This window comes from Streptomyces sp. TS71-3 (assembly GCF_018327685.1).
Lineage (GTDB): Bacteria > Actinomycetota > Actinomycetes > Streptomycetales > Streptomycetaceae > Streptomyces.
Genome location: NZ_BNEL01000003.1, coordinates 1 through 115,343, shown reverse-complemented (window position 1 = coordinate 115,343; position 115,343 = coordinate 1). Strand labels below are relative to the sequence as shown.

The 115,343-nt window shown below is 72.0% G+C and carries 84 protein-coding genes, 3 rRNA genes and 3 pseudogenes; 52 read left to right on the top strand and 38 right to left on the bottom strand.

Translation table 11 applies throughout. The annotated features are described in order from the left end of the window. Positions 1-277: 277 nt before the first annotated feature. Positions 278-2,254, bottom strand: a complete 1,977-nt coding sequence (locus Sm713_RS25150) for an IclR family transcriptional regulator C-terminal domain-containing protein (RefSeq protein WP_308293191.1) — start codon at positions 2,252-2,254, stop codon at positions 278-280. 241 nt (positions 2,255-2,495) lie between these two features. On the opposite strand from Sm713_RS25150, the gene Sm713_RS25145 reads away from it, so the two are divergent. Continuing rightward, positions 2,496-3,698 (top strand): 4-hydroxybenzoate 3-monooxygenase, encoded by a 1,203-nt coding sequence (locus Sm713_RS25145; protein WP_212912369.1) that lies wholly within the window; start codon positions 2,496-2,498, stop codon positions 3,696-3,698. A 298-nt stretch (positions 3,699-3,996) separates the two neighbouring features. Next, a complete protein-coding gene (locus Sm713_RS25140) occupies positions 3,997-4,902 on the top strand; it encodes a Bax inhibitor-1/YccA family protein (protein ID WP_212912368.1) in 906 nt (301 codons plus the stop codon). Between the two features lie 205 nt (positions 4,903-5,107). On the opposite strand, the gene Sm713_RS25135 is transcribed toward Sm713_RS25140, so the two are convergent. Continuing rightward, positions 5,108-5,338 carry a DUF4287 domain-containing protein gene (locus tag Sm713_RS25135; RefSeq protein WP_212912367.1) on the bottom strand — a complete coding sequence of 77 codons (231 nt, stop codon included), beginning with the start codon at positions 5,336-5,338 and terminating at the stop codon, positions 5,108-5,110. Positions 5,339-5,439: 101 nt separating this feature from the next. On the opposite strand from Sm713_RS25135, the gene Sm713_RS25130 reads away from it, so the two are divergent. Beyond that, the gene (locus Sm713_RS25130) at positions 5,440-5,751 is read left to right on the top strand and encodes a hypothetical protein (RefSeq protein ID WP_212912366.1); all 312 of its coding nucleotides are present in this window, start codon (positions 5,440-5,442) and stop codon (positions 5,749-5,751) included. Positions 5,752-5,900: 149 nt separating this feature from the next. Here the strand turns inward: Sm713_RS25130 and Sm713_RS25125 are convergent, their stop codons facing one another. The 3 genes from Sm713_RS25125 to Sm713_RS25115 form a co-directional block, all read right to left on the bottom strand. Beyond that, complete coding sequence (locus Sm713_RS25125) at positions 5,901-6,713, bottom strand: hypothetical protein (protein ID WP_212912365.1); 813 nt, start codon at positions 6,711-6,713, stop codon at positions 5,901-5,903. Positions 6,714-7,464: 751 nt separating this feature from the next. Then, complete coding sequence (locus Sm713_RS25120) at positions 7,465-8,685, bottom strand: acetyl-CoA C-acetyltransferase (RefSeq protein ID WP_212912364.1); 1,221 nt, start codon at positions 8,683-8,685, stop codon at positions 7,465-7,467. Positions 8,686-9,068: 383 nt separating this feature from the next. Beyond that, a complete protein-coding gene (locus tag Sm713_RS25115) occupies positions 9,069-10,118 on the bottom strand; it encodes an SGNH/GDSL hydrolase family protein (RefSeq protein ID WP_212912363.1) in 1,050 nt (349 codons plus the stop codon). A gap of 186 nt (positions 10,119-10,304) precedes the next feature. Here Sm713_RS25115 and Sm713_RS25110 point away from each other — a divergent pair, with 186 nt between their 5' ends. Then, the gene (locus Sm713_RS25110; protein WP_212912362.1) at positions 10,305-11,723 is read left to right on the top strand and encodes a cystathionine beta-synthase; all 1,419 of its coding nucleotides are present in this window, start codon (positions 10,305-10,307) and stop codon (positions 11,721-11,723) included. A gap of 772 nt (positions 11,724-12,495) precedes the next feature. Here Sm713_RS25110 and Sm713_RS25105 read toward each other — a convergent pair. Next, a complete protein-coding gene (locus Sm713_RS25105; RefSeq protein WP_212912361.1) occupies positions 12,496-12,915 on the bottom strand; it encodes a hypothetical protein in 420 nt (139 codons plus the stop codon). 192 nt (positions 12,916-13,107) lie between these two features. Here Sm713_RS25105 and Sm713_RS25100 point away from each other — a divergent pair, with 192 nt between their 5' ends. Together Sm713_RS25100 and Sm713_RS25095 are read left to right on the top strand one after the other, a co-directional pair. Beyond that, on the top strand, positions 13,108-13,941 hold the full coding sequence (locus tag Sm713_RS25100; RefSeq protein ID WP_212912360.1) for a MurR/RpiR family transcriptional regulator: 834 nt from the start codon (positions 13,108-13,110) through the stop codon (positions 13,939-13,941). 313 nt (positions 13,942-14,254) lie between these two features. Next, positions 14,255-14,824: a hypothetical protein gene (locus Sm713_RS25095; protein ID WP_212912359.1), complete on the top strand. Its 570-nt coding sequence runs from the start codon at positions 14,255-14,257 to the stop codon at positions 14,822-14,824. A gap of 52 nt (positions 14,825-14,876) precedes the next feature. On the opposite strand, the gene Sm713_RS25090 is transcribed toward Sm713_RS25095, so the two are convergent. Both Sm713_RS25090 and Sm713_RS25085 read right to left on the bottom strand, forming a co-directional pair. After that, positions 14,877-16,232 (bottom strand): APC family permease, encoded by a 1,356-nt coding sequence (locus Sm713_RS25090; RefSeq protein WP_212912358.1) that lies wholly within the window; start codon positions 16,230-16,232, stop codon positions 14,877-14,879. 287 nt (positions 16,233-16,519) lie between these two features. Next, positions 16,520-18,181: a diaminopimelate decarboxylase gene (locus tag Sm713_RS25085; protein WP_212914814.1), complete on the bottom strand. Its 1,662-nt coding sequence runs from the start codon at positions 18,179-18,181 to the stop codon at positions 16,520-16,522. Positions 18,182-18,637: 456 nt separating this feature from the next. On the opposite strand from Sm713_RS25085, the gene hutU reads away from it, so the two are divergent. The 4 genes from hutU (at position 18,638) to hutI (ending at position 24,380) form a co-directional block, all read left to right on the top strand. Next, positions 18,638-20,305 (top strand): urocanate hydratase, encoded by a 1,668-nt coding sequence (gene hutU, locus Sm713_RS25080; RefSeq protein ID WP_212912357.1) that lies wholly within the window; start codon positions 18,638-18,640, stop codon positions 20,303-20,305. Beyond that, on the top strand, positions 20,302-21,645 hold the full coding sequence (locus tag Sm713_RS25075) for an allantoate amidohydrolase (RefSeq protein WP_212912356.1): 1,344 nt from the start codon (positions 20,302-20,304) through the stop codon (positions 21,643-21,645). The genes hutU and Sm713_RS25075 overlap by 4 nt, the downstream gene beginning before the upstream one ends. Beyond that, on the top strand, positions 21,642-23,033 hold the full coding sequence (locus Sm713_RS25070) for a formimidoylglutamate deiminase (RefSeq protein WP_212912355.1): 1,392 nt from the start codon (positions 21,642-21,644) through the stop codon (positions 23,031-23,033). The genes Sm713_RS25075 and Sm713_RS25070 overlap by 4 nt, the downstream gene beginning before the upstream one ends. Positions 23,034-23,123: 90 nt before the next feature. Next, entirely contained in the window at positions 23,124-24,380 is a 1,257-nt protein-coding gene (gene hutI, locus Sm713_RS25065; RefSeq protein WP_212912354.1) for an imidazolonepropionase, read from the top strand. A gap of 662 nt (positions 24,381-25,042) precedes the next feature. Here hutI and Sm713_RS25060 read toward each other — a convergent pair. Next, complete coding sequence (locus Sm713_RS25060) at positions 25,043-25,969, bottom strand: RNA polymerase sigma factor SigF (RefSeq protein ID WP_212912353.1); 927 nt, start codon at positions 25,967-25,969, stop codon at positions 25,043-25,045. A gap of 237 nt (positions 25,970-26,206) precedes the next feature. Between Sm713_RS25060 and Sm713_RS25055 the strand changes: the two genes are divergently transcribed. Both Sm713_RS25055 and Sm713_RS25050 read left to right on the top strand, forming a co-directional pair. Then, positions 26,207-26,575, top strand: a complete 369-nt coding sequence (locus tag Sm713_RS25055) for an STAS domain-containing protein (protein WP_212912352.1) — start codon at positions 26,207-26,209, stop codon at positions 26,573-26,575. 244 nt (positions 26,576-26,819) lie between these two features. Beyond that, the gene (locus tag Sm713_RS25050) at positions 26,820-27,419 is read left to right on the top strand and encodes an ATP-binding protein (protein WP_212912351.1); all 600 of its coding nucleotides are present in this window, start codon (positions 26,820-26,822) and stop codon (positions 27,417-27,419) included. A 167-nt stretch (positions 27,420-27,586) separates the two neighbouring features. Here Sm713_RS25050 and Sm713_RS25045 read toward each other — a convergent pair whose 3' ends face one another. Beyond that, positions 27,587-29,104 carry a peptide MFS transporter gene (locus Sm713_RS25045; protein ID WP_212912350.1) on the bottom strand — a complete coding sequence of 506 codons (1,518 nt, stop codon included), beginning with the start codon at positions 29,102-29,104 and terminating at the stop codon, positions 27,587-27,589. A gap of 620 nt (positions 29,105-29,724) precedes the next feature. On the opposite strand from Sm713_RS25045, the gene Sm713_RS25040 reads away from it, so the two are divergent. Together Sm713_RS25040 and Sm713_RS25035 are read left to right on the top strand one after the other, a co-directional pair. Then, positions 29,725-30,402 carry a response regulator transcription factor gene (locus Sm713_RS25040; RefSeq protein WP_212912349.1) on the top strand — a complete coding sequence of 226 codons (678 nt, stop codon included), beginning with the start codon at positions 29,725-29,727 and terminating at the stop codon, positions 30,400-30,402. Between the two features lie 226 nt (positions 30,403-30,628). After that, complete coding sequence (locus Sm713_RS25035; protein WP_212912348.1) at positions 30,629-31,903, top strand: ATP-binding protein; 1,275 nt, start codon at positions 30,629-30,631, stop codon at positions 31,901-31,903. A 182-nt stretch (positions 31,904-32,085) separates the two neighbouring features. Here the strand turns inward: Sm713_RS25035 and Sm713_RS25030 are convergent, their stop codons facing one another. After that, entirely contained in the window at positions 32,086-32,613 is a 528-nt protein-coding gene (locus tag Sm713_RS25030) for a GtrA family protein (protein WP_374196122.1), read from the bottom strand. 96 nt (positions 32,614-32,709) lie between these two features. Between Sm713_RS25030 and Sm713_RS41495 the strand changes: the two are divergent. The 8 genes and pseudogenes from Sm713_RS41495 to Sm713_RS24990 all read left to right on the top strand — a co-directional run bounded on the left by Sm713_RS41495 (position 32,710) and on the right by Sm713_RS24990 (position 40,368). Further along, positions 32,710-33,892: pseudogene (locus Sm713_RS41495) on the top strand (5-(carboxyamino)imidazole ribonucleotide synthase). A 131-nt stretch (positions 33,893-34,023) separates the two neighbouring features. After that, a complete protein-coding gene (gene purE / locus Sm713_RS25020; protein ID WP_212914813.1) occupies positions 34,024-34,530 on the top strand; it encodes a 5-(carboxyamino)imidazole ribonucleotide mutase in 507 nt (168 codons plus the stop codon). Positions 34,531-34,539: 9 nt separating this feature from the next. Beyond that, positions 34,540-35,829 carry a dipeptidase gene (locus Sm713_RS25015; RefSeq protein ID WP_212912347.1) on the top strand — a complete coding sequence of 430 codons (1,290 nt, stop codon included), beginning with the start codon at positions 34,540-34,542 and terminating at the stop codon, positions 35,827-35,829. A gap of 474 nt (positions 35,830-36,303) precedes the next feature. After that, positions 36,304-36,852: an RNA polymerase sigma factor gene (locus Sm713_RS25010; protein WP_212912346.1), complete on the top strand. Its 549-nt coding sequence runs from the start codon at positions 36,304-36,306 to the stop codon at positions 36,850-36,852. After that, entirely contained in the window at positions 36,849-37,649 is an 801-nt protein-coding gene (locus Sm713_RS25005; protein WP_212912345.1) for a zf-HC2 domain-containing protein, read from the top strand. The genes Sm713_RS25010 and Sm713_RS25005 overlap by 4 nt, the downstream gene beginning before the upstream one ends. A gap of 24 nt (positions 37,650-37,673) precedes the next feature. After that, complete coding sequence (locus Sm713_RS25000) at positions 37,674-38,468, top strand: ABC transporter ATP-binding protein (protein ID WP_212912344.1); 795 nt, start codon at positions 37,674-37,676, stop codon at positions 38,466-38,468. Beyond that, a complete protein-coding gene (locus Sm713_RS24995; protein WP_212912343.1) occupies positions 38,465-39,775 on the top strand; it encodes a hypothetical protein in 1,311 nt (436 codons plus the stop codon). Before Sm713_RS25000 ends, Sm713_RS24995 begins: the two co-directional genes overlap by 4 nt. Continuing rightward, positions 39,772-40,368, top strand: coding sequence for a hypothetical protein (locus Sm713_RS24990; RefSeq protein ID WP_212912342.1), 597 nt, complete (start codon positions 39,772-39,774; stop codon positions 40,366-40,368). The genes Sm713_RS24995 and Sm713_RS24990 overlap by 4 nt, the downstream gene beginning before the upstream one ends. A 175-nt stretch (positions 40,369-40,543) precedes the next feature. On the opposite strand, the gene Sm713_RS24985 is transcribed toward Sm713_RS24990, so the two are convergent. Beyond that, a complete protein-coding gene (locus tag Sm713_RS24985) occupies positions 40,544-41,884 on the bottom strand; it encodes a UDP-glucose/GDP-mannose dehydrogenase family protein (protein WP_212912341.1) in 1,341 nt (446 codons plus the stop codon). Positions 41,885-42,210: 326 nt separating this feature from the next. Here Sm713_RS24985 and Sm713_RS24980 point away from each other — a divergent pair, with 326 nt between their 5' ends. The 3 genes and pseudogenes from Sm713_RS24980 to Sm713_RS40655 form a co-directional block, all read left to right on the top strand. Continuing rightward, complete coding sequence (locus tag Sm713_RS24980) at positions 42,211-43,401, top strand: acyl-CoA dehydrogenase (protein WP_212912340.1); 1,191 nt, start codon at positions 42,211-42,213, stop codon at positions 43,399-43,401. 392 nt (positions 43,402-43,793) lie between these two features. After that, positions 43,794-44,177: a VOC family protein gene (locus Sm713_RS24975; RefSeq protein WP_212912339.1), complete on the top strand. Its 384-nt coding sequence runs from the start codon at positions 43,794-43,796 to the stop codon at positions 44,175-44,177. A gap of 254 nt (positions 44,178-44,431) precedes the next feature. Next, a pseudogene (locus Sm713_RS40655) lies at positions 44,432-44,623 on the top strand (DUF6879 family protein); the annotation flags it as partial. A gap of 7 nt (positions 44,624-44,630) precedes the next feature. On the opposite strand, the gene Sm713_RS24970 reads toward Sm713_RS40655, so the two are convergent. Then, positions 44,631-45,551 carry an amidohydrolase family protein gene (locus Sm713_RS24970; protein WP_212914812.1) on the bottom strand — a complete coding sequence of 307 codons (921 nt, stop codon included), beginning with the start codon at positions 45,549-45,551 and terminating at the stop codon, positions 44,631-44,633. Positions 45,552-46,082: 531 nt separating this feature from the next. Here Sm713_RS24970 and lanKC point away from each other — a divergent pair. The 3 genes from lanKC (at position 46,083) to Sm713_RS24955 (ending at position 50,265) form a co-directional block, all read left to right on the top strand. After that, positions 46,083-48,764 carry a class III lanthionine synthetase LanKC gene (gene lanKC, locus Sm713_RS24965; protein ID WP_212912338.1) on the top strand — a complete coding sequence of 894 codons (2,682 nt, stop codon included), beginning with the start codon at positions 46,083-46,085 and terminating at the stop codon, positions 48,762-48,764. A 147-nt stretch (positions 48,765-48,911) separates the two neighbouring features. After that, on the top strand, positions 48,912-49,052 hold the full coding sequence (locus tag Sm713_RS24960) for a class III lanthipeptide (RefSeq protein WP_212912337.1): 141 nt from the start codon (positions 48,912-48,914) through the stop codon (positions 49,050-49,052). A gap of 91 nt (positions 49,053-49,143) precedes the next feature. Further along, positions 49,144-50,265, top strand: a complete 1,122-nt coding sequence (locus Sm713_RS24955; protein WP_212912336.1) for an LLM class flavin-dependent oxidoreductase — start codon at positions 49,144-49,146, stop codon at positions 50,263-50,265. A gap of 171 nt (positions 50,266-50,436) precedes the next feature. Here the strand turns inward: Sm713_RS24955 and Sm713_RS24950 are convergent, their stop codons facing one another. Next, a complete protein-coding gene (locus Sm713_RS24950; protein ID WP_212912335.1) occupies positions 50,437-51,780 on the bottom strand; it encodes an LCP family protein in 1,344 nt (447 codons plus the stop codon). Between the two features lie 685 nt (positions 51,781-52,465). Further along, a complete protein-coding gene (locus tag Sm713_RS24945) occupies positions 52,466-53,857 on the bottom strand; it encodes an LCP family protein (protein WP_374196066.1) in 1,392 nt (463 codons plus the stop codon). Positions 53,858-54,299: 442 nt separating this feature from the next. On the opposite strand from Sm713_RS24945, the gene Sm713_RS24940 reads away from it, so the two are divergent. Further along, entirely contained in the window at positions 54,300-55,319 is a 1,020-nt protein-coding gene (locus tag Sm713_RS24940) for a glycosyltransferase family 2 protein (protein ID WP_212912333.1), read from the top strand. A gap of 219 nt (positions 55,320-55,538) precedes the next feature. On the opposite strand, the gene Sm713_RS24935 is transcribed toward Sm713_RS24940, so the two are convergent. From Sm713_RS24935 to Sm713_RS24920, 4 genes are all read right to left on the bottom strand, one after another. Then, positions 55,539-57,296: an LCP family protein gene (locus tag Sm713_RS24935; protein WP_212912332.1), complete on the bottom strand. Its 1,758-nt coding sequence runs from the start codon at positions 57,294-57,296 to the stop codon at positions 55,539-55,541. Positions 57,297-57,367: 71 nt separating this feature from the next. Beyond that, complete coding sequence (locus Sm713_RS24930) at positions 57,368-59,206, bottom strand: LCP family protein (protein ID WP_212912331.1); 1,839 nt, start codon at positions 59,204-59,206, stop codon at positions 57,368-57,370. Between the two features lie 273 nt (positions 59,207-59,479). After that, on the bottom strand, positions 59,480-60,673 hold the full coding sequence (locus Sm713_RS24925) for an LCP family protein (RefSeq protein ID WP_212912330.1): 1,194 nt from the start codon (positions 60,671-60,673) through the stop codon (positions 59,480-59,482). A 631-nt stretch (positions 60,674-61,304) separates the two neighbouring features. Then, entirely contained in the window at positions 61,305-62,060 is a 756-nt protein-coding gene (locus Sm713_RS24920) for a TIGR03089 family protein (RefSeq protein WP_212912329.1), read from the bottom strand. Between the two features lie 150 nt (positions 62,061-62,210). On the opposite strand from Sm713_RS24920, the gene Sm713_RS24915 reads away from it, so the two are divergent. The 6 genes from Sm713_RS24915 (at position 62,211) to Sm713_RS24890 (ending at position 69,894) form a co-directional block, all read left to right on the top strand. After that, positions 62,211-63,734 carry a peptidoglycan recognition protein gene (locus tag Sm713_RS24915; RefSeq protein ID WP_212912328.1) on the top strand — a complete coding sequence of 508 codons (1,524 nt, stop codon included), beginning with the start codon at positions 62,211-62,213 and terminating at the stop codon, positions 63,732-63,734. 191 nt (positions 63,735-63,925) lie between these two features. Continuing rightward, positions 63,926-65,008: a sugar phosphate nucleotidyltransferase gene (locus tag Sm713_RS24910; protein ID WP_212912327.1), complete on the top strand. Its 1,083-nt coding sequence runs from the start codon at positions 63,926-63,928 to the stop codon at positions 65,006-65,008. Between the two features lie 203 nt (positions 65,009-65,211). After that, on the top strand, positions 65,212-65,628 hold the full coding sequence (locus Sm713_RS24905; protein ID WP_212912326.1) for a YciI family protein: 417 nt from the start codon (positions 65,212-65,214) through the stop codon (positions 65,626-65,628). Positions 65,629-65,655: 27 nt separating this feature from the next. After that, entirely contained in the window at positions 65,656-66,801 is a 1,146-nt protein-coding gene (locus tag Sm713_RS24900; protein ID WP_212912325.1) for an RNA polymerase sigma factor, read from the top strand. Positions 66,802-67,198: 397 nt separating this feature from the next. Next, complete coding sequence (locus tag Sm713_RS24895) at positions 67,199-67,990, top strand: IPT/TIG domain-containing protein (RefSeq protein ID WP_212912324.1); 792 nt, start codon at positions 67,199-67,201, stop codon at positions 67,988-67,990. Positions 67,991-68,136: 146 nt separating this feature from the next. Next, positions 68,137-69,894, top strand: coding sequence for an S-layer family protein (locus tag Sm713_RS24890; protein WP_212912323.1), 1,758 nt, complete (start codon positions 68,137-68,139; stop codon positions 69,892-69,894). A 92-nt stretch (positions 69,895-69,986) separates the two neighbouring features. On the opposite strand, the gene Sm713_RS24885 is transcribed toward Sm713_RS24890, so the two are convergent. The 8 genes from Sm713_RS24885 to Sm713_RS24850 form a co-directional block, all read right to left on the bottom strand. Continuing rightward, positions 69,987-70,238 (bottom strand): hypothetical protein, encoded by a 252-nt coding sequence (locus Sm713_RS24885; RefSeq protein ID WP_212912322.1) that lies wholly within the window; start codon positions 70,236-70,238, stop codon positions 69,987-69,989. 204 nt (positions 70,239-70,442) lie between these two features. Continuing rightward, positions 70,443-70,655: a hypothetical protein gene (locus Sm713_RS24880; protein WP_212912321.1), complete on the bottom strand. Its 213-nt coding sequence runs from the start codon at positions 70,653-70,655 to the stop codon at positions 70,443-70,445. 537 nt (positions 70,656-71,192) lie between these two features. Then, on the bottom strand, positions 71,193-71,423 hold the full coding sequence (locus Sm713_RS24875; RefSeq protein WP_212912320.1) for a hypothetical protein: 231 nt from the start codon (positions 71,421-71,423) through the stop codon (positions 71,193-71,195). A gap of 95 nt (positions 71,424-71,518) precedes the next feature. Further along, the gene (locus Sm713_RS24870) at positions 71,519-71,656 is read right to left on the bottom strand and encodes a hypothetical protein (protein WP_212912319.1); all 138 of its coding nucleotides are present in this window, start codon (positions 71,654-71,656) and stop codon (positions 71,519-71,521) included. Positions 71,657-72,139: 483 nt separating this feature from the next. Beyond that, positions 72,140-73,228, bottom strand: coding sequence for a DNA-3-methyladenine glycosylase (locus Sm713_RS24865; protein WP_212912318.1), 1,089 nt, complete (start codon positions 73,226-73,228; stop codon positions 72,140-72,142). A 146-nt stretch (positions 73,229-73,374) separates the two neighbouring features. Further along, complete coding sequence (locus Sm713_RS24860; RefSeq protein ID WP_374196065.1) at positions 73,375-74,799, bottom strand: coenzyme F420-0:L-glutamate ligase; 1,425 nt, start codon at positions 74,797-74,799, stop codon at positions 73,375-73,377. Beyond that, the gene (cofD, locus tag Sm713_RS24855) at positions 74,796-75,803 is read right to left on the bottom strand and encodes a 2-phospho-L-lactate transferase (RefSeq protein ID WP_212912317.1); all 1,008 of its coding nucleotides are present in this window, start codon (positions 75,801-75,803) and stop codon (positions 74,796-74,798) included. Before cofD ends, Sm713_RS24860 begins: the two co-directional genes overlap by 4 nt. 212 nt (positions 75,804-76,015) lie before the next feature. Further along, positions 76,016-76,537 (bottom strand): cysteine dioxygenase family protein, encoded by a 522-nt coding sequence (locus Sm713_RS24850; RefSeq protein WP_212912316.1) that lies wholly within the window; start codon positions 76,535-76,537, stop codon positions 76,016-76,018. Between the two features lie 730 nt (positions 76,538-77,267). On the opposite strand from Sm713_RS24850, the gene Sm713_RS24845 reads away from it, so the two are divergent. The 3 genes from Sm713_RS24845 (at position 77,268) to Sm713_RS24835 (ending at position 83,987) form a co-directional block, all read left to right on the top strand. Further along, on the top strand, positions 77,268-77,528 hold the full coding sequence (locus Sm713_RS24845; RefSeq protein WP_212912315.1) for a WhiB family transcriptional regulator: 261 nt from the start codon (positions 77,268-77,270) through the stop codon (positions 77,526-77,528). Between the two features lie 802 nt (positions 77,529-78,330). Further along, positions 78,331-82,398, top strand: a complete 4,068-nt coding sequence (locus Sm713_RS24840) for a glycosyltransferase (RefSeq protein ID WP_212912314.1) — start codon at positions 78,331-78,333, stop codon at positions 82,396-82,398. Continuing rightward, a complete protein-coding gene (locus Sm713_RS24835; RefSeq protein WP_212912313.1) occupies positions 82,395-83,987 on the top strand; it encodes a DUF5719 family protein in 1,593 nt (530 codons plus the stop codon). Before Sm713_RS24840 ends, Sm713_RS24835 begins: the two co-directional genes overlap by 4 nt. Before the next feature lie 134 nt (positions 83,988-84,121). Here Sm713_RS24835 and Sm713_RS24830 read toward each other — a convergent pair whose 3' ends face one another. Further along, entirely contained in the window at positions 84,122-84,577 is a 456-nt protein-coding gene (locus tag Sm713_RS24830; RefSeq protein ID WP_212914810.1) for a metallopeptidase family protein, read from the bottom strand. Positions 84,578-85,044: 467 nt separating this feature from the next. Here Sm713_RS24830 and Sm713_RS24825 point away from each other — a divergent pair, with 467 nt between their 5' ends. From Sm713_RS24825 to Sm713_RS24795, 7 genes are all read left to right on the top strand, one after another. Beyond that, on the top strand, positions 85,045-85,419 hold the full coding sequence (locus tag Sm713_RS24825; protein ID WP_212912312.1) for a DUF3499 domain-containing protein: 375 nt from the start codon (positions 85,045-85,047) through the stop codon (positions 85,417-85,419). Positions 85,420-85,718: 299 nt separating this feature from the next. Next, the gene (locus tag Sm713_RS24820) at positions 85,719-87,335 is read left to right on the top strand and encodes an L-lactate permease (RefSeq protein ID WP_212912311.1); all 1,617 of its coding nucleotides are present in this window, start codon (positions 85,719-85,721) and stop codon (positions 87,333-87,335) included. Positions 87,336-87,922: 587 nt separating this feature from the next. After that, the gene (locus Sm713_RS24815) at positions 87,923-89,287 is read left to right on the top strand and encodes a phosphomannomutase/phosphoglucomutase (protein ID WP_212912310.1); all 1,365 of its coding nucleotides are present in this window, start codon (positions 87,923-87,925) and stop codon (positions 89,285-89,287) included. 531 nt (positions 89,288-89,818) lie between these two features. After that, the gene (locus tag Sm713_RS24810) at positions 89,819-90,007 is read left to right on the top strand and encodes a Trm112 family protein (protein ID WP_212912309.1); all 189 of its coding nucleotides are present in this window, start codon (positions 89,819-89,821) and stop codon (positions 90,005-90,007) included. A 145-nt stretch (positions 90,008-90,152) separates the two neighbouring features. Next, entirely contained in the window at positions 90,153-91,283 is a 1,131-nt protein-coding gene (locus Sm713_RS24805; protein ID WP_212912308.1) for an SIS domain-containing protein, read from the top strand. Positions 91,284-91,559: 276 nt separating this feature from the next. Beyond that, the gene (gene manA, locus Sm713_RS24800; RefSeq protein WP_212912307.1) at positions 91,560-92,753 is read left to right on the top strand and encodes a mannose-6-phosphate isomerase, class I; all 1,194 of its coding nucleotides are present in this window, start codon (positions 91,560-91,562) and stop codon (positions 92,751-92,753) included. Between the two features lie 299 nt (positions 92,754-93,052). Continuing rightward, entirely contained in the window at positions 93,053-94,051 is a 999-nt protein-coding gene (locus Sm713_RS24795; RefSeq protein ID WP_212912306.1) for a cation diffusion facilitator family transporter, read from the top strand. Between the two features lie 97 nt (positions 94,052-94,148). Here the strand turns inward: Sm713_RS24795 and Sm713_RS24790 are convergent, their stop codons facing one another. The 4 genes from Sm713_RS24790 to Sm713_RS24775 form a co-directional block, all read right to left on the bottom strand. Then, entirely contained in the window at positions 94,149-94,811 is a 663-nt protein-coding gene (locus Sm713_RS24790) for a response regulator transcription factor (protein WP_212912305.1), read from the bottom strand. A 6-nt stretch (positions 94,812-94,817) separates the two neighbouring features. Next, entirely contained in the window at positions 94,818-96,149 is a 1,332-nt protein-coding gene (locus Sm713_RS41245) for a sensor histidine kinase (RefSeq protein WP_212912304.1), read from the bottom strand. A 103-nt stretch (positions 96,150-96,252) separates the two neighbouring features. Beyond that, positions 96,253-97,086, bottom strand: coding sequence for an ABC transporter permease subunit (locus tag Sm713_RS24780; protein WP_212912303.1), 834 nt, complete (start codon positions 97,084-97,086; stop codon positions 96,253-96,255). Further along, complete coding sequence (locus tag Sm713_RS24775; RefSeq protein ID WP_212912302.1) at positions 97,083-98,153, bottom strand: ATP-binding cassette domain-containing protein; 1,071 nt, start codon at positions 98,151-98,153, stop codon at positions 97,083-97,085. Before Sm713_RS24775 ends, Sm713_RS24780 begins: the two co-directional genes overlap by 4 nt. A gap of 405 nt (positions 98,154-98,558) precedes the next feature. On the opposite strand from Sm713_RS24775, the gene ahcY reads away from it, so the two are divergent. From ahcY to Sm713_RS24760, 3 genes are all read left to right on the top strand, one after another. Next, the gene (ahcY, locus tag Sm713_RS24770; protein ID WP_212912301.1) at positions 98,559-100,022 is read left to right on the top strand and encodes an adenosylhomocysteinase; all 1,464 of its coding nucleotides are present in this window, start codon (positions 98,559-98,561) and stop codon (positions 100,020-100,022) included. Positions 100,023-100,048: 26 nt separating this feature from the next. Then, on the top strand, positions 100,049-100,213 hold the full coding sequence (locus tag Sm713_RS24765) for a hypothetical protein (RefSeq protein WP_212912300.1): 165 nt from the start codon (positions 100,049-100,051) through the stop codon (positions 100,211-100,213). Positions 100,214-100,490: 277 nt separating this feature from the next. Next, complete coding sequence (locus tag Sm713_RS24760) at positions 100,491-101,105, top strand: hypothetical protein (RefSeq protein WP_212912299.1); 615 nt, start codon at positions 100,491-100,493, stop codon at positions 101,103-101,105. A 126-nt stretch (positions 101,106-101,231) separates the two neighbouring features. Here Sm713_RS24760 and Sm713_RS24755 read toward each other — a convergent pair whose 3' ends face one another. Next, positions 101,232-102,191 (bottom strand): RDD family protein, encoded by a 960-nt coding sequence (locus Sm713_RS24755; protein WP_212912298.1) that lies wholly within the window; start codon positions 102,189-102,191, stop codon positions 101,232-101,234. A gap of 278 nt (positions 102,192-102,469) precedes the next feature. Between Sm713_RS24755 and Sm713_RS24750 the strand changes: the two genes are divergently transcribed. From Sm713_RS24750 to rrf, 4 genes are all read left to right on the top strand, one after another. Then, positions 102,470-103,477: a stage II sporulation protein M gene (locus tag Sm713_RS24750; RefSeq protein ID WP_212912297.1), complete on the top strand. Its 1,008-nt coding sequence runs from the start codon at positions 102,470-102,472 to the stop codon at positions 103,475-103,477. Between the two features lie 648 nt (positions 103,478-104,125). Beyond that, positions 104,126-105,654: ribosomal RNA gene (locus Sm713_RS24745) — 16S ribosomal RNA — on the top strand. Positions 105,655-105,983: 329 nt separating this feature from the next. Further along, positions 105,984-109,106 (top strand): 23S ribosomal RNA (locus tag Sm713_RS24740). A 99-nt stretch (positions 109,107-109,205) separates the two neighbouring features. Next, a 5S ribosomal RNA gene (gene rrf, locus Sm713_RS24735) occupies positions 109,206-109,322 on the top strand. Together the 16S, 23S and 5S rRNA genes form the textbook arrangement of a ribosomal RNA operon. Before the next feature lie 161 nt (positions 109,323-109,483). On the opposite strand, the gene Sm713_RS24730 is transcribed toward rrf, so the two are convergent. The 5 genes and pseudogenes from Sm713_RS24730 to Sm713_RS24710 all read right to left on the bottom strand — a co-directional run. Beyond that, positions 109,484-110,794, bottom strand: a complete 1,311-nt coding sequence (locus Sm713_RS24730; protein ID WP_212909232.1) for a DUF58 domain-containing protein — start codon at positions 110,792-110,794, stop codon at positions 109,484-109,486. Positions 110,795-110,867: 73 nt separating this feature from the next. Beyond that, positions 110,868-111,857 carry a MoxR family ATPase gene (locus Sm713_RS24725; protein ID WP_212911898.1) on the bottom strand — a complete coding sequence of 330 codons (990 nt, stop codon included), beginning with the start codon at positions 111,855-111,857 and terminating at the stop codon, positions 110,868-110,870. Then, positions 111,857-113,317, bottom strand: coding sequence for a DUF4350 domain-containing protein (locus Sm713_RS24720; RefSeq protein WP_249416194.1), 1,461 nt, complete (start codon positions 113,315-113,317; stop codon positions 111,857-111,859). Before Sm713_RS24720 ends, Sm713_RS24725 begins: the two co-directional genes overlap by 1 nt. Continuing rightward, the gene (locus Sm713_RS24715; protein WP_212912296.1) at positions 113,314-114,120 is read right to left on the bottom strand and encodes a DUF4129 domain-containing protein; all 807 of its coding nucleotides are present in this window, start codon (positions 114,118-114,120) and stop codon (positions 113,314-113,316) included. The genes Sm713_RS24720 and Sm713_RS24715 overlap by 4 nt, the downstream gene beginning before the upstream one ends. 565 nt (positions 114,121-114,685) lie before the next feature. After that, a pseudogene (locus Sm713_RS24710) lies at positions 114,686-115,343 on the bottom strand (hypothetical protein); the annotation flags it as partial.

Sequence of the window (115,343 nt, the reverse complement as noted above, 5' to 3'; positions counted from 1 at the left end):
CACCAGCCCCTTTTCCTCCCGTCGTATTCCGGACCCGGCGAGGGGGCATCTCGCCTGCGTGGGGCGGGCGTTGCCGCTTGGTGCGGTTGCGCGGGGCGCCTTTGCACGGGTGTCCGTGAGGTGGCCGAGCTGGGCTTCTTCCGCACCGGTGGGTGGTGGGGCGGGCGATGAGTGGTTGCTCACACGGTCTCTCAGGTGGCCCGGGGCGCGTGTGCGAACCCCCTGGGAGGGTGCCACCAGCGGTGTTGCTGGTGGTGCTGCCGGGGAACGGGTGCCGCTAGGGAACGGGTACCGGGCCGAACCGGGACGCCGTGTGCAGGTCGGCCTCGATCGCCGTGGCCGCTGCGCGGAGCGCCGGGAGCAGGGCGGCACGGGCCGACGCCAGGGGGGTGTCGCCGGTGTGCTGGGCGACGTCCACTGCTGCCACCACCCGGCCCGCCGCGTCCCTGACCGGTACGGCGACGGCGCGCAGCCCCTCCTCCAGCTCCTCGTCGACGCTCGCGTACCCGTCCAGGGCCGCGCGTGCGACGAACCGGGCAAGCCGCTCAGGGGCGGTGACGGTGTGCCGGGTGAGGGCGGCGGGCGGGGCGGCGGCCAGCAGCCGGTCCCGGTCGGCCTCCGGCAGCCCGGCGAGCAGTACGCGGCCGGTGGCGGTCGGGTAGGCCGGGAAGCGGGCGCCCGGTGCGATGCGCGGGCTCATGATGCGGGCGCCGGGAGCGCGCGCCACATGGACGACGTCCGGGCCGTCGAGCACGGCCACCGAGGCGGACTCGTGCACCCGCTCCGCGAGGTCGTGCAGGTGGGGCTCGGCCAGCTCCGCGAAGGACAGCCGGGACAGCCGGGCGTGGCCGAGTTCCAGGATCCGCGGCAGCGGCCGGTACAGGCGGCCGTCGTACACCGCGTACCCCTCGCGTACCAGCGTGTGCAGGCAGCGGCGCGCGGTCGCCCTGGGCAGCCCGGTCGCGGCGGCGAGCGCGGCCAGCGGGAGCCCGGGGTCCCGGGCGGCGCCCAGCGCCTCAAGGACCGCGAGACCGCGGGCCAGCGACTGGAGGAACCCGGGGCCGAGCTCGGCCTTGGCGGCCCGCGCCAGGGCGGCGGGGGAGGACGGGGGTACGGGGGGCGCGGCGGCCGTCTCCGAGGGTGGCTCGGAGGGTGGCGCGGCGACTGCCTCGGAGGGCGGCTCGGGGACTGTCTCGGGGGGCGGCTCGGGGGCTGCGTCGGGGGGCGGCTCGGGGGTGGTCTTGGGGTCGGCCTTCGGGTCAGCCGCCGGGAAGGCTTCGGGGGTGGCCCTGGGGCCGGCCGTGAGGGATGCCTCGGAGCCGGCCGGGGGCCCGGCGGTGGCGGTTGCGGGGGGCCCGGCGGCGAGGAACGCCTCCGCGAGGCGTTCGGCCTCCGCCCGCAGCCGCGGCAGGACGAGTTCCGCGAGGCTCGTCGCGGTGTGCCTGCTGGTGTGGCTGACGGCGCTCAGGGCGCAGCGGGCCCGCCCGTGCGCGTCCGGCACGGGCACGGAGACGGCGATCAGGCCGGGCTCGATGAGCTGGTCGTCCAGCGCCCACCGGGCGGTGGCAGCCTGTGCCGCGCGTGCCGCGAGTTCCGCCTCGGGGACGGCACGGGGCCGCACCACGGGGAAGGCGGCGCCCTCCGGGTCCAGTGCCCGGCCGGTGCGCCAGGCGGCCCACTGTGCGGCCGTCCACTCGGCGGCGAACAGCGCACCGGGCGCGCACCGCTCGGCCGGCAGGAGGTCGCCGACGCGGAACGCCACGGACATGGTGCGGCGCCGGATGGCCTGGGCGACGAAGCGCACCCCGTCGCCGTCGGGCACCGCCAGGGAGACGGATTCGTCGAACTCGTCCGCGAGGCGGCCGGCCCGTGCCGCCATCCCGGCGGTGAGCCCGCTCGCGGCGAGGTAGGCGTTGCCGAGCGCCATCACGCGCGGGGTGGGGGAGAGGTCCTGGCCGCGCTGCCGGAGCAGTTCGAGGCGGAGCAGGGTGGCCACCACGCGGTCCACGGTCGAGCGGGCCAGTCCGGTGGCGCGCACCAGGTCGCCCGCCCGTACGGGCCCGGGGGCCGCGGACAGCTCCCTGAGCACCGCCAGGCCGCGTTCCAGCGGCCGTACCGCCTCGGGGGTGTCCACCTGTCCCGCCCCGTCGCGCGCGGGGCTCTCGGCGGCATCCAGAGGCCCGGACGAGGCCGCCGCGGGGCGGGGGCGGGCCCCGGTGGCCTTTCCGCCCGCCGCATGGGCGCCTGCTGCCACCGCACCTCACCTCTCCTCACGGTTCCGCGGTCGGGCGCCGCACGGTCGCGGGCGCTCCGTTCGCCGGGCGGAATCCGTGCCCGGGGCGTTGACACCGGCAGGACCCGGACAGAGACTCCCTCCGGCGGTTGTGAACGAAAGTTCACCACGCGAACGCGTTCCTTCGCAAGCAGTCCCACCGCGACCGCGAGCAGCTCCCACGAGACCGCAAGCAGTCCCACCGCGACCCGACAGGACACCCATGCACACCACCGTCGGCATCATCGGAGCCGGTCCCGCAGGGCTCCTCCTCGCCCGCCTGCTGCACAACGCGGGGGTCGACAGCGTCGTCCTGGAGAGCCGCGACCGCCCCTACGTGGAGCAGCGGCAGCGGGCCGGGATCCTGGAGCAGGGCACCGCCGACGTCCTGCGCGCCGCCGGCGCCGGGGCCCGGCTGGACCGCGAGGGGCTGCGGCACGACGGCATCGAGCTGCGCTTCGACCGGCACCGCCACCGGATCGACTTCCCCGGGCTCACCGGCGGCAGGACCGTGACCGTCTACGCCCAGACCGAGGTCGTCAAGGACCTGGTGGAACTCCAGCTCACCGAGGGCGGGCCGCTGCTCTTCGAGACGGAGGCGCTCGCGGTGGAGGACGCCACCACGGACCGCCCCAAGGTGCGTTTCGTGCAACGCGGCGCCCAGGGCGGTGCGTCGGGCCGCGAGTCGGTCCTCACCTGCGACTACGTGGTGGGCTGCGACGGCTTCTGGGGCGTGTCCCGCAAGGCGGTGCCCACGCGCGTGTCCCGCGTCTTCGAGCGCACGTATCCGTTCGGCTGGCTCGGCATCCTGGCGGACGTGCCGCCGTCGCACGACGAGCTGGTCTACGCCCGCCACGAGCGCGGCTTCGCGCTGCTCAGCATGCGCTCCCCGGTGGTCTCCCGGCTCTACCTCCAGGTGCCCGCGGACACCGACGCCGACGCCTGGAGCGACGAGGCCGTCTGGGACGAGCTGGAGCGCCGCTTCGAGACCGCCCCGGACGACGACTGGGTGCTTCACCGGGGCCCGGTCACCGCCAAGTCCGTCACCCCGATGCGCTCCTACGTCCACGAACCCATGCGGCACGGCCGCCTCTTCCTCGCCGGGGACGCCGCGCACATCGTGCCGCCGACCGGGGCCAAGGGGCTCAACCTCGCCGTCGGGGACGTCGTCACGTTCGCGCGCGCGTTCACGCACTTCCAGAGCACCGGCGACCCGGCGCTCCTGGACGCCTATTCGGAGACCTGCCTGCGGCGGGTGTGGCAGGCCGAGCGGTTCTCCTACGCGATGACGACGATGCTGCACAGGCCGCCCGGCGCGACGCCCTTCGACGACCGCATCCAGCTCGCCCTCCTGCGCCGCATAGCCACCTCGCGGGCGGCCGAGCAGGACCTGGCCGAGTGCTACACGGGCTTCCCTTTCGAGTGACCCCGCCGGGCCCGCCGGCCGCCGCGCGGCGCGGCGGCCTCACTCGTCCGGCTCGTCCGGTACGCCCGTGCGTGTACCACGGCCGAGGGCATCCGGAGCCGGTTGTCCACAGGCCAACTGCTCCCTTGTCACGCGTTGTCCACAGGCCTCGGCGCGGCACGTCAGGGAATGGTCATCCGGCGTACCGTGTTCGACGTCAGGGTGGGGGGGAGGATCATCCGCGAGCAGGAGGGGCAATTCTTTGCCCACCTATTACTCTTGAGCCCAAGACCACGCACGGTGGTTATGGAGGAGTGACATGAGGAGCAGTAACCCGGTCTTCTCGCGACGGGGGTTCAGCCGCGACAACGGCTACGCGGGCTTCAACGCGGCGCCGCAGGCCGGGGGACCCGCTGTCGGCACCCAGGGCGGCCCGTACGCGGGCCCCTACGCCGGTGCGCCCACCAACCCCTACGCCCAGAACCCGTACGCCCAGCAGGGCGTCCAGTACGGTGCGCCGCCGCAGGCCCCGGCCACCTCCGACCGCATGACGATGGACGACGTCGTCGTCCGCACCGCCGGCACGCTCGGCGTGCTCGTGGTGGCCGCCGCCGTCGCCTGGGCGCTGCTGCCGGTGGACGACGCGTCCATCAACCGCTCCTACGGCATCGCGGTCGCCTCCGGCCTGGTGGCGATGGTGCTGGGCCTGATCCAGTCCTTCAAGCGGTCGCCCACGCCCGCGCTGATCATCACCTACGCCGCCCTGGAGGGCGTGTTCCTCGGCGTGCTGTCCAGCATCGTGGACAACCGCATCGCGAGCGGCGCCGCCATGCAGGCGGTGCTCGGCACGATGGCGGTCTTCGCCGCCGTGCTGGTCGCCTACAAGGCGGGCTGGATCCGGGTGAACCGCAGGTTCTACGGCTTCGTGATGGCCGCCGCCCTCGGCTTCGTCGGGCTGATGATGATCAATCTGCTCTTCTCGGTCTTCGGTGGCGGTGACGGGCTCGGCTTCCGCAGCGGCGCCCTAGGCGTCGTCTTCGGCATCCTGGGCGTGCTGCTCGGCGCCTGCTTCCTCGCCCTGGACTTCAAGCAGATCGAGACGGGCGTGGCCTACGGGGCGCCGCGCCGGGAGGCATGGCTGGCCGCCTTCGGCCTGACGCTCACCCTCGTCTGGATCTACCTGGAGTTCCTGCGGCTGATCGCCATCCTGCAAAGCGACAACTGATCGCTGGGGCGACAGCCGACGACTGACCGCTGAGGCGAGAGCTGATCGCTGGGGCCGCGGGCGACAGGCGAGAGCTGATCGCTGGGGCGACAGCCGACGACTGACCGTCGAGGCGACGTGACGAAGGGCCCGCGAACGACTGTTCGCGGGCCCTTTCACGCGGGCTCACAAGGGCATGGCGGTCCCCCAGGGTCGCCCGGGCGGCTCAGATCAGCTTGCGCGCGGCGCGTCGCAGATCGTATTCGTGGACGATCGCCTTCGCGTGGCCGTAGGCGAGGTTGTGCTCGCCCCGCAGCCAGCTCACCTTCTCCTCGAAGCGGATGAGTGAAGGGCCTTCGTCGACGGTGCGCAGCCAATCCGAGATGTCACGACCGGTGCACTGGGGGATGTGGGCGAGCAGGTTCTGGTGGGTCTCCTCAGAGAAGACTTGAGACATCGGCGCCTCCGGCGGCTTTCGATGTGGTCCGTCCTTCACGCCACCGTGCCTGAGCGTTTGCGCGTTGGCAACAGTCCCGGTCGGGCGCATAAGGTCGCCGCGTGCTCGATACAACCCCGCTGACCACCGCCGTGGACCACTTCGCCGACCGGCTCCGGGCCGCGCCGCAGAGCCGCCTGCAGCGCGGTGCCGCAGCCGAGGCACTTGCCCTGGCCAGGGAATTCGCGCGCTGGGCGCAACGCCTTGAGAACCCAGCGAGCCCGCCGCGCGAGATGCCGGACGCGGGCATGTTCGCCGCCGCGGACCAGATCACCGTCGCGGGCAGGGATCTTGCTCTCGTCTTGACAGATCCGGCCGACCTGACCCGCGCGCTTGCGCTGGTGGAGGACGCGCGCAAGCGCGCATCGGTCTGACGGCGCACACGTGGCCGGGCGCTCTGACGGCGCTGATGGGGCTGGGGGCGCTCTGACGGTGCTCATGTCGCCCGGGGCGCTCTGACGCGGTCACATGGCGGGGCGCGCTCTGGGCGGCGCTCGGACCGGCCGCGGGCGCTCCGGACGCGTCAGTGGGAGACGATCACACGGTCCGCGAGGATGTACACGGTGTCGTCGCCGCAGGTGAAGGTGAGGGCGTAGGCGCCGAAGACGCCGGAGCCGCCCAGCAGGACCGGCACGTCACCGCGGATCAGCGCGTCCGCGAGCCGTTCGGCTGTCTCGCGGTGGCCGGGTGTCATGCAGAGCGTCGTGCCGTCCTCGAAGACGTAGACGTCGAGCGTGCCCAGGGGCCCCGGGCGGACGTCCGCGAGGGCCGTACGGGCCTCGGCGAGCCCCGCCAGGCAGGCCACCACGTGCTCGTGGTCGCCGCTGCTCGCCGGGACCGGCGACTGGGCGGACAGGTGGCTCCTGCCGGGGACGAAATCGGGGTGCGAGGGGTGCCGTCGGCGGGCCGCGGCCAGCTCCGGGGAGTCCCCGGGGTGGTCGTCGGGGTCGGCAGGCGCGTCGTGCGGCGGTTCGAAGCCGAGCAGGCCCGCGAGGTCGGAGCGGCGCACGGGGCCCGGCTCCTCGGGGGGCATGCCGAGCGGGGAGGAGACGTCCGAGGAGGCGTCGCGCGCCTCCTGCGCCGCCCAGAACGCGCGGGCCTCGGCCATCTCGCGCTCCCGCTCGTCGGCGAGCGCCTCGGCGACCGCGGTGCGTATCTCCTCGCCGGCCAGCGGCGAGCGTGCCTCCGGCACCTGGGGGCGCGCGCCCCTGGCCCGGGACTCCGCCAGCTCCGTCTGGAGCGCGGCGATCTGCTTGCGCAGCCCGTGCACGGCGTGCACGGCGGCGGCGCCCACGGTGGTGGCGGCGGCCGTGGAGAGCAGCAGAACAACAGGCATGGCGCTCACTCGCATACTCCCGGCTTCGGTCCGATCCCCGACTTGTTCATCGATCCCCGACTTCTACCTCAGCCACGGGGGCGGGGCCGAGGGGCTGTTCGTGCAATACCTTACGAAAGGGGTGGTGGCCGGGGGTCCTGGTGGGCTGACCGTACGGGCCTGACCTGCGTCAATGCGGTACCGCCGGGAGAAAGGTCACATCCTGGCGGAGATTGGATCACGGCGCGGGGGGCCGCTTGCGCCCCCGCCCCCTCCCGCCGGCGCACGCCCGGCCGCCGCGGGCTTTCGGCGCCGCCGCGGCCCGGGGCCACCCGCCCGCCGGTGGGCCCGCGGGGGCCCCGGTTTTTGCGCAGTTCCCCGCGCCCCTTCGGGGTGGGCTTGTGTTGTGTCGTCTGGTGCGGGGGCGTCGTGGTTTTCGCGTAGTTCCCCGCGCCCCTTCGGGGTGGGCTTGTGTTGTGTCGTCTGGTGCGGGGGCGTCGTGGTCTTTGCGTAGTTCCCCGTGCCCCTGGTCCTGGCTTGTGTCCCTTGCTTGCTGCGGGGGCGCTGGGGCCGGTGCCTCAACCTCACGATCCCTGAGGGCGCGGGGCCCCCGGCCCACCCAAGGGGCGCGGGGAACTGCGCGACCAGGCCCCACCGGGCCGCGGCCGAGAACGAGACAGCGAGGGGCTGGGCCGGAAAGGGGCGCGGGGAACTGCGCAAAAAGCCACGGCGCACCCGCGCCCTCCGGAGCCGGCACCACGGGACCCGGCCGCTAGCTGAGCCGTTCCACCACCATCGCCATCCCCTGCCCGCCGCCCACGCACATCGTCTCCAGACCGATCTGCTTGTCGTGGAACTGGAGGCTGTTGATCAGCGTCCCCGTGATCCGCGCGCCGGTCATCCCGAAGGGGTGGCCCACGGCAATGGCGCCGCCGTTGACGTTCAGCCGGTCGAGGTCGATGCCGAGCGCCCGGTAGGACGGGATGACCTGGGCGGCGAAGGCCTCGTTGATCTCGACGAGGTCGACGTCCCCGATGCTCATCCCCGCACGCTTCAGCGCCTGGTTCGACGCGTCCACGGGCCCGAAGCCCATGATCTCGGGCGAGAGCGCGGAGACACCCGTGGAGACGATCCTCGCCAGCGGCGTGAGGCCGAGCTCGCGGGCCTTGGTGTCGCTCATGATGACGAGGGCGGCGACGCCGTCGTTGAGCGGGCAGCAGTTGCCGGCGGTGACCAGGCCGTCCGGGCGGAAGACCGGCTTCAGACCCGCCACGCCCTCCATGGTGACGCCCGGCCGCGGACCGTCGTCCTTGCCGACGACCGTGCCGTCCGGCAGCGTCACCGGCGTGATCTCGCGCTCCCAGAAGCCCTTGGCGACGGCCTGCTCGGCGAGGTTCTGGGAGCGGACACCGAACTCGTCCATCTCCTCGCGGGTGATCCCCTTCAGCCGCGCCAGGTTCTCCGCGGTCTGGCCCATCGCGATGTACGGGTCGGGCACCACGCCGTCCTCGCGCGGGTCGTGCCAGCCGGCGCCCTGGGACTCGGCGACGGCGGCCGTGCGGGCCTCGGCCTCGGCGAAGATCGGGTTGTGCGTGTCGGGCAGGCTGTCCGAGTTGCCCTTGGTGAACCGCGAGACCATCTCGACGCCCGCGGAGAGGAAGACGTCGCCCTCGCCCGCCTTGATGGCGTGCAGGGCCATCCGGGACGTCTGGAGGGACGACGAGCAGTACCGGGTGACCGTGCACCCCGGCAGGTGGTCCATGCCCATCTGGACGGCGACGATCCGGGCGAGGTTGTTGCCCTGCTCGCCACCCGGCAGGCCGCAGCCGAGCATCAGGTCGTCGATCTCCGCCGGGTCCAGCTCGGGGACCTTGGCGAGGGCGGCCTGGATGATCGTGGCGGTCAGGTCGTCGGGGCGCAGCTCTTTCAGAGAGCCCTTGAAGGCGCGTCCGATGGGGGAACGGGCGGCGGAAACGATCACTGCTTCGGGCATCACGGCTCCTGGGGCGGCGGGTGCGGGCACGACCTGCCAGGAAGTTACCCGCGCGTAGGCTCCGGGTCACGCGTCAGTGCGTGTGACTCCCACCGCACCATTCTAAGCGGTCGCTCAGCCACGGCGGGACCCCCTGCCCGCGTCCCTGGGCCGGGGCTCAGCCCCGGCTAACCCAAGGGGCGCGGGGAACTGCGCGAGCAACCACCATCTGCCGGTGGTTCGGAGACGTCAGCAACAGCCCATCCCGGCCGGTGGCGACCTGCAAGGTCGCGCTGTGGCTGGTCGCTCCCCGGCTGCTTTGAGGGCGTGGGAGGGGTACCCCCAATCCGCGCCCCGGGGGCCGGCCGGGGCCCGGCCCCCGGGGCGCTGGGGCCGGGGTGCCCCTACGGGGCCGACGGCGCGTCCGCCGTCCGGGGCGTGTCCGGGGCCTCCCCGGGTTGGATCCGCCGGCGCCGGCGCCGCTTGAGCAGCGCCCACGGCCCCCGGCCGCCCGTGGTGCCCGCGGCCGTGACCTCCGTGCCGCCCTCCGCCGCGGCCTCCGCGGCCGCGCGGGCGACCGGCAGGTAGCCCTCGTCGCGGGCCGCGTCCGGCCGCTCCTCCTCCGGCCAGAGGCCGAGTGACGCGCAGAGCGTCGGGAGTACCGCCATGGACGCGGTGGCGTAGCCCTCGGCGGACGGATGGTAGTTGTCGGGGCCGAACAGCTCCCTGGGGTTCGCGGCGAACTCGGGGCCCAGCAGGTCGCCCAGCGACACCGCCCGCCCGCCCTGCTCCACCACGCCGATCGTCTGCGCCGCCGCGAGCTGCCGCGAGGCCCGCCGCGCCAGCCAGCTCAGCGGCTGGTACACGGGCTCGATGGTGCCCAGGTCGGGGCAGGTGCCGACGACCACCTCCGCGCCCGCCGTGCGCAGCCTGCGCACCGCCGCCGACAGGCAGCGCACCGAGTGGGTCGGCGGCATGCGGTGGGTGACGTCGTTGGCGCCGATCATCACCACGCACACGTCGGGCACCCAGGCCGGGTCGGACAGGATCTGGGTGACCTGCCGCTCCAGGTCGTCGGAGCGCGCGCCGGGCAGCGCGGCGTTGCGCAGGTCGACGGGGCGCTCGGCGACCGCCGCGAGCCCCGAGGCGAGCAGCGCGCCGGGCGTCTGCCGCGCGCGGTGCACGCCCTGGCCCGCGGCCGTGGAGTCGCCCAGCATGGCGAACCTGAGCGGTTCCATCGCCGCCCCCGGACCCGCGAAGCCCTTGCCGTACGTGCCGTCGGCGCGCGGTGGCGGCATGCTGCCGCCGCTGCCCGGGATGGTCCCCACCCGCCGCTTCGCGATCTGCACCTCGGCGAGCAGGACCCCGACGGCCGCCACTCCGACCAGCCCGATCCCGCCCCCGCCGTATGCCGCCCCCGCGGCGATCCGCCGTGCCACTCGCGCTCTGGACATACGCCCGGTCACCTCCTCCGAACCGTTCTTCAACTCATTGCCCCGTACGGACGGTGAGCCAATCGTGCGGAAAAGTGAACCCTCTGTGTGCTCGGCCGTAGGCTGACCGCACGGTGGCCGCTCAGGCTGCCCGCGTTTCCCTTCTTTCCTGTCCTTTCCTGTCCTTCATGGAGCCCGGAGACCTCGGTGCACTTCCACGATTCGATGATCAGCCTCGTCGGCAACACCCCGCTGGTGAGGCTCAACAATGTGACCACCGGCATTCAGGCCACGGTGCTGGCCAAGGTGGAGTACTTCAACCCAGGCGGCAGCGTCAAGGACCGCATCGCGCTGCGGATGATCGAGGCCGCGGAGGAGAGCGGCGAGCTGCGGCCGGGCGGCACCATCGTCGAGCCGACCAGCGGCAACACCGGCGTCGGCCTGGCGATCGTGGCCCAGCAGAAGGGCTACAAGTGCGTCTTCGTCTGCCCGGACAAGGTCTCCACGGACAAGATCAACGTGCTGCGCGCGTACGGCGCCGAGGTCGTCGTCTGCCCCACCGCCGTCGACCCCGAGCACCCGGACTCGTACTACAACGTCTCCGACCGCCTGGTGCGCGAGACGCCGGACGCGTGGAAGCCCGACCAGTACAGCAACCCGCACAACCCGCTCTCCCACTACCACTCGACCGGCCCTGAGCTGTGGGAGCAGACCGAGGGCAGGATCACCCACTTCGTGACCGGCGTGGGCACCGGGGGCACCATCTCCGGCACCGGGCGCTACCTCAAGGAGGCCAGCGAGGGCCGGGTGCGGGTGATCGGCGCGGACCCCGAGGGGTCGGTGTACTCGGGCGGCTCCGGGCGGCCGTACCTGGTGGAGGGCGTCGGCGAGGACTTCTGGCCGGAGGCCTACGACCGCTCCATCGCCGACGAGATCGTCGCCGTCTCCGACAAGGACTCCTTCCAGATGACGCGCCGCCTCGCCAAGGAGGAGGGGCTGCTGGTCGGCGGCTCCTGCGGGATGGCGGTGGTCGCCGCGCTGGAGGTCGCGCGCAAGCTCGGCCCGGACGACGTCGTGGTGGTGCTGCTGCCGGACAGCGGCCGGGGCTATCTGAGCAAGATCTTCAACGACGAGTGGATGAACGACTACGGCTTCCTGGAGGAGGAAGGCGACCAGCCCCGCGTCGGCGACGTGCTCTCCCACAAGGAGGGCGGCCACCTTCCGTCGCTGGTCCACATGCACCCGGGCGAGACGGTCGGGCAGGCGATCGAGGTACTGCGCGAGTACGGCGTCTCGCAGATGCCGATCGTCAAGCCGGGCGCCGGCCACCCGGACGTGATGGCCGCCGAGGTGGTCGGCTCGGTCGTGGAACGGGAACTGCTCGACGCGCTGTTCGCCAAGCGTGCCGTCCTCGACGACCCGCTGGACAAGCACATGTCGCCGCCGCTTCCGCAGGTCGGCTCCGGCGAGCCCGTCGCCGACCTGATGGCGGTGCTCGGCGCCGCGGACGCGGCCATCGTGCTCGTCGAGGGCCGTCCGACCGGGGTGGTGAGCCGTCAGGACCTGCTGACGTTCCTGGCGGTGTCTGCCGGGGGCACGTCGGTGGCCAAGCGGAGCGCCCCGTAGGGGCGCGGAGCGGCGGCAACGTGCCCATGCCCTTCGGGCGGTGGGGCCGGCTGGGAGGGGTGGTTTCGGTTGGTTCCGGATCATCGGTGGGTGGAGGGTTGCTTGCGCAGTTCCCCGCGCCCCTTTGGGCGGGGCTGCGCTCCGATTGGGGCGTGGGTGGGCGGGCAGCTCCTGTGCCCTTCGGGCGGTGGGGCCGGCTGGGAGGGGTGGTTTCGGTTGGTTCCGGATCATCGGTGGGTGGAGGGTTGCTTGCGCAGTTCCCCGCGCCCCTTTGGGCGGGGCTGCGCTCCGATAGGTGCCCCCGCCCCGCTCCCCTGGTGGGGCGCACCTGGCCGCGCGTGCGTCCCGGCATGGGCGTAAGGAGTCCAACGGTCGATCGTGGTTGCTCGCCCGGCCCTTCGCGCCCCGAACGGGGCGGCCGCTTCTTCCAAGTGGTACGAGCGTGTCACGTCTGCGCAGCACACGCGTAACACGGCTCGGGCAGATTGGTCGGCGTCGGCAGGGCGCGGCGGATCCCTTGGTGAGCAGGGAGGTCCGGTGCCCGGGTCGGCGAGCACGGCGCCATGGACCTCCGGAGCGGCTCCCGGACCTCCCTGGACGCCTGGGATACGCAGGCCCGGCCCTGACCCGGCCCGTGTCCCCCGCGGGGACCGCCGTCGTCCCGCCCCCCGTCACACGGGGGTGCGGCGGTCCCCGCGCCGTATCTCCCCGGTGCCGTTCGCCCCTGGGGCCGGTCCGCGCCCGAGGTGCCGTCGCCCCCTGGCGTGCCCGTCTACTCGTCCCAGTCCGAGGGCTTCTTCGCGCGCTTGCCGAAGCCGGGCAGGCCGCGCAGCGCGTGGACGGCGTTGACCCCGACGATGCCCGCCCAGGCCACGAAGAGGCCCGGCAGGTCGGCGTTGACCACGGCTATCGCGGAGAGCGGGATGGCCAGGACCAGGGAGATCACGGCGAACCCGAAGCGCTCGCCCCAGGTGTCGCTGCCTCCCCGGGGTGCCGCGGCGCCCCGGGCCACCACCATCTGCTGCTCGGCCAACTGGCGCCGCACCCGGCGGTCGACCACGGTGTCCACGCGCTGCTCGACCTTCGCCAGGAACGAGTCGACCAGCGCTGACTCGTACTCCTCGCCCAGGTCCCCGCGGGCCCGCAGGGTGGCGTCGAGTTCCTTCTTGAGATCGGCGTCGTGCGCTTCCATGTGCATCACAGTACGGAGTTCGAGCCCCCGGGGCAGTGGGGCTAACCCCCCTTCCGAAGCTGCGGTCCACCGCATCCCCGCCCGTCCACCGTCCACGCGCCGGAAACCTGCCCCTTTCCCGCAACCGCCTTGCCGTTATGCATAACTCCATGCAGAGTTACCCCTTACTGAATATCGGCGGGAGAGGACGTGATGGGCGACAGTGTGGGGCGATTGCAGGCGCTCTTCGAGGGGCACCGGCTCACGCCCACCCAGCGGCGCATCGCGCACTGCATGGTGCGGCACGCCGCGGAGGTGCCGTTCCTGTCCTCCGTGGAGCTGGCCGAGCTCGCCGGGGTCAGCCAGCCGTCGGTGACCCGCTTCGCCGTGGCGCTCGGGTTCGACGGCTACCCGGCCCTGCGCAGGCACCTGCGCGAGGTCGCGCCCGCCCGGCCCCCCTCCGACGAGGCGGCGCGCAACACCTACCAGCAGGCCGTTGAGGCGGAGATCGCCAACCTCCGCCAGCTCGCGCAGGTGCTCGCCGACCCGGAGCCCACGGTGCGTGCCGGGCGGCTGCTGGCGGACTCCCGCCCGCTGCCGGTGCTGGGCCTGCGGGCGGCGGCCGCGCAGGCGCACGGCTTCGCGTACTTCGCCGCCAAGGTGCACCCGGACGTACGGCTGCTGACCGAGGGCGGCACGATGCTGGCCGACCGCCTGGAGGGTGCCGCGCGCGCCGGGGCGAGCGCTCTGCTCTGCTTCGCGCTGCCGCGCCACCCCCGCGAGACCCTGGACGCGCTCGCGCGCGCACGCGCCGCCGGGCTCACCGTGGTCACCGTCGCGGACAGCGCCTTCTCCCCGGTGGCGAAGGCCTCCGACGTGCTGCTGCCGGCCGCCGTCGGCACGGGTCTCGTCTTCGACACCGACTCCGCGCCGATGCTGCTCGGCCGCGTGCTGCTCGAAGCCATGTGCGACGCGCTGCCGGACGCCCAGGCGCGCCTGGAGGACTTCGACGCGAGCGCCGCGGCACGGGGGCTGTTCGTGGAGTAGGGCCAAGGCCCGTGCGGTGCGGCCATGGCTCTCATGGCCTCCTCAGCGGCTCTCATGGCCTCCTCAGAATCACTCGCTAGCCTCCCCGGCCACACGCACCCTCCCGCCGGCAAGCGGCAAGCGGCAAGCGGCAAGCGGCAAGCGCCAAGCGGCGAGCGGTAAGCGCCAAGCGGCGAGCAGCCGCCGGCAGCGGTCAGCCGCCGTCGGTAAGCAGGCACCCGTGACCGGCGAACCGGGAGGCGCGTGGCGGTGTGCGGGGCGCCCGGGGACGGGTCGGCACCGCACGGACGACGGTTGCCGAGGAGGCGGGAACGTGGCTCGCGGAGGTCAGGGACTGGCCCGGGTGGCGGTGGTGGTGCGTGCCGGCGCCGCGCCCCTGTGGTGGCTCGGTGTCGTGGCGGGCGGCGTCGGCCTGCTGATACCGGGTCTGACGGGGCGCCGGATCGGGGTGCTCGCCGGGACCGCGCTCTTCGTGGTGGCGGCGGTCGTGGTCGCGTACGCGCGCAGGAAGCGGTACGCGGCGCTGGCGAGCGCTGCCGTCCGCGCGAGCAGGCACGACGTGCTCCAGGACCGCCGGGTGACGGTGCGCAACTGGCGGCGCGGGCACCGGTGGTGGCTGGCCGGCGGTTGCGCCGCCGCCGTCGCCGCGTCCTTCGCGGCGCCCGCGGCCGGGGGGATGATGATGGCCGGGTGCGGGGCCGGGCTGTGGCTGAAGGCGGTCTGGCTGGGCCGCCGGGAGCGGCGCGAGGAGTCGCTGCTGTGGGCGCGCGTGGACTGGCTCACCGGCCACATGGGGCGCCCGGCCGGCGAACGCGTCAAGGTCTACCGCGGAACGGGACTCGCGGCGGGTGACGCGGCCCCCGGAGGCGCACGGCGCCGGTGAACTTCCCGGCCACCCCGGCCCGCTCGGCCCCGCGAACCGCTGAACGGCCCGGCTACCCCCGCGCTCTCAGCACCGCCCTGTTCACCACCCACAACACGATGCCGACGGCGACCAGGACGCCCGCCCGGACGTACACCTCGGCGGGGCGCTCGGCGAGCGGGCTGGCGAGGACGAGGGCGGTGGTCGCGCCGATCACGGGGAGCGCCGTGGGGACGCGGAAGTGCCGGTGCGGGACGCGGTCGCGGCGCAGCACCAGGACGCAGACGTTGACCACCGCGAAGACGCACAGCAGCAGGAACGACGTCGTGTCGCCGAGCCCCTCGATCTCGCCCGTGCAGACCAGGACGACGGCGAGCAGGGAGACGAAGGCGATGCCGGCGACGGGGGTGCGGCGGCGGGGCAGGACGCGGCCCATGGCGGCCGGCAGGATCCGCTCGTTCGCCATGCCGTAGCAGAGCCGTGAGGCCATCATGATGTTGATCAGCGCGCTGTTGCTCACCGCGAAGAGCGCGATCACGGCGAAGAGTTCGTGCGGGAACGCCACCCCGCCCGCCTTCACCACCTCCAGGAGCGGGCCGCTGGAGTTCTCCAGCGTGGCGGAGTCGACCAGCAGCGAGGAGACCAGCGCCACCAGCACGTAGATCGTCCCGGTGAACGTCACCCCGATGAAGATGGCGCGCGGGAAGGTGCGCACCGGATCCTGCGTCTCCTCGGCCATGTTGACGGAGTCCTCGAAGCCGATGAACGCGAAGAAGCCCAGGGCGGTCGCCCCGAGCACCCCGCCGAGCAGCGCGTACCCGGTGGAGCCCGCCTCCAGGTCGCCCATCCGCGCGGGCTCCCCACCGCCGGTGAGCACGGCGTACGCCCCGATCGCCAGGACGATCAGCAGGCCGGTCAGCTCGACGAGGGTGAGCACGACGTTTGCCTTCACGGACTCCGAGACGCCCCGCAGGTTGAGCGCGGCGAGCAGCAGGACGAACAGGACGGCCGTCAGGGTGGGCGGCACGGCGCCGCCGGTGAGCTCGGCCATGTAGTCGCCGCCGAAGGCGCGGGCCGCCGCGCTCGCGGACGACAGGCCCGAGCACATCACCATGAAGGCGACGATGAAGGTGACGAAGGGGAGTTTGAACGCCTTCTGCGTGTAGAGGGCGGCGCCCGCCGCCTTCGGGTACTTGCCGACCAGTTCGACGTACGAGGCAGCCGTCAGGAGGGCCACCACGAAACCGATCGCGAACGGCAGCCACAGGGCGCCGCCCACCTTCCCCGCGACCTTGCCCGTGGTGGCGTAGATGCCGGTGCCCAGGATGTCGCCGATCACGAAGAGGATCAGCAGCTTGGGCCCGATGACGCGTCTGAGCGCGCCGTCCTCCGCGCTCGCCGTGCCGGTGGACGTCTCCGCGGTGGACATAGGCGGCCTCCCAGACCTGCCGACCGGGTCTCCCCGAGGGCTCCGGCGGCCGCGCGAGCGCGTGGCAGCAGGACCGCCGGGGGTGACCGGAGTGTGGAGGTCTGGATGCCCACCAGGGCGCCCGGAATGCCTGATTCGGCCGGCGTCCCGCCTTCGTGTGGTGCCGGTTACCGCCTTCGCGTGGGGTTCCGGGACCGAGGCTGACGGCCGCGTCCCTTCCCGTCACCGTCCCCGCGGCGGCCCCGTCACCATCCCGCTCCGAGAGCCCGAAGGCCGATCACCCGTCCTCAGAGGTCCCTGACCAGCGAGTCCGCGTGGCCGCCGCCCGACTCGGCGACGATCTCCTCGGTGGTCTGCGCCGGGCGCACCACCGCGAACCGCACCTTCCCGCCCGCGCCGGCCGCCACCGCCGATGGGGCGCCCTCGACCGCCCCGGCCCCCTCGACCGCCCCCACCCCCTCCGCCGTGAAGCCGAAGACCGCAGGACGCGGCAGGGAGTTGTACGCGTAGTGGTGGGCGAAGTAGTACGCGCCGGTGTCCAGGACGGCCGCGTAGTCACCCGGACGGAGCAGCGGCAGGGCGCGGTCCCGGGCGAGCAGGTCGCCCGCGAAGCAGGCGGGGCCCGCGATGTCCTGGGCGACCTCGTCCCCGGTCCTGGGCCGGCCCTCGGCGTCGTAGCCCGCGACCCTCAGCGGCCAGGACTCGGGGGCGTAGACGGTGCGCGCGGCGACCTGCACGCCTGCGTGCGTGACGGCGATCGGGCGGCCGCCGGACGTCTTGGTGTACTCGACCCGGGCCAGCACGACCCCGTGCTTCGCGAGCAGGGACCGCCCGAACTCGGTGACCAGGCCGTACCGCCCGTCGAAGAGCCCCGGCACCCTCTCGGCGAGCAGCCGTGCGTACTCGGCGTAGGTCGGGGTCTGCTCGTCGGAGGAGAAGTTGACCGGCAGTCCGCCGCCGATGTCGATGGTGTCGATCTGCCGCCGGCCGGCCTTGGCGTTGATCTCCTCCGCCAGCTCGTAGGTGGCCGCCAGCCCCTCGGCGATCAGCTCCAGGGCGACGCCCTGGGAGCCCGAGTGGGTGTGCAGCCGGGTCAGCCAGGGCCGGTCCAGGTAGGCGCGCACCACCCATTCGCGGGCGCCCTCGTCACGCAGCGCGACCCCGAACTTGGAGGTGGCGGTGGCCGTGGAGAGCGCCTCGATTGCGCCGCTGCCGGTCTGCGGGTTCACACGGATGCCGAGCGGCGAGGGAGCGCCGTGCCCCGCGGTGGCATCGGCTCCGGCGGCGTGCTCCCCGGTTCCGGGAGCGTGTCCGCCGGTCGTGCGCGCCGGCACCAGCGCGTCGATGCGCGCCAGCTCCTGCGCGTTGTCCGCGTTGAGGGCGACGCCCAGCTCCAGCGCCTCGCGCAGTTCCCCGTGCGTCTTGGCGGGGGAGTCGAGCACCATGGCCGCGGCGGGGATGCCGGCGGCCCTGGCGAGCGCCAGCTCCCCGGGGCTCGCCACCTCCGCGCCGAGGCCCGCCTCCCGCAGCAGTCGCAGCACGGGGACCAGCGGGGCGGCCTTCACCGCGAAGGCGTGCAGCACGGGCGTGCCGGGCGGGGTCACCGCGGCGAACGCGTCCCGGAGCTTGGCGGCGGAACGGCGGATACCGGTGACGTCGAGCAGCGCCACGATCGGGATCTCCGGGCCGAGGAGCCCCTGGGCCACGGCCGCCCGCACCGCGGCGTCGCGGCGCACGGCCGACGCGTGCCGCCGCCCCGCTCCATGGGCGCCCCCGTGCGCGCCGGCGGGCTCCCCGCCGTCCACGCCGGCTCCCGCACGGGCGCCCACGGCCCCGTGCGCCCCGGCGGCTGCACCCTGGTGCGGACCGCCGCCCACGCCCTCACCACGCGCGCCGTGCTCACGGTCCGCGCCGCTCTCGTCCACGACACCGTCCACGACGCCGTCCATGGTGCCGCCCACGCTGCCGTCCACGACGTCCATGCCGCCGTCCACGGCACCGTCCGCAACGCCGTCCACGCTGCCGTGCCTGCCGTCCCTGCCGTGCCTGCCGTGCCTGCCGTCGTCCATAGGGCCCCGGTCCATCCGTTCCGCGGCGTGGCCGCCGCACCTCCACTGATCCACGGGCGCCGCTGTGGCCGTGCCGCGGCGCGGGCGCCCGTGGCCGGTCCACGCAGTGCGCTGCGATGGAACCAGCGTGTATGGAACCAGCGCATATGGAACCAACGCACTGGGTCCCCGCTTACCTTCCAGCCAATCACCCCGGATTCGCCGCGCAGCCCACGGGGCCCGCGTCCCGTGCGGCCGGGGTCCGTGCCGCGTCTGGCGCGCACCGCCTTGTTGACTAGTTCTATTCAGCGGATCAGGATGTGAATAACCAACGTAACGCCCGCGAGGAGGCGCCCTATGTCAGGACCCAGCCCGAGGCCCGTACGATCCCCGCGCGGCACTGAGCTGAGCGCGCTGGGCTGGCCGCAGGAGGCCGCGCTGCGGATGCTCCAGAACAACCTGGACCCCGAGGTCGCCGAGCACCCCGAGCGGCTCGTCGTCTACGGCGGCACCGGCAAGGCCGCCCGGGACTGGCGCTCCTTCGACGCGATGGTGCGCACGCTCAGGACGCTCAAGGCCGACGAGACCATGCTCGTGCAGTCCGGCCGCCCCGTCGGCGTCCTCACTACCCACGAGTGGGCGCCGCGCGTGCTCATCGCCAACTCCAACCTGGTCGGCGACTGGGCCACCTGGGAGGAGTTCCGCCGCCTGGAGGCGCTCGGCCTCACGATGTACGGCCAGATGACGGCGGGATCCTGGATCTACATCGGCACGCAGGGCATCCTCCAGGGCACCTACGAGACGTTCGCCGCGGTCGCCGCCAAGCGGTTCGGCGGCACGCTCGCCGGGACGGTCACGCTCACCGCGGGACTCGGCGGCATGGGTGGCGCGCAGCCGCTCGCCGTCACCATGAACGGCGGCGTGGTCATCTGCGTCGACTGCGACCCGCGCGCCATCGAGCGCCGCATCGAGCACCGCTACCTCGACGTGCGTGCCGAGTCCGCGGCCGACGCGCTGCGGCTGGCCGTCGAGGCGCGCGATGCCCGCCGGCCGCTCTCCATCGGCCTGCTGGGCAACGCCGCGGAGGTGCTGCCCCAGCTGCTCGCCGAGGGCGCCCCGATCGACATCGTCACCGACCAGACCAGCGCCCACGACCCGCTGGCGTACCTGCCGATCGGCGTCCCCTTCGAGGAGATGGCCGGCTACGCCGCCGAGAAGCCCGCCGACTTCACCCAGCGCGCCCGGGAGTCGATGGCCCGGCACGTGGAGGCCATGGTCGGCTTCAGGGACGCGGGCGCGGAGGTCTTCGACTACGGCAACTCCATCCGCGGCGAGGCCAAGCTCGCCGGGTACGAGCGCGCCTTCGACTTCCCCGGCTTCGTGCCCGCGTACATCCGCCCGCTGTTCTGCGAGGGCAAGGGCCCGTTCCGGTGGGCGGCGCTGTCCGGCGACCCCAAGGACATCGCCGCAACCGACCGCGCCATCCTCGACCTCTTCCCGGAGAACGAGTCGCTGGCCCGCTGGATCAAGCTGGCCGGCGAGCGCGTCCACTTCCAGGGACTGCCGGCCCGGATCTGCTGGCTCGGCCTCGGGGAGCGGGACCGCGCGGGCGAGCGGTTCAACGACATGGTGGCCAGCGGCGAGCTCGCGGCCCCGCTCGCCATCGGCCGCGACCACCTGGACACCGGCTCGGTGGCGTCCCCGTACCGCGAGACCGAGGGCATGCGCGACGGCTCCGACGCGATCGCCGACTGGCCCCTGCTCAACGCCATGGTGAACGTCGCCTCCGGCGCCTCCTGGGTCTCCATCCACCACGGCGGCGGGGTCGGCATGGGCCGCTCCCTGCACGCCGGCCAGGTGACCGTCGCCGACGGCACGCCGCTGGCCGGCGAGAAGATCCGCCGCGTCCTCACCAACGACCCCGCGACCGGCGTCATCCGCCATGTCGACGCGGGCTACGAGACCGCGGAGGCGGTGGCCGAGACGCGGGGCGTGCGGGTGCCGATGCGGGAGGACGGGAAATGACGGGTGTGAGCGGGGGCTCGCCGTCCGGCGTGGCGCGCGAGCCCGCCAGGACCGGCGGCGACGCGCCCTCCTTCCGCGAGATGTGGCGGGACCTCGCGCCGATCGGGCGGAACGCCACGAGCGGCGGGTACCGCAGGTACGCGTGGACCGGCGCGGACGGCGAGTGCCGTGACTGGTTCCGGGCGCAGGCGGAGGGCCGCGGGCTCGCCTACGAGGTGGACGGGAACGGCAACCAGTGGGCCTGGCTCGGCGACCCCGCCCGGGGCGGCGCCGTGGTGACCGGCTCCCACCTGGACTCCGTCCCGGACGGCGGCGCCTACGACGGCCCCCTCGGCGTCGTCTCCGCGTTCGCCGCGCTGGACGAGCTGCGCGCCTCCGGCCGGATACCGGACCGCCCGCTGGGCGTCGTCAACTTCGGCGACGAGGAGGGCGCACGGTTCGGCCTCGCCTGCGTCGGATCCCGCCTCACCGCGGGACGGCTGACCCGCGCGGAGGCGCACGAGCTGAGGGACGCCGACGGCGTGAGCCTGCCGCGGGCGATGGAGGCGGCCGGGCTGGACCCGGACGCCCTCGGCCCCGACCCGGAGCGGCTCGCCCGGATCGCCGCGTTCGTCGAGCTGCACGTCGAGCAGGGCCGCGCGCTGGACCACACCGGCGACCCGGTCGGCATCGCCTCGGCCATCTGGCCGCACGGCCGCTGGCGCTTCGACTTCCGCGGCGAGGCCAACCACGCCGGCACCACCCTCCTCGCCGACCGCCGCGACCCGATGCTCGGGTACGCCGAGACCGTGCTCGCCGCCCGCCGCGAGGCGGAACTCGCCGGGGCGCTCGCCACCTTCGGCAAGGTGGCCGTGGAACCGAACGGCGTCAACGCCATCCCCTCCCTGGTCCGCGGCTGGCTGGACTCCCGCGCCCCCGACCAGGCCACCCTGGACACCGTCGTCGGGGCCGTCGAGCGCGCCGCGCGCGAGCACGGCGCACGGCACGGCCTGGACGTGGACGTGGTCCGCGAGTCGGCCACCCCCGTCGTGGAGTTCGGGCACGCCCTGCGCGACGAGATCGGCCGCATCCTCTCGGCGGGCGCCGGCCTCTTCGGCGAGGCCCCCGGACCGGCCCGGACGGCCCCGGGCGCGCGGAGCGTTCCCGTGCTCCCCACCGGCGCGGGACACGACGCCGGGATCCTCTCCGGAACCGTCCCGACCGCCATGCTGTTCGTCCGCAACCCCACCGGCGTCTCGCACTCCCCGGCCGAGCACGCCGCCGAGGCGGACTGCCTCACCGGCGCCCGGGCCCTGACCGAGGTGCTGTGGGGGCTCACCCGAGGGCAGGACCTCACATGACGGCGGAGACGGCCTCCGGGGTCCCGGCGGGCCCGGACACCCCCTCGGGCCCCGGCCCCGGCAGGTACTGGCTGGAGTACGCCTGGCTCGGCACGCACGTCGAGCCGGGCGTGGCGGTCGACGTCCGCGACGGGCGGATCGCCGCCGTGCGCACCGGCGTGGCGGCCCCGACCCAGGGCGCCGAGCCGCTGCGCGGCCTCACGCTGCCCGGCCTCGCCAACGCCCACAGCCACGCCTTCCACCGCGCCCTGCGCGGCCTGGTACAGGTCGGCACGGGCACCTTCTGGACCTGGCGCGAGCTGATGTACTCGGTCGCGGACCGGCTCACCCCGGAGGGCTACCACCGCCTCGCCCGCGCCGTGTACGCGGAGATGGCGCTCGCCGGGATCACCACCGTCGGCGAGTTCCACTACCTGCACCACGCGCCGGGCGGACGGCCCTACGCCGAGCCCAACGCGATGGGCGAGGCCCTGATCGCCGCGGCCGAGGAGGCCGGCATCCGGATCACGCTGCTGGACACCGCCTACCTCTCCTCCGGGTTCGGCGCCCCGCCCGACGGGCACCAGCGGCGCTTCTCCGACGGCACCGCCGAGGCGTGGGCCGAGCGCGCGGCGGCGCTCCGTGGGGCCCCGCACGCCCGGATCGGGGCGGCCGTGCACTCGGTGCGCGCGGTCCCCGCGGACCAGCTGGCCACCGTCGTCGCGTGGGCCGCCGACCGCGACGCACCGCTGCACGTGCACGTCTCCGAGCAGACCCGGGAGAACGACGAGTGCCGCGCCGCGCACGGCTGCACCCCGGTGCGGCTGCTCGCCGACCACGGCGTGCTCGGGCCCCGCACGACCGGCGTGCACCTCACCCACCTCGCCCACGAGGACATCCGGCTGATCGGCCGCTCCGGCACGGGCACCTGCATGTGCCCCACCACGGAACGGGACCTCGCGGACGGCATCGGACCCGCGACCGCGTTGCAGCGCGCGGGCAGCCCCCTCTCGCTGGGCAGCGACAGCCACGCCGTCATCGACCTGCTGGAGGAGGCGCGCGCGATGGAGCTCGACGAGCGGCTGCGCACCCGGCGCCGCGGCCACTGGACCGCCGCCGCGCTGCTGCGCGCCGCCACCGCGGACGGCCACGCGGCGCTCGGCTGGCCGGACTCGGGCACCATCGAGCCGGGTCGCTGCGCGGACTTCGCGACGGTGGCCCTCGACTCGGTGCGCACCGCGGGCGCGCCGACCCGGCTGGGCGCCGAGACGGCGGTCTTCGCGGCCACCGGCGCGGACGTCCGGCACACCGTGGTGGCGGGCCGGCACGTCGTGCGCGACGGTGTGCACACGCTGGTGCCCGACGTGCCCGCGGAGCTGGCCGCCGCCATCGGCGCACTGAACGGCTGACCCGCGGGGAGGACGCGAGGCCCCCAGGACCCGCCGCACGAGCTCCAGGGCCTCTCACGCCAGGACCCTCCAGGACCCCGAAAGGACCGGATGACCACCCCGGAGAACATCCACGCCAGCCCCGCGGCCCCGGCCCACGAGCCGCACCCGGGCGCCACCGGCACCACCGCGATCACCGGCACCACCGCCATCACCGGCATCGGCGCCCTCGTCACCAACGACCCGTCCCTCGGCGACGGCTCCGCGCTCGGCCTGGTCCGGGACGCGGCCGTCGTCCTCGACGGCGACCGCGTCGCCTGGGTGGGCCCGACGGGCCGTGCACCCGCCGCCGACCGGCACCTCGGCGCGGAGGGCCGCGCCGTGCTGCCCGGCTTCGTGGACTCCCACTCCCACCTGGTCTTCGCAGGGGACCGCACCGAGGAGTTCAACGCCCGGATGTCCGGCCGCCCGTACACCGCGGGCGGCATCCGCACCACCGTGGCCGCCACCCGCGCCGCGGGCGACGGAGAACTTGAGGCCACCCTCACCCGCCACCTGCGCGAGGCCCTGCACCAGGGCACGACGACCTTCGAGACCAAGTCGGGCTACGGCCTGAACGTCGAGGACGAGGAGCGTGCCCTGCGCGTCGCCGCCCGGCACACGGAGGAGGTGACGTTCCTGGGTGCGCACATCGTGCCGCCCGAGTTCGACGACGATCCGGACGGCTACGTGTCGCTGGTCACCGGCCCGATGCTGGACGCCTGCGCGCCGCACGCCCGCTGGATCGACGTCTTCTGCGAGCGCGGCGCCTTCGACGCGGACCAGGCCCGCGCGGTGCTGACCGCGGGCGTGGAGAAGGGGCTGGTGCCCCGGGTGCACGCCAACCAGCTCACCACGGGCCCCGGCGTCCGGCTCGCCGTGGAGCTCGGCGCGGCCAGCGCGGACCACTGCACCCACCTGACCGACGAGGACGTGGCCGCCCTCGCGTCCGGCGGCACGGTGGCCACGCTGCTGCCCGGCGCGGAGTTCTCCACGCGGGGCGCCTGGCCCGACGCGCGGCGGCTGCTGGACGCGGGTGCGACGGTCGCGCTGTCCACGGACTGCAACCCCGGCTCCTCGTTCACGTCCTCGCTGCCGTTCTGCATCGCCCTCGCGGTGCGGGACATGGGGATGACACCGGACGAAGCGGTCTGGTCGGCCACGGCTGGGGGCGCGGCGGCGCTCCGGCGCACGGACGTGGGCCGCCTCACGCCCGGCGCCCGAGCCGACCTCACCCTCCTCGACGCCCCGAGCCACGTCCACCTGGCCTACCGGCCCGGGGTGCCGCTGGTCACGGCGGTATGGCGGGCGGGGGCGAGGGTGCGGTAGGGCCGGCCCCGGTGCCGCTGCGGGGGCTTCGGCGGGGTCCGTTTCCGGCCACGGGCCGGTGAGGCTGTGCCCCGACAGGGGCGCGGGGAACTGCGCGAGCAATGGGGGCGCGCTCGCAGCCGGCAGCGGGCCTCAGCGGTCGCGGTGCTGCCCCGCAGGGGCGCGGGGCGGTATGCGGCTCCGCCGCGTGGGCGCGCCCAGCGACGACACGCCTGCCGCGGGCTCGGGGCCGAGTTCCGGCGGGGTCCGTTTCCGGCCACGGGCCGGTGAGGCTGTGCCCCGACAGGGGCGCGGGGAACTGCGCGAGCAATGGGGGCGCGCTCGCAGTCGGCAGCGGGCCTCAGCGGTCGCGGTGCTGCCCCGCAGGGGCGCGGGGCGGTATGCGGCTCCGCCGCGTGGGCGCGCCCAGCGACGACACGCCTGCCGCGGGCTCGGGGCCGAGTTCCGGCGGGGTCCGTTTCCGGCCACGGGCCGGTGAGGCTGTGCCCCGACAGGGGCGCGGGGAACTGCGCGAGCAATGGGGGCGCGCTCGCAGTCGGCAGCGGGCCTCAGCGGTCGCGGTGCTGCCCCGACAGGGGCACGGGAAAGCCCCGAAACGCCTCATTCCCGGCCACCGGCCGGCACGCGTTCCGGGGCTCAGCAAGCCGTCAGGCTCACCCCGCTTACTCCTCCAGGGTCAAACCCTTACGGAGCCGCCCCAGGGTCCGGGAAAGCAACCGCGAGACGTGCATCTGGGAGATCCCCAGCTCCTCACCGATCTCGGACTGCGTCATGTTCGCCACGAACCGCAGCGAGAGGATCTTCCGATCGCGCGGCCCGAGCTGCGCGATCAGCGGCTTCAGGGACTCCACGTACTCGATGCCCTCAAGGCCGTGGTCCTCGTACCCGATGCGGTCCGCGAGCGCGCCCTCGGAGTCGTCCTCCTCGGGCTGGGCGTCGAGCGAGCTGGCCGTGTAGGCGTTGCTGGCCGCCATGCCCTCCACGACCTCGTCCCGGGACAGGCCGAGGCGGTCGGCGAGCTCGGCCACCGTCGGCGCGCGGTCGAGCTGCTGGGCCAGCTCGTCCCCTGCCTTGGCCAGGTCGAGCCGGAGCTCCTGGAGGCGGCGCGGCACCCGCACCGACCACGAGGTGTCGCGGAAGAACCGCTTGACCTCGCCGACGATGGTGGGCATCGCGAAGGTGGGGAACTCGACGCCGCGGCTGAGCTCGAAGCGGTCGATGGCCTTGATCAGGCCGATCGTGCCCACCTGGATGATGTCCTCCATCGGCTCGCTGCGGGAGCGGAACCGCGATGCGGCGAACTTCACCAGGGCGAGGTTGAGCTCCACGAGGGTGTTGCGCACGTAGGCGTGTTCGTGGGTGCCCTCCTCCAGCGTCTCCAGACGCTGGAACAGGGTCTTGGACAGGGCTCGGGCGTCGACCGGTCCCACCGTGTCGTACGGCGGTATCACCGGAAGGTCGGTCACGCCCTGAGAGAGGTCGGCTCCAGCGGCGTGGTCCGCGAGCCCGTCCGCGAGGTCAGGGGAGGGAGCCGACGTCGCCTGGTCAGTGTGCGAAGCGTCGAGCCGGGGTGACATGATGTCCTCCATCGTTCTCGGCATACGGCTGCCGAAGCCACTTCCTGGACTGTGGTGTCCGGCGCCTCCAAGGCCGACGGTGTCCGAATGTTGTCCCTCTAGGCCTACCCGGTTTCGAGTACTCGCCGCAACCCTTAATTAGTCCCAAATGTCCGTTTCTGGGGGGTTGTTCGGGTACCCGAGGGCTGGCCACAGGGCGTAATCTGCGACAGAGTCAAGCAATCCCCACGACGCTCGGGAGAGAGACGCATGGACCGCGGGACGGTCGGCAGTACGCGCAAGGGCCGGCTGCACGTCGAGGTACGCGAACAGGGCTCCACCGCAGTGGTGACCCCGGTGGGAGAGCTGGATCACGCCACCGCGGACGTGCTGCGCGAGCCGCTGGAGGCGTGCCTCGACAACGGTTGCACACGGGTGGTGGTCGACTGCTCCGGCCTGGAGTTCTGCGACTCCACCGGCCTCAACGTGCTGCTCGGGGCCCGCCTGAAGGCGGAGGCCGAGGGCGGCGCGGTCCACCTGGCCGGAATGCAGCCGGTGGTGGCCCGGGTCTTCGAGATCACCGGTGCCGAGGCCGTCTTCACCGTGCACCCCACGCTCGATGCGGCTCTCGCGGAGTGAACGGATCGAACCGAGCGCTGCACCTCGGTTCCCCCTGTGTGATCGGTGCGTAACCGGCGTCACAGCCCCCGCGTCGAATTAGTGGGTGTTCTCACGGTTCGGCCGGGCAGAAGACACGTGGATCCGTCGTCATCCGATGGGGCCGGGCGGGCGCGCTCCGGCCATCGGAACGGCTACGGGCGAGGCAACGGCTGTGCCTGACAATCTGAATGTTGAACTGGTGAATCGGTGAGGTGAAGCGCTGATGAGCACCACCCGCCCGGGCTCGGGCGACAGCGGCCCGGAGCCGGGCGCCGAGGGCGCCACCGCGTCCCGGCACACCTACTCCGCGCCCGGTGCCGCCGTTCCCACCGACCCCGGCCCGGCCGCCTCCGCGCCGAGCAGCGCCGCGGGCATCGTCGACACGCCCGACGCCGGGGACCGGCTGGACGCCCGAGGGCGCCGCACCCGCCGCCTCAGCTTCCGTGATGCCACCGGCATCGTCCCGCTGGCCAGGGACTTCACCCGGCAGGCCCTGCGCGCCTGGGGGTGGCTTCCGGCATCCGGTGCCGACCAGCGCGCCGCCGCCGAGGACGTGCTGCTGGTCGTCTCCGAACTGGTCACCAACGCCTGCCTGCACGCCGAGGGCCCCGAGGAACTGTGGCTCGGCTGCGACCGCAAAGTACTGCGCATCGAGGTGTCCGACCGCGGCGCCGGCCAGCCCGCCCCGCGCACCCCGCACCGCGCGGGGCGCCCCGGCGGCCACGGCATGTTCATCGTGCAGCGCCTCTGCCTGGACTGGGGGGTCATCCGCACGCCCGGACTGCCGGGCAAGACCGTCTGGGCGGAACTCGGCTCCCCTTAGCGCCGGCCGCCGGGGCCCAGCAGACGCCCCGGCGGCCGTGATGATGCGTCAGCGCACCGCAACCAGTTCTGTTCTGCCCTGGATGTGACCCTTTCGCCCTGAATGGCGGCCTTTTTGCGTGGGCGGCCCTTGCGGCGCCCGGCCCGGCGCACCAGCCCGTTCGAGCCTCAGTGCACGCTGCCCATCAGCGCCCGGACCCTGCCCCGGGAGGTGTAGACGCCGACGCCGACGACGGCCGCGACCGTGGCCTCCAGCGCCACGATGCCGGTGGTGTTGAGGTTGACGCCCGCCAGCGAGAGCAGGCCCGTGACGCAGTCGCCCGCGGTGACGGCGAGGAACCACACCCCCAGCATCTGCGACGCGTACTTGGCCGGCGCCATCTTCGTGGTCACCGACAGGCCGACCGGCGACAGGCACAGCTCGCCGACCGTCTGGAGCAGGTAGATCCCCACCAGCCAGAGCGGGCCGACCTTGCCGCCGTCCGCCGCCGACAGCGGCAGCATGAACAGGAAGAACGACAGCCCCACCAGCGCCAGGCCGGCGGCGAACTTCGTCACCGTGCTGGGCTCCTTCGCCCGGCGCGCCAGGTACAGCCAGACCCAGGCGAGCACCGGCGCCAGCGCCATGATCATGACCGGGTTCACCGACTGGAACCAGGACGCCGGGAAGGACCAGCCGAAGACGGACGTGTCCGTCTTGTCGGCGGCGAAGATGGCCAGCGTGGAGCCGCCCTGGTCGTAGATCATCCAGAACAGCGCCGCCGCCGCGAAGAACCAGATGTACCCGGTCATCCGCGACTGCTCGCCGGCCGTCAGCTCCTTGTCCCGCTTGATGCGGACGAGCACCGCGATCGGGATCAGCAGGCCCGCCAGCGTGATCGGCACCAGCGCCCAGTTCATGGTGAAGGCCCCGGCGAGGACCACGGCGCCGTAGAAGACCACGGCCGCGGCCGCCCACAGCCCCGCCTTGCGCAGCACCGCGTCGCGCTCCTCGCGCGAGAGCGGCTTGGGGACCAGGGCGGAGCGCGCGTCCAGGTGGCGGGTGCCGAACAGGAACTGCGTCAGGCCGAGGCCCATGCCCACTGCCGCCAGCGCGAAGCCCAGATGCCAGCTCACCTGCTGGCCGACCGTGCCGATCACCAGCGGCGCGGCGAAGGCGCCCAGGTTGATGCCCATGTAGAAGACGGTGAAGCCGCCGTCGCGGCGCGGGTCGTCCGGGCCGTCGTAGAGGTGGCCGACCATCGTGGAGATGTTGGCCTTCAGCAGCCCCGAACCGATGGCGACGAGCGCGAGCCCGGCGAAGAACGTCGCCTGGCCCGGCAGGGCCAGGGTGAGGTGGCCGAGCATGATGATCGAGGCCGAGATGGCGACGGTCTTGCGCGGGCCCCAGACCCGGTCGCCGAACCAGCCGCCGGGCATCGCCAGCAGGTAGACCATCGCCAGGTATATGGAGTAGATCGCCGTCGCCGTGGCGGCGGTCATCGCGAGACCGCCGCCCTGCGAGCCGTGGGCGGCGGCCGCGCCGCCCGAGACGAGGTACAGCGGGAGCAGGGCCCGCATGCCGTAGAAGCTGAAACGCTCCCACATCTCGGTCATGAACAGGGTGGCCAGGCCGCGGGGGTGGCCGAAGAAGGTCTTCTCCGGGCCCGGGATCCCCGACGAGTCCTTCGTCAGGCTGGACGCCATGGGTCGGTCCTTGTGGGTCGGGACGCGCCGCTCGGGAAGGTACCCGCTCCTTGCGGATGGTGCGGTGCGCCGGTGGGGGGCGCGGCCGGAACCGGTGGCGCACGTCGTCCCCGCCCGCGATCCGACGGGCATCCGCCCCGGTCACGGGTGGGATACCGCGTCCCGGCCGGGGTACCCGACCGGACCGCGAGCGAGTGACGTACGACACCGGGATCCACACTCCGGGCGCTTCCTCGCGCACGGAGCCCGGCCACGGGTGACTGCCGGGGGACGGACCGGCGGGACCGCCCCCTCTCACCGGCACATAAAGAAGTGACCTTTGGGAACAAGCCGCTCATGGCTCCCAAAGGCCCTGAAGTAGTACGTGTACCGATGAGTACCGCCGAATACTGCTTACAGGCGTTCTTCCACCATACGGCACATGAGTGTCGCATATGGAAAGACCTGAGACAGGAATCACAGGCGCCGTATCGCCTGGAAGCGCGTTTCAAAGGTGTTCACCACCATTGCATCCGCAAGCCGCAGGCGCACCACGCGCGCCCCGTCCGGCGAGGTCGGGCGCCCCGTGGCCACCGTCGATCGCGCCACGGGCGCTCAGCCGCGCGGTCTACCATCACCCCATGACCCGTGTACTGCTCGCCGAGGACGACGCGTCCATTTCGGAGCCCCTGGCCCGTGCCCTGCGCCGGGAGGGGTACGAGGTCGAGGTACGGGAGGACGGGCCCACCGCGCTGGACGCCGGCATGCAGGGGCAGGTCGACCTGGTCGTCCTGGATCTGGGCCTGCCCGGCATGGACGGCCTGGAGGTGGCCCGCAGGCTGCGCGCCGAAGGGCACGCGGTGCCCATCCTGATCCTCACCGCCCGTGCGGACGAGGTCGACACCGTGGTCGGGCTCGACGCGGGCGCCGACGACTACGTCACCAAGCCGTTCCGGCTGGCCGAGCTCCTCGCACGGGTCCGGGCCCTGCTGCGCCGCGGCGCCGCCGAGCCCCAGCAGCCGCCCGCGACCCACGGCGTGCGGATCGACGTCGAGTCGCACCGCGCCTGGATGGGCGAGGAGGAACTGCAACTCACCGCGAAGGAGTTCGACCTGCTCCGCGTGCTCGTGCGCGACGCCGGCCGGGTCGTCACCCGCGACCAGCTCATGCGCGAAGTCTGGGACACCACCTGGTGGTCGTCCACCAAGACCCTCGATATGCACATCTCCTGGCTCCGCAAGAAGCTCGGCGACGACGCCGCCAACCCCCGCTACATCGCCACCGTCCGCGGGGTCGGCTTCCGCTTCGAGAAGAGTTAGGGTCTTTCGCTTGGATCAGGCTGGGTCAGGGAGCGGGGTCCGGTGCGTGCAGCTGCAAGGCGGAGGAGGGAGTCGACGCGATGGGGGTCCCTCCCGGGCGAGCGAAGCCGAGCGTGGGGGAGTCGGCGACCGACGACAACGCCGCAGATGTGCGTGCCGGACCCCGCGAGCCCAGCCTGATCCAAACGAAAGACCCTAGGCAGACCCGCCCGGAGGTGCCTGCGCCGTGCGCCGCCGTCTGATCAACTCCACGCTCGCCGTGGTGCTCGTCGTGATCGCCGTCTTCGGCGTCTCACTGGTGATCGTCGAAACCCGGACGATCAGCAACAGCGCCCATGAGCGCGTCGACTCCGAGGCGGTGCGCCTGGTCAGCATCGTCAACAGCCGGCTGCTCACCGACCGCCAGATCACCGGCGACATCCTCAAGGACCAGGTCGCCGAGCGCTATGCCGTGATCGAGATCCCCGGCCGGGACCCCATAGAGATCGGCAGCCGCCCCGTCGGCGACGTGATCAGGTCGGACGCCCAGGGCGACCGTGGCGAGACCGTCACCGTCGAGGAGCCGGAGTCCACGGTCACCGAGGAGGTCGGCAGGACGCTGCTGATCATCGGCGCGGTGGCCGCGCTGGCGGTCGCCGCGGCCGTGCTGCTGGCGGTCCGCCAGGCCAACCGCCTCACCTCCCCCCTCACCGACCTCGCCGAGACCGCCGAGCGCCTCGGCTCCGGCGACCCGAGGCCCCGGCACAAGCGGTACGCGGTGCCCGAGCTGGACCGCGTCGCCGACGTCCTGGACGGCTCCGCCGAGCGCATCGCCCGGATGCTCACCGCCGAGCGCCGGCTCGCCGCGGACGCCTCCCACCAGCTCCGCACCCCGCTCACCGCGCTCTCCATGCGCCTGGAGGAGATCACGCTCACCGACGACCTCGACACGGTCAAGGAGGAGGCGACGGTCGCGCTCACCCAGGTGGAGCGGCTCACGGACGTGGTGGAGCGGCTGCTCACCAACTCCCGGGACCCGCGTGCCGGGAACGCCGTCGAGTTCGACCTCGACGAGGTGATCAAGCAGCAGATAGAGGAGTGGCGCCCGGCCTACCGCAGCGCGGGGCGCGCCATCATCAACTCCGGCAAGCAGCACCTGCGGGCCGTGGGCACGCCCGGCGCGGTCGCCCAGGTGCTGGCCGCGCTGATCGAGAACTCGCTGATGCACGGCGGCGGCACGGTCGCGCTGCGCACCCGCGTCACCGGCAACCAGGCTGTGATCGAAGTCACGGACCAGGGTCCCGGGGTGCCCACGGACCTCGGCGCCCGGATCTTCGAGCGGACGATCAGCGGCCGCAACTCCACCGGCATCGGCCTCGCCGTCGCCCGCGATCTCGCCGAGGCGGACGGTGGGCGGCTGGAGATGCTCCAGGTCAGGCCGCCGGTTTTCGGACTGTTCCTGTCCCGGACACCACCGCTGCCGAGGCCTGCCGGGGGCGCGCCGGAACAGACGGTTCGGTAACGGGGTCGTAAGGGTTGCCCCTTCAGGGGCGCGGGGAACTGCGCGCTCAGCCACGACGTTGACCGTCGGGTCGTCACCGTCCCGAGGGGGCTGGATCTGTCGTTTCCGGACCACCGGTGGGTGGGTGGTTGCTCGCGCAGTTCCCCGCGCCCCTATCGGGGCACCGTTGCTGACGGCAGCCGTCAAGCGTGGCCGTCCTGTTCCACGCCGACCCCCACCGGCGTCGGCGCCGGACCCGTCTCGTTGCGGACCGTCCGGAAGACCCACGTCCGGTACGACCAGAAGCGGAACAGCGTCGCGAGGCCGATGCCGAGGAACTTGAAGACGTTGCTCTGGAGCGGGCTGTCCCAGCCGAACCAGTACGTGGCCGCGTACAGCAACCCGTTCTCGATCACCAGGCCCACCGCGCTGAACAGCAGGAAGAGCGTCAGCTCCTTCGTGCGGCCGCTCTTGTCGCGGTCCCGGTAGGCGAAGTAGCGGAAGCCCACGTAGTTGAACGCGATGGCGACCACCGTCGCGATGACGCTGGCGCGCACCACCTGGAGGTCCGTCGCGCTGCGTACGAGGTTGAACACGAGGAGGTTGACGAGCAGGCCTGCGCCGCCCACGGCCCCGAACCTGGCGAGCTCCCGCACCAGCCCCTCCACGCGCCCCCACAGCGTGCCGGCCACCGATGCCCGCGGATGCTCCGTGCCGTCGTCCTGGTCCATGGTGTCGTCCAGCCCCCCAGCTCTGTTGTCGTCCTCCAGCCGCACCATGCTAACCAGCCCCCTGGGGCCTCTTCCGGTGGCGGATACCCTGGCACTGTGACATTTCCGGTAGTCGGCATGGTCGGCGGTGGCCAGCTCGCTCGTATGACGCACGAGGCGGGCATCCCCCTGGGCATCAGGTTCAAGCTCCTCAGTGACACCCCGCAGGACTCCGCGGCGCAGGTGGTCGGTGACGTCGTCGTCGGCGACTACCGCGACCTGGCGACGCTGCGCGCCTTCGCGCAGGGCTGCGACGTGATCACGTTCGACCACGAGCACGTGCCCACGGAGCACCTGCGCGCCCTGGAGGCCGACGGCGTCCAGGTGCGCCCCGGGCCCGACGCGCTGGTGCACGCGCAGGACAAGGGCCTGATGCGGGCCCGGCTCGACGCGCTCGGGGTGCCCAGCCCGTGGCACCGGATCGTGCGGGACCCGGCGGACGTGGCGGTGTTTCGCGGCCGAGCTGGACGCGGCCCAGGACGGCCCGGACGACGGCGGGGCGGGCGGCTTCCCGGTCGTGCTGAAGACCGTGCGCGGCGGGTACGACGGCAAGGGCGTCTGGGTGATCCGGTCCGCGGACGACCCCGCGGTGGGCGAGCCGTTCAAGGCCGGGGTGTCCGTCCTGGCCGAGGAGAAGGTCGACTTCGCGCGGGAACTGGCGGCCAACGTGGTGCGCTCGCCGCACGGCCAGGCCGTCGCCTACCCGGTCGTCGAGTCCCAGCAGGTGAACGGCGTCTGCGACACGGTCATCGCGCCGGCCCCCGGCATCTCCGAGGACCTCGCGCTGCGCGCCGAGCAACTGGCGCTCACCATCGCGAAGGAGCTGGGCGTGGTCGGCCACCTCGCCGTGGAGCTCTTCGAGACCCGCGACGGCCGCGTCCTCGTCAACGAGCTGGCGATGCGCCCGCACAACTCCGGCCACTGGACCCAGGACGGCGCGATCACCTCGCAGTTCGCCAACCACGTCCGGGCCGTCCTCGACCTGCCGCTCGGCGACCCCCGGCCGCGTGCGACCTGGACCGTGATGTGCAACGTCCTCGGCGGCGACTACCCCGACATGTACGGGGCGTACCTGCACTGCATGGCCCGGGACCCCAAGCTCAAGATCCACATGTATGGCAAGGACGTCAAGCCCGGCCGCAAGGTGGGGCACGTCAACACCTACGGCGACGACCTGGACGACGTGCTGGAACGCGCCCGTCACGCTGCCGGCTACCTCAGAGGAACGATCACGGAATGACCCACTCCCCTGATCAGGAGGCCCAGGCGGCCCAGGAGTCCGAGGACGCGCCGGGCGCCGCCCGATCCGTGGGCGCCGCGGGTTCCGCCGGTTCCGCGGGTTCTTCTGACGGCCCCGCCGTCGGCATCGTCATGGGCTCGGACTCCGACTGGCCCGTCATGGAGGCGGCGGCGCAGGCACTCGACGAGTTCGAGATCCCCTACGAGGTCGACGTGGTCTCGGCGCACCGCATGCCCCAGGAGATGATCGCGTACGGGGAGCGGGCCGCCGGGCGCGGGCTCAGGACCATCATCGCGGGAGCGGGCGGTGCGGCACATCTGCCGGGCATGCTCGCGGCGGTCACCCCGCTGCCCGTGATCGGCGTCCCGGTGCCGTTGAAGCACCTGGACGGGCTCGACTCCCTGCTGTCCATCGTGCAGATGCCGGCCGGGGTGCCGGTCGCGACGGTCTCCGTCGGCGGCGCCCGCAACGCCGGCCTGCTGGCCGCCCGGATCCTCGCGGCGCACGACGAGGACCTGCTCGCCCGGATGCAGGATTTCCAGCGCGAGCTGAACGAGCAGGCCACCGAGAAGGGCAGGCGGCTGCGCGCCAAGACGGCGAGCGGCGGCGCGGGCTTCGGCTTCAGCTCAGGGAAGTGAGGAACGGGGATGACGACCGCATCCACCACGTCCGGTGCGTCCGGCACGTCCGAGGCGTCCGGCGTATCCGAAGCGTCCGGCGCGTCCGGATCGCGCGAGGCGTCCACCGAGTCCGCGGAGGCGCTGGCCGAGGCGCGTGAGCTGCTGGGGGAGTACCCCGTCGTCGACGGGCACAACGACCTCCCGCACGCGCTGCGCGAGCAGGTCCGCTACGACCTCGACCGGCGTGACATCGCCGCCGACCAGAGCGCGTACCTGCACACGGACCTGGCCCGGCTGCGGGCCGGCGGGGTCGGCGCGCAGTACTGGTCGGTGTACGTCCGCGGCGACCTGGCCGGGGACGCGGCCGTCAGCGCCACTCTGGAGCAGATCGACGTCGTCGAGCAGCTCATCGCCCGCTACCCGGAGGCCCTGGCCCCGGCGCGCACCGCCGCCGACATGGAGCGGGCGCGCGCCGAGGGGCGCATCGCGTCCCTGATGGGCGCGGAGGGCGGCCACTCCATCAACAGCTCGCTGGGCACGCTGCGCGCCCTGCACCGGCTCGGGGTGCGCTACATGACGCTCACCCACAACTTCAACGTCCCCTGGGCGGACTCCGCGACGGACGAGCCGGGCGTCGGGGGCCTGTCGGCGTTCGGCCGCGAGGTGGTGCGGGAGATGAACCGCATCGGCATGCTGGTCGACCTCTCGCACGTCGCCGCCGGCACCATGCGCGACGCGCTGGACGCCGCCGAGGCGCCGGTCATCTTCTCGCACTCCTCGTCGCGCGCCGTCTGCGACCACCCGCGCAACATCCCGGACGACGTCCTGGAGCGGCTGCCCGCGAACGGAGGCGTGGCCATGGCCACGTTCGTCCCCAAGTTCGTGCTGCCGGCGGCGGTCGCCTGGACCCGTGCGGCGGACGAGAACATGATCGCCCACGGCCTGCACCACCTCGACACCACGCCCGAGGCGATGAAGGTGCACCGGGCATTCGAGGAGCGCCACCCGCGCCCGGTCGCGACGGTGGCCACGGTGGCGGACCACCTGGACCACATGCGCGAGGTGGCCGGCGTCGACCACATCGGCATCGGCGGCGACTACGACGGCACGGCCTTCACGCCGAGCGGCCTCGACGATGTCTCCGGCTACCCCCGCCTCATCGCGGAACTCCGTCTCCGCGGCTGGTCCCGCACGGACCTCTCCAAGCTGACCTGGCGGAACGCGGTACGGGTACTGGGCGCGGCGGAGTCCGTGGCACGCGACGTGGGGGCACGCCGGGGGCCGTCCAACGCGACGATCGCGGAGCTCGACGGCTAGGTCGTGTCCGGCGGATCTTCGTGGCAGCCTGCGGCGTCTGGTGCCGTGCATCGCAAGGCGGAGGATCGTCCTCGTACTGGGCGTACCCGGATGACTCCGACAACGGGGCGAGGTGCGGTGCTGGGGGCACTCCCCCACTGCCCTGAACGGGCGTGGGAGGTACCCCCACCCACGCCCGTTCAGGCAGTGGGGGAGTCGCGGGCCCACGAAGATCCGCCGGACACGACCTAGCGCCCCCGCGGGCAGGGGCGTGGCAACCGCGCGCTCAGCCGCGACGCCCGACGGGCCGGGGCCCGACGCGATCCCCCCGTCGACGGCTCGCACGTGTGAGCCGTCAACGGCTCGGTCGGCCGTCTCCGGCATGCCCGCACCGCGCGTCTCGGCCGGCTTCCCATGCTGGAACGACATGCATCGCCGCTCCCGGTAAGTGCCGCTCGCAGAACCTGATTCGAAGATCGTTTCGTCTCCCTGGGCATGAGAGGAATTGCGGACCTCGACGAGGCAGGGCTCGTGCGCCGCGTCGCCGGCGGTGACCGGGTGGCGTTCGACGAGTTGTACCGGCGTACCTCGCCCTGGCTGGCGGTGCGGCTCCGCCGCCGCTGCGGTGACGACGACGTCGTCGCCGACGTGCTCCAGGACACCTACCTGGCGGTCTGGCGGGCAGCCGGCAGCTACGCCGGCTCCGTGACCGAGGGCAGTGCGGTCGGCTGGCTCTGGACGATCGCCGCGAACCGTCTCGTCGACGCGTTCCGCCGGCGCGCCCGGCAGGAGCGGGTGCCGAGCGTCGCCCTGGTCGAGACGACCGCGCCGGCCGCCGAGGACGAGGTGATGGCGAGCCGCGTCGACCAGGGCCTCGAACAGGCGCTGCTGCGGCTGCCACCGGAGTTGCGGCAGGTGTTGCAGGCGATGGTGCTCGACGACCTGTCGGTCCGGCAGACGGCGGTGCTGCTCAGCATGCCGGAGGGCACGGTGAAGACCCGCGCGCGGCGGGCCCGGATCGCGCTGCGGGAGGCGCTCTCATGACCCATCCCACCACCATGATCCTGGCCCGCTACGCGGACGGCGGGCGCGGGCTCGACGACGCCGCGCTCTGGTCGATCGAGGCGCATCTCGACGCGTGCGCGCAATGCCGCGGGCAACTCGCCGAAAACCTCACCCCCGCCACGACGGAGCTGCTCGACCGTGTCGCCGTCTCGCTCGACCAGGCGATGCACACGAGCCCGCCTCCGGCCCGGCGACGTGCACGAGCAGCGGCCGTGCACCGGCGCTGGCTTGCCTGGACGCTGCTGCCCTGGCTCGCGGTGACCGTCGCGGTGCTGGGCTGCGGCGTGCTTCTCAACGCCGCCGAGCCGAGCCTGCCGTCACTCGTGCTGCTGCTGGCGCCGGTGGCTCCGCTGCCCGGCGTCGCGGTGGCCTGGAGCCGGCGGATCGACCCGGCCTGGGAACTGATCGCCGCCACGCCCGCGGCCGGCCTGGCCATGGTGTTGCGGCGGGCGCTCGCGGTGCTCGTCGTCGTGCTTCCGGCACTGCTGGTGGCGGGTGTGGGCACCGGAACCTCGCTGGCCCTGATTCTGCTGCCGTGCCTGGCGTTCACCGCGGCCACCCTCGCGCTCGGTGCCTTCGTCGGGGTACGGCGCGCGGCGATCGGACTCGGAGCGGCCTGGTCCACGGCCGTCCTGCTGCCGAGCGTGGCGGCCGAATCCCTCTCCCCGCTCCTCCAGCCGGGCAGCAATGCCGCCTGGGCGGTGACGACCGTGGCCCTCGCCGCGGCCACCCCGCTCGCCGCCACTCGCTTCCGCCGCCTGACCAGCGGCAACTGACCCCCCGTACACAGGAGACACCACTTGCGACCGACGAGTGCCGCCGAAACGGCCCCCACCCTTCACCCCTGGCCCATCCACGCGAGAGAACTGCGCGTCCGAGCCGGCCGGCACCTGGCCGTCGACGGCCTCGACCTGGCTCTGAAGGCCGGCGTGCACGGTCTGCTCGGCCCGAACGGTGCCGGCAAGACCACGCTGATGCGCGCGCTGGCCACCGTCGTCAAGCCCGCCGGCGGCTCCTTGACGCTGCTCGGCGTGCGGGTCGACGGCCGCGCCGACCTGCGCGGGGTGCGACGCGGACTGGGGTATCTGCCGCAGCAGTTCGGCTTCTACCCGCGGTTCACCGTCCGCGAGTTCGTCGAGTACATGGCCTGGCTCAAGGAAATGCCGAAAGCCGCGATACCCGACGCCGTACAACGTGCGATCGATCGGGTGGGCCTCACCGGCAAGGCCGATACCAGGATGAAGGCGCTGTCCGGCGGCATGGTGCGCCGGGCCGGCATCGCCCAGGCCATCGTGAACGACCCCGAGCTGCTGCTGCTCGACGAGCCCACCGTCGGACTGGACCCCGAACAGCGTCTCGACTTCCGCGACCTGCTGCGCGGCCTCGGCGCCGACAGCTGTGTGCTGGTCTCCACCCACCTCGTCGAGGACGTCGCCGCCGCCTGTACCGACGTCATCCTCATGAACGAGGGCCGACTCCTCTTCCAGAGCACCCTCGACGACCTGATGGCCCGCGGCGGCCAGGGCGACGCGGGCGACAGCCCGGCGGAGCGCGGTTACTCCGCGCTCCTGCGCCGGCACAGGAGCAACGCATGACCCGCATCCTCGGCATCGAGTTCCGGCGGTCGGCCGCTCCCGGTGCCGCACTCCTGATCGCCGTCGCCGGCACGATCGTGCTCCAGGCCACCGCGGGGCGATGGTCCACCGGGTGGATGGCGCTGGTCATGACGGAGCGCGAATACCTCGCGGTCCTCTCGCCGCTTGCGATGGCCGCCGGTGCCTGGCAGTCCTATCGCGAGCACCGGGCGAACGTCGCCGAGCTGTTCGCCAGCGTGCCCCGCCCGCGACCCCGGCGCATCGTGCCGATCCTGGTCACGACCGGGCTGGCGGTTCTCGTGGCCTACCTGGTCACGCTCCTCGCGGCGGCACCGCGGATCGCCGACACGGCGCGCTACCTGCCGCCGGCCGCCTTCGCCGTCGTGTCCGTCGGACTGGTCGCGATGGTCGCCTCCAGCTGGCTCGGGCTGGCCGTCGGACGCCTGGTGCCGGCGCTCGCCACGGCACCCGCGCTTGCCGTGATCGGCTTCGTGCTGCTGATGCTCGCGCCGCACGCCCTACCGGACGGAGGACTCGTGGCGGCGTTCTCCCCGAGCATGGGGATGAGCATGTTCAGCGACTACGACACCGTCGGCGGCGGAGTCAGCGCCGCCCAGGCACTCTGGATGGCCGCGGTCGCGGTGGCCGGCGTCGTGCTTTTCGCTGCGCGGAACCGTAAGTTCGCGTACACCGCGCTGGTGCCGCTGGCCATCGGGGCGACAGCCACGGCCCTGGTCGTGCCGACCGGCGACGCCTACGACCGAGGGTCGCTCGACCCGGTCGCCCAGGAGCTGGTGTGCACCGCGAGTGCCCCGCGCGTCTGCGTCAGCAGGGCGCACGAGGGTGTGCTGCCCGAGGTGACCTCCAAGGCCCGGCACGCGGTGGAACTCCTGTCGGAGGAATCGGTCGTCGAGGCACACGAGGACACCACGACGCTCTTTCCTCCCACCTCTCCGAGGCCGAGGGCCGACACCGCGCTGATGAACATCACGATCGACAGGGACGGCCACCTCGCCCACCCGGGCCGGCTCGAAGCGACGATGCTCACCGGAGTGTTCACCGGACCTCCCGGCTGCGGAGACACCCGGAACGTCCAGGTCGCCACCGCCGCGGCCTACTGGCTCCTCGACCGGGAGCCGACCGCCGGTCCCGACGGCCTCGAATTCGACGACCCGGCGGCCGTCAAGCTCTGGAAGGGGCTGAAGGCACTGCCGCCGGCCGAGGCCCGCGCCCGGGTGGCCGCCGTCCACCAGGGCGCCCGGACGTGCCAGGACACCACCGGCCTCCTGACCCGGAGCGCCCGATGAGAGGGCTGGCGCTCTACGCTCGCTCGCGCCGGGCGCCGACCGCGCTCGGCGCGGCGGTCGCGGCAACAGCCATCGCGTGGCTGCTGGCGATGGTCTTCAGCGACACGGGTGAGGTGAGCAGCACCGTGCTCGCCCTGACGGTGCTGCTCCTTGTCGTCGTCGTCACCGCCACGCTCGGCGGCCCCGACGACGCTCTGGATCGCACGGCGGCGAGGCCGTGGGGGTGGCTGCGGGCTGCCCACCTGGCCTCGGCACTGGGGTGCATGCTCGCGCTCCTGCCGGCCACGCTGCTCACCGGTACGCGTTTCGGGCCGTTCGGATGTGTCGTCCGAGACACGGCCGGCCTGCTGGGTCTGACCGCCCTGGGGGCGGTCACGATCGGGACGGCTCGGGCGTGGTTCCTGCCTCTCGGGTGGACGCTCGGCGCGGCGGCGTTCCCGGGCGCGGGCACCGCGGGTGAGGCGCTGACCTGGCAGACACAGGCGCCCGACAGCCGGCCCGCGGTCGCGGTCGCGGCAGTGCTCGCCGTCGCCGGAACCGCTGCCTACGTGGGTCGAGGCCCACGCCCCCGAACGTCGTCGGAGAACGTCTGACCGGGCGGACCCCCGAACATCGTCGGAGAACGTCTGACCGGGCGGACCCTGACGACCTCGGCTGGTCCCGGGGGCGGCCGGTGGCGTTACCGGAGCCCCCTGTGTCGCGTGTGCGGTCCCCCCCCACGGGGCTCACCGCGCCCCGGCACACCGGGGCACCCCGGGTCAGGGGCCGTCAGGCCGTAGGCCGCCCCATCGCCCGGTACGTCCACCCCGCCGCCCGCCACAGCTCCGCGTCCAACGCGTTGCGGCCGTCCAGGACGAGCCGCCGGGCCACCACCGGAGCCAGCGCGGCCGGATCCAGCTCGCGGAACTCGCGCCACTCCGTCAGGTGCAGCACCACATCCGCACCCCGCATCGCATCCAGCGCCGTGTCGGCGTAGCCGAGCGTCGGGAAGACCCGCTTGGCGTTGGGCATGCCCTTCGGGTCGTAGACGGTGACCTGGCCGCCCTGGAGGTGGATCTGGCCGGCGACGTTCAGCGCCGGCGAGTCCCGCACGTCGTCGGAGTCCGGCTTGAACGCGGCGCCGAGCACCGCGACCCGCCTGCCCAGGAAGGAGCCGCCGACCCCCTCGCGTGCCATCGCGACCATCTGGCCGCGGGCCCGCATGTTGATGGAGTCGATCTCGCGGAGGAACGTCAGCGCCTGGTCGGCGCCGAGCTCCCCGGCGCGGGCCATGAACGCGCGGATGTCCTTGGGCAGGCACCCGCCGCCGAAGCCGATCCCGGCCCGCAGGTACTTCTTGCCGATCCGGTCGTCGTGTCCTATCGCCTCGGCGAGCTTGGCGACGTCGCCGCCGGCCGCCTCGCAGACCTCCGCCATGGCGTTGATGAAGGAGATCTTCGTGGCCAGGAAGGAGTTCGCCGAGGTCTTCACGAGCTCGGCGGTGGGGAAGTCCGTGACGACGAACGGGGAGCCCTCGGCCACGGGGGCCGCGTAGACCTCCCGCAGGATCCGCTCGGCGTGCTCGCTGGCCACGCCGACCACGATGCGGTCCGGGTGCAGGGTGTCCTCGACGGCGAACCCCTCGCGCAGGAACTCCGGGTTCCAGGCCAGCTCGACGGCCTCGCCCGCCGGCGCCAGTTCGGCGATCCGGGCCGCGAGACGGGCCGCGCTGCCGACCGGCACCGTGGACTTCCCGACGACCAGCGCGGGCTTGTGCAGATGCTTGCTGAGCGAGTCCACCGCCGCGTTCACATAGCTCATGTCGCAGGCGTACTCGCCGTGCTTCTGCGGGGTGTTCACGCACAGGAAGTGCACGTCGCCGAAGTCCGCGACCTCGGCGAAGTCCGTGGTGAAGCGCAGCCGCCCGCTGGAGCCCTCGATCCCGGCGACGTGCGCCCGCAGCAGCTCTTCGAGGCCCGGCTCGTACATCGGGACCTCGCCGCGCGACAGCATCTCGATCTTCTCGGGCACGACGTCGAGCCCCAGCACCTCGAAGCCCAACTCGGCCATGGCCGCCGCGTGGGTGGCCCCGAGGTAACCCGTACCGATGACGGTGATCTTGAGAGGCATGCGTGCTCCAGGACTTCTGCGAGGTCGGCCGGTGTACGTCTGCGGTCTGGCGGGTCCGCTTCCGCGGTCGGCGCACGCCGCCCGGGCCGGGGGGTCGTGCGCTGGCCTGAGCATAGTGGGGCTCTCCCGGGGGCAGTCCCTCACCGACCGCCTCCGCGTTCGTCGGGGTTCTGTCGGGAAGCTCACGCGCGTGTGCCTGGGCCTGCCGGGGGCGGGACCGTAGGATGCGGGTTACTTAACAGTAATGAACCACCTTTCCACCGTGATGCCGGTGGCTCGGGCATCCCGGCGGGTGACAGTACAGGCGTCTTTCGTCAGAGGAGTGAATGGCAGTGGCGGGATCGGCCGGAAACGCGGCGTTTGACCTGTACCAGCCGTCGGAGGAGCACACGATGCTCCGGGAGACGGTGAGGTCGCTCGCCGAGGCGAAGATCGCACCCTTCGCCGCCGCGGTGGACGAGGAGTCCCGCTTCCCGCAGGAGGCGCTGGACGCGCTGCGCTCCGCCGACCTGCACGCGGTGCACGTTCCCGAGAGCTACGGCGGCGCGGGCGCCGACGCGCTCGCCACGGTCATCGTGATCGAGGAGGTGGCGAGGGTCTGCGCCTCCTCGTCGCTGATCCCCGCGGTCAACAAGCTCGGCTCCCTCCCGCTGGTCCTCTCCGCCTCGGAGGACCTGAAGAAGCGCTACCTGACGCCGCTCGCCAAGGGCGACGCGATGTTCTCGTACTGCCTGAGCGAGCCGGACGCGGGTTCGGACGCGGCGGGCATGAAGACCCGGGCGGTGCGCGACGGCGACCACTACGTGCTGAACGGCGTCAAGCGCTGGATCACCAACGCCGGCATCTCCGAGTACTACACCGTGATGGCGGTGACCGACCCGGAGAAGCGCTCGCGCGGCATCTCCGCGTTCGTGGTCGAGAAGTCCGACCCGGGCGTCTCCTTCGGGGCGCCCGAGAAGAAGCTCGGCATCAAGGGCTCCCCGACCCGCGAGGTCTACTTCGACGACGTCCGCATCCCCGCCGACCGCATGATCGGCGAGGAGGGCACGGGCTTCGCCACCGCGATGAAGACGCTGGACCACACCCGCATCACCATCGCCGCCCAGGCTCTCGGCATCGCCCAGGGCGCGCTCGACTACGCCAAGGGCTACGTGCAGGAGCGCAAGCAGTTCGGCAAGCCGATCGGCGACTTCCAGGGCGTGCAGTTCATGCTGGCCGACATGGCGATGAAGCTGGAGGCGGCCCGCCAGCTCACCTACTCGGCCGCGGCCACGTCGGAGCGCGTCGCCGCCGGCGGCAAGGACGAGGGCCTGACCTTCCAGGGCGCCGCCGCCAAGTGCTTCGCCTCGGACGCCGCCATGGAGATCACCACGGACGCGGTCCAGCTCCTCGGCGGGTACGGCTACACGCGGGACTACCCGCTGGAGCGGATGATGCGCGACGCGAAGATCACGCAGATCTACGAGGGCACCAACCAGGTCCAGCGCATCGTGATGGCCCGGAACCTTCCCGAGTAACAGGTGACCAGCAGGTGACCAGTACGCCGGACCCACGGCATGGGCCCCTCTTCGGAGCGTCGGGGAGGGGCCCGGTCATGTCCGGTGCATCGCCCGTGCGGGTGGTGGGAGACATCCGGGAAATCAACTTCCGCCGGAAGCCTCGGGCTTGTCTCGGGCTTGCCGTGGACTTGGGAGCCGGGCCGAACTCCCGGCGGCCCACCACCGGGCCACCGGCCGGAGCGACTCCTCCAGAGTGCCTCCGCGCCCGCCGCCCCGGGGCCTGATCCTCGATCCCTGCGCCTTGATCGCTGCCGAGACCGCCGGCGCCGGCTCGACGGGCCTCGCGGCAAAGCCGGTGTTCACCGAGGCGGAGGGGTTCCGGGCCTGGGGCCCTTTTATAGGTTCACCCCATGTTGAGACTTGGCACACCCGTCATCGGAGTCACCGATCTCGACCGCGCGACAGCGTTCTGGACGCAGGCTCTGAACCTTGTCGCCACGCAGGAGTGGAGGAGTGACACCTGGCAGACCCTCGATTACCCCGACGGCTCCGGACGGGCCCTCGGACTGCTCCGCAGCGAATCCCGCCCCGAACCGCGCCCCCGTCTCCACCTGGACCTCTACGTCGACACCGCCCGGGAACAGCAGGCCGAGGTCGAGCGGCTGATCAGCCTCGGAGCACAGGCGGTCGACTGGGACCTCTACCCCTCCGAGCCCGACTTCGTCGTCCTCGCCGACCCGGACGGCAACATCTTCTGCGTCGTCGATCTCAGCCACGCCCCCAGCCGCCCCTGACGCGGTCCGCTCGCCATTCGGACAAGCCCGGATCGTCTTGCGGTCCCGACCGAGATGCCGGGCGATCGCTGTGTGGCCGGGCTGTGGTGCCGTGGCCGCAGGCGATGGTGCCCACCGTGAGCGCGCCGCCCAGCGCGAGTACGCCGTCTACCGGGAGCGCCCCACCGTCAGACGCAGCCGCCGGCGCCTACTCCCACAGAAGGCAGCGCGGGCCCTGAACCGACGCCCAGCCCTTCGGCGGTTCCGCCGTCGGGGGCGTGGCCGTCCGCCGCGCTCGGGTCGTCTCGGAGCCCGTGTCGGAGTACATCCGCTGGGAGCACTACGTCACCCGTGCCAACGTCACGGCGGGTGAGGAAGTGCGGTGGCTGCCTCGGCGGCGGGCGACGAGCATCCCATTGCCGGGGAATGACTTCTGGCTGTTCGATGGTGCGCTGCTCCGGGTGCACCCCGCCCTCACAACCCGAAAACCCGCACCCCGTTGTCACGGCACACCGCACGCAGCCACTCGCGCCCCAGGCCGGTGGCTTCCAGGGACGTGAGGGCGTCCGCGTAGGCGTACGGGATGTTGGGGAAGTCCGTGCCGAGGAGTATGCGGTCGCCCAACGCGGCGAGGCGGGGGAGTGCCGTGCGGGGGAAGGGGGCCTCCGACTCGACGAAGGGGGTGAACGCCATCGTGGTGTCCAGCATCACGCCGGCGTGGCGTTCCGCGAGGGTCAGGAACTCCTCGTACTCCGGCATGCCCAGGTGCGCGACGACCAGCCGCAGGCGGGGGTGGCGGGCGAGGAGCGCCGCGATCGGGGCGGGGCCGGTGAAGGCGCCGGGGGCGGGGCCCGAGCCGCAGTGGGTGACCACGGGGACGCCGGAGTCGGCCAGCAGGCCCCAGACCGGGTCGAGCCATGGGTCGTTGGGGTCGAAGCCGCCGACCTGCACATGGCACTTGAAGACCCGCGCGCCCTGCGCCAGCGCTCGGCGCACGTCCTCGGCGGCCTCCGGCTCCGCGAAGAACGTCGCCGAGTGCAGGCAGTCGGGGGTGCGGGCGGCGAAGTCCGCCGCCCAGTCGTTCAGCCAGCGGGCCATGCCCGGACGGTGCGGGTAGAGCAGCGACGTGAAGGCGCTCACGCCGTAGCCGCGGAGGATGTCGAGGCGACGCTGCTCCTCCTCCCGGTAGGCGATCGGCCAGGGGCGGCCGACGAGCGGGCCGGCCGCGTCGAAGTACGCCCACACCTTCGTCAGGACGCGCTCGGGCATGAAGTGGGTGTGCACGTCCACCAGGGCGTCCACGCCGAGGGCCTGGCGGAAGGCCGCCACCCGGGGGAGGTCGTCGGGCGGGGCGGTGGGCCCGGTGGCGAGGGCGGGCGTCCTGGTCGCGGACATGTTGGTCGTCGCTGCGTCCTCCGGCACGTCCTGCCTCACCCCTTCTCACCCGGGGCCGCAACGGTCACCGCCCTGCCGGGCACGGTACGCCGACGGCCCGCGGAACGGATCGGTGGGCCGCGGTTCGAAGGGGCCGGGCCCCGACATCCACACGGGCCCGGACGCGCTGCCCGCCCTGGAACCCCCGGCGGCCACCACTGTCGCCATGCCTGCAATTCCCGGTGAAATGCCGAGGTCAGGTTTTTGTGGCTGTTACGACGATCCCCGTATACAAACAGCGGGACAGGAAGGCCGTCGCAGCCGTCCACACCCCGGCTGATTCGTCACTGCCGTATGAATGGTTCCCTCCGTATACACAAGCCGTCAATCCGGCCGACATGAGCCGAATTGAGGAGAGGTGGTCGCACACGGCGTGCGGTCTGGCCAAGGATCAGGCCAACGCTGTACGGTGCCTCTCGTCCCTGACTGCTCCGGATCGGCACTGCACTCAATCCACCTGGTCCACGTTGGTCCACTGCGTTCACGAGCGCGGTGACGGGGTGCCGGTGGTCTGCGCGCGCTGACAATGCTTCCCGTGCTCGTCATGTGTGTGAAGGCGGTTTGATGGACCACAACTACATTTCCTACCTGCAGGCTCACCCGGATTTCTACCGTCCCCTGTACGAGAGCAGAGACCTGGGGCAGATATATACCGCGGGCGGTGTCCCGTCCACCTGGGATCGCAAGGAAATGTCGTTCTGGTCCATCTACAAGCCGCCTGAGGCCGAAATCGCCACGCACGGCTGGAAGGTGCACGTCTCCGCTGCTCTGCCGCGGGTCCAGGAAGTGCTCGACATCGTGGCGGCCGTCTGCGTACGGCAGAACATCGCTTTCAAGCACGTCGGCGCGCGTGCCTACTTCGTGATGCTGCATCACAAGCACGCCCCCCGAGCGCAGAACGGCAAGTTCATGGCCGCCTACCCTCTCGACGAGAAGGCGTCCAGGGCGCTCATGGAAGAACTCCATGCCGCTCTTCCCGACGAAGAGGGCCCGTACATTCTCGGTGACCGGCGCTGGCGCGACTCACACGTGGTCTCCTACCGGTACGGTGCGTTCGAGACCATTCCGGTGAGGCAGCCCGACGGTTCCGAGGAACTCATGGTGCCGGACGGGTCCGGAAAACTCGTGCCCGACGTCCGGGGGCTGTCGTTCACCCTGCCTGACGGGATCACGGATCCCTTTCTCGCCGACACCAGGCCGCTCACCCACTACACCGCCTCTTCCGGACCCGCACCCCGGACCATCTCGTTCGAGGGGCTGACCTTCAACAAGCTTCTCCGGCATTCCAACGGCGGCGGAGCCTATATTGCCACCTTGGCCGAGAACGGCGAAAAGGTCTTCGTCAAGGAAGCCAGAGCGCACTCCGGGCTGTATCCGGACGGCACGTCCTCACCCGATCACCTCGCACACGAACACCGGATCCTCCAGGAACTGGACGGCAGCGTGCCGGGAGTGGCCCCCGCGCCTGTGAAGTTCTTCAGACGCTGGGAACACACCTACCTCGTCAGCGAGTTGATACCCGGAGTGTCCCTGCTCGAATGGGTGACGAACCACCACCCGGGATTCACCGTTTCCCCGGACGGCGACTACTACCGGACGTACTGGGAGCGCTGCACCCGCATCGTCGAGCAGTTGAGCCGTGCCCTGGACCGGTTGCACGAAGCAGGCTACGTCTTCCTCGACGTCAGTCCCCGGAACATTCTCGTGGATGACGACGATGCCGTGCGGCTCATCGACTTCGAGACGGCCGAGAAGGTCGGCAACCCGCTCTCCCTGTTCGGCACCCCGGGCTACTTCCCGGACCTCCCCGACGACCAGCTCAGGGAGATGATGGGGAAGGATCCCACATACTGCGACCGATACGGCCTCGCAGCTCTCACCCAACTGCTGACCTTCGGTATGAAGGTCCACGTCACCGAGCGGGAACCCGCGGCACTGCATCACCTGAGGGACCTGATGCGCCGCACCTCGGGAAATGCCGTCCCGGACCACCTCTGGCGGCAGGCCACCGCCTTCGCGGCCGTCGATGTCCCGACGACGCTTCCCGCACCAAGCCAGGTGAGCGACGACACCATGGGCAGCCTGCGGAAGCTTCAGAGCGCTGTGGCCGATTCGATCCTCAGTGCGGCGGACCCGGAGGGACGGGTCATATTCCCCACCGTTCCCCGGGCGTACTACGCGCACAAGCACGCCGTCATCTACGGAACCGCGGGAGTCCTGCACGCGTTGCGCCTGGCCGGGCGAGAAGCCCCGCGTGACGTACTGGAACGGTTCCGCCGGGAGAGCCTGGACGAAAGCACGCAGCCGGCACCGGGGCTGCACTCCGGCAGCGCGGGCATCGCCTGGGTGCTGGCCGACCATGGAATGGTCGAAGAGGCGAACACGCTGCTGGCATCGGCGGAAAGCCATCCCATCCTGGCCAGGATCGCCACCCTGGGCGAGGGAGCGGCAGGGATCGCTCTGGCGCATCTGGCGCTGTACGGGCACGACAAGAACGAAAAGCACCTGGAAGCGGCCCAGCGAATCCGAGCGTCCGTTCCGGCCGGAGACGATCTCCTCAACGCGCTGGAGACCGACGGCGCGACCGGGCTCCTGCACGGGCAGGTCGGCGTCGCACTCCTCGACTACTACCTGTACCGGATTCTCGACGACGAGAACGCCAAGCGGAACGGCCTTGCTCTCCTGCGCGACGAAGCCGCCAAAGCAGATCCGTTTCCCGGCGGCGGTATCGGATTCCGCGTCTCCACGGAAGACCAACGCCTTTACCCCTATCTCTACCGCGGGTCGGCTGGTTACGCCACGGTGGCATCGCGGTACCTCCCATTCGCCGATGAGGACCTGGCAGCCTCGGTCACCGACGCCGTCCGTGCGAGTACGGCCGCGACGACCTACTACGCGGGTCTCTACGAAGGCCAGTCAGGCCTCGTCTTCGCGCTCGCCGAACACGCATCCCTCACCGGCTCCGCCGCCAGTCACGAGGCAGCGGTCAAGGCCGCCCAGGCCCTGTTCTGCCACGCGGTCTCCGACGGCGACGGTGCCCGCTTCCACGGGGAATACCTCATGCGTTTCAGTACGGAGCTGTGGAGCGGATCCGCCGGGGTCCTCCTCGCTCTGACCCGCCTCCTGGACGACACGCGGGATGCCTTCTTCACTCTGGACCATCTCACCAGGTAGGCAGACCGGAGAGGCTGCCCCACCGCACTCCCGTTCCTCGTACGGGAACCTTCCTCGTGCAGGCACAGGAACCTTCCTCGTGCAGGAAAGGGATGGCGGCTCCCGACTCCGGGGGCCGTTCCGCAGGAATCACCGAAGGAGCGACTGATGCCCATGGAATCCAGCGAGGCGATGGAAGAGGTGCTGGCGCTTCAGCTGCTGGAGAGTGAGACCCCGTCCCACGACCGGCTTGCCGAGTCCGGCCTGTGCACCAGCACGACCGCGAGCACCGGCTGCACGAAGTTCTGATCAGCGCCCGTGCTGACTCGGGGGTCCGGGCGGCATGCCGGGCCCCCGAGGACCACCACCGAACCGGTGACGCGAGATTCAGGAGAATCACGTGCAGTTTTCCCTCTTCGTCGTAGGACAGGTGCCATCAGCCACGCCAGAACTGGAACGGCAGATGTTGAGGGATTCTGTCGAACAGGCCGTACTCGCCGACCAGGTCGGGTTCGACCGTGTCTGGGCCGTGGAGCACCACGGGCTGAAGTGGTACTCGCATATGAGCGCGTCCGAGGTCTTCCTTACCTGGGTGGCTGCCCGGACCTCCCGTATCCGGATCGGACACGGCGTCGTGACCATGCCGTTCGGATACCAGCATCCCGTGCGCCTCGCCGAGCGCACGGCAATGCTCGATGTGCTGTCCGGCGGACGGCTTGACATCGGTGCCGGGCACGGTGGCAGCAAACAAGAGATGTCCCTGTACGGAATCGATCCGGATACCGCGCGTGCGCAGGTGCACGAGGCACTGGAGATCCTCACCGGAATCTGGCGGACCGACCGGTTCGAATGGCATGGATCCATGGATATCGGTCCTGGATCGATCCTCCCCAGACCCCTACAGGATCCCCACCCGCCGCTCTTCATGGCCTGTAGCAAGGAAGAAACGCTGCGGACGGCCGCCAAGCTCGGTGTCGGAGCCCTGGTCCTGGGATTCGGAGGGCCCGAGATGACGCGCGAACGGCGCGCGGTCTACGACGAGGCACGGGCAGAACGCGCCGCCCGGGATCTTCTCTCCTCTGTCACCAACGATCACTTCGCGGTCGTCTGTCCCACCGTCATCCTCGACGACGCCGAGCGGGCACGCACCATAGGCCTGCGAGGACAGCAGTTCTTCGTCGAATCGTCGCGGCACTGGTACGGGGACGGACCCGTCCCGCAGCAGGACCCGGAACTGGACGGGCAGCAGGCTCTCGACAGGAACAAGCAGAAGGTCCTCGACGAACTCGACATGTTCGAGGTCCCGTTCAGGCCCGAATACGTGGCCGCATACAACACCGACCATCCTTACGGTACGGCGGAAACGGCGATGGAGCGGGTTGAGGAGCTGGCTGACGCGGGAGCGGACGAAGTGATCTGCCTGGTGCAGATGGGCACCGTACCCCAGAGCGTGTGCCTGGAGACGATCCGGCAGTGGGGGGAGAAGGTCATTCCGCACTTCCGCTCCTCCGCGGCACGGTAGGAACTGGTATCGGCGCGGCGGTCCCCGCGGCTGGAGCCGGGGCGAGGAGGCGTGGCCACGGTACGCCGACGGCCCGCCGAACGGATCGGCGGGCCGTGGCCGAAGGGGTGGGCTCCGGTTCTCCCCGGCTCCGGGTGTTCGGGAGCGCCGGGGTGTCCCGGGGCCCCGGTCTCACTCGTCGCTGGTGACCGTCACCTTCTGGTCGTTCTTCAGCTCGTCCACCAGCGTCTTGACCTTCGCCTTGTCCCAGACGAGGTTGCCGCCGGTGGAGCCGGAGATCGGCATGTTCATGGACTTGCCCTCACCGCCGGAGACGCCCTTCATCGCCCAGAACATGGACGCCAGGTTCCACAGGCTCATGTCCTTGTCGACGATCAGCGAGTCCAGGCCGGCGCCCAACACCGGGTACAGCTTGAACGGGTTGAGCACCGTCCCCGGCGTGGCCACCTGGTGGGCGAGGGCCGCCAGGAACTTCTGCTGGTTCTTGGTGCGCTGGAGGTCGCTCGTCGCGAACGCGTGCCGGGTGCGGACGAACGCCAGCGCCTGCTGGCCGTTGAGCGTCTGCTTGCCCGCCTTGAAGTCGGCGCCCGAGTACTTGTCCTTGAAGCCCTGGTCCAGGGTCATGTCCACACCGCCGACGGCGTCCACGATGTTCGCGAAGCCGGCGAAGCCGATCTCCGCGTAGTGGTCGATGTGCAGGCCGGTGTTGTACTCGATCGTGCGCACCAGCAGCTGGGGGCCGTCGGTGGAGTAGGCGGCGTTCAGCTTGGTGTGCCTGCCGGTGGCCGGGAACGTCTTCCCCGACTCCGAGCCCTTGAACGAGGGGATCTCGACGTCGGAGTCGCGGGGCAGCGAGATCATCGTGTCGCCGTTCTCGCCGACGTGCAGAATGATCATGGAGTCCGTGCGCTTGCCCTCGGCGGAACCGGTGTGCAGCTGCTTCTTCTCCGCGTCGGACATGCCCTCGCGGCTGTCGGAGCCGACGATCAGGTAGTTGGTGCCCTGGCCCTCGGCGGGCCGGTCGATCACCTGTGAGAGGTCGACGTCCCTGCGGAGCTTGGAGTCGGCCCAGAAGTAGGTGCCGATGGACGTCACGACCAGCACGACGACCAGCGTGAGGATGGTCCACTTGATCCGGCGGCCCCAGCTCGGCCGGCGGCGGCCCGGGTCGTACCCGTCGTAGCCGTCGTACCCGCCCCCGCCGCCGTGCTGCCGGGAGCCGTAGACGTGGCCGTCGCTGTAGCCGCTGTCGTAGGGGCCGTCCCCGCCGTAGCCGTCGGAGTACGAGCCCGGCTGCCGCCCCTGCTGCGGCGGGATGACCGGTGGTCTGGCGGGGGCGCCCGGCGGGGCCGACGGGCGTCGGGGAACCTGCCCGCGGTCGACGCGGCGCATCGTGCGCGCGCTCTCCGGCTGTGCGCTGCCGCTGCCGCTGCCGTATCGGCCCTGCCCGTTCTCGTCGGACCAGCCTCCGCCGGCACCGCCCGGACCGGAGGGGCCCCCTCGCCATTCACTCATACGGGCCAGTGTGCAGGCTCCCGACAGGGCGCTTACAGGGGCCGTGGGGTTTCGGGCCGGGGCTGTTGCAGAGCTGATGCAAAGCCCTGTGGGGGGCCGGGCCGCATAGGGGTTGCTGCCCGCTGGAATGTGGACGTCTGCCTTACACCCGGCATACGTGGCGTATGTCACGTCATTGCTTGGCGGTGGCTTGAATGCGACCGCGGGTGCCACTTGGGGTCCCTGGCGATCTGACGGCTTCATCCGGGTTTGATGTTCCCCCACTGCCTTACGGGCATGGGAGGTACCCCCATCCCCGCGGCCCTTGTTTCGGCGCTGCGCGCATCCTCCCGAGGGGGTGGTGTCGGCTCGTACCCGGACCTCACGCAAGTGGGGGGTTGCTCGCGCAGTTCCCCGCGCCCCTTCCGGGGCGCACCTGTGCGCAAGGGCGCGCACAGCGCCTCTATAGGGGCGCGGGGAACTGCGCGAGAAGCCCCACCCGCCTGGGGTCCGGGTACGACCGGAGATCGCGCGGTCGGGAGGATGCGCGCAGCGCCGAAGAAGGGGCGCGGGGAACTGCGCGAGCACCCGCCACCGGCCTGAGGTCCCGGCGTGACCGAAACCACCCCTCGCGAGGGGGAATGCGCATCCGAGCGCAACTGACCGGAAACAGCCACCCCGGCCCCGGCCCGGCGCCGAAGGGCAATTACGTGCAGGCCACCTCGTCCCCCGTCACCGCACCCCCGCGCCGGTCGCCCGGGTCCCCGGCCCGTACTCGGGTGACCTCCTTGAAGTCCGTGCCCGCGATCACCTTGAAGACGGCGCCCCGGCCCGCCGCGGGCCGCAGCTCGCTGCCGGGCAGGGCGGCGGCCAGGGTCTTCGCGGAACGGTTCCAGTGGGGGTCGTAGACGATGACCGTGCGCTGTGCGTCGTGCCCCGGCGCGGTGCCCGGGGCGCCCGTCGTGCGGAAGCCGGTCGACCTGAGCGCGGCGTCGACGCGGTGGGCCAGGCCGGGGATGCCGGTGCCGTTCTCGACCTGCACCCGGATGCCCTGGGGCGCCACCTCCACCACCCGGGCGCGCCCCGGCGCCGCCGCCGGCGCGAGGGGCCGGTCCTCGCGGATGGCGTCGAAGAGCTCGCGGGCCCTCGGCCCGTCCCACCGCACGGTCTCGCCGAGGCCCCGCACGGGGCGCCCCGCCTCCCGCACCGGGACGGTCGCGAACTCGGACGACGACGGCGAGAACCCGCGCATCGCCTGGCCCAGGTCCAGCATCTCGTGCGGCCCGAAACCGCCGTCCGCGCGGACCGAGCCGAGCACGGTGCTGGTCAGCTGGGCGAACTTCACCGGGTTCAGCAGCACGCCCGACGAGGTGGCCTCGGAGATGAGCGAGGCCAGAAAGCGCTGCTGGCGCTGCACCCGGCCCAGGTCGGAGGCGCCGTCGACGTGCCGGGAGCGCACGTACTGCAGGGCCTCGCCGCCGTGCAGCCGGTGCCGGCCCGCGGCCAGGTCGAGGCCCGTGTAGGTGTCGCGGAGCCGTACCGGCGTGCAGACCTCCACGCCGCCCAGCACGTCGACCGTCTTCATGAAGCTGGTGAAGTCGACCTCCAGGTAGTGGTCGATCTTGACGCCGGTCATGTGCTCGACCGTGCGCACGGCCAGCGACGGGCCGCCCTCCGCGTACGCGGCGTTGATCTTGATGGGGTGGGCGGGGAGCCGCCGGCCGGTGCCGGGATCGCGCCGGTCGGGCACCTCCGCGTAGGAGTCGCGCGGCAGGCTCACCACGCTGGCGCGGCTGTGGTCCTCGGAGAGGTGCACGATCATCATGGTGTCCGTGCAGTGGCAGGGCGCGCCGCCCAGCCGGAAGGCGGCACGCTCGGCCGGCGTGATCTTGTCCCGGCCGTCGGTGCCGACCAGCAGGACGTTCATGCCGTGGCCGGGCTCCGGCCGGTTCTTCATGTCCTTGAACACCTCGACGCGGTCGATGCCGCCGTCCAGGCTGCTGACGACCGCGTGCCCGATGCCGGCGGCGGCCAGCACCACGACGGACATCGTGGTCGCGGTCCGGATCGCCCAGCGGCGCTTCGTGCGGCGGCGCACGGGCTTGGCCGGTGCGCCCGGCCCGCGCCGCGCGCTCCCCGTCCGGGCCGGCGCCGCCGACGGGCGCCCGCCCCGCGTCCGGCGGGCAGGCGTCGGCTGCGGGCTGCGGCTCGACGGCCGCGGGGGGCGGGCGGGGCCGGTCGAGCGGGGCGGCGTGGGCACAGGGGCTACCTCCGCGGTGCGGGGCCGGACGATCGCCCAGAACAGTACGTCGATACGACATGCGGCCCATCGCCACGGCGGGACGGCGCGCGCCGGTGTCCCCCGTACGCGGTAACGTGACCGGCTGATGCCGCCGCGCCGCGGGGCTCCGGGCCCAGCCGGCCCGGTACCGCGGCCGGGCGCCACCGGGCGGAGCGCCGCACCGGGCGGCGGCCGGGGGCCCGGCGGCGGCCGCCAGCCCCCCGGCCTCTCGAACGCCGAAAGAAGCCCGAAAGCAGCCATGGAATCCCTCACGTCCCGCCCCGCGGACCACAAGCCCGTCCCGGTGTCCGTGATCATGCCCGTCCTCGACGAGGAGCGGCATCTGCGCACCGCGGTGCAGGCGATCCTCGCCCAGGACCACGACGGCGACCTGGAGGTCGTCATCGCGCTCGGCCCCTCCACGGACCGCACCGACGAGATCGCCGCGGAACTCGTCCGCGAGGACCCGCGGGTGCACACGGTCCCCAACCCCACCGGCCGCACCCCCGCCGCGCTGAACGCCGCGATCAAGGCCTCCCGGCACCCGGTCGTGGTCCGCGTGGACGGCCACGGCATGCTCTCGCCGGACTACATCGCCACGGCGGTGCGGCTGCTGGACGAGACCGGCGCGCAGAACGTCGGCGGGGTCATGCACGCCGAGGGCGAGACCGACTGGGAGCGGGCCGTCGCCGCCGCGATGACGTCACGCATAGGCGTGGGCAACGCCGCGTTCCACACCGGAGGCACCGCGGGGCCCGCCGAGACCGTGTACCTGGGTGTCTTCCGGCGCGAGGCCCTGGAGCGGCACGGCGGGTACAACGAGGAGTTCATCCGGGCCCAGGACTGGGAGCTGAACTTCCGGATCCGGGAGGCCGGCGGGCTGATCTGGTTCTCGCCCGAGCTGCGCGTCTCCTACCGGCCGCGGTCGAGCGTGGGGGCGCTGGCGCGCCAGTACCGGAACTACGGGCGGTGGCGGCACGTGGTCGCGCGGTACCACGAGGGCTCCATCAACCTCCGCTACCTCGCGCCCCCGGTCGCCCTGTGCGCGATCGCGGCCGGGCTGGTCGTGGGGGCGGCGGTCACTCCGTGGGCGCTGCTGGTGCCCGGCGCGTACGCCGCCGGGATCGTCGCCGGCTCGGTTCCCGCGGGCCGGGGCCTGTCCCTGCGGGCGCGCCTGCGGATTCCGGTGGCCCTGGCGACCATGCACATGTCGTGGGGATGGGGCTTTCTGACCAGCCCCAGGTCGCTGGCGCGACGGGTCAGGGCAAGTCGGCGCTGAGCACCCCGGCCGGGGCGCGCCCCTGATGTAGGGGGGCACCCCGGTGCCCTGAAGGGGCGCGGGGAACTGCGCGACCAGCGACGACGAGACCCGCAGGTCGTCACCGTCCCAAGGCGGCAGTGACTGTCGCAGCCGGACCACCGGCCGGTGGTGGGTTGCTCGCGCAGTTCCCCGCGCCCCTTCGGGGGCACGTGGGTGGCCCCACGCCGAAAGAGACCGTCAGAACGAGTACGCCGGGTTGACGTGCATGCACGCCGACGTGTCCGCGCCGTTCAGCGGGTCCGCCGACTTGGGCGTCTTGTCACCGCCGGCCCCGGCGCCGGCGCCGGGATACGCCCCGGCCATCCGCCAGTCCGCCCCGACCACCAAGGTCACCCCGCTGACATCGGTGGACCGCACCACCGAGCCGAGCGGAATGCCGAGCGCCTTGGCGACGCGCTGGGCGTCGCCCTCAAGATCCGGGCTCGGGTACCTGATCACCGTCTTCTGCTCGCCGAGAGCCGTCGTCGGATCCGCCACGGACTGCGTGAACCCCTGCCGCACCAGCTGTGCCGCCACCGCCGAGGCGCGCCCGCCGACCGGCGCCAGTGCCGGGGTGCGCGTGCCGTTCTGCACCTGGACGGCGATCTCGCCGTCGGGGGCCGCCGGGTCCACGGACCCCTTCGGCTCCGCCGGCTTCTTGGCCTTCGCGCCCTTGCCGTCCAGCGGGACGTCGTCGCGGACCAGCCGGAAGAGCTGGTCGGCGTCGCCCGCCTTGGGCTGCACGCGCGCGCCCACGTAGTCGAACGGCATCGTGGTGCTGGTGATCCGCGCCGCGGGCACCCTCTTCAGCTCGTTGCTGAGGTCGTACAGCTTCTTGACGGTGTCCAGGCCCTCGTCCACGCGGAGCGCCCTGGTGGCCTCCTCGGCGATGCTCTGCAACCTGGCCGGGTTGGACAGGGTGGCGTTCTCGCGTAGCTCGCGCACCATCGAGTTCATGTACTGGTGCTGTGCCTTGGTGCGCGCGATGTCGCTGCCGTCCTCGAACCCGTACCGGGTCCGCAGCCACTGGAGGGCCTGCTCGCCCTTCACGAAGTGGGTGCCCTTCGTCAGCCTCAGCCCCGAGCCGTGGCCCTGGCTGTCCTTGGAGTAGATGTTGGCGTCCACGCAGACGGGGACGCCGCCGATCGCGTCGGCCATGGACACCACGCCCGAGAAGTCGACCATCATGAAGTGGTCGATGTGGATGCCGGTGAGCTGCTCCCACGTGGCGACCGTGCAGCCGGGCCCGCCGCGCTCCAGCGACGCGTTCGCCAGGTCCCGCCCGGTGTCCGCCGGATACACGTGTCCGGTGCGCGGGTCGGTGCACTGCGGGATCCGCACCAGGGTGTCCCGGGGCATGCTCACCACGGACATGTTGGTGCGGTCGGCCGAGAGGTGCACGAGCATCTGGACGTCCGCGCGCGGCGCGCCGCCGAAGGTGTTCTTGGCGCCGCCGAGCTTCTGGTTCTCCTTGGTGTCCCGGGCGTCCGAGCCGATCAGCAGGATGTTCAGCGGGGTCTGGCCCGCGGCGTTCGGGGTCGGCGGGGGTGCCTTGTGGTCGCCGATGTTCAGCGGATCGGTGCGGATGTTGTGGTTGAGGTGCTGGTAGTACAGGTAGCCCGCGCCGGCGGTCCCGAGTATCAGCACCGAGAGGACGGTCGCCGACCAGCGCAGCAGCCGCCGGCCGCGCCGCGGCTGCGCTCCGGGCTGCGCCGCGAGCGCTCCGTGCGGGGCGCCGGGACCTCCGGCCCCGGCGCCCGTCGACCGTCTCTTGCCGTCGGCACCGGCACCGGCATCGGTACGGCCGCCTGGACCGTCGTCGTACAGGCTCTCGTCCCAGCCGAGCTCATGGGCCTGACGGGCCTCGTGGGACTGCCGGATGTCACGGACCGGCCTGACCGACCGGCCACCATGACCGACGGCTATGCCATCCCCGGGCACACCGCTCTGCCTCATGCCCTGCCTCCCCACCCATGTGCGGCTTCGGACCCCCTACGCCCGGTTAGACGCACAAACCCCCTTGAGGGTTACTTGGCGCAGACCGATTTGTCAGCCTCCACCTTCTGAATCCCCTCCGGCGCCTTCGACGGAGCGGCGATGGGCACCCCCGCGCCCTTGAAGTCCTGTCCCAGGGTGAGCACCACCGCGGGCACCCCCTGATCGGTCTGCTCGCTCTTGCCCGGCTTCATCGCCGAGGCGGGCAGGCCCATCAGATCCGCCAGCTCACGTGCCTGGTCGGCCTGGTCGGGAGAGTACTCGAGCGTGGTCTTCGCGACGTTCGCCGGCGCGTTGCCGAGCTGGCTGGACTTGAGCACGCCCTCGGTGTTCTGGAGCCAGGAGAGCGTCTCCTGAGCGGAGCCCGCGGCGGCGCCGCCGTTGTAGATGTTGACCCGCACGTCGCCCGGGGCCGACTTGGAGCCCTTCAGGCGGTCCGCCTGGGCCTGCTTCTGCTCCGACTCCTTCTTCTTGACCTCGGTCAGGGAGACGTCGTCGCGCATCATCGCGAAGAGCGGATCCGCCTGCGCCTTGTTGACGACGACGGTCGCGTGCACTATCTCGTCCGGGTTGTCCACCACCGGCAGCGTGGCGAACGTGATGTTCTTCGGCGGCACCTTCTTCAGCTCCAGGGCGACGTCCTTGAGCGTGCTGATGTGGCCGATGCCGGTGTCCACGGTGAGCGCCTTGGTCGCCGCCTCCGCGAGGCTCGACAGCTTGCTGGGGCTGGTGAGGGTGTCGCTGGACGACATCTTCCGCATCAGCGACCCCAGGAACTGCTGCTGCACCTTGATGCGGTCCAGGTCGCCCTGGTTGCCGAAGCTGTGCCGGGTGCGGACGAACGCCAGCGCCTGCTCGCCCTCGATGGTGTGGTGGCCGGCCGAGAGCTTGAGGTGCGACTCGCGGTCGTCGACGTTCTTCGCCAGGCAGATGTCGACGCCGCCGACGGCGGTGCTCAGCGTCTTGACCGCGTTGAAGTCGGCCATCATGAAGTGGTCGACGTGGATGCCGGTGAGCGCGTCCACGGTGCGCATGGTGCAGCCCGGGTCGCGGCCGTCCTGGCCGAGGCTGGTGTTGAAGCGCACGTGCTGCGTGCCCGGGACGACCTTGGTGGAGCCGTCCGGCTGCTTCGTCGGGCAGTCCGGGATGTCGGTGATCAGGTCCCGGGGGATGCTCAGCGCGGTGGCGTTCGAACGGTCCTTGGCGACGTGCAGCAGGATGTTCGTGTCGGCGTGGCCGACGCTGCCCTTGTCGCCGTAGCCCTCGTTGCCCTTGCCGGTCCGCTTGTCGGTGCCCATCAGAAGGACGTTGAACGCCTCGTCCTTGGCGAACCCGCCGCTGCCCGCGCCCGCGACGTCGGTGGTGCTGATGTTGCCGTCCAGGTGGCGGTAGTACAGGTATCCGGCCGCGGACGTGCCCAGCACGATGAAGGCCAGCACGCCGCCGGTCCACAGCAGCGCCTTCTTGCCCTTCGCGTTCTTCTTCGGCTTGCCGCGCCCCCGGCGGCCGGGCGGCTCCTGGACGGGGCGCCGCCTGCGCTGCCCGGGTACCCGCGGGGCCTCCTGGTCCTCGTACGGCGGCGCACCGCGCCCGCCGGCCCGCCTGCTCCGGGGCCCGTCGACGGTCGGCATCCGCTGCGTGCCGCCGTCCCGTCCGGACGGCTGCCCCGTGGGAGGCCGGCCCTGCTGCCCGCCCTGGCGCGGGCCGCGCCCGGCGGCGCGGCCACCCCGGCCGGCACCGCGCTGGCCCGGCATCGGCGACTGCCCACCGGAGGGACTCAGTCGCAGCTCGTAATCACCGGTCTGCGGGTTCAGTACCCACTGGTCTGCGGGGTCGATGTCGTCAGACCGCCCACGGCCTTGCGCGTCCACGGTTGTCCGTCCTCCGTCGGGGCCACGCGGCGCCTTCCCCCTTGCTGCTTTTCAAGGCGCTCGGTGAGTCGTCCAGCAGTGCCCCGCCGAAACGGCCTGGTGCACCGGAGCGCTCACACTATCCGTCCACTTCGGCGCGGAACGACGCTGGTGACAAATTGCACGGCATTACAACCGGGCAATCCCCCGCAATTCCCCGGAACATGAGGAAGACGTTGGGCTCGGCTTTACCCGTCCGGGGTGGAACGGGTCACATGGCCCGCGCTCGGCGGCTCAGCGACAGGTGTCGCGCCCGGCGGTGCTGCCGCGGAACGTCGGTGTGGGGGAGGGGACCGGACCGCCTTCCCCGCCGTGCGCACGGCTCCGCGGCGGGCGGACGACCTTCACCGGCGCGTCCATGCGGAGCTGCGCAAAGAGCTTTTTCGCACTGTTATTGTCAAGTTGATCCCGATTCGGGTTACCGGGGTCCGGGCGGCGGGGCAGCGTGAGGAACTGCGTCCGTCCTGTGGGGATGCCGCGCACTCCCCGTACCAGTTCGTAGAGGTTCCGCAGGCTCGCCAGGCCCGGGTCCGTGGTCAGGGACGAGGTCGCCGCGTCCAGCACGGGGTAGAGCCGGCCCGGGTTGAGCAGCACGCCGTTGCTGTTGACCTTCGCCACCAGGGCGCCGAGGAAGCGCTGTTGGCGGTCCATGCGGTCGGTGTCGCTGCCGTCGCCGAGGGCCTTGCGGGCCCGTACGTAGCCGAGTGCCTGCTCGCCGTCGAGCGTCTGCACCCCGGCGCGCAGGTCCAACTGGGCGTCGGGGTCGTGCACGGACTGGCGGAGGCAGACCCGCACGCCGCCCAGGGCGTCCACCAACTGCTTGAATCCCCGGAAATCGATGATCATGTAGTGGTCGACGCGGATCCGGGTGAGCCGTTCGACCGTGCGCACCGTGCAGGCAGAACCGCCCCTCTCGAAGGCGTGGTTGAACATGGCGTACACCGGCCCGGTCCGGGTGCCGTCGCGCCTCCGGCAGGCGGGGACCATCACCATCAGGTCGCGCGGTACGGAGACCGCGGTGGCCCGCCGGTGGTCGGCGGCCAGGTGCAGCAGGATGGTGGTGTCGGAGCGCTGGGTGCCGTTGTCGCGCCCGTACCGGCCGTTGGCCTTGCCCGCCCGGCTGTCCGAGCCGATCAGCAGGATGTTCCGGGCGCCCCGCACCAGCGCGGTGGGCCGCTCCTTCTCGTACCGCTCCAGCTCGGCGGCCCCGTCCGTGTCCGAGGTGATGTTGCCGTCCAGCTTCTGGTACGCGACCCAGCCGGCACCCCCCGCGCCGAGCACGAGGGCGGCTCCCCCGACGGCGGTCCACCGCAGCCACCGGCTCCTGCGCCGGCGCCGGGCACCGCCCACCCCGCTCGGAGAGGACCCGCGGCTTCGGGCATCGCCCCCGGCCCACCTGCGGGGCGGATTTCCCTCGTCATCCGGCACGTGCGCATCGACCCCTTGGGACGGCGACAGGACGTGGACCCCGGCACCGGTTCACGGCCGCCAGGGCCCGCTCCTACGACCATCACCCGAACACACGGAAACGGCGCGCGCACCGGGGGTGGGGTGGGCTGAACGGGTGGGGTGGGGGGCTGGGCGGTTGGGGTGCGCACGGTTCGGGGTCCGTGCGGTTCGGGGTGCGTGCGGTTCGGGTGCGTGCGGTTCGAGGTCTGTGCGGTTCGGGTGCGTGCGGTTCGGGGTGCGTGCGGTTCGGGTGCGTGCGGTTCGGGTGCGCACGGTTCGAGGTCTGTGCGGTTCGGGTGCGTGCCGGTTGGGTGCGCTCGGTTCGGGAGTCGTGCGGTTCGGGTGCGCACAAAAGGGGCGCGGGGCTGTGTCCATGTGCGGCTCCGCCGCGTGGGCGCGAGCCCCTGGTGGGCCCGGTGCGCTGGTGTTGGCGGCGCCCACGAAAAAGGGGCGCGGGGAACTGCGCGAGCAACCCACCACCGGAAGGTGGTCCGGATGAGAACAGAAGCCACCCCACCGGGACGGGATCGACCCGAAGGGTCGCCTGATGGTGGGGCCCACAGATTCCCGTCGCCACACGGTCGAGGCCGGGTTCCGGCACCCCGGAAAACTACCGCGCCGTCGTGGTGACCCGTTCGGACTCGATGCGTTGGTCCAGCGCCCCCTGGCCGAGCTCGCCGGAGTGCCGGCACAGCACTACGGAACCCCCCGCGGCCAGCGGCGCGTAGAGCCCGGCACCCACCCCCGCCCACGTGTCGTACCCCCGCGTGGACAACAGCCGGGCTCCGGGCCCCGCCAGCCCGAGCCCGTCCGCGTCGGCGACGGCCCGCTCCACCACCTCGGCCCCGGACAGCTCGGCCCCGGCGACGATCAGCGCGGGCGCGGCAGGGTCGACGGGCTCGAACGGCGCGAAACGGTCCCCCTGTCCCGGCACCTCCACCGCGTAGTCGGTGAACCCCTCCGGCGGCTGGGGAAAGCGCACACCCAGGGGGCGAAGCGCGAGCGCCACCCGCTCCCCGCGGCAGGCGCGCGCCGCGTCGAGCGACTCGGGCCCGCTGACCACCAGGTCCGCCCCCGCCGGATCCCCGCCGAGGTCCGCGACCACGCCCACCGAGGAGCAGGCGAGCAGCCACACCGCGGTCTGCCAGTGCGCGGGCAGCAGCAGCGCCACCCGGTCGCCGGGCTCCGCCGCGAGATCGCCCTGGAGGAGGTTCGCCGTCTTGGCCACCCAATTGGCGAAGGTCGCCACGGACAATTCGACGCGTTCACCCGTCGCGTCGTCGTAGAAGGTCACCAGGGGGCGGCCCGGGTCCGCCGCGAGTGCGGATCGCAGCAGGTCGGCGGGGGTGCGGTCGGTGGTGTTCACGCCGGTGAGCATACGCGCGCGGGTGCCCGGTGGGGCCGGGCGGGGGATCGTGGGGCCACCCGGTTGGGCCGACGGCGCGTCGGCCGGGCCCTGGGCAGGTGGGTGAGGTGAAATGGACAGTTTTGTCGCTGTCCGTAAACGATCGGACACATGCGTGCATCGCTTCTCTCCTCAGCGGGCGTGACCTGCGTGGCCGCCCTTGCCCTGCCCTTCGTCCTCTCGCCCGGGGCCCGAGCGGCGACCGGCCCGCCGTCCGGTCTGCCCGCCGCTCCCGAGCCGGTCCCCGCCTCGGGGCCGGTCTCCGCCTCGGCACCGGTCTCCGCCTCCGCACCGGCCCCCGTCTCGTTCTCCTCCGGTGGCACCCAGTCCTTCCCGCTCGCCGCGCTCGCCGACGACCGTGCCCTCGGCGGCACCCCCGCACAGGGCCTGACGCGGGATCAGGTGAGCCCGTTCTCGCTGGTCGGCGTCGCCTGGGACGACCCGGACGCCGAACTCGCCGGCAGCGTGCAGGTCCGCACCCGCCCGGCCGGCACGCCCACCTGGTCGCGGTGGCGTGCCGTGGCGGTGGGGGGCCACGACCACGCGCCCGACCCGGGCTCCGCCGAACGCGCCGGACGCCGGTTGCGCGGTGCCACGGCCCCCCTGTGGGTGGGCAGGTCGGACGGCGTGCAGGTCCGTGTGACGCCGGCCGCCGCGGGCGGGAGGGGCGCGCCGGCCGCCCGGGGGCGGACGAGCGCCGAGGCCGGCCGCCGGGACACCACGGCCGCGGGGCGCGCGGCGCAACCGCTGCCCGCCGGTCTGCGGCTCGCACTCGTCGACCCGGGCGGCGACCCCGGTGGCGCGGCGAGCGAGACGCCGGCGGTCCCCGGCACGTCAGCGGCGAGCGGGCTGGCCGCCGCGCAGAGCGAGGACGCGGCCGAGGCCGGAGAGCCGGAGGAGGCCGGAGCCACCGAACGAACCCTCAGGGCCGGGCCCACCGGACGAACCCTCAGGGCGGGCCCCACCGGACGAACCCTCAGGGCGGGCCCCACCGGACGAACGGCCACTGCCCCCGCCGCCCGAGCTCCCGCCGCCGCCCCCCGCCCCACCATCGTCAGCCGGGCGGGCTGGGACGCCGACGAGAGCCTGCGGGAGGGAGGGTTCGGTTACACCGGCACGGTGAAGGCCGCCTTCGTGCACCACACCGACACCGGCAACGACTACGCGTGCTCCGAGGCCGCCGCGCTGGTCCGGGGCATCTACCGCTACCACGTCGAGACCAACGGCTGGCGCGACATCGGCTACAACTTCCTCGTCGACAAGTGCGGAACCATCTACGAGGGCCGGGCCGGCGGCGTGGACAGGCCGGTGATGGGCGCGCACACCATGGGCTTCAACACCGACAGCACCGGGATCGCCGTCATCGGCACGTTCATGGACGCGGCGCCCCCCAAGGCCGCCCTCGACTCGCTCACTGCGCTCGCCGCCTGGAAGCTCGGCCTGACCGGTGCCGACCCGGCGGGCAGCACCACGCTCACGTCCGCGGGGGGCAACCTGTTCCCGGCGGGCGAGCAGGTCCCGCTGAAGGTGATATCCGGGCACCGCGACGGATACAGCACCGACTGCCCCGGCACCGAGCTGTACGACCAGCTCGGCACCATCCGCAGCGCCGCCGCCCGGTTGCAGGGCCGCTGAGAGGCCGTGCGGCCGGACCGCGCGCCGCGCTCCGGGGCGCCGCCGCGCGCCCCGGCGACGGCCGCCCGCAAGGCGCCGCGCGCCGGTGCCCGGCCGCGGCCGGCCGCCCGGAACGCTCTGCTTAGACTGGCCGGCCGGAACACTCCGGCCGGCCCCAGCAGGATGCCCCCAGCAGGAAGCAGAGACGACACGTGACAGAAGCGATCCTTCTGGTCGGAGGCAAGGGCACCCGGCTGCGACCGCTCACGGTGAACACCCCCAAGCCGATGGTGCCGGCCGCCGGCGTGCCGTTCCTCACGCACCAGCTGGCACGGGCCAGGGCCGCGGGGGTCGAGCACATGGTCCTGGCGACGTCGTACCTGGCGGAGGTCTTCGAGCCGTACTTCGGCGACGGTTCCGCGTTCGGGCTGCACCTGGAGTACGTGACCGAGCCGGAGCCGCTCGGCACCGGCGGCGCGATCCGCAACGTCGCCTCCCGGCTGCACTCGGCCCCCGAGGACCCGGTGCTCGTCTTCAACGGCGACATCCTGACCGGCCTCGACATCGGCGGGCTTCTCGCCGCCCACGGCGCCGCGGGCGCGGACGTCTCGCTGCACCTCACCCGCGTCACCGACCCGCGCGCGTACGGCCTGGTGCCCACCGACGGGACCGGGCGCGTGCTGGCCTTCCTGGAGAAGCCCAGCACGCCCGAGGAGATCGTCACGGACCAGATCAACGCGGGCGCCTACGTGTTCCGGCGCTCGGTCATCGACACCATCCCCGAGGGCCGTCCGGTGTCGGTGGAACGGGAGACGTTCCCGGATCTGCTGGCCGCCGGGGCCCACCTCCAGGGCATGGTCGACTCCACGTACTGGCTGGACCTCGGCACGCCGGAGGCCTTCGTACGCGGCTCGGCCGACCTGGTGCTGGGGCGCGCGCCGTCGCCGGCGGTGCCGGGGCGCTGCGGGGACCGGCTGGTGCTGCCGACGGCGCGGGTCGCTCCGGGCGCCAAGCTCAGCGGCGGCACGGTGGTGGGGGAGCGCGCGCTGATCGGCGCCGGCGCACGGCTGACCGGCAGCGCCGTGCTGTCCGACGCGGTGGTGGAGGCCGGCGCCGTCGTCACGGACTCGCTGATAGGTGAGGGCGCCCGGGTGGGCGAGCGCACGGTCGTCACCGGCGCGGTCATCGGCGACGGGGCGACGGTCGGCGCCGACAACGAACTCCTCGCCGGGGTGCGGATCTGGTGCAACGCGTCACTGCCGGCGGGCGCGGTGCGGTTCTCCTCCGACCGGTGAGGGCACGGCGTCGAGGGTGACGCCGCGGCGCGGAGACCCGCGGGTGACGGTGCTGTGCCCCGGCCGGTGAGCGCGGACCTCCGGGCCGGTGGCGGTGGCCCGGGAAAAAAATCGGACGGCGATGTCGAGAACCCGCGACCTGCTCCGTCCCCGGGGTGAACGCGACCACAATGGGCCGCACCAGCACCGAGGAGACAACCACGATGGCCAAGTACTTGCTGCTCAAGCACTACCGCGGCGCTCCGGACGCGGTCAACAACGTGCCCATGGACCGGTGGACGCCCGAGGAGGTCTCGGCCCACCTGCGGTACATGCGGGATTTCGCGGACCGGCTGGAGAAGAGCGGCGAGTTCGTCGACGGCCAGGCGCTCGCCCCCGAGGGGACGTGGGTCCGCTACGACGGCGAGGGGCGCCCGCCGGTCACCGACGGCCCGTTCGCCGAGACCAAGGACCTCATCGCCGGCTGGATGGTGATCGACGTCGACAGCTACGAACGCGCCGTCGAGCTCGCCGGGGAGCTGTCGGCCGCCCCCGGGGCGGGCGGGAAGCCGATCCACGAGTGGCTGGAGCTGCGCCCGTTCATGGGGGCGCACCCCACCACCACGGAGTGCCCGCACTGATGGACGAGACCTGATGGACGAGACCTGATGGACGAGGCCCTGCTGAGAAGCCTCACGCCGGGCGTGCTCGGGATCCTCGTCCGCCGCGGAGCCGACTTCGCGGCGGCCGAGGACGCCGTGCAGGACGCGCTGGTCGAGGCACTCCGGGTCTGGCCTGCCGACCGCCCGCGGGACCCGAAGGGCTGGCTGGTCACCGTGGCCTGGCGCCGGTTCCTCGACGCGACCCGCGCGGACGCCGCCCGGCGCCGCCGCGAGGACCGCGTCGACGAGGAGCCGGCGCCCGGCCCCGCGCCCGCGGTGGACGACACGCTCCAGCTGTACTTCCTGTGCGCCCACCCGTCGCTGACGCCGTCGTCGGCGGTCGCGCTCACGCTGCGCGCCGTCGGCGGGCTCACCACCCGCCAGATCGCCCAGGCCTACCTGGTACCCGAGGCGACGATGGCGCAGCGCATCAGCCGCGCCAAGCGCACCGTCTCCGGGGCCCGGTTCGACCGGCCCGGCGACGTCGCCACCGTGCTGCGCGTCCTCTACCTGGTCTTCAACGAGGGCTACTCCGGCGACGTCGACCTCGCCGCCGAGGCCATCCGGCTCACCCGGCAGCTCGCGGCGGCGATCGACCACCCCGAGGTGGCCGGGCTGCTCGCCCTCATGCTGATCCACCACGCCCGGCGCGCCGCCCGGACCGCGCCGGACGGGGGCCTCGTGCCGCTCGCCGAGCAGGACCGCGGCCGGTGGGACACCAGGTCGATCGCCGAGGGCATCGAGATCCTCCAGGCCGCACTCGCACGCGACCGGCTGGGGGAGTTCCAGGCCCAGGCCGCCATCGCGGCGCTCCACGCCGACGCGCCCACCGCGGAGGAGACCGACTGGGTGCAGATCGTCGAGTGGTACGACGAGCTCCTGCGCCTGACCGAGAACCCCGTCGTCCGGCTCAACCGCGCGGTGGCCGTCGGCGAGGCCGACGGACCGCGCGCCGGCCTGACGGCGCTGGCGGCGCTGGACGAGGCGCTGCCCCGCCACACCGCGGTGGCGGCCTACCTCCACGAGCGCGACGGCGACCTGGCGACGGCGGCACGGCTGTACGCGGAGGCGGCCCTGAAGGCGCCCAACCTCGCCGAGCGCGACCATCTGACACGGCAGGCCGCCCGGCTCAACACCCGCGGGAGCCGCTGACGCGGGACGCGGGAGGCCTTCGTGCGCGGCTCCGCCGACCTGGTGCTGGGACGCGGCGCCGTCGCCGGCGGTACAAGGTTCTTGAGGGCGCACAACGGCGCCCGCTGCATGCTCGCCAGGTTTAAAACTATTTGCCCATTAGTTCCTTAACGCATCAATTCCACCTGTTGCTTCCTTCGTTCCGTCGCTTCAATCGGTGGGAGCGAGATGACAGCGCCCGTGTCAGGGCGCCGGGTCGATTCGCAGTGCACGACTTTCTCCTCGGGCGTCGACCCCGAGGCACGCACCCTCCCTCTCCGCTTCATGGAGCACCCGCGCGGTCGTGGGCCCGCATGCCATCAGCCGCCCGCTCTCGCCCCGGCCCGCTCCAGAGCGACGTGACAGAAGGAGAAAGACCATGGCAACCATCACCTCAGTGGTGGATACGACAACCGGTACCAACCAGGGGAAAGCGGGGGACACGGTCCAGATCAACGGCACCGCCATGTCCACCACCACCAGAGTCAACTTCGGTGCGACGCCGGTCACTCCGTCGTCCGTGACCGCCACCCAGGTCACCTTCGTGGTGCCCAGCACGGCGCCGTGCTCCGGACAGGCGTCCATCAGCGTCACCAGCAGTGCGGGCGCCACCAGCAACGCACTCCCGTTCTTCATCATCGCCGCGCCGACCACGACGGGGCTCAGTGTCACTTGCGTCCCGGCTGCCACGGGCGGCTCGGTGACACTGTTCGGCACCAACTTCCTGACCGGGACGCAGGTCGGTGTGGGCACCGTGGGCAACGTCGCGGTCACCCCGACCCAGCCCAGCCAGGTCACCTTCACCGCACCGGCCAACCCGGGCCAGGTGGGCACGGTGTCGACCCAGTCGGTGGGTATCACCACCGCCGGCGGCACCAGTGCCGCGGGCACCACCCTCATCGACTACTACCTCGCCCCGGCCATCACCTCGACCGTTCCCACCTCGGGAACGGAGGGAGACGACATCGTCATCAACGGAACCGGCTTCGTCGGAGTGGACACCGTCACCTTCACCGACAGCGGCGCGGCCACCGCCACCGCGGTCTTCACCCCGGTGAGCGAGACCCAACTCGTCGCCACGGTACCGGGCGGACTCGCCACCGGCGCCGGAACCATCACGGTCGACACCTGCGGCGGGAACTCCAACGCCCAGGCCTTCACGATCACCTGACCCCGGGACGACCGGGCACCACGGCACGACGGCCGGGTCGCCGCCCACGCTGACGCGTTCGGGCGGCGACGCCCCGCCCCGCCCCGGCATGCCAGGGCGGGGCCCGTCCCCCAGGCACGAGCGAGAAGGAAGAAAGGAGGGGCATCATGGCTCCCGTAGTGATCAGTGTCAGCCCCACCCAAGGTGCCTCCGTGGGGGGCACCCCCGTCACCATCACCGGCTCCGGCTTCACCGGCGCAACCGCGGTCAGGTTCGGCCTCAGCCCGGCCACCCAAGTCGTCGTCCTGAGTGACACGCAGATCACGGCCAGGACGCCCGCGGGAGGCGGCTCGGTCAAGGTCACTGTCACCGGACCGACGGGAACCAGCACCCAGAACGTCTTCTACACGTACGTCGCGATCGCCCCGATCCTCACGTCACTCAGTCCGGCGTCGGGCCCCGCGGCCGGCGGGAACACGGTGACGATCAACGGCGTCAACCTCACCGGGGCCACGCAGGTCCTCTTCGGGTCCCAACCCGCGACGATCCTGAGCAACACCTCGACGCGCATCACCGTCACGGCTCCCGCGGGGTCCGGAACGGTGGACGTCACGGTCACGACCACCGCAGGCACGAGTAACGCGCTGAGTTACACGTATGTGTCGGTTGCGGTTCCGGTTCTGGCGTCGTTGAGTCCGTCGTCGGGTGCTGCGGCTGGTGGGAACACGGTGACGCTCAGTGGGTCGAATCTGTCTGGGGCGACTCAGGTGTTGTTCGGTCCGAATGCGGCGGCGATCGTGAGCAATACCGCGACTGAGGTGGTGGTGACTGCTCCGGCGGGTTCCGGAACGGTGGACGTCACGGTCACGACCACCGCAGGCACGAGTAACGCGCTGAGTTACACGTATGTGTCGGTTGCGGTTCCGGTTCTGGCGTCGTTGAGTCCGTCGTCGGGTGCTGCGGCTGGTGGGAACACGGTGACGCTCAGTGGGTCGAATCTGTCTGGGGCGACTCAGGTGTTGTTCGGTCCGAATGCGGCGGCGATCGTGAGCAATACCGCGACTGAGGTGGTGGTGACTGCTCCGGCGGGTTCGGGGACGGTGCCTGTCACGGTCACGACTGCGGGTGGGACGAGTAACGCGCTGAGTTACACGTACGTGTCGGTTGCGGTCCCGGTTCTGACGTCGCTGAGTCCGACGTCCGGCCCGACCGCTGGCGGGAACACGGTGACGATCAACGGGATGAACCTGTCCGGGGCCACCCAGGTGCGGTTCGGGCTCAACCCGGCAACGATCCTCACCAACACCGACACGCAGATCACGGTCAGCGCACCCGCCGGGCCGCCGTCCTCGGTGCCGGTCACGGTCACCACGGCCGGAGGCACCAGCAATCCGCTGTCGTACTTCTACATCGCCGCTCCCACGGTCAGCGATCTGTCCCCACACCTCGGCCCCGCCACCGGCGGGAACACCGTCACCGTCTTCGGCAGCAATCTGACGCTGACCAGCGCCGTCAACTTCGGCGGGCAGCCGGCCACCGCGTTCACGGTCGTCTCCGACAGCCAGTTGACCGTGACGGCGCCGCCCGGCTCGGGCACGGTGGCCGTCACCGTCACCACACCCGGCGGGACCAGCAGCACGGGTATCGGGAACCCCTTCTACACGTATCTGGGGGCGCCTTTCCTGACCAGCCTCACCCCGTCCGAAGGGTCATCCGCCGGGGGTGAGGCGATCGTGCTCACCGGCGGCAACCTCACCTTCACCGACATGGTGACCTTCGGTGGTGTCCCGGCCTCGTTCGCCGCGATCTCCGACACCCAGGTCGTCGCCACCTCCCCGGCCGGGGCACCCGGCACGGTCCCTGTCGTGGCGCACACCCCGGCCGGCGACAGCAACTCCCTGCCCTTCACCTACGACCCGTCCTGAGCGGGCGCGCCGACATCGGGCCGCTCTCACGCGGACACGAAACCGCCCCCGGCCGGGAGACCGGGGGCGGTAGGCGTCGACCTGGGTACGGCTCAGTAGTCGTGGTGGAAGCCGTGCACGTCGATGTCGAGCTCGTTGTGGCGGAAGTTCCGCGAGCAGTCCTGGTTGACGTTGGCGCTCGACAGAACCGGGGCCGAAGCGGTCTCGACGTTGGTGCAGTTGGCCGCGTTGTTCTCGTTGAAGAACTTCGACGAAATACCGTCGTCCGCCGAGGCCACACCGCCGGCAATGCCCGCCAGCGCCAGCGCGGTGAAGGAGGTTGCCAGGGTCTTCTTGAGCATCATTTCTCTGTCTCTCCTTGAGGAGTGGGGGATTTCGCGGAGGTGAGTTCCACGTTGTCGGGCATTAACCGACTGGGCCCACCGTTGCTCACCCTGCTGGGCGGCATTTCCCGGTGAGGTTCAGTATCGGGCGTTGCCATCTGGAGAACGAAGCGGCAGGCCGGGGGGTATTGATCCGAATGGGTGCCCTTTCGGCCTCCTGGCCCGTCAGTGACGGTCGTGCTTCTTGGACACCTCGACCTGCGTCACGTTCTTCGAGCAGTCCTGGTTGGTGTTGGCGCTCGACAGAACGGGGATATCGGCGATGCTGAGGCTGAAGCAGTTGAGTACGTCGTTCGTGTTAACGAACTTCGGTCCGCTGTCGTCTGCCTGTGACACGCCTGCCCCGGTGGCGAGCAGGGCCACAGAGGAAAGTGACACGGCGGCAATTCTCTTCAGGTTCATGGTAAGCCTCTGTTCGGCGCAGTGCACGCCCCGTCCGGGAAACTCCCGGGCAGGTGGCCGCGGCGATCTCGGGGACGGGTCTGCACTGCGGTTGTGATCGGTCAGTTCTGTTGCCGTGGTGATGAACGAGGACCGGTGGGCGGAGTTGCGCTACCAGACGAGTGAATGAGTAACGGCGGTTGTCGCGGTTCGGCTCATGGATGAGCCGGATACGGTACTTGAGATTTCATTGCCGTAAATGCGGAGGAATTCCGGATCGCCGCCCGCACGGTGCGCCGGGGGCGGGGATGCGGCCGGGGCATGGGGCGTTCGCTTCACGGTCACGTCCTCCGGAGCGTGCCGTGCCCGTGCTGTACGGCCGCCGCGGACGTCCAGGGCCCGATGCCGGTCTCGGTTCGAGTCGGGGCATCGGGCCTGGGGAAGGCAGGTGCAGGGCCTACTCAAGGAGCCGGGCCCCGCACCGCCCGCAGGACTGGCGACACCGCTTCCGGGGCCGCCTCGACCGGGTACGGCTCAGTTGTCGTACAGGTCGATGTCGAGTTCGTTGTGCCGGATGTTCTTCGAGCAGTCCTGGTTGACGTTGGCGTTCGACAGAACCGGAACCGAACCGGTCTCGACGTTGGTGCAGTTGGCCGCGTTGTTCTCGTTGTAGAACTTGGCGCCGTCGGCCGAGGCCGTTCCGGCGGCGATACCGGCCAGCGCCAGCGCGGTGAAGGAGGTGGCGAGGGTCTTCTTGAGCATCATTTGCTTTTCGCTCCTTGAGGAGTGGGGAATTTCGTGGGTGTGAGGTCCACGCGGGATGTTGATCCGAACGGGTGCCGTTTCGGGCATCTGGCCCGTCAGTGATCGTGGTCCTTGTTCGGGACCTCGACATACGTCACGTTGGTCGAGCAGTCCTGGTTGGTGTTGGCGCTCGACAGAACGGGAATGCCGACGACACTGAGGCTGAAGCAGTTGAGCACTTCGTTCTTGTTCACGTACTTCGGTCCACCGTCATCTGCCTGCGATACGCCTGCCCCGGTGGCGAGCAAGGCCGCCGAGGAAAGCGACACAGTGGCGATTCTTTTCAGGTTCACAGAAGAGCCTCTGTTCGTATCGGGACGCAGTGCGTGCTCGTCCGGGAAACGATCCGGCCTGGCGGCCCTGGCCGTCTCCGGAACAGTGCCTGCATTGCGGTTTTTTTCGCTGGTGTGTTACTGCCGTGATGAACGAGGGGCCGGTGAGCGGAGTTGTGCTTCCAAATGAGTGAAACGCTCACGGTAAACATCCCGGATGGCGGTGCGGACACACCGAACGCGATGCTTGACTCCTGACGGCCGTGAATGCCGGGGAATTCTGGCCAGCCCGGGGCGTGGCGCGCCGGGGTCGGGGCGCCGGGCAGGGGACGCCACGTCCCGCTCAACTGCCCTGGCTGCCCGCCTCGTTCCGTGGTGGCCGACCGGCCGCGGGTCGCCGTGGGTTCAGAGCAGGCCGATGTCCGTGCGGGACATGCGCGGTGCGCGGCGGGCCGGGGCCGTGCCGCTGAGCAGGATCAGCCGGGCGGCGCGGTGCCGCTGCCCGGCGTACGGCTCCAGGAGCCGGAGCATCTCGTCGTCGTCGGCGTTCCGGTCGCCGTTCAGCGCGTAACCGACGATGCCGGGCAGGTGGAGGTCGCCGACGGTCACCTCGTCCGGGGCGCCGTGGCTGCGCTGCACGGTCTCCGCGGACGTCCAGGGCCCGATGCCCGGTACCAGTTCGAGCCGGGCGCGGGCCTCGGGGGGCGGCAGCCGCACGGCCTCCTCCATGCGCCGGGCCACCCGGACCGCCCGCAGGATCGTCGACGACCGCTTCTGGTCGACGCCGGCTCGGTGCCAGTCCCAGGACGGGATCAGCGCCCAGGTGCGCGGCGAGGGCATCACGTGCAGGCGGTCGGGGGCGGGCCCCGGCGCGGGCTCGCCGTAGCCGCGCACCAGCCGCCGCCACGCCCGGTACGCCTCCTGGGTGGTGACCTTCTGCTCCAGCACGGTGGGGATCAGGGACTCCAGGACCAGCCCCGTGCGGGTCAGCCTCAGGCCCGGCCTGCGGTGCCGGGCCTGCGCGACGAGGCGGTGCCGGGGAGTGAAGGCGGACGGATCGTCCGCGGCGCCGAGCAGGTCGGGCAGCCGGTCGAGCAGCCAGGTCGCGCCCGGCCCCCAGGCGACGGCCTCCACGTCGCCGCCGGACACCGCCACCCGCAACGTGCCCGGCCCGGCGGGGGTGAAGGTGCCCCGCCAGATCGAGCCGTCCGGCAGCGCGCGGAACGTGGGGTCGCCGCCGCCCCGGCGCAGCGGGCCCATCACCAGGCCCAGGTCGAGCGGCCAGGGCGGCGTCCACCGCCGGGTCAGCGCCCGGGGGCGCGGCGCGACGGGCGCCCGCCGGGGCGCGGGTGCCGTGGCAGGGCCCGTGCCGCCGGTCGCCGGGTCCGTGCCGCCGGCCGCTGGGCCCGTGCCCGGGCGCTGTGCGGGTACGCCGAGGTGGCCGCCGCGCACGGTGGTGCGCATGGGGTGCCGGGGGGCGAAGCGTCCTGCCACGGTGGCCGGTTTCCTCTGCGTGCTCGGGTGCGGGGTGCTCGGCTCTGATGCTGCTTTCTGCGTGCTTGGGAGCTGGGTGCTCGTGTGCTCTGCGTGTCCGTGTGCGCGTGTTTCCGTGCTGACCGGGTCTCGGCGAACGTTTCGGCTCACCGCGTCTCGATGAACGCCTCCGCGTCCCGCGCCGGCCGCTCCTTGGGCGGCTCGGCCGGGTGGCCGATCGCGACCGCCCCCATGGGATCCCACGCGGCGGGCAGCCCCAGCACCTCGCGGACGACGTCGCGGCAGAACATCGTCGACGACACCCAGGCGGAGCCGAGCCGCTCGCCGGCGAGTGCGACGAGGAAGTTCTGCACGCCCGCGCCCGTGGCGACCACGAACATCTCGCGCTCGGCGGCGTCCCTCCGCGGGTCGCCGTAGGCGTGCGCACCGTCCATGACGAGGCAGGGCACCGCCAGGTAGGGCGCGGCCCGCAGCACCTCGCCGCGGCGCACCCGCTTGGCGATGGACTCCTCCGTCTTGCCGTCGCCGCGCAGGTCTTCGATCCAGGCGTCCCGCATGGCGTCCAGCAGGCGGGTGCGCGACTCCTGCGACTCCAGCAGGACGAAGCGCCACGGAGTGGTGTGGTGCGGTGCCGGGGCGGTGACCGCCGCGGCGACCGCGCGGCGCACCGCGCCCGGGTCCACGGGCTCGTCGGTGAACGCCCGGATCGTGCGCCGCTGGGCGACCGCCTCCCGCACCGCCTCCGAGGTGCCGAGCCGGAACATGTCGTCCCGCGCGACGCGCACCAGCGCCCGCGCGCCCTCGTCCGGGTCGCCCTCCGCCTCGCCGCCGCCCTCGCCGGTGCGGAGGCCGTCCCCGCCGGTGGTGCCCGCGGTCACGCCGGCGTGCCCGCCGGCCGCGTACGTCATGTGCGCCAGCCCGCGCACCACCGCCACCGGCAGCCCGGCCGTCTTGCCCTTGACCAGGTCGCCCGCCGAGGCCAGCTCGTCGGCGGTGGCGGTGACGGTGGACTGGAGGGGATTGCCGTGGGCGTCCGTGCCGCCGCGCAGGTCGTCCAGGACGCGGACGCCCGAGGAGCCGATGGCGACGTCGGTGAGGCCGTTGCGCCAGGGGCGCCCGAAGGTGTCGGTGACCAGCACGCCGACGTCCGCCCCGAGGATGGCGCGCAGCCCGGCGCGCACCGCGCGCGCCGAGGCGTCCGGGTCCTCGGGCAGCAGCAGGACGGTGCCGGCCGGGGTGTTGGAGGCGTCGACGCCGGCGGCGGCCATCACCAGGCCCTGGCGGTTCTCGACGATCCGCAGGGTGCCGCGGCGGGCCACCACCCGGACGGTCTCGGCGTCGATGGCCGCCTCGCGGTCGGACGCCTCGACGATCCGGCCCTCCGCCTTGGAGACCACCTTCGAGGTGACGAGGACCACATCGCCGTCCCGGAGTCCGGGCTCGGCGGCGGCGATCAGCTTGGCGAGGTCGTCGCCCGGCGCGACCTCGGGCATGCCCGGGAGGGCCCAGACCCGGTACGCCGTGGAGTCGTGCGCCGTGGAGTCGTCCATCGCGCGCGTGCCGTCGGTCATGCCCGCACCTCCTCGGCGAGGGTGAGGGCCTCCTCGGCCATCCGGGCCGTGGTGTCGAGGTCCGTCATCATCAGCGGGACCGCGCGGCACCGGATCCCCGCGGCCGTCACCCGCTCCACGGCCGCCGCGTCGGCGGTGTCGACCAGCCAGCCGTCCAGCAGGCCCGAGCCGTAGTGCTCGGCGACGGCGGCGGCGGTGGTCTCCACGCCGACCGCGGCGAGCACCTTGTCGGCCATGCCGCGCACGGGCGCGCCGCCGACGATGGGGGAGAGGCCGACGATCGGCACCCCGGCGTCCGCGATGGCCTCCCTGATGCCGGGCACGGCGAGGATGGTGCCGATGCTCACCACCGGGTTGGACGGCGGGAAGAGGATGATGTCGGCCTCGGCGATGGCCTCCAGGACGCCGGGCGCGGGCTTCGCCTGGTCCGCCCCGACGGGCACCACCGCATGCGCGGGCACCGAGGCGCGCAGCCGTACCCAGTACTCCTGGAAGTGGATGGCGCGCTGCTCGCCGGCCGCCCCCGCCCCCGCACCGTCCCCCGCCGCCCCTTCGGCGCCCTCCGGGGGGAGGGTGACGGCGACATGGGTCTCGACGCGGTCGTCGGTCATGGGGATCAGCCGCACGCCGGGCTTCCAGCGGGCGCACAGCGCCTCGGTGACGGCGCTCAGCGGGTAGCCGGCGCCGAGCATCTGGGTGCGGACGACGTGGGTGGCGAAGTCGCGGTCGCCGAGGCCGAACCATTCGGGCCCGACGCCGTACGCGGCGAGCTCCTCCTTGAGGTGGAACGTCTCGTCGGTGCGCCCCCAGCCCTGCTCGTCGTTGATGCCGCCGCCGAGGGTGTACATCACCGTGTCGAGGTCCGGGCAGACCCGCAGGCCGAAGAGGTGGATGTCGTCCCCGGTGTTGCCGATGACGGTGATCTCGGCATCCGGTGCCGCTTGCTTGAGACCACGGAGGAACCGGGCACCGCCGATGCCGCCTGCCAGAACCACAATGCGCATGCCGCCCAGTCTTGCAGGCGGGTACGACAACGCTTCGCCCGCGGCCCGGTACCGGTCGCAGGGGCCGCGGGGCGCCGGCGCCCGGCGCCCCGGCGCCCGCCCCGTTCCTCAGGAGCGCCGGACCCGTCGTGCTCCCCCGCCGGAAGCGGCGTGCCCTCAGACCGGAAGCGCTGCTTTCGGAAGAGGGCGGTCTCCCCGGCCGTGGCGGCCCGTCAGGTGACGGCGTGGCCGGGCTCGTCGGTGCGGGCCGGGCGCCGGGCCGTGGCGCAGTGAGCGGGGTGGATGGGCATCTCCGTGAGGCCCGGGTAGTAGACGTGCAGGCTGACGGCGGGCTCCAGGGAGTCGTTGACGACGTCGTGCGCGTAGCCGGGGGCGAAGACGCGTTGGGTGCCGGGGACGAGGGTGTGCGCGCTGCGGCGGGTGTGCTCGGTGAGCGCGCCGTCCAGGACGGTCAGGATCCCGGAGGACGGCCCGTGGTCGTGTTTTCCGGTGCCCTGCCCGGGCACCCACGAGAGCAGCCACACCTCGTAACCGGGCCCGGTGCGCAGCCGGTGGTACCAGCGGCTCAGGGCGTCGTAGCGGACGAGGGGCTTCCACCGGGCGCGGTCGGCGGCGATCCCGCGGGCCAGGCCGGCGAAGTCGGCCACGGTGGAGGGGTGCGCGGGGGCGGGCCGGAGGAGGTGGGTGACCTCAAGGATGTCGCCGGCGATCTGGAGGTCGCTGTCGTTGTTCATGGCGGGAGAGACGTCCTCGGTGGGAGAGCTGACGTGTCGCGGACGGCCGCCCGGGTCGGGGGGCGTCGGGGGAGGAGCCGGAGCGGTGGAGCTCAACAGCAGTGACGACAACAGCTCATGCGCGCGGGGGCAGCACTGGGAGACCCGGTGGGACGGGTCGCGGAGAGCGCTGGGTTCGCGAGCATGCCCACAAGGACATCGGTTGACACCTGATGTTGTCAATCGGATGCCGGATTTGGCGGGGATGTTTCACTCCATCTGATTGCTGAGCTGGACGAAAGGTTTCAGCAACGGGGAGGGTGTGGGCAAGGTTGGGCGGTGCCGGGGCGGGGTGGCCGGGGCCTCGCGCCCGGTGGCTCGATCCTCATGTGCCTCAGGGGCGGCGAGGGTTCCGTGAGGTGCCGGGAGCTTGGCTGAACTGGATGGGCTCGTGCGACGTCTTTCCCTGCGGAGGTACCTACACGACCGCAGAAGGCCTGCGGCGCCCTGTGGACCACCCGGAGGGATCGGCGAGGGGGACCGGTCTTCGGGACTCGCCTCTGGCATGTGCCAGGTATATGCGGATTTGAACACTTTCGGCGACGGGTTGGTTCCGCAGAGTGAATACAGGGCTGGCTAGCAGATCCCGGCTTGACTGCCACGGAGCGTCACACTTGTAATTTCACTCGTGTCGTTCGGCCGCAATCGGTCGAGCGCACCACGGGGTCGCAAAGACAGACGAGGGGCACATATGACCGAGCTGTTTGAGGAACTGCTGGTCGAGGCCGAAGAGGAACTCGGCTGGCAGGAGCGCGCGCTGTGCGCTCAGACCGACCCTGAGTCCTTCTTCCCCGAGAAGGGCGGGTCCACGCGCGAGGCGAAAAAAGTATGCCTTGCGTGTGAAGTCCGCTCGGAATGCCTCGAATACGCGCTCGCCAACGACGAACGCTTCGGTATCTGGGGCGGCCTCTCGGAGCGCGAGCGCCGCCGCCTGAAGAAGGCCGCCGTCTAGGCGGTCCCGCAGGGCGGCCGATCGCGGGGAGCGCCGCCCCAGCTCGGCACGCGCGGGGTCCCGGGACCCCGCGCGCCCCTCGCCGGGCACCCCCTGCCTTCCGGCTCTTTCGCGCCGCCGCCCTTCGTTTCCGCGGCGCCTTGCCGGCCGCGACACATTCCCGCATTCGCCCCTGAGCGCAGGCCACGGGTGTTCGGGCGTCGGAATCCCCGGGGCGGCGCCCAGGTGGGAGCGGAATCCCTTCGGTAAGCGTCCGCTCGGTATGTGTCGGAGGCGAATCCCTTCCGGCGGGCATCGGTGCGTGCGTATCGGCGGTGCCGAATCGTGCGCCGGCGCACGATACCGATGGGTAACGGCCGGAGTGCGGAATCGCTGGCGCGCAATCAATCTCCGGCGCGTACGCGGGCCTTCGCGAATTGACTTTCCGTCAGATTATGCGGACGGACGGAATCGGCTCCTTCCGTCCGCTCCTCTCCGGCCGAAGGCGGCGGGAGGCGGCGGGAGGCGTACCGGCCGGGCGCGACGGGACCGCCCTGCCCCGCTCGGTGGGGGCGGGGACCGTCGCGTCCCGCTGCCCACGCGCCGTCGCGCCCCCGCCTGTGGCTCCGAGAGGCGCCGGCGCGTACGCCGTCGAGGGGGCGGCGCGCGCCTCGTGGAGGAGCGGGCGGGCGTGGGGTTGTCCACAGGCGGGAGCTGGCGCCCGAGCCCAGCCGTTAGTGTGGGCCTTCGTCCGAGACGCACCGCGACCGCAGCGGGACCCGGTGCGTCCACCGCAGTCCAGCGAACCGGGGCCCGTACCTCGATGTCCGTGCACAGCCATCCGGCCACGCAGTATGCAGACGCCGCCACAGGGTTCGGCGGGGTGGGACAGTCGATGTCCGACCCGGCCGGACAGCCCCTGTCCGACCCGGCGACGCCACCGGAGTTCCCCCGGCATGTCGTCACCGCCGTGCTCGTCGCGCACGACGGCGCCCGCTGGCTCCCCGACGCCCTCGCCGGCCTGCTCGGCCAGAACCGCCCCGTGCAGAACGTGATGGCGGCCGACACCGGCAGCGCCGACGACTCGGCGCGCCTGGTCACCGAGGCCATCGGCCCCGACCGCGTGCTGCACCTCGCGCGGCGCACCGGATTCGGCGCCGCCGTCGAGGAGGCCGCCCGTACCTCCGGCGTGCTCACCCCCGACGACCTGCCGTACCTCAAGCGCCCCAGCGGCTGGGACCCGGTCACCCGCACCTGGCGGGACGAGGCGTACGACATGCCGGACCTGCCGTACGGCGAGCCCGAGCACTGGCTCTGGCTGCTGCACGACGACTGCGCGCCCGAGCCGGAAGCCCTGGCCGAGCTGCTGCGCGTCGTCGAGCAGGAGCGCGAGGCGGGCAACGACGTCGCGATCGTCGGCCCCAAGCTGCGCGGCTGGTACGACCGCCGCCAGCTCCTGGAGGTCGGCGTCACCATCGCCAACAGCGGCCGCCGCTGGACCGGCCTCGACCGCCGCGAGCAGGACCAGGGCCAGCACGACCAGGTGCGGCCCGTGCTCTCGGTGTCCACCGCCTGCATGCTGATCCGCCGCGACGTCTTCGACGCGCTCGGCGGCTTCGACCGCCGGCTGCCCCTGATGCGTGACGACGTCGACCTGTGCTGGCGCGCCCACACCGCCGGGCACCGCGTCCTGATCGCCCCCGACGCGATCGTGCGCCACGCGGAGGCGGCCTCCCGGGAGCGCCGCACCGTCGACTGCGTCGGCCGTACGTCGACCTCCCCGCACAAGGTCGACAAGGCCGGCGCGGCCTACACCCTGCTCGCCAACACCCGCACGGCCGTGCTCCCCTGGGTGCTGCTGCGGCTGGTGCTGGGCACCGTCATGCGCACCCTCGCCTACCTCGTCGGCAAGGTGCCCCTCCAGGCCATCGACGAGATCTCCGGCCTGCTCGCGACGCTGCTGCGGCCCGAGCGGATCCTCGCCGCCCGCCACCGGCGCGGCGCGCCGGCCGTCGGGAAGGACGAGCTGCGCCCGCTGTTCCCGCCGCCCGGCGCCACCGTGCGGCTCACCGTCGAGCAGGCCGCCGCCAATCTGGTGGGCCGCTCCGACCCCGAGACGCCCGGCGCCGGCCGGCACGGCGGAGCCGTCGAGTCGGGACCCGGCGGCGACGACGCGGACTTCCTGGAGATCGAGCAGTTCGCCCGCCTCAAGCGCATCGCCCGCAAGCCGGGGCCCGTGCTCTTCGCGGTGCTGCTGCTCATCTCCCTCGTCGCCTGCCGCGCCCTGCTCGGCGGCGGCGCCCTCGCCGGCGGTGCTCTGCTGCCCGCCCCCAGCGGCTCGTTCGAACTGCTCGGGCGGTACCTGGACGCCTGGCATCCGGTCGGCGCAGGCGGCACCGACTCCGCGCCCCCTTATCTGGCGATCGTCGCGCTGCTGGCCACCGTGCTGTTCGGCTCGACGGGCCTCGCGGTCACCGTGCTGCTGGTCTGCTCGGTGCCGCTGGCCGGCTTCACCGCCTACTTCGCCTCCCGGCCGCTGGTCGAGTCCCGGCTGCTGCGCGCCTGGGCGAGCATCGCCTACGCCTTCCTGCCCGCGGCCACCGGCGCGCTCGCGGGCGGCCGGATCGGCACGGCGGTGCTCGCCATCCTGCTGCCCCTCCTCGCGCGCGCGGCGATCGCGTCCGCCGGCCTCGCGTCCGGCGCCGCCCCCGGCGCGCGCGGCAGCTGGCGCGCCACCTGGGCCTACACCCTGCTGCTCACGGTGGCCACGGCCTTCACCCCCATCGTCTGGCCCCTCGCGCTGGTCCTCGGCCTCGGCCTGCTCGCGCTCCGCCGAGCCGACCTCACCGCCCACGGGCTGCGCTTCCTGGTCACGCTCGGCACCCCCCTGCTGATCCTGGCGCCCTGGTCGCTGTCGCTGCTGCCCTTCGGCTTCTTCCGCGAGGCCGGCCTGCCGTACGGAAAGGGCGCCGCCTCCGCGCTCGACCTGCTGGGCACCTCGCCCGGCGGCCCCGGCACCCTCACGGGCCTGCTGATGATCGGGATCCCGCTGGCCGCGCTCGCCGCCCTGCTGCGCGGCGAGCGCCAGACGGCCGTGTACGTCGCCTGGACCGTCGCCCTGACGGGCCTGCTCTTCGCGGCGCTCTCCAACGCGTCGACGTGGGCGGGCCCGGCCACCCTCGTCTACGGCCTCGCCCTGCTCGGGGCCGCGGCGGTCGGCGCCGAGGGGGCACGCGAGCGCGTGACCGAGCTCAGCTTCGGCTGGCGGCAGCCCGTCGCCGCGCTCATCGCCCTCGCCGCGGTGCTCGGGCCGCTGGCGTCCGCCTTCTCCTGGATGGCCGGCGGCGCGGACGGCCCGCTGGAGCGGCGCGACCCGGTGCAGGTGCCCGCGTTCGTCGCCGAGGAGAGCGCCACCCAGGACCAGGCCCGCACGCTCGTCCTCGACGGCGACTCGCCCGCCAAGGTCTCGTACAGCCTCGTACGCGGCTCGGGCGCCCGGCTCGGTGACGCCGAGCTGGCCGCGTCGGGCGGCGGCAACGCCCGCCTGGACACGGTGGTGGCCAACCTGATCGCGGGCTCCGGTGCCGACCAGGCCCAGCAGCTCGGCGGCTTCGCGGTGCGCTACGTGCTGGTGCAGGACGGCGCGGCCCGGCAGATGGGCCGCGTCCTGGACGCCACCCCGGGCCTCACCCGGCTCAGCCAGCAGGACGGCACCGCCCTGTGGCGCCTCGACCGCCAGGTGGCCCGCGTGGTCGTCGAGCCGCCGTCCGGCGCCGCTTCCGCCGAGCCCGCCTCCGTCGCCGCCGGCCCCGTGGACGTGCACACCACCATCCCGTCCGGCGCCGGCGGACGGGTCCTGCGGCTCGCGGACACCGCCGACGAGGGCTGGACGGCCACGCTCGACGGTCAGCCGCTGGCCAGGACCACCGTGGACGGCTGGGCCCAGGGCTTCAAGCTGCCCGCGTCCGGCGGCCGTCTCGACGTCACCTTCGACGACCCCGTCGGCCACACCGTGTGGCTGGGCATCCAGGGCTTCCTCGCCCTCGTCCTGGTGGTGCTCGCGCTGCCGGGCCGCCGCCGCGACATCGACGACGACCTGCCGGAGGAGACGCTGGTCCCGGCCGAGCCCGTGGAAGGCGAGGGCCGCAGGGCGCGCAGGCTGCGGGCCCAGGCGGAATCCGCCGAGGGCGCGGCGGCCGGGGCGGACGGCACAGCCGCCGACCCCATGGCGGTGCCCGCCCAGGGCCCGCCCGGCACCGACCCCGCCGACCCCACGGGCGTGCCCCAGCAGTCGGACGACACGGGACAGCCCGGCGTCCCGGACCCCGACGTGGTCGCCGCCATGGCGGACGGCGAGGCGACGGCGCCCGGCGACCAGGACCGGACGGCCGGCCAGATCCCCCAGCAGGGGGCGTACGCCGAGTGGGACACGGGCAGCCAGCAGCCCTACCAGGCCCCCGGCTACGGCGGGTACGGCGAGGAGCAGTACGCCCAGGGCCAGTACGGGGCCGGCCAGTACCAGGGCGACGCCTACCAGCAGGGCGAGTTCACGGACCAGGGCGCCTACCAGAGCGGTGCCTACGCCCAGGACGCCTACGGGCAGCAGTACCAGCCCGGCGACCACGCCTCGGGCGAGTACCCGGCCGAGGGCTACCAGGACGCCGGTTACGGGCAGGCCGGTCAGGAGCCGGGGCAGTACGGCGCGGGCGGCCGGTACGACGCGTTCGGCAACTACGTGGGCCCGTACGAGCAGTCCGGCGGCCCGGACCAGCCGGGCTACGACCCGGCGTACGGCCAGGGCTACGACCCCGCCTACGGCCAGGTGCCCCCGCCCCCCGCCCGGCCGCCCCACGGCAACGACAGCGACCGCCCCGACGGGAGCCAGCAGTGAACCGCACCACCCTCTCCCTGATCGCCGGGGCGACGGGACTCGTCGTCATCACCGGACTCGCGGCCCTCACCGCGCCCGACGGCTCGGCCGACGGCACCGGGGGCTCCGCGGCACGGCGGCCCGTCGAACGCAGCAGCCTGCTCTGCCCCTCGCCCGGTGCCTCGGACCTCGCCGACACCACGTACACGTCCTTCACGCCGGGCTCCGCGAGCGGCGCGGCCAAGGGCTCCGCCCAACTTTTCGCCGCGGGCGGCCAGTCGGACGACTCCGGCGGGGCGTCGGGCTCCGGCAGCGGCAAGGATGACAAGGCCGGAAAAGACGGCAAGGCCGGCAAGGACGACGCCAAGTCCGGTGACAAGGCGTCAGGCAAGGCCGGCGGGGCGGCCGCCAAACCGGTGCTGACCGGCACGGGGCCCGGCAAGCCGGCCACCGCGGACGCCGACGGCGCCGACCAGCCCGCGCTGATCGGTTCCGCCGACGGCGCCATGGCCCCCGGCTGGACCGTGCAGCAGACCACCCAGGTCCCCGCGGGCGACGGCCGCGGCATCTACGGCCTGAACTGCTCGGCGCCCGACACGGACTTCTGGTTCCCGGGCGCGAGCACCGCCGACGACCGCACGGACTACGTCCACCTCACCAACCCGGACGACTCCGCGGCCGTCGCCGACATCGACCTGTACGGCAAGGGCGGCGCCATCAAGTCGGACGTCGGCGAGGGCATCCAGGTCGGGCCGCACCAGAGCGTCCCCGTGCTGCTGTCGACGCTCACCGACCGGCCCGAGGACAACCTCACGGTCCATGTGACGGTGCGCAGCGGCCGGGTCTCCGCCGCGTTGCAGGCCGCCGACGCCCATCTGGGCGGCGACTGGCTGCCCGCGGCAGGGACGCCCGCGACCACCCAGGTCCTGCCGGGCATCCCGAAGGACGCCACGTCCGCCCGCCTGGTGGCCTTCGCGCCCGGCGAGGACGACGCCGACCTGAACGTGAAGTTCGTGTCCCCGACCGGCTCCATCACGCCGGCAGGCCACGAGACGCTGCACGTCAAGTCGGGCATGACGGCCGCCGTCGACCTCGGTGACATCACGCGGGGCGAGGCGGGCACGCTGATGCTGACCCCCTCGGGCTCCGAGGGCCGCGCGGTGCCCGTGGTGGCGGCGCTCAGGGTGGTGCGCGGCAAGGGCGGGGACCAGGAGTCGGCGTTCATCCCGGCCACGGCCCCGGTCGGCGAGCGGGCGACGGCCGTCGACAACCACGCCAAGGGCACCACGCTCTCCCTCACCGCGCCCCACGGCGCCGTACAGGTCCGCGTCACCTCGTCCGCGGGCAGCGGCGGCGGCTCACCGGCCTCCAAGACGTACACGGTCAAGGCCGGTACCACCCTCGCCGTCCAGCCCTCCGCCCCAGGGGGCCTCAAGGGCACCTACGCCCTCACCGTGGAACCGGTCTCGGGCGGCCCGCTCTACGCCTCCCGCACCCTGGAACTCCCCTACGACGGCATCCCCATGTTCACCGTCCAGCCCCTCCCCGACGACCACGGCATGGTCGAGGTCCCGAAGGCGGGGGAGGACCTGTCGATCCTGCAGCGGTAGGGGCGGCGGGGCGTTCCGGCCGGCAGGGGCGCTCCGGCGGTCGATGCCCCAGTGGCAGGGCCCCGTGTCGCAGGTCCCCGTAGCCGCAGGTTCCCGTGCCGCACGTGTGCCGGAGAGCCCCGGCGACCGGGACCCTATTCCTCCCCGTACCCCGGATCCACCGTCTCCGGGGTCAGACCCAGCAGCTCGGCCACCTGCTCCACCACGACCTCGTGGACCAGCATGGCCCGTTCGTCGCGGCTCTTGGTGCGGATCTCCACCGGCCGCCGGTAGATCACGACGCGGGCGGGCCGCCCGCCGGTCGCGGAGACGGTTCCGCCCAGGGGAACCGTGTCGTCGCCCCATCCGCCGCCGTCCGCCGCGCTCTCCGGCTGGGGCACCTCGAGCACCAGGAAGTCGATCTCGGAGAGCTGCGGCCAGCGCCGCTCCAGCCGCTCCACGGAGTCCTGCACCAGGTCGGCGAAGACCTCCGCGCGGCTCGCGGAGAGCGGAACCTGCGGCGGTGCCACGGGCCCGCGCATGCCCCGTCCATGACGGTCACGGCGCCGCGGTCCGGGGCCCGTGGTGGGGGGCGGTAGTGGCTTGTCCATCACCGATGAAGAGTAGTCCTCAGCCGGGTACGGCCGCGCGCGGGAACCGGGCAGGTCCGGCGCCTCCCGCGGCCGGTCGACGCGACCCCGGCGGCCCGGCGCGCCCGCGGTGCGCCGCCGCGCTCCCCGGGACCCCCGGCGGCCCCCTGGACGCCGGTGACGCCGCCGTCCACATCCGCTCCCGCCCGTTCCGGCAGTGCTCGAACCATGTCGTTTCCCGATCATTCGGGCCAGGCTTGAGCACGATTGGATTTCCGTCCCAGACTGCGCTGCTACTGGCAAATGACGGGTTTTGCGACAGGCGGTGACCGGGCGGGGGCACCCGGCCTTCCGTGTCGCACACCGTCCGTGCAGGTCAGCAGGGAATCGCCGGAACAGCCGCACGACGAGATCGCGCCACGACACGGTCGAGTGACCTCGGGCGGAGTCGTCGCGGCCCGTTCAAGAGTGCGGTACCGTCCAACGTCGTGAGCCCTGTACGTCGCTGTTCGCGCACCGCCTGCGGCCGGCCTGCCGTTGCGACGCTGACGTACGTCTACGCCGACTCCACGGCCGTTCTGGGCCCCCTGGCCACCTACGCCGAGCCGCACTGCTACGACCTCTGCGCCGAGCACTCCGAGCGCCTGACGGCCCCGCGCGGCTGGGAGGTCGTCCGGCTGGCCGACACCTCGGGCCCGACCCGCCCCAGCGGCGACGACCTCGAAGCGCTCGCCAACGCGGTACGGGAAGCGGCCCGCCCCCAGGAGCGCGCCGCGGAGGCGGGTGGTGGCGCCCGCCAGGCCGACCCCATGGAGGTGGCCCGCCGCGGTCACCTGCGCGTCCTGCGCTCGCCCGACAACTGAGCGTGCGCCCTCCGCGCCCCTGTTTCCCCTCTTTCCGGCTGCCGAGCCGCTCCTCCTGGACGCCTGGGCCTGCCCTCCCGGCTGTTCGAGCCTCCCTCCTGGCCGCCTGAGCCTCCCTCCCGGCGCCCCCGGCACCCGACGGCTTCGGGCCTCTGACGCACCCCTGACGCACCCCTGACGAACATCCGGTCGTTCAATTCTGTACAAGCCATTGACGCAGGGTCCCGCAGACACGACCATCCCCGTACCCATGAGAGATCACTTTCCGCATCATGGAATTATGGGAGATGAGGTCGTCCGTGTTCACCCAACAGCTGGAACCCGTCGCCGCCTCTCTAGGCCTGTCAGCGCTCGTCGCCTGCGTCCCACTCGTCGTCGTCCTGGTCCTGCTCGGCGTCGTCCGGATGAAGGCGCACTACGCGGGCCTCCTGGGCCTGCTCTCCGCGGTGCTCGTCGCGTGGCTGGCCTACGACATGCCACTCGGGCAGACGGTGTCCAGCGGCTTCGAGGGGGCCGTCTTCGGGCTGCTGCCCATCATGTGGATCGTCGTCAACGCCCTGTGGGTGTACCGGATGACGTTGCGCACCCAGCACTTCGACATCCTGCGCCGCTCCTTCGGGCGGCTCTCCGACGACCCGAGAATCCAGGCGCTCGTCATCGCCTTCTGCTTCGGCGCGCTCCTGGAGGCGCTGGCCGGTTTCGGGGCACCCGTCGCGATCTGCTCGGTCATGCTGGTGGCGCTGGGCTTCGACCCGGTGCGCGCCGCGGTCGTGTCGCTGGTCGCGAACACCGCCCCCGTCGCGTTCGGCGCCATGGCCACCCCCGTCGTGACGCTGGCTCAGGTCGGCGGGCTGCCGCTGGACTCGGTCGCCTCGGTGGTCGGGCGGCAGACGCCACTGCTGGCCCTCGTGGTGCCGCTGGTGCTGGTCGGGCTCGTCGACGGCCGGCGCGGGCTGCGCGAGACCTGGATGCCCGCGCTGGTGTGCGGCGTGGCGTTCGCGGTGGTGCAGTTCGCGGCCTCCAACTACGTCTCTCCGCAACTCGCCGACATCGGCGCCTCGTTGGCCGGCGCGGGCGCGCTGGTGGCGCTGCCGCGGTCCCGCAGGCCCGCACCCGAGTCCGTGCGCGCCGCCGTCCTGACGGGTGCGCGCAGCGAGGACATGGACCAGGTGGACCCGCGGCCCGAGGTGCTGCGCGCCTATGCGCCGTACGTGCTCATCGTCGCCATCTTCTCGATCGCCCAGATACCGCCCGTCAAGGCGCTCTTCGACAAGGCGACCCAGGCGGTCGACTGGCCCTTCCTGAACGTCGCCGGCCCCGACGGCAAGCCCGTCAGCGCCAACATCCTCAGCCTGCCCCTGGTGTCCACCGGGGGCACGCTCGTCCTGGTGGCCGGAGTCCTGACCGCGATCGTCCTGGGGGTCCGCGCGGGCGCGGCGGTACGCGAGTGGGGGGCGACCATCCACGAGTTGCGGTTCGCGATCCTCACCGTCACCTCGGTGCTGGCGCTCGCCTACGTCATGAACCTCTCCGGGCAGGCGGGGACCATCGGGCACTTCGTGGCCGCGGCGGGCGCGGGCCTCGCATTCCTCTCGCCGGTCCTCGGCTGGTTCGGCGTCGCGGTCTCCGGCTCGGACACGTCCGCCAACGCCCTGTTCGGCGCGCTCCAGGTGAGCGCGGCACAGCAGTCCGGCCTCTCCCCGGAACTCCTGGCCGCGGCCAACAGCTCCGGCGGCGTGCTGGGCAAGATGATCTCGCCCCAGAACCTCACCATCGCCGCCGCGGCGGTCGGCCTCCGGGGCCGCGAGGGCGACCTGCTGCGCAGGGTGCTCCCCTGGAGCCTCCTCCTGCTGCTGGTCATGTGCGTGATCGTGGTGCTCCAGAGCACGGCGGTACTGGGCTGGATGCTGCCCTAGGAGCCGTACGGACCCGACGGGTTGGCCGGACCTTGCGGGGCGAACGGGAGGCGGGATCCCGAGGCCCCGGGCGGCCCGGGAAAGCAGCGAGGGCTCCCGCGACCGCACCGGTCGCGGGAGCCTTCGGGTTCCGCCGGGTTCCGCCGGGCTCCTTCGGGTTGCGGGACCCCACGGGGTGTGGGCGCCACCAGGGCCGCGGGAGCCGTGAGCGTCGCGGGAGCGACGGGGGCCTGCTGGAGCCGGAGAGAGCCGAGATGGCGACAGAGAGGTCCGGGGTGACGGAGACGGAGACGGCCGGGGAACGGAGACGGCCGGGGAACGGAGACGGCCGGGGAACGGAGACGGCCGGGGCGATGGCGACAGAGATAGCCGGGGCGACGGAGACGGCTGGGGCGACGGCGACAGAGACAGCCGGCAGAGATAGCCGGGGCGATACGGGGTATACGACCGGTACAACGCCCGGCGCCGCGCTCTCGCGCCCCCGTTCGGTCGGCGCCCGGTTCGCGTCGGCTCGGGCTCCCTGCATATCGCCGTCAGTCCCTACGGGTAGCGTTGGCCTACCGCAGAGGACTTCAGGAGGGCTCGCTGTGAGCACTGATCTGTCGCAGATCGTGAAGGCGTACGACGTACGCGGAGTGGTCCCGGACCAGTGGGACGAGCGGCTCGCCGAGCTCTTCGGAGCCGCCTTCCAGCGGGTGACGGGGGCCTCGGCGATGGTGGTAGGGCATGACATGCGGCCCTCCTCGCCCGGCCTGTCACGGGCGTTCGCGCGAGGCGCCGCGGCCCGGGGCGCCGATGTCACGGAGATAGGGCTGTGCTCCACGGACCAGCTTTACTATGCCTCCGGCGCGCTGGACCTCCCGGGCGCCATGTTCACCGCGTCGCACAACCCCGCGCGGTACAACGGCATCAAGATGTGCCGCGCAGGTGCCGCCCCGGTCGGCCAGGACACCGGCCTCGCGGACATCCGCGCCCTCGTCGAGGAGTGGCTGGACGGCTCCGCCCCCGCCCCGGTCGAGAAGCCCGGCACCATCACCCAGCGTGACACCCTGCGGGACTACGCCGAGCACCTCCGCTCGCTGGTCGACCTCACCTCGATCCGCCCCCTGAAGGCGGTCGTCGACGCGGGCAACGGCATGGGCGGCCACACCGTGCCGACGGTCCTGGGCGGCCTGCCCATCGACCTCGTCCCGATGTACTTCGAGCTGGACGGCACCTTCCCGAACCACGAGGCGAACCCGCTCGACCCGGCCAACATCGTGGACCTCCAGGAGCGGGTGCGGGCCGAGGGCGCAGACATCGGCATCGCCTTCGACGGCGACGCGGACCGCTGCTTCGTCGTCGACGAGCACGGCGACCCCGTCTCCCCGTCCGCCGTCACCGCCCTCGTCGCCTCGCGCGAACTGGCCAAGAACGGCGGCAGCGGCACCGTCATCCACAACCTGATCACCTCCTGGTCGGTGCCCGAGGTGGTCCGGGAGAACGGCGGCACACCCGTCCGCACGCGCGTCGGCCACTCCTTCATCAAGCAGGAGATGGCCAGTACGGGCGCCATCTTCGGCGGGGAGCACTCCGCCCACTACTACTTCCGCGACTTCTGGAACGCGGACACCGGCATGCTGGCGGCCCTGCACGTCCTCGCGGCGCTCGGCGGCCAGGACGGCCCCCTGTCGGCCCTGGTCGCCCAGTACGACCGCTACGCCGCCTCAGGCGAGATCAACTCCACCGTCGACGACCAGGCGGGCCGCCTCGCCGCGCTCAAGGCCGCCTTCCAGGACCGCGAGGACGTCACCCTCGACGAACTCGACGGCCTCACGTTCACCGCGGAGGACTGGTGGTTCAACGTCCGCGCCTCCAACACGGAGCCGCTGCTGCGCCTCAACGCGGAGGCCCGTGACGAGACCACGATGAGCAAGATCCGCGACGAGGTCCTGGCCATCCTCAGGGGGTGACGCGGCCTCCTCCCAACCCTGTCTGCCCCTGCGGTGCGGACTGGTGCGCCCGGCTGCCGTAAGTCGTGGCTGTGCCCACCCTCCCCCAGTGCCTCAACGGCCTGGGAGGTGCCCCCAGCCTGCGGAACGATTGCCCACAGCGGGGGAAGGGCACGCCAGGATGCCGCCCCCAGTGGCCACCTCAGGCCCCACCGGGCCGCAGTCGCGTACGAGACGGGAGGGGACGTGGGGGGATGTGCGCGCGCAGCGTCCGGCGCCAGGCCCACGGAACCTGTCCGGACGACAGAGGGGCGCCGGACCGAGCACGTACACCCCCCCCGCGGCCCCGCGCCATAACGCACCGAAAGCGCCCCGCGCCATAACGCACCGAAAGCGCCCCGCGCCATAACGCACCGAAAGCGCCCCCCCCCACCACAACGCACCGGAGGCGGCCCGCCCGCAACGCACCGGAACCAGCCCCGCCCCACAACGAAACACAGGGCTCCCCGGCGCTACCCTGACCAGCAAACACGTTCCAGAAAAGGACCCCGAATGCCCCTCGAATCCGGCCTCCTGGACATCCTCGCGTGCCCGGCCTGTCACGCCCCGCTCACAGAGGACCAGGACCAGGAAGCCACCGACAGCGAACTGCGCTGCACAGGCCAGGACTGCGGCCTTGTCTACCCCGTCCGGGACGGCATCCCCGTCCTGCTGGTGGACGAGGCCCGCCGCCCCGAGTAGCCGGCGCACCGACCAGCCGGCGCCCCCGCACCGGCCCCCGCGGCCGGCCGGCCGACGCACCCACCGGCCCCCCGCCGCAGCCACAGAACGCACCGTGCCTCCGACCGCGCACCCGCCACCCGCGCACCCCCGAAAGGCCAAGGCCATGCTGGACGAATCGCTGCTCGACGCGCCCGAGGACCTGGCCAGGGCCGACCGCCGCGGCCTGCTCCGCGGCGCCGCCGAAGCCGGCGCCCGCGTCCGCACCGCCCTGCGCCACGCCACGGAGTCCGGCATCGCCGAGCTGCAACCCGACGGCCGCCCCCGCGCCCTGATGATCGCCGGCCCGGGCACGGCCGCCGCGGGCGTCGCCGACCTGCTCGGCATGCTGGTCGGCGCCGGCTGCCCCGTCACCCGCCTCGGCCCCACCGGCGTCGCCCCGGTCGCGGGCGCCCTGCGCTGGGCGCTCCCCGGCTGGGCCGGCCCCGTCGACCTGCTCCTCGTCGCCACCCCTGACGGCTCCGAGCCCGGCCTCGAACTCCTCGTCGAGCAGGCCTACCGCCGGGGCTCCACGGTCGTCGCGGTCTGCCCGGACGGCTCTCCGCTCGCCGAGGCGGTCGAGGGCGTCCACGGCCTCGCCGTGCCGATGGCCATCGCCCCGTACGAGCAGGACGAGCCCGACGCGGCGTCCGCGCCGGGCGCGCTGTGGGCGCTGCTCACGCCGCTGCTGATGCTGCTCGACCGCACCGGCCTGCTGGCGGCGCCGCCGGAGACCCTCCAGAAGGTCGCGGACCGGCTCGACCGCGTCGCCGAGCGGTGCGGCCCGGCCATCGAGACGTACAGCAACCCGGCCAAGACGCTCGCCGCCGAGCTCGCCGACGCGCTCCCGCTGATCTGGACGGAGGGCCCGTCGGCGGGGCCGGCGGGCCGCAGGTTCGCCGCCGCGCTCGCGGAGCTCGCGGGCCGGCCCGCGCTCGCCGCCGAACTGCCCGAGGCCCTTCCCGCGCACGGCGCGCTGCTCGTGGGCGCGCTGGCGGCCGGCGCCGACCCGGACGACTTCTTCCGTGACCGGGTGGAGGAGCCGCAGGCGATGCACGCGCGCGTGGTGCTGCTCCGGGACCGCCCCACGGACAACCTCAGCGCCGCCCCCGCCGCGCGCGAGCTGGCCCTCGGCCATGACACCGCGATCAGCGAGCTCGAACCGGAGGACGGCGGCGAGCTGGAGACGATGGCCGAGCTGATCGCCATCACCGACTTCGCGGCCGTCTACCTGGGCCTGGCCACCAGGCCGAGCTGAGGACTGGCCACCGGGCCGATCCGACCGCACAGAGCCCCGCACCCCGCACCCGCACCCGCACCCCGCACCCGCACCCGCGCCCCGCACCCGCACCCGCACCCGCGCCCCGCACCCCGGAGCCTGAACTCTGCCCCCTTCGGCACCCTGAACGATCGGGCGCACCCAACCGTTTGGCACCCTGGACCCCTCGGCCGCCCAAGCCGACCGGCGACCGTACCGTCCCACCCCATACGCTCCGTACCCACACCGCCCGTACGACCCACCCCAGGAAGCCCCATGGACCGCCTTGCCAACACGATCCGGCCCTACGCCTGGGGCTCGGCCACCGCCATCCCGCGCCTCCTCGGCGTCGAGCCGACAGGCGAACCGCAGGCCGAGATGTGGATGGGAGCCCACCCCGGCTCCCCCTCGGGCACGCCCCGCGGCGGCCTGGACGCGGTGATCACCGCTGACCCCGAGCGCGAGCTGGGTCCGCGCGCCACGGCCAAGTTCGGCCCCCGGCTGCCGTTCCTGCTGAAGCTGCTGGCCGCGGGCGCCCCGCTCTCCCTCCAGGTCCACCCGGACCGCACGCAGGCCGAGCACGGCTACGCGGACGAGGAGCGCCGCGGCGTCCCCGTCGACGCGCCGCAGCGCAACTACAAGGACCCCAACCACAAGCCCGAACTCATCTGCGCGCTGACGCCCTTCGACGGCCTCTGCGGCTTCCGCGAGCCCGCCGAGGCGGCCCGCCTCCTGGCGCGCCTGGAGGTCGACTCCCTCAAGCCGTACGTGGACCTGCTGCACGCGCGCCCCGAGGAGGCCGCCCTCCGGGAGGTGCTCACCGCGCTGCTGACGGCCGACCCGGAGGAGATGGCCGTCACCGTCACCGAGGCCGCCGCGGCCTGCGCGGCGCTCGGTGCACAGGGCGGGGAGACCGGTGCTCCCTGGGGCGCGGACTACGCGGCGTACGCCACCCTCGCGCACCACTACCCCGGCGACCCCGGTGTCGTCGCGGCGATGCTGCTCAACCACGTCCGGCTGGAGCCGGGCGAGGCCCTCTACCTGGGCGCCGGCGTGCCGCACGCGTACCTCCAGGGCCTGGGCGTGGAGATCATGGCGAACTCCGACAACGTGCTCCGCTGCGGCCTCACCCCCAAGCACGTCGACGTCCCCGAGCTGCTGCGGATCGTCCGATTCGAGGCGAGCGGCCCCGGCGTGCTGCGGCCGCTGGCGGGTGAGGACGGCGAGGAGGTCTACGAGACCCCGATCGACGAGTTCCGGCTCTCCCGGTACGTGCTGACCGGGGGCGCAGGGCCCGGCGCTTCCCGCGAGCTGACCGCGGCCACCCCGCAGATCCTGCTCTGCACGGCGGGCGAGGTGCGCACCGGCGCCGTCCGGCTCGGGCCTGGGGAGTCGGTGTTCGTGCCGGCCGGCGAGACGGTCGAGGCCGGCGGGGACGGAACGCTGTTCCGGGCCACCGTCGTCGCTTGAGTGACCACCATGCGGCGCCGTCGGCGCGGGCTGCAACAATGGCCCACTGCAAAAGACGGGCAAAGCAGGTGCGGGTGCCGGCGGCGTCGAGCCGCTGGTGGCGCCGCGTCAGGGCCCCGGCCGTGCCGCGGCCGGGAACCCGGGCGGGAGACGGGACCGGCGCGCGCCGGCGCCGGTAGCCGCCACCGGCGCACCGGTTCACCGGCTCACCGTCAGCAGGGCCGGCGCACGTGGCGCACGCGACATGCGCGACGCGTGCGGCGCCCGCGATGAACGCGACGAAGGGGATGCGGGGACACATGAGTGCTTCAGGGGGCTCCAAGGCGATCGTGGCGGCGCTCGGCGCCAATCTGGCGATCGCCGCTTCGAAGTTCGTGGCGTTCGTCTTCAGCGGCTCCTCGTCGATGCTGGCCGAGGCGGTGCACTCGGTGGCCGACTCCGGCAACCAGGTCCTGCTGCTGCTCGGCGGCAAGAAGTCCCGGCGCCCGGCCACCCCGCAGCACCCGTTCGGCTACGGCCGCGAGCGCTTCGTCTACGCCTTCCTCGTCTCGATCGTGCTCTTCTCGATCGGCGGCATGTTCGCGCTCTACGAGGGCTACGAGAAGGTCAAGCACCCGCACGACCTGGACTCCTGGTACTGGCCGGTCGGCGTCCTGGTCTTCGCGATAGTCGCCGAGGGATTCTCGTTCCGCACGGCCATCAAGGAGGCCCGCGAGCTGCGCGGCGCCTTCTCCTGGGCCCAGTTCATCCGCCGGGCGAAGGCCCCGGAGCTGCCCGTCGTCCTGCTGGAGGACTTCGCCGCCCTGATCGGTCTGGTGCTGGCCCTCGGCGGCGTCGGCCTCGCGCTGCTCACCGGCAACGGCGTCTGGGACGGCGTCGGCACCCTCTTCATCGGCGCGCTGCTGATCTCGATCGCCCTGGTGCTGGCCGTGGAGACCAAGTCGCTGCTGCTCGGCGAGGCCGCGGGGCCGGAGGTTCAGGCCAAGATAGAGAAGGCGATGGTCGACGGCGAGTCGGTCACCCGCATCATCCACATGCGCACCCTCCACCTCGGCCCCGAGGAACTCCTCATCGCGGCCAAGATCGCCGTCCGCCACGACGACACCGCCGCGGAGGTCGCCGCCGCCATCAACGCCGCGGAGGACCGCATCCGCGGCAGCGTCCCCATAGCGCGCGTGATCTACCTGGAGCCGGACATCTACAGCGCCGAGGAGGCCGCCGCCGGCCCCGACCCGGCAGCCACCCCGGGCGGCCCGGGCCCGGTCCACGACGACGACCCGGACGAATCCGGGCACTGAGCCTTCGGCGGTCGCACGGCCGGGCCGGGCCGCTCTGCCCTGCCGCCCGCCCCGCCTACCGGCCGTCGTCTACCGTTCGTCATCTACCGCTCGTCGCCTACCGCTCGTCGTCCTCCAGCAGCCCCGCCTCGATGGCGAGCAGTCCCGCCTGGGTCCGGTTGGGCAGGTCGAGCTTGGCGAGCAGCCGCGACACGTAGCTCTTGACGGTGGCCTCGGACAGGAACAGCCGCGCGGCGGCCTCGCCGTTGGACAGGCCGTGGCCCAGGCAGCGCAGCACGTCCCGTTCCCGGGCGCTGAGTCCGTCCGCCCTGCGGCGCGCGGCGCGGCGGTGGTCCTCGGTGCGTGCGGATAGCGCCAGCAGCCTGCGGGCGGCGTCGGGCGACAGGACGGTGTGCCCGTCGGCCGCCACCCTGACCAGGTTGAGCAGGTCCTCGGGCGGGGTCGACTTCACCAGGAACCCGCTGGCGCCCGCCTCGAGGATGCCGAGCAGCGCCGCGTCGGAGTCGAACGTCGTCAGGGCCACCACCGCCGGCCGCGTCCCCGGCAGCGCGGCGATCTCGCGGGTGGCGGTGACGCCGTCGACGCCGGGCATCCGGATGTCCATGAGAATGACGTCGGGGGCCGAGCGCAGCACCTCCTCGACGGCCTCGGCACCGTCCTCCGCCTCGCCCACCACGTCGATGTCCGGCCCGGCAGCGAGGATCGTGCGCAGGTGGCGGCGGACCATGGGGTCGTCGTCGACGAGCAGAACCTTGACCATGGCCGCTCAGGGTACGGGCTCCACGGGCACCGAGGCGGGCATCCGGGCGAGCACGCGGAACCCTCCCTCCGCGGTGGCATCGGCACTCAGCGACCCGCCGAGCAGCGCCACCCGGTGCCCGAGCCCGGCCAGCCCGGTTCCGGAGCCGGACGCGGCCAGCGCGGCGTCGGGAGGGGGGCCCGAGGGGGCGGTGTTGTGGACGGTGATCTCCACGGCGTGCGCCCCATAGCGCACGGTGACGGTGACCCGCGCTCCCTGCGCGTGCTTGCGCGCGTTGGTCAACGACTCCTGCACGACGCGGTAGGCGGCGCGCGCTACGGCGGGCACGACCGTGCCCGGGTCGCCGGCGAGGTGGAGTTCCGCGCCGGCGGTCCGGGCCAGCCGGACGAGGCCGGCGCCGGGGTCGGGGGCACCGGTGCCGCCTGCCCCGGCGTTGGCACCGGTTCCTCGGCCTCCGCCGGCCCCTCCACCCTCGGCGGCTCCTCCGTCTTCGCCGGCCCCTCCGCCTCCGCCGTTTCCACCGCTCCCGCCGCGGACGATCCGCACAAGATCCCGTAGCTCGTCCAGCGTCCGGCCGCCCGCCTCCCGGATCTGCCGGGCGGCGTCCCGGACGTCGTCGTCGGGTGCGGAGACTTGAAGGGCACCGGCGTGCAGCACGATCTCGGTGACGTGATGCGTGACGATGTCGTGCATCTCGGCGGCCAGCCGCTGCCGCTCGGCCTCCTTGGCCCGCTCCGCCAGCAGGTACTTCTCCCGCTCGGCGCTCTCCGCCCGCTCCCGCAACGACTGGAGCAGTTCGCTTCGGGCGCGCATGTAGAGGGCCAGGAGCGCGGGCAGCACCACCGCGCTCAGGCCCGCGTACAGGGTCGTCCAGCCGCTGTGCCACGGTTCGACCGCCGGCACCGCCACCGCCGCCGTCCAGGCCAGCGCCTCGCGGCGCGGCAGCAGGTGGAACATCATCCACACCATGACGGAGACCGCCATCGGCACGGTCGTCGGCGTGAGTTGGGACACGGGCGCGAACAGCCCCGGCGAGAGGCTGTCCCCGACGGCCTGCGCGAGCGACCCGCACAGCGCCAGCGCCGCGCCGAACCGCGGCATGCGGAGCATCGACCACAGCCCGGCGTCGACCACCAGGTTGAGCACCAGCCCCGCCGCCGGCCCCAGCGGGCCCGTGCAGCGCTCCCCGGCCACGTACAACGCGATGTTCCCCACCGCGTAGAGCACGACGACCACGAGCACGACGGCGCGCTGGCGGCGGCTGGGCCGCTGGGGCGGCCACTCCACGCGCAACATCCGCGGCACCAGCACCGTAGCCGCCCCCTCCCGCTTCTCCACCGATCCCGATCCCGATCCCGATCCCGATCCCGATCGCGATCGCGATGCCAGGCGACCAGGCGACCAGGCGACCAGGCGACCAGGCGATCAGGCGATCAGGCGATCAGGCGTCCCGCCGCTGGAAGGAGCCCCACGCGACGGCCATCAGCACCGCCGTGTACAGGCACAGCACGCCGAATCCGGCCCAGGGCCCGAGGCTCCCGTCCTGCGGCCTGACGGCCATGATGGCCTGCCCGGCGTTGGCCGGCAGCAGGTTGTTGTACGTCTCACCCGCCGAACCGGGCAGGAAGGCACCCACCGCCGGCAGCACGAACAGCACCGTCAGCACCACCGTCAGCGCCCCCGCCGAGCGCCGGACGATCACGCCGAGCGCCAGGCTGAGCAGGGTGATCACGGCGATGTAGAGCCCGCCGCCGAGCACCGCCCGCAGCATCCCCGGATCACCGAGGCGGGCGTCCGCGCCCTTCGCCGCGAAGATCGCCTGCGAGACGGCGAACGACACGGCGGACGACACCTCGCCCACCACGAGCACCAGGCCACCCAGCACCGCGGCCTTGGCCGCCAGCAGCCGCCCGCGCCGCGGCACCGCCGCGAGCGAGACGCGGATGAGCCCCCCGGAGTACTCGGACGTGATCGTCAGCACCCCCAGCACACCGAAGGCCACCAGCGCGTACCCGAGGCCCTGGAGCCCCTGGTAGGCGGGGTCGAAGTCGGCCTTGGCGCGGGCGCTCAGGTCGTCGTACCCGGAGGAGACGATCGAGGCGAGCAGCGCGCTGAAGCCCACGGAGACGGCGAAGCCGCTCAGCAGCGTCCAGTAGGTCGAGCGGGTGCTGCGGAGCTTGCCCCACTCCGCGGCGGCAGCCCGCCCGAAGGACGCGCGCCCGGCCACCCGGGACGGCCGCGGCGCGGCGGCGGAGGACGGCGAGGTGGCGGTCATGACGGCCTCCGGGAACGGCTCGTGCGGCGGGTGCGGGGGATGCGGTGCTCGCCGGTGCCGGTGCCGGTGCCGGTGCCGGTGCCGGTGTCCGTGTCGGTGCTGGTGCTGGTGCCGGTGTCCGTGTCGGTGGTGCTGGCACTGGTGCCGGTCGACGACGGCTCCGGCAGGGTGGCCCGGTACTCCACCGAGCCCCCGGTGAGCTCCAGGAACGCCTCCTCCAGCGAGGGACGCACGGTACTCAGCCCGTGCAGCCGCACCCCGGCCTCGGCGGCCGCCTCCCCGACCTGCCCGGCGTCGGCGCCGTGGACCCGCAGCTCGTCGGGGCCGCCCGGCTCGATCCGCCAGCCCCGGCCGGCCAGCCACTCGGCCAGCTCGGCCGCCTGCGGCGTGGTGACGGCGACGTAACCGCCGGAACCGGCCTCGACGAGATCCCGGAGCGGAGCGTCGGCCAGGATCCGGCCCTTGCCGATGACGACCAGGTGGTCCGCGGTCAGTGCCATCTCGGACATCAGGTGGCTGGAGACGAGGACGGCCCGGCCTTCGTCCGCCAGCCGGCGCATCAGCGCCCGCACCCACCGAATGCCCTCGGGATCAAGCCCGTTGACCGGCTCGTCGAACAGCAGGACGCCCGGGTCGCCGAGCAGCGCGGCGGCGATACCGAGGCGCTGCGCCATGCCGAGCGAGAAGCCGGCGGGGTTCTTTCCGGCCACCGACTCCAGGCCGACCGTCGCCAGCACCTCGTCCACCCGGCGCTCCGGGATGCCGTTGCTCGCGGCCAGGCAGAGCAGGTGCCGGCGTGCCGAACGGTGCGGGTGCAGCGCCTTCGCGTCCAGCAGCGCACCGACCTCGCACAGCGGCGCCGCGAGGTCCCGGTAGCGCTTGCCGGCGATGGTGGCCTCGCCCGCCGTGGGGTGGTCCAGGCCCATGACCAATCGCATCGTGGTCGACTTGCCGGCCCCGTTCGGCCCGAGGAATCCGGTCACCCGGCCCGGCCGCACGGTGAACTCGGCCCGGTCGACGACGGTCGTACCGCCGTACCGCTTGGTGAGCCCGCGCACTTCAATCATGGACGGAACGCTAGGAACCGCCCTGGATGCACCGGTACGGCCGCGGGTTGCGAAGGGGCGGCCGGCGGTTGCGGTTTGCCATGCGGCGGCCGAGGGCCGACGCTTGCGGAGGGCGGCCGCACACGCCCCGGAGGCACGCGGAAGTGCCCCTGACGGAGCCTGGAATGTCCGGGGAGGTAGTCCGAGAAGTGCCCAAGCGGACTGCGCTCCCCGACCGGATCGGTGTAGATTCGTGACCGAGCCAGACGTCGCTGCTGATGGCGGTCGGGCGGCCCGCAAGGGGCCGGCCGAGGGAGAGAGGGCCTCCGACGGACTGCGCCGTGCGCCCGGGCATCGGTATGCCCGGTCCCGCCGTCGCGCAGGTGAGCCGTACCCACCTCGACCAACCCACGAGGAGCAGCACGTATGTCGACTGTCGCCAACCGACAGCAGCAGGACTTCAAGGTCGCCGACCTTTCGCTGGCCGAGTTCGGCCGCAAGGAGATCAGCCTCGCCGAGCACGAGATGCCCGGTCTGATGGCGGTCCGCGAGGAGTACGCCGCGCAGCAGCCGCTGGCCGGCGCCCGGATCACGGGCTCCCTGCACATGACCGTGCAGACCGCCGTGCTCATCGAGACGCTGGTCGCACTCGGCGCCGAGGTCCGCTGGGCCTCCTGCAACATCTTCTCCACCCAGGACCACGCCGCCGCCGCGGTCGCCGTCGGCCCCGACGGCACCCCGGACGACCCCCGCGGCATCCCCGTCTTCGCCTGGAAGGGCGAGACCCTGGAAGAGTACTGGTGGTGCACCGAGCAGGCGCTGACCTGGGCCGACGCCACCACCGGCGGGCCCAACATGATCCTGGACGACGGCGGTGACGCCACCCTCCTGGTGCACAAGGGCGTCGAGTACGAGAAGGCCGGCAAGGTCCCCTCCGTCGACACCGCCGAGAGCGAGGAGCACGCGGTCATCCTCGGCCTGCTCACCCGCACCGTCGCCGAGAGCCCGCAGAAGTGGACGAACCTCGCGTCCGAGATCCGCGGCGTCACCGAGGAGACCACCACGGGCGTCCACCGCCTGTACGAGATGCACCGCGACGGCGCCCTCCTCTTCCCGGCGATCAACGTGAACGACGCCGTCACCAAGTCGAAGTTCGACAACAAGTACGGCTGCCGCCACTCCCTCATCGACGGCATCAACCGCGCCACGGACGTCCTGATCGGCGGCAAGACCGCGCTCGTCTGCGGCTACGGCGACGTGGGCAAGGGCTGCGCCGAGTCGCTGCGCGGCCAGGGCGCCCGCGTGATCGTGACCGAGATCGACCCCATCTGCGCGCTCCAGGCGGCGATGGACGGCTACCAGGTCGCCACGCTGGACGACGTCGTCGAGCAGGTCGACATCTTCGTCACCACGACCGGCAACAAGGACATCATCATGGCCGCGGACATGGCCAAGATGAAGCACCAGGCGATCGTGGGCAACATCGGCCACTTCGACAACGAGATCGACATGGCCGGCCTGGCGAAGATCCCGGGCATCGTGAAGGACGAGGTGAAGCCCCAGGTCCACACCTGGACCTTCCCCGACGGGAAGAAGATCATCGTTCTCTCCGAGGGCCGCCTGCTGAACCTGGGCAACGCGACCGGCCACCCGTCGTTCGTGATGTCCAACTCGTTCGCGAACCAGACGCTGGCGCAGATCGAGCTCTACACCAAGCCCGACCAGTACCCGACGGACGTCTACGTCCTGCCGAAGAAGCTGGACGAGAAGGTCGCCCGCCTCCACCTGGACGCGCTCGGCGTCAAGCTCACCCAGCTCCGCCCCGAGCAGGCCTCGTACATCGGCGTCGAGGTCGAGGGCCCCTACAAGCCCGACCACTACCGCTACTGAGCGCAGGCCGGGTGCATGCCGTCGGCGTGAGCGTCATCCGACTGAACGCCGCCGGCATGCGCGTGGCGCGACTGGACGTCGCCGGCACGAGTGCCCTTCGGCTGAACGCTGCCGGTCTGGACGCTGCCGGTCTGGACGCTGCCGGTCTGGACGCTGCCGGTCTGGACGCCGCCGGTCTGAGCGCCGCCTGACCGCTGCTGCTCAGACCGGCCCCCGTACGACCCCGGTTGCTCGCCGGGTTGAGCAGGCCCCCGCACCCCCGTGGCGGGGGCCTGCTCCATTCCGGAGGTACGGTCGGACAGGGTGCCGACGAGCTCCCACGGGCACCGGCGCGCGGCCCACGCGGGCCACAGGGGAAGCCGGCCGGCGCCCACCGTGCCGGAAGGCCGCACCGTGCCGGAAGCCGGCCGTGTACACCGCGCCGGACGGCAGACCATGCCCACCGCGCCGGAAGAGTCAGGACCTCCCATGCCCCGCGGCCGTTATTCGCTCCATGACCCGCATGACCACACCCCTCTCGGTGAGGAACACTTCCACTGCGCCCCCGGCCCGTCCGGCTGGCGCTATGTCTCCCAGCTGACCACCCCCGCGGGCGACCACGCGGGCTCCGTCGACCTGGCCGTCGACGAACTGGGCCGCCCGATCCGTCTCGAAATCAATGCGTCGAACTGGCAGGTGCGCGGAGCCGCGCTTGACGGCGTCACATGGGTGCGCACCGACCCCACCGGCACCCATGCCACCGAAGGCAACGCCCCCGCTCACGCCTTCAGCGGCACCTCGCCGGCCTTCCTCGTCTCCACCGCTCGACTGCTCCGCCTCACCCCCGCTTCCCCCGCAACCCGTGTCCGCCTCGTCACCTTCACCGACCCCGTGCTGGCACCCCGGACCGTCGACCAGTCCTGGGCGCTGGTGAGAAGCGAAGCACACGCCACTGACAACGGCCCCCTGACCGTGGACGAATACCAGGTCAGCGCCCTGGACACGGGCGAGCAGCACGCCGTCCACCTCACCGGTGACGTGGTGCTCGCAGCCCCCGGCATCGAGCTCGAGGACCTCGACTCGCCGCCGTCGGCGTTCTCCTGACTCCCGCGGCTGACACCGGCGAGATCTGCCGATTCTCACGGGACCCGTCGATTCCCGGCCTGTCTCGCGTCTCTCGGGCCCGCTGATTCCGACGGATCCGCAGCCGTATGGGGTACACCCCCGGAATCAGGCAGGCGGAACGAACCCGGTGGACGGCCCGCCGGCCGACCCGGGACCGGCCGACCCGGGACGGGGTTCCGGGGCAGTCGTCTCGGCGGCCGGCACCGGCGCCGGTGCGGCAGGTTGCGCCGGAGCGGGAGAGGGCGCCGACGGAAAGGCGGGCGCCGGGGCGGGCGCGCCCGTGGGCCCTCCCCACCCCCACGCGCCCGGTGCCGCATCACCGCCGAAGGCACGGCGGGCCTCGCGCGCCTGCCGCTCGTGGAGCACGGCGGCCAGGTAGGCGGCCGGCGGCACATCGGGCGGGGCAGGCGCTCCCGTGCGCTCCCCGAGATCCGACGCCAGCCGGGCCGCCATCGTCCAGCTCACCTGCGGATCGAGCTGCCCCGCACGGGCCAGGTACTGGCGGACCGCCAGCCACAGCCCATCCGGCACACCCGACAGGTCGAGACCCGAGAACCGCCCGGCCAGCCACGGCGGCGGGGGCGGCACGAACCCGCCGGACGCCCCGGGTACCCGCTCGCGCACCACCAGCGTCCCCGCGAACACGTCTCCGACGCGCCGGCCCCGTGCCGAGACCAGAGACGCGACACAGGCGATGACGCCCGCGGACATCAGGATCTCCACCGCCCCCATCGCCCCGCGCACGAGCGCGTGCCGGAACCGGATCGGCCCCCCGTCGTCCCGCACCACGCGCAGCCCGCACGCCAGCTTCCCCACCGACCGCCCGTGGGACAGCGTCTCCACCGCGATCGGCCCTCCCACCAGCAGCAACAGGAACGACGCGATGGCGATGGCGGCCGTGGCCGCATCGTCCAGGGAAGACGTCGAAGCGAGCACGGCGAACATCACCGCCAGGTACACCGCCCCCGCGACGATCAGGTCGAGCAGCTCGGCCAGCATCCGGCTCGGCAGCTTCGCGGGGCGCAACTCCAGCGCCACAGCCTCACCGGTCACAAGCTCACTCATGCCCTGCCGTCCTCTCTCCGCTCCCCGGCGGTCCACCACCTGGCGCCGGGGCGGCCTTCCCGGAGCCGGCCCGCGCGGCGGCCCGGAACGCACCGGAAACGGCCAGTCTGCCAAGCTGACGTCTGTCGCGCCGCACCAGGAGGTGCGATACACCTCGTACGCGGGGCCGCCCGTACGCGGACCGCACGCCGGCGCCACGCCGGTGCACCGACCCTGAGCAGCGACGGACGGCCCGGAACGCCCCGAGAAGCTACGCGAAACTGTGAGGAGTGGCTCCCATGGACCTCGACGTGTTCGTGTCCGCGCACCGAGCCCAATGGGACCGCCTCGACAGCCTGGTGCGCCGCCGGCGCCGCCTGACCGGCGCGGAGGCGGACGAACTCGTCACCCTCTACCAGCGCACCGCCACCCACCTCTCCCTGATCCAGTCCAGTGCCCCCGACCCCCAACTCACAGGCCGCCTGACGCAACTCCTGGCACGCGCGCGGAGCGCGGTGACCGGCACTCGGCGCGCCTCGTGGCGTGATGTGGCGCACTTCCTCGCGCGCGGTTTCCCGGCCGCGGTCTACCGCAGCAGGCACTGGTGGGTCCCCACGGCACTGATCTCGACGGCGATATCGGCCGTCCTGGGCTGGTGGATCGGAACCCACCCCCAGGTCCGGGCCACCATCGCGGCCCCCTCCGAACTCCGGAGCCTCACTCGCCCGGGCGGCGAGTACGAAACGTACTACTCCAGTCACCCGGCGGCATCCTTCGCGGCGCAAGTCTGGACGAACAACGCCGAAGCGGCGGCGCTCTGCCTCGTTCTGGGGGCCTTCATCGGCATACCCGTCCTGTGGGTGCTCTTCCAGAACATGCTCAACCTGGGAGTGGGCGTCGGCCTCATGTCCTCCGCGGGACGCCTGGACACCTTCCTGGGCCTGGTTCTCCCGCACGGCCTCCTCGAACTGACCGCCGTCTTCGCCGCAGCGGGCACCGGCCTCAAACTCGGCTGGACCGTCATCGACCCGGGCCCCCGCACGCGCAGGACCGCACTCGCGGAAGAGGGCAGAGCCGCCATAGGGATGGCCATCGGCCTTGCACTCGTCCTCTTCGTGTCGGGGGGCATCGAAGGCTTCGTGACACCGTCGGGACTCCCGACATGGGCCCGCATAGGCATCGGCCTCGCGGCCGAGACGGCGTTTCTCGTGTACGTGTACGTCGCCGGAGGCCGAGCCGCGCGCGCCGGTGAGACGGGTGATCTGGCTCCCGAGGAGCGCAGCGCCGAGCTCCCGCTCGCAGCCTGATGTGCATCGGAGCTCTGTGAGCTGCTAGTCTCCATTCACCTCACCGAAGCCCCTTGACAGGGGACAGGTGAGGAGCTAGGTTTGAGCAGTTGCCTTGAATCAGGTCGGGACCGTTCAGGTCTGACCAGATCGATTCGGGGTATCCGTGACGACCTACGAACTCCTCCGCAATCCCTGATTCTGGAGGAGTTCTCTCGGCTCTCGAAGTGGAATAGGCCGCTGACCGGTCAGGTCAGCCCGGCTCAATCCATCTGATAAAGTCGGGATCCGCCAAAGGGAAGCCGCGAGGCACCCAAAGGCACAGGCCCTCCAACGGCCACCGGAACGAATTCACGTCGGTAACGACAGCGAAATCGGATCTGGTACGGTTGGAAACACCGAAGGGAAACGCCCGGAGGAAAGCCGCGAAGTAGGTTTTCGTGGTGAGTACGAAGGAAGTGTCCGTTCCTTGAGAACTCAACAGCGTGCTAAAAGTCAACGCCAGATATGTTGATACCCCGTCTACCCGAAGATGCTTGCACTGGGTCTTTGTGGTGACGTGGTTCCTTTGAAGTAACAAGAACACAGCGAGGACGCTGTGTGCGGGAAGTTGTATTCCGCTTCCTGCACCGCTCTCGTGATGTGTGACCCACCGTTGGTGGGAAGACATTCACGGAGAGTTTGATCCTGGCTCAGGACGAACGCTGGCGGCGTGCTTAACACATGCAAGTCGAACGATGATCCGGCTTCGGTCGGGGATTAGTGGCGAACGGGTGAGTAACACGTGGGCAATCTGCCCTTCACTCTGGGACAAGCCCTGGAAACGGGGTCTAATACCGGATAGGACACTGGGAGGCATCTTCTGGTGTGGAAAGCTCCGGCGGTGAAGGATGGGCCCGCGGCCTATCAGCTTGTTGGTGGGGTGATGGCCTACCAAGGCGACGACGGGTAGCCGGCCTGAGAGGGCGACCGGCCACACTGGGACTGAGACACGGCCCAGACTCCTACGGGAGGCAGCAGTGGGGAATATTGCACAATGGGCGCAAGCCTGATGCAGCGACGCCGCGTGGGGGATGACGGCCTTCGGGTTGTAAACCTCTTTCAGCAGGGAAGAAGCCTTAGGGTGACGGTACTTGCAGAAGAAGCGCCGGCTAACTACGTGCCAGCAGCCGCGGTAATACGTAGGGCGCAAGCGTTGTCCGGAATTATTGGGCGTAAAGAGCTCGTAGGCGGCGTGTCGCGTCGGTTGTGAAAGCCCGGGGCTTAACTCCGGGTCTGCAGTCGATACGGGCATGCTTGAGTTCGGTAGGGGAGATCGGAATTCCTGGTGTAGCGGTGAAATGCGCAGATATCAGGAGGAACACCGGTGGCGAAGGCGGATCTCTGGGCCGATACTGACGCTGAGGAGCGAAAGCGTGGGGAGCGAACAGGATTAGATACCCTGGTAGTCCACGCCGTAAACGGTGGGCACTAGGTGTGGGCGACATTCCACGTCGTCCGTGCCGCAGCTAACGCATTAAGTGCCCCGCCTGGGGAGTACGGCCGCAAGGCTAAAACTCAAAGGAATTGACGGGGGCCCGCACAAGCGGCGGAGCATGTGGCTTAATTCGACGCAACGCGAAGAACCTTACCAAGGCTTGACATACGCCGGAAAACCGTGGAGACACGGTCCCCCTTGTGGTCGGTGTACAGGTGGTGCATGGCTGTCGTCAGCTCGTGTCGTGAGATGTTGGGTTAAGTCCCGCAACGAGCGCAACCCTTGTCCCGTGTTGCCAGCAGGCCCTTGTGGTGCTGGGGACTCACGGGAGACCGCCGGGGTCAACTCGGAGGAAGGTGGGGACGACGTCAAGTCATCATGCCCCTTATGTCTTGGGCTGCACACGTGCTACAATGGCCGGTACAATGAGTTGCGATGCCGTGAGGTGGAGCGAATCTCAAAAAGCCGGTCTCAGTTCGGATTGGGGTCTGCAACTCGACCCCATGAAGTCGGAGTCGCTAGTAATCGCAGATCAGCATTGCTGCGGTGAATACGTTCCCGGGCCTTGTACACACCGCCCGTCACGTCACGAAAGTCGGTAACACCCGAAGCCGGTGGCCCAACCCCTTGTGGGAGGGAGTCGTCGAAGGTGGGACTGGCGATTGGGACGAAGTCGTAACAAGGTAGCCGTACCGGAAGGTGCGGCTGGATCACCTCCTTTCTAAGGAGCACTTCTTGGCTGTCCAGGTGTTCGCATCTGGTGGTCCAGAGGCCAGTACATCGGCGAGTGTTCGATGCTGGTTCGCTCATGGGTGGAACGTTGACTATTCGGCATCTCTCGTGATTCTGGATGCGTTAGTACTGCCTCTTCGAGGCGTGGAACGCGGGTTTGGAGGGTGGGGGGTGTCGAGCACGCTGTTGGGTGTCTGAGGGCACGGCCACGTGGTGGTTGTGTTTTCGGTTGCCGGCCCCGGTGAACTCAGGCTGTTGCTTGGGGTGGTGGGTGGTTGGTCGTTGTTTGAGAACTGCACAGTGAACGCGAGCATCTGTGGCCAAGTTTTTAAGGGCGCACGGTGGATGCCTTGGCACCAGGAACCGATGAAGGACGTGGGAGGCCGCGATAGGCCCCGGGGAGCTGTCAACCGAGCTTTGATCCGGGGGTGTCCGAATGGGGTAACCCGGCAGTCGTTATGGGCTGTCACCCGCTGCTGAACTCATAGGCAGTGTGGAGGGAACGCGGGGAAGTGAAACATCTCAGTACCCGCAGGAAGAGAAAACAACCGTGATTCCGGGAGTAGTGGCGAGCGAAACTGGATGAGGCTAAACCTTGGGCGTGTGAGACCCGGCAGGGGTTGCGTCTTGGGGGTTGTGGGAGCTTTCTTTCATGATCTGCCGGTCGTGAGGCAAGTTAGAAATCGTGGATGTAGGCGAAGGGCATGCGAAAGGCCCGGCGTAGAGGGTAAGACCCCCGTAGCTGAAATGTCTGCGACTTGTTTGAGAGTTTCCCGAGTAGCATGGGGCCCGAGAAATCCTGTGTGAATCTGGCGGGACCACCCGCTAAGCCTAAATATTCCCTGGTGACCGATAGCGGATAGTACCGTGAGGGAATGGTGAAAAGTACCCCGGGAGGGGAGTGAAATAGTACCTGAAACCGTGTGCCTACAAGCCGTGGGAGCGTCGCATGCCAACTTTGTTGGTGTGTCGTGACTGCGTGCCTTTTGAAGAATGAGCCTGCGAGTTTGCGGCATGTTGCGAGGTTAACCTGTTGTGGGGGAGCCGTAGCGAAAGCGAGTCCGAAGAGGGCGTTGAGTAGCGTGTTCAAGACCCGAAGCGGAGTGATCTAGCCATGGGCAGGTTGAAGCGGCTGTAAGAGGTCGTGGAGGACCGAACCCACCAGGGTTGAAAACCTGGGGGATGACCTGTGGTTAGGGGTGAAAGGCCAATCAAACTCCGTGATAGCTGGTTCTCCCCGAAATGCATTTAGGTGCAGCGTCGTGTGTTTCTTGCCGGAGGTAGAGCACTGGATAGGCGATGGGCCTTACCGGGTTACTGACCTTAGCCAAACTCCGAATGCCGGTAAGTGAGAGCGCGGCAGTGAGACTGTGGGGGATAAGCTCCATGGTCGAGAGGGAAACAGCCCAGAGCATCGACTAAGGCCCCTAAGCGTATGCTAAGTGGGAAAGGATGTGGAGTCGCAGAGACAACCAGGAGGTTGGCTTAGAAGCAGCCATCCTTGAAAGAGTGCGTAATAGCTCACTGGTCTAGTGATTCCGCGCCGATAATGTAGCGGGGCTCAAGCATACCGCCGAAGTCGTGTCATTGCAGCATGAGCCTTAACGGGTGTTGTGATGGGTAGGGGAGCGTCGTGTGCCGGGTGAAGCAGCGCCGGAAGGTAGTTGTGGATGGTTCACGAGTGAGAATGCAGGCATGAGTAGCGATTCACACGTGGGAAACGTGTGCGCCGATTGACTAAGGGTTCCTGGGTCAAGCTGATCTGCCCAGGGTAAGTCGGGACCTAAGGCGAGGCCGACAGGCGTAGTCGATGGATAACCGGTTGATATTCCGGTACCCGCTATGAAGCGTCAAACATCGAGCATCGTGATGCTAAGGCCGTGAAGCCGTTCCCTGCCGGTTTACCGTCGGGGAAAGTGGTGGAGCCGCCGGTCCAAGCGGTTAGTAGGTGAGTGATGGGGTGACGCAGGAAGGTAGTCCATCCCGGGCGGTGGTTGTCCCGGGGTAAGGGTGTAGCCCGTCAGGTAGGTAAATCCGCCTGGCTTGTGGGTGAGGCCTGATGCCGAGCCGATTGTGGTGAAGTGGATGATCCTATGCTGTCGAGAAAAGCCTCTAGCGAGTTTTGTGGCGGCCCGTACCCTAAACCGACTCAGGTGGTCTGGTAGAGAATACTGAGGCGTTCGGGTGAACTATGGTTAAGGAACTCGGCAAAATGCCCCCGTAACTTCGGGAGAAGGGGGGCCATTCCCGGTGATGGCACGTGCTGTCTGAGCTGGGGGTGGCCGCAGAGACCAGCGAGAAGCGACTGTTTACTAAAAACACAGGTCCGTGCGAAGCCGTAAGGCGATGTATACGGACTGACGCCTGCCCGGTGCTGGAACGTTAAGGGGACCGGTTAGCTCACTTTCGGGTGGGCGAGGCTGAGAACTTAAGCGCCAGTAAACGGCGGTGGTAACTATAACCATCCTAAGGTAGCGAAATTCCTTGTCGGGTAAGTTCCGACCTGCACGAATGGCGTAACGACTTCTTGACTGTCTCAACCATAGGCCCGGTGAAATTGCAGTACGAGTAAAGATGCTCGTTTCGCGCAGCAGGACGGAAAGACCCCGGGACCTTTACTATAGTTTGATATTGGTGTTCGGTTCGGCTTGTGTAGGATAGGTGGGAGACTGTGATGCGGGCACGCCAGTGTTCGTGGAGTCGTTGTTGAAATACCACTCTGGTCGTGCTGGATGTCTAACCTGGGTCCGTGATCCGGATCAGGGACAGTGTCTGATGGGTAGTTTAACTGGGGCGGTTGCCTCCTAAAGGGTAACGGAGGCGCCCAAAGGTTCCCTCAGCCTGGTTGGTAATCAGGTGTTGAGTGTAAGTGCACAAGGGAGCTTGACTGTGAGACTGACGGGTCGAGCAGGGACGAAAGTCGGGACTAGTGATCCGGCGGTGGCTTGTGGAAGCGCCGTCGCTCAACGGATAAAAGGTACCCCGGGGATAACAGGCTGATCTTCCCCAAGAGTCCATATCGACGGGATGGTTTGGCACCTCGATGTCGGCTCGTCGCATCCTGGGGCTGGAGTCGGTCCCAAGGGTTGGGCTGTTCGCCCATTAAAGCGGTACGCGAGCTGGGTTTAGAACGTCGTGAGACAGTTCGGTCCCTATCCGCTGTGCGCGTAGGAGTCTTGAGAAGGGCTGTCCCTAGTACGAGAGGACCGGGACGGACGAACCTCTGGTGTGCCAGTTGTTCTGCCAAGGGCATGGCTGGTTGGCTACGTTCGGGAGGGATAACCGCTGAAAGCATCTAAGCGGGAAGCCTGCTTCGAGATGAGGGCTCCCACCCACTTGATGGGGTAAGGCTCCCAGTAGACGATTGGGTTGATAGGCCAGGTCTGGAAGCCCTGTGAGGGGTGGAGGTGACTGGTACTAATAGGCCGAGGGCTTGTCCTCAGGTGCTCGCGTTCACTGTGTTGGTTCTGAAACCACGAACAACCACACACATGCTTCTGCCCGTATGGGGTGGGGGGTGTGGTGGTTGGTGGTGTGTGTTTCGGTGGTTATAGCGTGAGGGAAACGCCCGGTTACATTCCGAACCCGGAAGCTAAGCCTTTCAGCGCCGATGGTACTGCAGGGGGGACCCTGTGGGAGAGTAGGACGCCGCCGAACTCTTATTAGAAGAAGACCCCCGTACCGGATCGGTACGGGGGTCTTCTGTGCTTACGGGGTTACGGGGTTATTGCCCGCGCGGCGGCTGCCCCGTAGCCATCGCCTCTCCCCGCCGGGAAGCCAGAGGACAAGGGACAGGCCGGCCGCCCGTCCGCCCGCACTCACAACTTCCCGGACGCCTTCAAGGCGAGGTAGGCATCGGCCAGCTCCGGAGCCAGAGCATCCGGCAGGGCGTCGACCACGGATACGCCATGGCGCCTCAGCTGGTCCGCGGTGTGCCTGCGCTCGTCCTTGGCCTGCGCGGCCGCAGCCGCGTCGTACACCGCGTCAGGGGTACCGCGTCCAGCGGCCATGCGGGCGATGTGCGGGTCCGCTACGGAGGCCACGAGGACGTTGTGCCGTTGGGTGAGCTGGCCCAGTACCGGAAGCAGGCCCTCTTCGACCGGGGCCGCTTCGAGGCTGGTCAGCAGCACGACGAGAGCATGCCGGGGAGCGGTGCGCAGGACCGTGGAGACGAGGCCGCGTGCGTCCGTCTCCACAAGTTCGGGTGCCACGCCGGCCATCGCGTTCACCATCGCCGGCAGGACGTCGTTCGCTGTCTTGCCCTGCACCAGGGCGCGGACCCTGCGGTCGTAGGCCAGTAGATCCACCCGGTCCCCCGCCCGCGAGGCGAGCGTGGCCAGCAGTAGCGCCGCGTCCATCGCGGCGTCGAGGCGCGGTGCGTCGCCGACACGGCCCGCGGACGTGCGGCCGGAGTCCAGGACGAGCAGGATGCGACGGTCCCGCTCAGGCCGCCACGTGCGGACGGCGACCGAGGACTGGCGGGCGGTGGCGCGCCAGTCGATGGAACGGGTGTCGTCGCCCGGCACGTACGTGCGCAGGCTGTCGAACTCGGTGCCCTCACCGCGGGTCAGGACACTCGTGCGGCCGTCCATCTCCCGCAGGCGGGCCAGTTTGGACGGCAGGTGCTTGCGGCTGTCGAACGGCGGCAGGGCCCGCAGCGTGCCCGGCACCTGATGGCCGCCCTGACGGCAGAGCAGTCCCAGAGGACCGTAGGAACGGACTGTGACACGGGCGGCCTGGTGATCCCCGCGGCGCGTGGGACGCAAGTGGGTGACGACCCGGCGGCGTTCGCCGGAGGCGACCGTCAGCCGGTGGCGCGACGAACCGTCCTCTGACGCCTCTGCCCCGGTGCTCGGGGGCCAGGCGTCCCGCAGGACGGCCCGTAGCGGGCGGCCGGACGGGTTGGTGACGGTGAGCGTCGTGTCGACGGATTCTCCGAGGCGTACCGCCGTGTCAGGTGAGCGGACGAATGCGAGGCGGCGCACGGGAGCGGCCAGGGTGAAGTCGCAGAGGCACGCCAGCACGATCGGGACGTTCACGGCGAGGATGCCGGTCCAACTCGGCGCGAAGACGCCGACGAGCAGGGCGGCGAGGGCCGCCAGCAGAGCGGTGCGTCCGGTCAGGGCCATGGATCCTCGGGCGGTGGTCGGTGGGGCGGGCGGCTCGGTAGGGGTGGGAACGGGAACGTTCGGAGGGACGGAGTCAGCGGGGCACGGGCACGTGCGACAGGATCGCGTTGATGACCGAGTCGGCCGTGACCCCCTCCATCTCGGCCTCGGGCCGCAACTGGATGCGGTGCCGGAGCGTCGGCAGGGCCAGGGCCTTCACGTCGTCGGGGATGACGTAGTCGCGGCCGGTCAGCCAGGCCCAGGCGCGGGCCGTGGAGAGCAGGGCCGTCGCCCCGCGGGGTGAGACGCCCAGCGTGACGGACGGGGATTCGCGGGTGGCGCGGCACAGGTCGACCACGTAGCCGGTGATCTCCTGCGAGACGGATGTGCGCCTGACCGCGTCCCTGGCCGCTTCGAGGTGTGCGGGAGTGGCGACGGGGCGCACGCCGGCTGTGTGCAGGTCGTGCGGATCGAAGCCATCCACATGGCGTGTCAGCACCCCGATCTCGTCGTCGCGGGAGGGCAGCGGGACGAGGAGCTTCAGGAGGAAACGGTCGAGCTGGGCCTCGGGGAGCGGGTAGGTGCCCTCGTACTCGACCGGGATCTGGGTGGCAGCGACGAGGAACGGCTCGGGCAGCGGGCGGGGCGTGCCGTCGACCGTGACCTGGTGTTCCTCCATGGCCTCCAGCAGGGCCGACTGGGTCTTCGGCGGTGTGCGGTTGATCTCGTCGGCGAGCAGCAGGTTGGTGAAGACGGGGCCCGGCTGGAAGGAGAACTCCGCGGTGCGCGCGTCGTAGACGAGGGACCCGGTGACGTCGCTGGGCATGAGGTCCGGGGTGAACTGGACCCGTTTCGTGTCGACCGCGAGCGAGGCCGCGAGGGTGCGCACGAGGAGCGTCTTCGCCACGCCGGGGACGCCTTCCAGGAGGACGTGGCCGCGGCAGAGCAGGGCCACGACCAGACCCGTGACCGCGGGGTCCTGGCCGACCACGGCTTTCGCGATCTCCGTGCGCAGGGCCTCCAGACGGGCGCGGGAGTCGCCCGCGTCGGCCAAGCGAGGGGCGTTGTCAGTGGTCGGGTCCATCATGAATGGCGTACCTCTCCTTCGAGGGCGTCGAGGTTGTCGGCGAGGGCGATGAGTGCTGCGTCGTCGCGGGGTGGCGGCCCGAAGAGGAGTGCGTGCAGGTTCCGTTCCCGTTCCGGGGCGCCCGGTGGAGCGGGCGGCCCTGCGGGGCGCTCGGCTCTGGCCAGCCGGGCGGCCAGGGCGGGGAGTAGTACCTCGGGGGAGTGCGCATGGGCAGGGGGAGTGCCGATGAGGGGGGCAAGCCGGTTGCGGGTGGCGGTGCGCAGGGAGTCGGCGGCGCGGTCGCGCGCGTCGGCCTTGCGGTAGAGGCGGGCGCGGCCCTCCGCCGCCTCGGAGGCGCGGATGGCGACGGGGAGCCGTTCGCGGACCAGGGGGCCCAGGCGGCGGGCCCGCCAGAGGGCGGCGAGAGCGACGGCGACGGCTGCTTCCAGCGCGCCCCAGAGCCAGCCGGAGGGGATCAGGTCGTAGAAGCTGCGGCTGCCCGTGTCGGGGGCGGCGGCCGGGTCGGAGAGCGAGGGGAGGTACCAGACCAGATGGGGGCGGGAGCCGAGGAGTTGCAGGGCGAGCGAGGCGTTGCCCTGGGCGTCGAGCCGGTCGTTGTAGAGGATGTCCGGCGCGCCGAGGACGACCGTGTCGCCGGTCGTGCCCGCGTCCGGGACACGGACGAGCGTGGGCAGGCCGTCGCTGAAGTAGCAGGAGTCCCCGGTGGGGGACGACGTGGACGACGTGTCGTAGCGCAGCCCGCCCGTGTCGGCCGCGCCCGCGCGCCGGGCGGCCGGGAAGGTGCAGCCGGGGGTGAGCGTCGAGTCGATGCTCAGGGCCGGGTCCGCGCTGACCTGCGGGGCGAGCCTGCCGGTCGACGCCGCGCTCGGCGCGATGAGGACGGTACGCCCGCCGGAGCCCGTGACCGCGGTGCGCAGCTGCAGCTGCTGGCGGTTCGTCAGCAGATCCGGGTCGGCCACCAGCAGGGTGGTGTCGGGGCCCGTGGCCTCCCGCGCTTCCGCCACCGTGGTGACGGTCCGGGTGGACACGCCCCGTTCGGCGAGGAGCGCGGCGACGGCGTGGGAGCCGAGCGGGTCGGCGGACCGGGGATCGAGCCGGCCGTGCTGGGCGTCCGAGCGGACCAGGGCGATCACGATCGCCGCGGCGAGCAGGACCAGGGCCGCCAGGACGATGCCGCGTGCGCGGAACCAGACGCGCCGGGTTGTGGGGGCGGTGGATGTCGTCCCGGAAGGCTCGTCTCCGCGCGGTGGCAGGGAAGGAGCGGGGCCGGGCGGGCTCGTGGAAGGTGCCGTGCCGGGTGCCCCGGGCCCGGGTGGGGCGGCGGCTGTGCCGGTCGGCGGATGCGGTGGCGTGCCGGTGCCTGGGCCGTTGGAGGTGTGCTGCGGGGCGGCGGCGGACTCCGGTGCGGAGGTCTGCCGCGGAGCCATTCGCTGCGGGTCGGGGGAGGTGCCGGTCATTCGGGCGTCCTCCGCGCGGAAGTGCTGGAGTGGTTCGTGGTGCTGTGGCTGCTGGTGTTGCTGCTCGCGCCGGCGCCGGTGAGCGCGGGGCGGGCGCGGGCCAGGTCCTCGTCGAGCGCGGACATGCGCCGGTACGCGGGCTCGTCACTGCTGCGGCCGCCGTATGCGACGTCGTCGAAGTCCCGTGCGGCGGCGCGCAGCCGGTCCTCGTGGGTGGGGAGGGCCAGGGCTGCCTCCGCCGCCGCCTCGTCGGCGGTGCGTCCGGGCCGCGGTTCGAGCAGCGCACGCTCTTCCAGGGCGCGCACGACGGCGCGCATCCGCTCCTGCACGGCCTGGTTCCAGTGCCCTTGGGCCGCGTGTGCCTCGGCGGTTGCGCGGTGCTCCGCCGCGCTGCGCGGCCGGTCGTGGAAGAGCGGTGCCGCGGACGCCGGCGCCCGGCGAGGGGTGCCCAGGCGCCACCAGAGCGCCAAGGCAAGGGCCAGCACGAGGAGTACGACCACGAAGAGCCCGAGCCCGCCCCCCGGAGTGACGCCCGAGGCCGCGTTGAAGAGGTGGTGGACCCAGCTCAGAAAGCGGTTCAGCAGGCGGTGCAGCAGGCCCGGGTCGTTCTCGTGGTACATCCGCTTCGACAGCTCCCGCCTGGCCGCCTCCTTGGCGGGGTCACGCGAGATGGTCACCGGGGGGTCGTCGGAGGCACGCGGCAGCAGTACGGCTGACGGCAGGAGAGCGGGCGTCAGCCACCGGCGCGATGTCAGCAGCCAACCGGATGCCGGCCGCCGGCGCGATGCCGGCCTCAGCCGCATGTGGGTCTCCGGCCGGATGAGGCGCTTCCGCTGGACGAGGGGCTTCGGCTGGTCGCGACCCTTCCGCTGGGAGCGCCCCTTCCGAAGGACGCGGCGCTCCCAGCGAAAGCGGCGCTCCCAGCGGACGCGGGCCTTCCGGCGGAGGCCGGCCCCCTGACCGTTGCTCCGGTGAGCACCGGGGCTCCGGCCTCTGCCATGGTCCGCGGGCGGCCCGCTGCCGTCGCGTCGTCCGGGCACGGCAGCGCGGACGGCCGCGCCGTGGTCTCCCCGCGGTGTCCACGGACTCAGCCTCCGGGGCCCGGGCCGGGCGCGTCGGATCCGGGGCCCTGGAGGCCGGCGGCGCGGCCGAGCTCCAGGTCGAGCGCTTTCGCGGCGGATGCGCTGAATCGATGTAGAGCAGGACGGCGACGCCCGCGGTGATCGGGTAAGGTGAGCATGGAGCGACGATCGAGCCGACGCCGCTGATGATCAGGTACGTCCAGCCGTGGGCGCCGGCGGTGCCGCCCAGGAGTCCCCCGGAGTCCCCGCCGCCGCCGACCGCCTCGGCGACGAGGTGTGAACGGGATCAAGGACTGATCGTACGACCAGATATTGTGAGAATGACGGCGGCAAGCATGCTGGATGCCGAGGACGCGCACACAGGAGCCCTTGACCAGCCTTGGCGGAGCGGCTCAGGGACTTGAACATCGCCTCTGGCCGCTCCAGCATCAGCGTGCCGTGAAGACGCGAGCGCGAAGCGGATCGCCAGCCACAGCGCCACGACCCCCGCGACCAGCCCGCCGAGCACGGCGACCGGCAGGCCCGCGTCGGCGTCGGTCGCCACCGCGATCAGCACCCGGGCAGCATCCCGACGGCGACGATCGCCATGACGATGAGCGGCAGCAGGAACGTGAGACGCGAACAGCCTGGGCACCTGGGGCCGGGCGTCACGCCAGGCCTCCGCGATGGTCACCGGCCTGCCCAGCACGGCCCGGCTGGTCACGGTCGTCAGCAGGGCCGTCGCGATGATCGTGCCGAGGAGGCTGACGAGCAGCACCACGCCCGAACTGACCAGGACCCCCCGCATGGCATGGGCGAGCTCGCTGAGCGAGGCCGTCCGGTCGTTGAGGGCGGTGGATTCGGCGGTGTCGTTCAGCACCGTGCCCTGTACGACGACGAGGGCGACCTGCACGAGCACGGCCACGCTCAGCGAGATGCCGAGGACGGTCCGCCAGTAGGTGCGC

Bases quoted from the DNA above. Each gene is read 5' to 3' on its own strand.
- Sm713_RS24875 (WP_212912320.1), bottom strand. From the start codon at position 71,423: ATGATGCTCAAGAAGACCCTCGCCACCTCCTTCACCGCGCTGGCGCTG.
- Sm713_RS24790 (WP_212912305.1), bottom strand. From the start codon at position 94,811: ATGGTCAAGGTTCTGCTCGTCGACGACGACCCCATGGTCCGCCGCCAC.
- Sm713_RS24900 (WP_212912325.1), top strand. From the start codon at position 65,656: ATGGACGAGGCCCTGCTGAGAAGCCTCACGCCGGGCGTGCTCGGGATC.
- Sm713_RS25145 (WP_212912369.1), top strand. From the start codon at position 2,496: ATGCACACCACCGTCGGCATCATCGGAGCCGGTCCCGCAGGGCTCCTC.
- Sm713_RS24990 (WP_212912342.1), top strand. From the start codon at position 39,772: ATGAGAGGGCTGGCGCTCTACGCTCGCTCGCGCCGGGCGCCGACCGCG.
- Sm713_RS25125 (WP_212912365.1), bottom strand. From the start codon at position 6,713: ATGCCTGTTGTTCTGCTGCTCTCCACGGCCGCCGCCACCACCGTGGGC.
- Sm713_RS25085 (WP_212914814.1), bottom strand. From the start codon at position 18,181: ATGGACGGCGTCGTGGACGGTGTCGTGGACGAGAGCGGCGCGGACCGT.
- Sm713_RS24885 (WP_212912322.1), bottom strand. From the start codon at position 70,238: ATGATGCTCAAGAAGACCCTGGCAACCTCCTTCACCGCGCTGGCGCTG.
- Sm713_RS25140 (WP_212912368.1), top strand. From the start codon at position 3,997: ATGAGGAGCAGTAACCCGGTCTTCTCGCGACGGGGGTTCAGCCGCGAC.
- Sm713_RS24725 (WP_212911898.1), bottom strand. From the start codon at position 111,857: ATGGACCCGACCACTGACAACGCCCCTCGCTTGGCCGACGCGGGCGAC.
- Sm713_RS25120 (WP_212912364.1), bottom strand. From the start codon at position 8,685: ATGCCCGAAGCAGTGATCGTTTCCGCCGCCCGTTCCCCCATCGGACGC.
- Sm713_RS24960 (WP_212912337.1), top strand. From the start codon at position 48,912: ATGCCCATGGAATCCAGCGAGGCGATGGAAGAGGTGCTGGCGCTTCAG.
- Sm713_RS24795 (WP_212912306.1), top strand. From the start codon at position 93,053: ATGAGTGCTTCAGGGGGCTCCAAGGCGATCGTGGCGGCGCTCGGCGCC.
- Sm713_RS25005 (WP_212912345.1), top strand. From the start codon at position 36,849: ATGACCCATCCCACCACCATGATCCTGGCCCGCTACGCGGACGGCGGG.
- Sm713_RS24935 (WP_212912332.1), bottom strand. From the start codon at position 57,296: ATGAGGCAGAGCGGTGTGCCCGGGGATGGCATAGCCGTCGGTCATGGT.
- Sm713_RS24975 (WP_212912339.1), top strand. From the start codon at position 43,794: ATGTTGAGACTTGGCACACCCGTCATCGGAGTCACCGATCTCGACCGC.
- Sm713_RS24845 (WP_212912315.1), top strand. From the start codon at position 77,268: ATGACCGAGCTGTTTGAGGAACTGCTGGTCGAGGCCGAAGAGGAACTC.
- Sm713_RS24970 (WP_212914812.1), bottom strand. From the start codon at position 45,551: ATGTCCGCGACCAGGACGCCCGCCCTCGCCACCGGGCCCACCGCCCCG.
- hutU (WP_212912357.1), top strand. From the start codon at position 18,638: ATGTCAGGACCCAGCCCGAGGCCCGTACGATCCCCGCGCGGCACTGAG.
- Sm713_RS24980 (WP_212912340.1), top strand. From the start codon at position 42,211: ATGGCAGTGGCGGGATCGGCCGGAAACGCGGCGTTTGACCTGTACCAG.
- Sm713_RS24755 (WP_212912298.1), bottom strand. From the start codon at position 102,191: ATGAGTGAGCTTGTGACCGGTGAGGCTGTGGCGCTGGAGTTGCGCCCC.
- manA (WP_212912307.1), top strand. From the start codon at position 91,560: ATGGACCGCCTTGCCAACACGATCCGGCCCTACGCCTGGGGCTCGGCC.
- Sm713_RS25100 (WP_212912360.1), top strand. From the start codon at position 13,108: ATGGGCGACAGTGTGGGGCGATTGCAGGCGCTCTTCGAGGGGCACCGG.
- cofD (WP_212912317.1), bottom strand. From the start codon at position 75,803: ATGCGCATTGTGGTTCTGGCAGGCGGCATCGGCGGTGCCCGGTTCCTC.
- Sm713_RS24830 (WP_212914810.1), bottom strand. From the start codon at position 84,577: ATGGACAAGCCACTACCGCCCCCCACCACGGGCCCCGGACCGCGGCGC.
- Sm713_RS25040 (WP_212912349.1), top strand. From the start codon at position 29,725: ATGACCCGTGTACTGCTCGCCGAGGACGACGCGTCCATTTCGGAGCCC.
- Sm713_RS24805 (WP_212912308.1), top strand. From the start codon at position 90,153: ATGCTGGACGAATCGCTGCTCGACGCGCCCGAGGACCTGGCCAGGGCC.
- Sm713_RS25055 (WP_212912352.1), top strand. From the start codon at position 26,207: ATGGACCGCGGGACGGTCGGCAGTACGCGCAAGGGCCGGCTGCACGTC.
- Sm713_RS24890 (WP_212912323.1), top strand. From the start codon at position 68,137: ATGGCTCCCGTAGTGATCAGTGTCAGCCCCACCCAAGGTGCCTCCGTG.
- Sm713_RS24730 (WP_212909232.1), bottom strand. From the start codon at position 110,794: ATGGCCCTGACCGGACGCACCGCTCTGCTGGCGGCCCTCGCCGCCCTG.
- Sm713_RS25090 (WP_212912358.1), bottom strand. From the start codon at position 16,232: ATGTCCACCGCGGAGACGTCCACCGGCACGGCGAGCGCGGAGGACGGC.
- Sm713_RS24750 (WP_212912297.1), top strand. From the start codon at position 102,470: ATGGACCTCGACGTGTTCGTGTCCGCGCACCGAGCCCAATGGGACCGC.
- Sm713_RS24810 (WP_212912309.1), top strand. From the start codon at position 89,819: ATGCCCCTCGAATCCGGCCTCCTGGACATCCTCGCGTGCCCGGCCTGT.
- Sm713_RS25135 (WP_212912367.1), bottom strand. From the start codon at position 5,338: ATGTCTCAAGTCTTCTCTGAGGAGACCCACCAGAACCTGCTCGCCCAC.
- Sm713_RS24915 (WP_212912328.1), top strand. From the start codon at position 62,211: ATGCGTGCATCGCTTCTCTCCTCAGCGGGCGTGACCTGCGTGGCCGCC.
- Sm713_RS24895 (WP_212912324.1), top strand. From the start codon at position 67,199: ATGGCAACCATCACCTCAGTGGTGGATACGACAACCGGTACCAACCAG.
- Sm713_RS24985 (WP_212912341.1), bottom strand. From the start codon at position 41,884: ATGCCTCTCAAGATCACCGTCATCGGTACGGGTTACCTCGGGGCCACC.
- Sm713_RS24720 (WP_249416194.1), bottom strand. From the start codon at position 113,317: ATGACCGGCACCTCCCCCGACCCGCAGCGAATGGCTCCGCGGCAGACC.
- Sm713_RS24905 (WP_212912326.1), top strand. From the start codon at position 65,212: ATGGCCAAGTACTTGCTGCTCAAGCACTACCGCGGCGCTCCGGACGCG.
- Sm713_RS24760 (WP_212912299.1), top strand. From the start codon at position 100,491: ATGCCCCGCGGCCGTTATTCGCTCCATGACCCGCATGACCACACCCCT.
- Sm713_RS24840 (WP_212912314.1), top strand. From the start codon at position 78,331: ATGTCCGTGCACAGCCATCCGGCCACGCAGTATGCAGACGCCGCCACA.
- Sm713_RS25045 (WP_212912350.1), bottom strand. From the start codon at position 29,104: ATGGCGTCCAGCCTGACGAAGGACTCGTCGGGGATCCCGGGCCCGGAG.
- Sm713_RS24780 (WP_212912303.1), bottom strand. From the start codon at position 97,086: ATGACCGCCACCTCGCCGTCCTCCGCCGCCGCGCCGCGGCCGTCCCGG.
- Sm713_RS24950 (WP_212912335.1), bottom strand. From the start codon at position 51,780: ATGAGTGAATGGCGAGGGGGCCCCTCCGGTCCGGGCGGTGCCGGCGGA.
- Sm713_RS24940 (WP_212912333.1), top strand. From the start codon at position 54,300: ATGGAATCCCTCACGTCCCGCCCCGCGGACCACAAGCCCGTCCCGGTG.
- Sm713_RS25015 (WP_212912347.1), top strand. From the start codon at position 34,540: ATGACGACCGCATCCACCACGTCCGGTGCGTCCGGCACGTCCGAGGCG.
- Sm713_RS25060 (WP_212912353.1), bottom strand. From the start codon at position 25,969: ATGGAGGACATCATGTCACCCCGGCTCGACGCTTCGCACACTGACCAG.
- Sm713_RS25050 (WP_212912351.1), top strand. From the start codon at position 26,820: ATGAGCACCACCCGCCCGGGCTCGGGCGACAGCGGCCCGGAGCCGGGC.
- Sm713_RS25115 (WP_212912363.1), bottom strand. From the start codon at position 10,118: ATGTCCAGAGCGCGAGTGGCACGGCGGATCGCCGCGGGGGCGGCATAC.
- Sm713_RS25030 (WP_374196122.1), bottom strand. From the start codon at position 32,613: ATGGACCAGGACGACGGCACGGAGCATCCGCGGGCATCGGTGGCCGGC.
- Sm713_RS24860 (WP_374196065.1), bottom strand. From the start codon at position 74,799: ATGACCGACGGCACGCGCGCGATGGACGACTCCACGGCGCACGACTCC.
- Sm713_RS24995 (WP_212912343.1), top strand. From the start codon at position 38,465: ATGACCCGCATCCTCGGCATCGAGTTCCGGCGGTCGGCCGCTCCCGGT.
- Sm713_RS25010 (WP_212912346.1), top strand. From the start codon at position 36,304: ATGAGAGGAATTGCGGACCTCGACGAGGCAGGGCTCGTGCGCCGCGTC.
- Sm713_RS25075 (WP_212912356.1), top strand. From the start codon at position 20,302: ATGACGGGTGTGAGCGGGGGCTCGCCGTCCGGCGTGGCGCGCGAGCCC.
- hutI (WP_212912354.1), top strand. From the start codon at position 23,124: ATGACCACCCCGGAGAACATCCACGCCAGCCCCGCGGCCCCGGCCCAC.
- purE (WP_212914813.1), top strand. From the start codon at position 34,024: ATGGGCTCGGACTCCGACTGGCCCGTCATGGAGGCGGCGGCGCAGGCA.
- ahcY (WP_212912301.1), top strand. From the start codon at position 98,559: ATGTCGACTGTCGCCAACCGACAGCAGCAGGACTTCAAGGTCGCCGAC.
- Sm713_RS25105 (WP_212912361.1), bottom strand. From the start codon at position 12,915: ATGGAAGCGCACGACGCCGATCTCAAGAAGGAACTCGACGCCACCCTG.
- Sm713_RS24850 (WP_212912316.1), bottom strand. From the start codon at position 76,537: ATGAACAACGACAGCGACCTCCAGATCGCCGGCGACATCCTTGAGGTC.
- Sm713_RS25070 (WP_212912355.1), top strand. From the start codon at position 21,642: ATGACGGCGGAGACGGCCTCCGGGGTCCCGGCGGGCCCGGACACCCCC.
- Sm713_RS24715 (WP_212912296.1), bottom strand. From the start codon at position 114,120: ATGCGGCTGAGGCCGGCATCGCGCCGGCGGCCGGCATCCGGTTGGCTG.
- Sm713_RS24775 (WP_212912302.1), bottom strand. From the start codon at position 98,153: ATGATTGAAGTGCGCGGGCTCACCAAGCGGTACGGCGGTACGACCGTC.